Source organism: Terrihabitans aquatilis (assembly GCF_052542005.1).
In genome coordinates this window covers 113,236-228,578 of record NZ_JBOCUO010000003.1, presented here as the reverse complement: position 1 = coordinate 228,578, position 115,343 = coordinate 113,236, and the positions used below count along the sequence as shown (strand labels likewise).

Below are 115,343 nucleotides of genomic sequence, written 5' to 3'. Positions count from 1 at the left end.
CTGCATCGGCCGAGCGGGGCTGGCTCGCGGCACTGGCGGATCGGCAGTTGCGATCGGCAATCCAGGCGATTCATGCCGATCCCGCAAGACACTGGACGCTGAAGGATCTTGGCGCGGAAGCCGGCATGTCGCGCACCGTGTTTGCCGAACGGTTTCGTGCGATGATGGGCGACACGCCGATGCAGTATCTGGCGCGTTGGCGGATGCTCTTGGCCTGCGACCGGCTTGAGAGAGCCGATGATCGCCTGTCCGCCATCGCCATCGACCTTGGATATGAATCCGAAAGCGCCTTCAGCATGGCTTTCAAGCGCGTTATGGGGTGTTCACCGCGCCACTATGTCACGCGGGGCAAAAGCCAGCGGCAAGCCGAACACAGAGATATTTGAGCACGCCAGTTAAGGCGCCACCTACAAATCACTCCCCTCGGACTCCGTCACGGGATACGTTATTAGGCCGTAAGCGATTCGAACTTTGGACAGCCGATTACCGCCGTTGCTACGCTTTCATCTGCTGAGTATTTACCGTTCCTGATTCGAGCGTAGCCACGGCGGTGAAAGACGGAATTTTTCGTCCGAAGCGCGGAGAAATGGCGGTACTTGGCGCGCCCGAAAGGATTCGAACCTCTGACCCTCAGATTCGTAGTCTGATGCTCTATCCAGCTGAGCTACGGGCGCGCATGCCGCGGAAGGCGCTTGGCCTGTCCGGACGACGGGTGAATTAATCGGTTGGGACGCGCTTGGCAAGCCTGTCTTCGGCTTGTCATGGTGCCTTTTTTAGGCGGAGACACGTTTTTCCGCCCTTTGCCGCAGTTCGATCGGGCGATCGGGGATGGTGATGCGGAAGGTGGCGCCGAGCGTTCCCTCGATGAGCCGGATGTCGCCGCCATGGGCGCGGACCAGCTCGGCGGCGATGGCGAGGCCGAGCCCCGTGCCGCCCGGCGTGGTGGAGCCCTGGAAGGCCGCGAACAGATGCTCGCGCGCCTTTTCCGGAATGCCGGGGCCCGTGTCCGACACCTCGATGATTGCGATGGCGCCCTCCCGGCGGCCGGCAATTCGGATCTGATCGCGCGCCGGATCGGGCGGGCCACGCTTACCGAGCGCCTGCACGGAATTGCGGGCCAGATTGAGCAGGACGCGGAACAATTGATCGGGATCGGCATCGATGCGGAGATCGCCCTCGATGGCCTCCGACCAGCCGACCGGCCCCTCTTCCGACAGGCCGAGTGCCTCGCGCACGTCGGTGACGACGTTGTGCAAGTCGACGAATCGCCGTTCCGGCGCACGCTCGCGCACCGCGCCGTAAGCGAGGGTGGAGCGGCAATATTCCACGGCGCGTTCGAGGGTGGAGACAAGCTTGCCCGAGAGGCGGCGGACCGCCGGATCGCTGGAGCCGGCCAGCCGTTCGGAAGCCAATTGCGCCGCCGCCAGAAGATTGCGCAGATCGTGATTGATCTTGGCGACGGCGAGACCGAGGGCCGCCAGACGCGCCCGGCTCTGGAGCTGACCGTGCAGCTCGATCTGCATCGAGGCCAGTTCGCGCTCGGCCAGCCCGATCTCGTCTTTCCGGCGTGACGGCACGATCACGGCGCTACCATCGGCGGGATCGTTGCGGAAGGCCGTCATGCGGTCGGCGAGGCGGCGCATGGGGCGCACGATCAAGCGGTCGAGCGACAGGTAGATCAGGACGCCCGTGATGGCCGACACGAGAAGCGAGGACAGGACCACCGTGCGCGACAAGGCCAGCATGGACCGGCGCAGTGGGGCCTCGTCGATGACCACTTCCAGCAATTGGCCGCCGGTCGGCGCCTCGCCGAGCACGCGCATGACGCCTTTCCCATCGCCGAACAGGATGCCGAACGCATCGCCATAGGCCTGGACGCCCAAGGGCTCGCGCAGGTCGATCTTGCGCGTGATGGCAGGGGGCATGTCGGAGGACGCCAGAAGGCTGCGGGTCTCGCCGGTCTGGAGCACGATAAGGCGCGCGCCGACGCTTTGCAGCAGGCGGCGGGCCAAGGCTTCCGGCACCATGCCCTGCGGGGCGGCATCGAGCACGAGCGCCACCGAATGGGCGCGGCCCAGGCGATCGGCCAGCCAGCGCTCGTAGAACGTCGCGACCCACGGCACGTAGACCAGCACCACCGCCAGCATGACGAACAGAACCGTCAGCTTCAGCAGTTTGCCGGACAGGCCGTGGCGGATCTCGCCGGGCCGGGTTTCGCCGTCTCGCATCGCAGCATCCGCGGGGGAAGGAAGCGCCCTCGCCACCCACAAGATGGAGAGCTTGGAGAGGTGCGTCAAACGCAAGCGTGCGTTGACTTCCCGCACGACCTGTCCTTATAAGCCCCGGGAGTTGGCTTCCGCCCCTGGCGGGGGCCTCGTCGTCTTTCAACAGCATGGGCCGAACGGCCCCATAGCCCGGACCCCGCGGCACTGCCGCGACGGAGGAATAACGTGAAACGGACCTATCAGCCGAGCAAGCTGGTGCGCAAGCGCCGCCACGGCTTTCGTGCACGCATGGCAACCCCCGGCGGCCGCAAGGTGATCGCAGCCCGTCGCTCGCGCGGCCGGAAGCGCCTGTCGGCCTGATCCGCACGATGCCGGAGACACAGCCGGCAGATGAACGCGCCCTGGGCAGACTGACCCGGCGGCGCGAATTCCTTGCGGTCGCCGGCGGTTCTCGTGCCCACAGCGAACTTATTACACTGCAGTCCTACCGAAGGCCCGAGGGCGGAGACGATGTCCGCGTGGGCCTGACGGTGACGCGAAAGGCGGGTGGCGCCGTCGAGCGTAACCGCATGCGCCGCCGTCTGCGCGCGGCGCTTCGGCTGGCCGGGCCGGAACTCGGCCGATCGGGCCACGACTACGTCATCATCGCCCGAACGGCGTTGCTGAGTGCCAGCTTCGACCACATCCTGTCTGATTTGAAAGCCGCCTTCGTCCGCGTTCACGCGCCGAGGTCCGGCGCGCATCGGGGCCGGCCTTCAGGGCCACGTCACACCGAGAGGGCCGACGATGTCGGAAAACCGTAACCTTTTCATCGCCATCGCCCTGTCGGTCTGCCTTCTCGGCGCCTGGGAATATTTCTACGGCATGCCGCAGCGCGAGAAAGCGCGGCTCGTGGCCGAGCAGCAGCGCATCGAGCGCGGCACCGACGCTCCGGCAACCGGCCCCGCCACGCCCGGCACATCGCCCGCGCCTCAGGCCGGATTGCAGACGCCGCCGCCCGTGGTCGCCAATCCCGGCGCGACGCGGGAACAGGCCATCGCCTCGACGAGCCGCATTCAGCTCGACACGCCGCGTCTCGAAGGCTCGATCGACCTGACCGGCGGCCGCATCGACGACATTTCACTGAAGGATTACCGGGAGACGGTGGAGCCCGACAGCCCGGACATCGTGCTGCTGACGCCGCCCGGCGGGCCGCAGCCCTTCTATGCCGAATATGGCTGGGTGGCTGGCCAGGGCACGCAGGTGTCGCTGCCGAACGCGCAGACGGTGTGGACGCAGGACGGCACGGGAACTCTCACGCCCGACACCCCCGTGAACCTGCGCTGGGACAACGGCGCCGGCCTCACCTTCCACCGCACCATCGCGGTGGATCGCGATTACATGTTCACCGTGACCGACCGCGTAGAGAACGCCGGCGCGGCGGCCGTGACGCTGCATCCCTATGCACTGGTTTCACGCCAGGGCCGTCCGAAGGTGGCGGGCTATTACATCCTGCACGAGGGCCTGCTCGGCTATCTCGGCAATGAAGGCCTCAAGGAGATCAAATACGACGATCTCGAAGAGGACGGCACGCAGAGCTTCCAGCCGAACGGCGGCTGGCTCGGCATCACCGACAAATATTGGGCGACGGCGATCATCCCGCCGCAGAACGAGCAGCTGACGGCGCGCTTCGCGGCGACGCCCGGGCAGGTGCCGCTCTACCAGGCCGATTACCTGCTGGCGGGGCGCACGATCGAGCCCGGAGCCTCGGCGGAAGTGGCTGGCCGCCTGTTCGCGGGCGCCAAGGAAACCCGCATCATCAACACCTATCAGGACAATCTGAACATCCCGAGCTTCGACCTGATGATCGACTGGGGCTGGTTCTACTTCCTGACCAAGCCGATGTTCTGGCTGATCGATTTCTTCTATCACCTCGTCGGCAATTTCGGCGTCGCGATTCTCATCGTGACGGTGCTGATCAAGGCGGTGTTCTACCCGCTGGCGTCGAAATCGTACGAATCCATGTCGAAGATGAAGATGATGCAGCCGGAGCTCACGGCCCTGCGCGAACGCTTCAAGGACGACAAGGCGGCCCAGCAAAAGGCCATGATGGATCTCTACAAGACGCAGAAGATCAATCCGGCGGCGGGCTGCCTGCCCATCCTGATCCAGATTCCGGTGTTCTTCGCGCTCTACAAGGTGATCTTCATCACCATCGAGATGCGGCACGCACCGTTCTTCGGCTGGATCCGGGACCTGTCGGCGCCCGATCCGACGACCATCTTCAACCTGTTCGGCCTGTTGCCCTACGATCCGAGCCAGGTGCCGGTGATCGGGCACTTCCTGATGCTCGGCGTGTGGCCTCTCATCATGGGCGTGACGATGTTCCTGCAGATGCGCCTGAATCCGCTGCCGCCGGACCCGACGCAGGCCATGCTGTTCACCTGGATGCCGGTGTTCTTCACCTTCCTGCTGTCGTCGTTCCCGGCGGGCCTCGTGATCTACTGGTCGTGGAACAACACGCTGTCGATCCTCCAGCAGGCCACGATCATGAAGCGGCAGGGTGCGAAGATCGAATTGTTCGACAATCTGAAGACGCTGTTCCGACGAAAACCCAAGACGGAAAGCTGACGATCCGAAAGGCCGCCTCCGGGCGGCCTTTTCCATTCGCGCGTTCGCCGCTAAACACGCGCCATGATTTCCGGGAGAGATGACATGACCGACGCCGCCCTCGAAGCCGCCATCGAATCCGCTTGGGACAAGCGCGCGGAGCTGAATGCCGCGACCCGGGGCGCCGAGCGCGAGGCCGTGGAACAGGCGCTCGACCTGCTCGACCGCGGCGCGGCACGCGTGGCCGAGCCCACGGCCGAGGGCTGGATCGTGCATCAATGGCTGAAGAAGGCCGTGCTGCTCTCGTTCCGCCTGAACGACAACAGCGCCATTGCCGGCGGACCCGGCGGCGGCGCGTGGTGGGACAAGGTGCCCTCCAAATTCGCCGACTGGAACGATGCGCGCTTCGGCGAGGCGGGCTTCCGCACCGTGCCGGGCGCAATCGTGCGCCGCTCCGCTTTCGTGGCGCCGGGCGTGGTGTTGATGCCGAGCTTCGTGAATGTCGGCGCCTATGTGGATTCCGGCACGATGATCGACACCTGGTCGACCGTGGGTTCGTGCGCGCAGATCGGCAAGAACGTGCACATTTCGGGCGGCGTCGGCATCGGCGGCGTGCTGGAGCCGCTGCAGGCCAATCCGGTCGTGATCGAGGACGAGTGCTTCATCGGCGCCCGGTCGGAAGTGGCCGAGGGCGTCATCGTGCGGCGCGGCAGCGTGCTGTCCATGGGCGTGTTCCTGGGCGCTTCCACCAAGATCGTGGACCGCACGACGGGCGAGGTCTTCATGGGCGAGGTGCCGGAATTCTCGGTCGTCATTCCCGGCACCCTGCCCGGCAAGCCGCTGGCCAATGGCGAGCCCGGCCCGGGCCTGGCCTGCGCCGTCATCGTGAAGCGCGTGGACGAGCGCACGCGTTCCAAGACGTCGATCAACGAATTGCTGCGCGACTGAGCGCAGCACCCGGCGCGAGGGCGGCATGGACTGGCAGACGCAATTTCTGAGCTTCAAGGGCCGCATGGCGCGCGGACGCTATTGGGTGACGACTCTTCTGCTGACGGTGCTGATCGTCGCCATCGTGCTGGCGGCGTCTTTCGTGCCATGGCTCATGGGCACAACGGTCTCGGACGACACCTTGCTACTGGTGTTCGTGGTGCTGTCCCTTTTTGCCGTTTACCCGCTGCTCGCCATCAGCGTGAAGCGCCTGCACGACCGCAACAAGAGCGGCTGGTGGCTCGCGGCGATGTATGTGCCGCCGATGCTTGCCGAGATTTCGCTCGGCGAGAGCGCGGAAAGCAATTTCATCGGCCTCGTGTTCGGGCTGTGGGCCTTCATCGAGCTCGGCTTCCTGCGCGGCACAAGCGGTCCGAACCGTTTCGGACCTGACCCATTGGCGGCGGAGGCGCCCGCACTATGAGCATCGATCCTGTCGTTCTTGCGCAAGATCTCATCCGCCGCCGCAGCGTCACGCCGCAGGACGACGGTGCGCTGGCCGTGCTGGGGGACGCGCTGGCGGGTGCCGGTTTCGCGGTGGAATACCTGACGTTCTCCGAACCCGGCACGCCGGAGGTGGCCAACCTCTACGCACGGCTCGGCACGGAGGGGCCGGTGCTCGTCTTTGCCGGGCACACCGACGTGGTGCCGCCCGGCGGCGAGGCCGACTGGACCCATCCGCCCTTTGCCGCCGAGATCGCCGACGGCGTGCTCTACGGGCGCGGTGCGGTGGACATGAAGGGCGGCGTGGCGGCCATGGCGGCGGCGGCCTTGCAGCACATCGCCGAGCATGGCCGGCCTCAAGGCTCGATTGCCTTCCTCATCACCGGCGACGAGGAAGGACCGGCCATCAACGGCACGCCGAAGCTGCTGGACTGGGCCGTCGCGCGCGGAGAGCGCTTCGACCATTGCGTGCTGGGCGAGCCGAGCAGCCGCAACCGGCTGGGCGACGAGATCAAGATCGGCCGGCGGGGCTCGTTGTCCGGGACGGTGGTCGTGCACGGCGTGCAGGGGCACGTGGCCTATCCGCACAAGGCGGACAACCCCATCCGCCGCCTGCTGCCCCTGATCGAGGCGCTGCACCAGCCGCTGGATGAGGGCACCGCGCATTTCGAACGCTCGAACCTCGAAGTGACGAGCGTCGATGTGGGCAATCCGACCGTCAACGTCATCCCGGCACGGGCCTTGGCGCGCTTCAACGTGCGCTTCAACGACGCCCATACGCTGGAAGGCCTGAAGGATCTGCTGCGGCACCGTGTGGCGCGGGCGGCCGGCGACAGCCGCTACGAGCTCGATTTCGTGCCCGGCGCCTCGGCGAGTTTCGTGACGGAGCCCGGCGCATTCGTCGATCTCGTCTCGGACGCGGTGGAGGCGGAAACCGGCCAGCGCCCCGTGCTGTCCACCGGTGGCGGCACGTCGGACGCGCGCTTCATCAAGGATCATTGCCCGGTGATTGAACTGGGGCCGCTCAATTCCACGATGCACCAGACCGACGAGCGTATCCCCGTTGCGGAGCTGCACGCCGTGACGCGCATCTATCGAAGCATCATCGAGCGTTATTTCGCGGGATAATCCACGCGCATCAGATACAGCCCGCCGGGCGGGGCGAGCGCGGCGCAGCGGCGTCGGTCGCGGGCTTCCAGCGCCGATCTGAGGTCGGACGCCGACCATTTGCCGTCGCCGACCATTTTCAGCGACCCGGAGATCGAACGCACCTGATGGTGCAGGAAGGACCGGGCGGAGGCACGCAGCACCACCGCATCGCCTTCGCGCGAAACGGTGATCCGGTCGAGCGTCTTCACCGGGCTTTTCGACTGGCATTCGGCGGCACGGAAGGTGGTGAAATCGTGCTGGCCGACGAGATGCTGCGCGGCGTGGTGCATGGCATCGGCATCGAGCGGGCGCGGCACCTGCCAGGCGCGGTCACGCTCCAGAGCCAGCGGCGCGCGGCGGTCGATGAAGATGTATTCGTAGTGACGCTGGATCGCCGAGAAGCGCGCGTCGAACTCGTCGTCGACCGGTTCGCAGGCCACAACCGCGACGGGATCCGGCCGCAGATGGGCGTTGATGGCGTCGCGCACCACGTCCGGCCGCCAGTCGCGCTCGAACTGTATATGGGCCACCTGCCCGCGTGCGTGCACGCCCGCATCGGTGCGGCCCGCGCCGCCGACCACGGCACGCTCGCCGGAAAAAGCGAACACCGCCCGCTCCAGCGCTTCCTGCACGGTGGCGCCGTTTTCCTGCCGCTGCCAGCCGCAGAACGGCGTGCCGTCATATTCGATGGTCAGCTTGTAGCGAGGCATCGGCTCAGGCGAACCGGGTTCCGGGCTGCAGCCGGGCGCCGCGCGCGAAATCGGCGAACGCCATCGGGCCCTTGCCGGCCCGCTGCACCTTGACGAGGCGCACCGCCCCCGTGCCGCAGGCCACGAGGCCGTCCGCGTCGAGAAGGGTGCCGGGCGCGCCCTGCCCCTCCCCCGGTTCGGTGCGCAGCAGACGCAGCCGCTCCGGGCCCTTGCCGAGATCGATCGCGGTCCACGCCCCGGGGAACGGCGACAGGCCACGGATGTGATTGTGGACGTCGCCCGCCGGGCGGGTCCAGTCAACGGCCGTCTCCTCGTTGGTGAGCTTGGCGGCGTATTCCACGCCGTCCCGGCTTTGCGGGGTCAGCGCGAGCTCGCCCGCTGCGAGGGCGCGCAGGGCCTTCGCCATGAGCGGACCGCCCAGACGCGACAGCCGGTCGTGCAATTCGCCGGCCGTCTCGTTCGGATCGATGGCGGTGCGCTCCACCATGGCGACATCGCCGGTGTCGAGACCTTCCGCCATCTGCATCACCGCAACGCCCGTTTCGGCATCTCCGGCCATGATGGCGCGGTTGATCGGAGCCGCACCGCGCCAGCGCGGCAGGAGCGAGGCGTGGAGATTGAAGCAGCCGTCGCGCGGGGCGTCGAGCACGGGCTTCGGCAGGATCAGGCCATAGGCCACGACGATCGCCGCGTCGGCGCGATGGGCGCGGAAGGTCTCCTGCGCCTCGGAATCCTTGAAATTGCGCGGGGTCAGCACCGGCAGGCCAAACAATTCCGCCGCCTGATGCACCGGCGACTTGCGCTCGGCCATGCCACGCCCGGCCGGACGCGGGGCGCGGGTGTAGACGGCCTCGATGCGATGGCCGGCCTCGACCAGAGCCGCCAGAGTGGGCACGGCGAAATCGGGCGTGCCCATGAAGACGAGGCGCAGGCTCACAACTCGCCCAATTCCTCGGCCGGCTTCTCAGGCTCGACCTTGGGACCGGGCTTCGGCGTGTAGGGCTTCGGCCCACCCTCGCGCTTCGCCGTCTTGACGAAGCGTTTCCACACCATGTCGCGCTTCAGCTTCGAGATGTGATCGATGAAGAGCACGCCGTCGAGATGGTCCATTTCGTGCTGGATGCAGGTGGCCAGCACGCCATCAGCCTCGATCTCCTGCTCCTCCCCGTCACGATCGAGGAAGCGCACGCGGATCCGCTCCGGCCGCACCACCTCCTCGTAGACGTCGGGGATGGACAGGCAGCCCTCCTGATAGACCGACATCTCCTCCGAGCTCCAGACGATCTCGGGATTGATGAGGGCGATGGGCGCCTCGGCCTCCCCGTCCTCGCGCGAGGACACGTCGACCACGGCGAGCCGTTTCATGATGCCGATCTGCGGCGCAGCGAGGCCGATGCCGGGCGCGGCGTACATGGTTTCGAGCATGTCGTCGATGAGCGTGCGAAGCTCGTCGTCGAAGATCGTGACCGGCTCCGCCTTCTGGCGCAGGAGGGCATCGGGAATGACGTGGATGGCGCGAATGGACATGGCGAGCGGGGATAATGCCCGCAATGCGTGCCGTCAACGCGTTCACATTCTGTTCTTATTTGGAGAATCGCGCTAACGAAGGAGGATGGACCAGGTTCTCATCACCCTTGGCACACAGGACGTGACGCTCGGCATGGTGTTGCTCGGCGTCTGCGTGCTGGCGCTCGTCCTGTTGTTGGCGCTCTATGCGCGGCTGTCGCGGCTCGGCGGCGCGCGGCTGGATGAAACGCGCGCGCAGATCGAACGGCAGGCCCGCACCGAGCGGCAGGTGGAGCAGATGCTGCGCTCGCAGGTGGAGATTTTCGGCCGCCTGCAGGGCGTGGGCGAGGTTCTGTCCAACAAGCAGTCGGAGCTGGCGCGCACCGTTTCGGAACGGCTCGACGCGGTGGGCCAGCGCGTGGGCGAGAACCTCGTGACCGGGGCGCAGGCGACGAACGAGCAATTGCAGAAGCTGGAGGCCCGGCTCGCGGTGATCGACGCCGCGCAGCAGAACATCGGCTCGCTGTCGGAGCAGGTGACGGGGCTGAAGGCCATCCTTGCCAACCGGCCGGCGCGCGGCGCGTTCGGCCAGGGGCAGATGGAAGCCATCATAAAGGACGCGCTGCCGAGCTCGGGCTACACGTTCCAGGGCATGCTTTCGACGCGCGTGCGGCCGGATTGCCTGATCCACCTGCCGGGCGACAGCCGGCCCCTCGTCATCGATGCCAAATTCCCGCTCGAGGCTTTTGAAGAATTGCGGCGCTGCGAAAGTCCCGAGGCGGAAGCGCGTGCCTCGGCGCGGCTTCGCTCCGACATCATCGGCCATGTGCAGGACGTGCGGAAATATCTCATCGCGAACGAGACGCAGGAAGTGGCCCTGCTCTTCATCCCCTCCGAAGCGCTCTATGCCGAGCTGCATGAGCGGTTCGAGGATATCGTCCACCGGGCGCACAAGGCGCGGGTTCTGATCGTTTCGCCCTCGCTCCTGATGCTGGCCATCCAGGTGGTGCAGGGCCTGATGCGCGACGCCGCGATGCGCGAGCAGGCTCATCTGATCCAGAAGGAAGTGGGCCATCTGCTCGACGATGTGCGCCGCCTGACCGACCGCGTCGGCAAGCTGAAGAGCCATATGGGCTCGACGATGAAGGACCTCGACGACATCGAGATTTCGGCCAACAAGATCGCCGGGCGGGGCCAGCGCATCGACCAGATGGATTTCGACGAGAAGCCCGCGCTGGCGGGCCCGGACAAACTGCCGAACCCGTTGCGCGCGGCGGAATAAGGCTTATCGGGCCAAGGTGCCGTCCGGGGCGCTGCGCCGTGCGACCGTGAGCGTGAGCACGATGGCGGCAATGCCGATCAGCGTCGAATACAGGAAAAAGGTCGCGTAGCCCGCGCCGAGGGCGGCCGGCGACACCGCGCTCTGGGTGGCGCCCGTCGCGAAGGATTCCGGCGTCGTGCGCGCGAACATGGCCGTCAGCGGAGCGGCGAACCCGCCCGAATGGGCCGATTGCGCCGCACCCTCGATGATGCGGCCCGATTGCGAGGCGATCAGCTTGCCGGGCAGCGCATAAAGCGACGAGAACAGCGCGTATTGCGTGGCGGTGAAGCCGCCGGACGTCAGGCTCGACATGTAGGCGATGAGGCAGGTGCCGGAGAAGCCGCTGCACAGATTGTCGATGCCGATGGCGATGTAGAGCGCCACGAGCGAATGGCCCTCCATTGCGAGGTAGATGAAGGCGAGGTTCGAGATGGCGCCGGCGAACGCGCCGATGACCAATGCCCGCATGAGGCCGAGCTTCACCACCGCATAGCCGCCGAGGAACACGCCTGCCATGGAGGCGACGACGCCGAACACCTTGCGCACCTCTGCGATCTCGGTCTTGGAAAAGCCGAGGTCGAGGTAGAACGGGTTCATGATGTTGAGCACGAAATCCGAGACGCGGTAGAGACAGATCAAGGCCAGGATCAGGGCCGCGCTGCCGGCATAGCGCTGAAAGAAATCGGCCAGCGGCGCGCCGAACGAAGCGGAGAGATAGAGCCCGGGCCGCGTCTGGCGGCCGGGCAGCGGCAGACAGGCCACGGCCAGAACGGCGAGGCCGACGATGACCGCGCCGAGCTGAAGCAATGTGCCGCCCGCCCCTGCCCGCCATGCATCCGCGAGGCCGAAGGCGTCGGGCGAACCGAGGAGGCCTGTCACCAGCGTCAGCGGCGTGGGATTGCCGCTGAGCCCGGCGCCGGCGATGAGCGCGCCCATGACGAAGATGATTCCACGGGCGATCCATTCCACGATTTCGGCGGCCGGGCGCGCGGCGACACCCTCCGCATGGATGGGGCGGATGACGTGGCTCTTCTCGCGCGGGGCGAGCAGGACCGAGACGATGCCGATGCCCATGAGGCACGCCATCACCGCGTAGGACAGATTCCAGTCATAGGCCTGGGCGAGGACAAGCGGGAGCGCGCCGGCCACGATCATCGCCAGCCGGTAACCCCATTGATAGGCGGCGGCGAGCACGCCCTGCTGGCGGTTTTCCGCCACCTCGATGCGCCAGGCGTCGATGACGATGTCCTGCGTGGCGCCGGAGAAGCCGACGAGCACGGCGAACAGCGCCATGATGCCGAGACCGGTGGACGGGTCCTGGCCGGAGATGAGCCAGAGGCCGGCGATGACGGCGATCTGCGCCGCCATCATCCAGGAGCGGCGGTGGCCGAGCAGGTTCGTCAGACCGGGGATGCGGGTGCGATCGACGAGCGGCGCCCACAGGAACTTGGCCGAATAAGCGAGCGTGGCGAGGCTGAAGACACCGATGACGCTGAGCGACACGCCGTCATCGCGCAGCCAGGCGGACAGGGTGTCGAAGATCAGGAGATTGGGCAGGCCGGCCGAAAACCCGAGGCCAAGCATGACCAGCGCACGCCGCTGCAGGAAGGCGCGCACGCCCGTGACCTCATCCACCTGCCCGGCCGCCACGTCCTGCCCGCTCATCCGCATCCCCGCTCGATCCGATGGAGGATGCCCTGCCCCTTCCCTGCGCCGCAACAAAAAGGGCGGCCCGAAGGCCGCCCCTGCCTGGAAATCGGCCCGATCAGCCGGAAATGATCGTCACGATCTCGTAGGTGGAGGGCTCGATGATGACGATGCGGCCATCGGCCAGGACGATGTAGGAATAATCCCGATATTCCGGCACGACCTCGATGATCGTCGCCGGCAGCGGCTGGAGGTGGACCGTGCGCGGTATGGCCGTGCCGACGCTCACGTTGAAATTGATCTCGGTCTTCTGGACGTTGGTCGTCGAGATGTTCTTGCGGATGTTGGTGTTCTGCTCGCTGGAGAGCTCTTTCGGGGCAGCGGCGCGGCCGCTCTTCATCTCACCGCCCTTTTCGGCCTTGTCGGCGGAATGGCTGCCGTGCTCGCCGGCGGCGTTTCGGTTCTCGCCGTTTTCACCGCGCGCGGTTTCGCCGGCCTTTGCGCCGCTGTCGGATGTCCGCTCGGCGCTGGGCGAGGTTTCGCGCGGAGCGGCATCGGATGATGATGCCGGCGCCTCAGCGCCGCGCGGCATGCCGCCCTCGGATTGGGCGCCTGAACCGCCTCCCATGGCACCGCCGGCACTGCCGCCACCACTCGATGCCGCAGGCGGCACGGCGCCGCCACCCGCCGAGCCGCCACCCGCCGAGCCGGAGCCCTGGGCATTGGCTGAAACTGATCCGAACGCGAGCGCGGCCATCGCCGCAGATGTCAGCAGAAGCTTTCTCACGGTCATCTCCCTGGTCATTCTGGTTGCGTGGCGCGGACGACGGAATTCTCTGCGGCAGGCCAGGGAGTGAACGTGCGCCACGAGACGCCGTTCCATGCAAATTGCAACCGTGACTAGAACGGCGTGCGCTGACGGATGGCAGCCGAGAGCGTGCCTTCGTCGAGATAATCGAGCTCGCCGCCCACTGGCACGCCATGGGCGAGGCGCGTCACCCGGACGCCGGCCGAAGCGAGAAGATCGGTGATGTAATGCGCCGTGGTCTGGCCATCGACGGTGGCGTTGAGGGCGATGATGATCTCGCCGACGGCAGGGTCGGAGGCACGTTCGATGAGCGTTTCGAGGTTGAGGTCTTCCGGTCCGCGACCATCGAGCGCCGAGAGCGTGCCGCCGAGCACATGGTATTGCGCATTAATGGCGCCGGCGCGCTCCAGCGCCCAGAGATCGGCGACATCCTCCACCACCACGATGACGGAGCTGTCGCGCACCTGATCGCAGCAGATCGTGCAGGGGTCCTGCGTGTCGACATTGCCGCAGGTACGGCACACGACGACGCTCTCATTGGCGCGGGCGAACGCATCGGCCAGCGGGCCGAGCAGCACGTCCTTGCGGCGAATGAGGTGCAGCGCGGCGCGCCGGGCCGAGCGCGGCCCGAGCCCCGGCAGGCGCGCCAGGAGCTGGATCAGGCGTTCGATCTCGGGGCCGGCGACCGCGCGTGCCATGGGCTCAGAACGGCAGCTTCATTCCGGGCGGAAGCGGCAGGCCGGCCGTGACCGACTGCATCTTCTCGGCGGCGATGGCCTCGGCGCGGCGCTTGGCATCGGTGTGGGCGGCGATGAGAAGATCCTGCAGGATCTCCTTTTCCTCGGGCTTGAGAAGGGTGTCGTCGATCTCGACGTTCTTCATCTCGCCCTTGGCCGTCATCTGCACGCGCACGACACCGCCGCCGGCCGCGCCCTCCACGAGGGTGCCCTCCAGCTCGGCCTGCACGTCTTCCATCTTGGCCTGCATCTCGCGGGCCTTCTTCATCATTCCCATGATGTCCATTGTCAGTCCTCGTCCTCGTCGTCCTCGGGGGGCGGGGTTATGTCGGCGGGCGGCTCCTCGACCGGCGCGAGATTGCGCACGGCGATGATCTCGGCGCCGGGAAAGCGTTCCAATATGGCCTGGACATGCGGATGGGCCGCGACGCCGCGCATGCGGTCCTCGCGCTCGGCGTCGGCCGTCTCGCGCAGAGTGGGCTGGCCCTCTTCCGACATGGCGACGGCAACGACCCAGCGGCGGCCGGTCCATTGGCTGAGGCGGCGCTGGATGTCGCCGGCCAGATTGGGCGAAGCGCCAGCGGCGGGGCGGAATTGCAGACGGCCATCCTCGAACGAGACGAGGCGCACGTCGCGCTCGAGCGCGGTCTTGAGTGCGATGTCGCGATGCTTGTCGGCCAGGGCGACGGCAGCCTCGAAGGTTTCAAGACGCAGAACGGGTGCGGCCTCGGCCTGGGCGCGCGGCGCGGACGACGGCACGGGATCAGAGGTTCGGGTGGCCACCGCAAGCGCGGACGCACCGCCGCCGGACGGCCCGGAGGGGCGCGGCAGGGAGGGTGCGCCACCGGCCGGCACGCTGCCGCCATCGCGCAAGGCGCGCAGGGCCTCGTCGGGCGTGGGGAGATCGGCGGCGTAAGCGAGGCGCACCAGAACCATGTCGGCGGCCTGAGCCGGCTTCGGCGCGGCCTGCACCTCGGAAATGCCCTTGGACAGGATCTGCCAGGCGCGCGCCAGCACACGATGGGACAAAGCCTCGGCGAAGGCACGCCCGCGCAGCCGCTCGACCTCGGTGGCGGACGGATCTTCGAGCGCGGCGGGCGTCAGCTTCACGCGGGTGACGAAATGAACGAATTCGGCGAGATCGGCGAGCACGAGCGCCGCGTCGGAACCGCCGTCATACAGCTCGCGGAAAACGGCCAAAGCTTCCGCCGCATCGCCGCGCATCACCGCCTCGAACAGATCGATGATGCGGCCGCGATCGGACAGGCCGAGCATCTGGCGCACGGTCTCGGCCTCGACGCTGCCGCCGCCATGGGCGATGGCCTGATCGAGGATGGACAAGGCATCGCGCACCGAGCCTTCCGCCGCGCGGGCGATGAGGGCGAGCGCCTCCTCCTCCCCGGAAAGGCCTTCCTTGCCGATGATGCCGCCGAGATGGCGCGTCAGCAGCGCCGAATCGACACGACGGAGATTGAAACGCTGGCAGCGCGACAGCACCGTAACCGGCACCTTGCGGATCTCGGTAGTGGCGAACACGAACTTCACATGCGGCGGCGGCTCTTCGAGCGTCTTCAGAAAGGCGTTGAACGCCTTGTCCGACAGCATGTGCACTTCGTCGATGATGTAGACCTTGTAGCGCGCCGACGCCGGTGAATAACGCACGCCGTCGAGGATCTCGCGCACGTCGTCGATGCCGGTGCGGGAGGCCGCGTCCATCTCCAGGACGTCGACATGGCGCGATTCCATGATGGCTTCGCAGTGCACGCCATTGGTCTTGAGATCGACTGTGGGGCCGCCGGTGCCGGCCTCGTTGTCGTAATTGAGGCCGCGCGCCAAGATGCGCGCCGTCGTGGTTTTCCCCACGCCGCGCACCCCCGTCAGCATCCAGGCCTGCGCGATGCGGCCCGTGGCGAACGAGTTCGTCAGCGTGCGCACCATCGCTTCCTGGCCGATCAGATCGTCGAAATTCCAGGGGCGGTATTTGCGCGCCAGCACCCTGTAGGGCGCGGCGGACGGCACGCTCGCGGCGCGGATGTCGGGATCGTCCATCGCGAAGTTATCGCCGTGCCGGAGGGGGAAGCGCAAGGGGCGCGGGTGGGAGGTCGGACGACGACCCGAGACGGGCTCGTTAGGGCTGCTTCCTTCCGGATCTGACCCGGTTGGCGAGTGGCTCGTCCACCGCCAACCTCCCGAGCGCTATATCGGGGTTTCCGGCTTCTTATGCAAGCCTCAGCAGCGGCGCTTCTTGAACACCGGATCGACGGCCATGGTGCGCGACAGCCGCACCACCGCGCGATCGTAGGTGGCGCGCTCGCTGCGGGGATAGCGGATCAGGAAGGTGTGGGCGAAGCGCCCTTCGCACGAGACATGGGTGCGGCCATAGACGATGTCGTCGCCGACATAGCCGGAATAGGCCATCCAGTCGTCCTTGCGCTGGGCGTAGGTGACCTTGACGCCGTTGAGCAGATTGGCGGTGAGGAAGCGGCGGAGATCCTGCCCCTTCAGCTCGTCGAGGCTGAGGATGAGCTGGGCGTTGTCCTTGAGCGTGTATTCGCCCTGTTCCGGCCGGGATTTCGCCTCGTCTACGAGATGCGTGGGATAGGCGATGCGCACGCCGTATTGGCGGCTGGTGAAATTGGTCCAGTCGCCGGGCGCGGCATGGGCCGGCGCCAGCGAAGCCATCAAGGTCAAGGCTGCCGCCGCGTATCGCATCCGCATCGTATGTCCGTCTCCGTCTTGCCTCAGCAACCAACGAGAGGGACGGGGCGCGGTTCCGGCAATCGCCAAAATCGCTATGGTGCCGGCATGAGCGACGCCTTCCGCCTTCACCCTCGCCTCGAAGCCGACACCGCACGCGTGTGCGACCTCGCACTCAGCCGCGTGCTGCTGATGAACGATGCGCGCTTTCCGTGGCTGATCCTTGTTCCGCGACGCCCGGACCTCGTCGAGATCGTGGATCTGGCGCACACGGAGCGGATGCTCTTGATGGACGAGATCGCTTCCGCCTCGCGCGCGCTGCGGGCCGTTGCGCCGTGCGACAAGCTGAATGTGGGCGCGCTCGGCAATCTGGTGCCGCAGCTGCACGTGCATGTGGTGTCACGCGTCGAGGGCGACCCGGCCTGGCCGGGGCCGGTGTGGGGATCGGGACCGGCGCGACCTTACGACGATGCGTGGCGCGCAGGCGTGGTGCAGGCGATGCGCGCCGAACTGGAGCGGGATTAAGCTATCGGCACCCAGAGGAGCGCTGGATCAAGCGTCATCCAGTATCATTGCAACGGCAAAAGCCGCGACGCCAAGGATCGGCACAAGCAAGGCCAGCAAGACACGCTCGATCATACGGTGCTGAACCAGAGGCGGGAATTGTTCAGGCCGCCACGCCGCCGCGTTTGGCGAAGCGCAGCGGATGGGCCGGGTAGACGCCCAGGATCTTCATCTCGGCGGAGAAGAAGGCGAGCTCCTCCAGCGCGAGACGGACATTGGCGTCGTCCGGATGGCCCTCGACGTCGGCATAGAACTGCGTCGCGACGAATTCGCCGTTGAGCTGGTAGCTCTCCAGCTTCGTCATGTTGACCGAATTGGTGGCGAAGCCGCCGAGCGCCTTGTAGAGCGCGGCCGGCACGTTGCGCACCTTGAAGACGAAGCTCGTGACCACCGGGCCGTTGCCGGCGGGCGCCCAGTCCGGCTCGCGCTGCAGGATGATAAAGCGCGTGGTGTTGCCCGGATCGTCGGCGATGTCCTCGGCGATGATGTTGAGGCCGTAGATCTCGGCGGCGAGACGCGGCGCGATGGCCGCGCGGGTGATGTCGGTCGTCTCGGCCAGGCGGCGCGCCGCGCCGGCCGTGTCGGCGGCGATGCGGGCCTCGAGACCGAACAGCTTCAGCGCCTTGCGGCACTGGCCGAGCGCCATCGGATGGCTGTAGGCGGTCTTGACCGTGTCGAGGCTCGCGCCGGGCAGCGCCATCAGCTGGTGCTGCAGCGGCAGGAAGAACTCGCCGATGATGTTGAGGCCGGAGATCGGCAGCAGATGGTGGATGTCCGCCACGCGGCCCGCGATCGAGTTCTCGATGGGGATCATCGCCCGCTCCGCCGAGCCCTCCACCACGACCGTGAAGGCGTCCTCGAAAGTGGGCTTCGGAACGGAGGTCCAGTCCGGGAACACCTGGTCGCAGGCGGTGTGGGAATTCGCACCCGGTTCGCCCTGATAAACGATCGATGCCACGGACTTTTCTCCTCGTTCAGCTCGGGCGGGCGGCGAGGATCGTGCGCGCCCGTTCGAGATCGTGCGGCGTGTCTACGCCAAGCGGCACGTCCTCGACCAGCGCGGCGTCGATGCGCATGCCGGCTTCCAACGCGCGCAATTGCTCCAGGCGCTCGCGGCGCTCCAGCACCGATTCCGGCAGAGCGACGAATCGCTCCAGCGCCGCGCGCCGCCAGACATAGAGGCCGATATGGTGGATCAGCTCGCCCTCGCCCCAGGGGGCCGTGGCGCGGGTGAAATAGAGCGCGCGGCGGGCCGGGCCGCTGCCGGCCGTCACCATCTTCACCACGTTGGAATCAGTGCGCTCCTCGTCGCGGCGGATGACGGCGCCGAGCGTGCCGAGATCCACCGCCGGATCGTCGAGCAAGGCCACCGCGCGGCGGATGATTGCGGGATCGATGGTGGGCAGATCGCCCTGCACGTTGACGATGCGCTCGTAGCGCCGCCCCGGATCGAGCGTGCCAAGGGCCTCGAAGATGCGATCGGAGCCGGAGGCGTGGTCGGCGCGCGTTATCACGGCACGGCCCCCCGCAGCCTCGATGGCGGACGCGATCTCGGGCGAATCGGTGGCGACCGCGACTTCGCCCGCGCCCGATTCAACGGCACGGCGCCAGACATGAACGATCATCGGCTGGCCCCCGATATCGGCCAGCGGCTTTCCGGGCAGGCGGGTGGAGGCCATCCGGGCGGGGACGAGAACCAGCGTAGACATGGAAAAACTCTAGAAAAACGCGGAAAACGTTCGTTCTGGCGGCAAAAAGTAGCAGTGAGGTGCTTCTATACGAGTTGTCATGGCGCCGCGAAAGCGGCTAGGTTCCGCCCGAATTGCGGGAGCCGACCGGCTTGCGCGTGCGTGCCCTTTTGCGCCCAGTTCAGAGGCGCCCGGAGACCGGAATGGACTCGTTCGAGGTCAACAAGATTCTCGGCGCCGTGCTCGGCACCCTTACCCTGACCGTCGGCCTGATGATCGGCTCGGAGATCCTGTTCGATCCGGGCCATCCCGAGAAGGCCGGCTATGAGCTGCCGTCCGACGACGCCGGCGCTTCCGCGGAAGCCGCCCCGGCCGCCGCTGCGGTCGAGCCCATTGCGGTGCGGCTCGCGGCCGCCGATCCGGCCAAGGGCGAGGCGGTGGCCAAGCAGTGCGGCTCCTGCCATTCGTTCGAGAAGGGCGGCGCCAACAAGGTCGGCCCGAACCTTTACGGCATCATCGGCAACCATCACGCCCATCTGGAAGGCTTCAGCTATTCCTCGGCGATGAAGGAGAAGTCGGGCGAGCCGTGGTCGTTCGAGGCGATGGATGCGTTCCTCGCCGATCCGAAGGGCGCGATCCCCGGCACCGCCATGTCGTTCGCGGGCGTGAAGCGTCCCGACCAGCGCGCCAATCTGATTGCCTACCTCAACCAGAATTCGGACAGCCCGCTGCCTCCGCCGGAGGCTCCGGCTGCCACGGAAGCCGCTCCGGCTGAAGGCGCGGCCCCCACGGGCGATACTCCGGCTCCAGCCCAGGCGCCCGATCCGAATGGCGGCGCGCCCACGGCCCCTGCCGCTTCGGGCGGCGGAACGCCGGCAACTTCCGACGGCGCGGTTCCTGCGCCCGACGGCAATGTCGGCGGCCCCGTCTCCGTGCCCGAGCCGCAATCCGGCACGGCCAACGAGGCCCCCACCCCGCCGAGCGGCGCACCCGTGGGCGGCACGCCGGAAGTGCCCCAGGGCAATGCCGGCAGCGAAGCGCCGGTGCAGCGCCCGGCCACCGGCGACCACCAGCCGCAGCAGTAAAAAGCGGCATCGGATTTCAGGAAAAGGCGCTCTCGGGCGCCTTTTCTCTTGTTCGTGAAGGCGCTTCATCGCCTTGGGGTGGAAGAATGCCGGTTTTACGACATAATCCCGGCTGAGGCTGGTTCCCCCCGCCCTTCCCCGGAGGATGCATGATCGCTCGCCGCCTGATGGCCGCGCTTTTCTCGCTCGCCGCTGTCGCGTCTCCCGCGCTTTCACAGGACGCCTCGCCGCGCACCGAAACCAATGCTCCGGCCGATGCGGGCGAATGGCGGCACGCGCTGTCCCTGTTCGGGGAAGTGAAATATCCGGCGGACTTCAAGCATTTCGACTACGTGAACCCGGACGCGCCGAAGGGCGGCGCCGTGCGGTTCGCCACGATCGGGACGTTCGACAGCTTCAATCCGTGGGTGCCGAAGGGCAACGCCGCCAGCGGAATCACCCGCATCTACGAGCAGCTTTTGACCTCGTCCTCGGACGAGGCCTCGACGGAATATGGGCTGATCGCCGAATCGGTGCGCCATCCAGACGATTATTCCTGGGTGAGCTTCCGCCTGCGCCCCGAAGCGAAATGGCACGACGGCACGCCGATCAGTGTCGACGACGTGATCTGGTCGTTCGAGACGTTGAAGCGCGTCACCCCGATGTTCCGGTTCTACTGGGCCAATGTGGTGAAGGCCGAGAAGACGGGCGAACGCGAAGTGACGTTCACCTTCGACAAGGCTGGCAACCGCGAACTGCCGCTCATCGTGGGCCAGCTCTACGTGCTGCCGAAGCATTGGTGGGAGGGCAAGGATTCCCAGGGTCGCCAGCGTAACATCGAGGAAGGCACTCTGGAGCCGCCGCTTGGCTCGGGCGCGTACCGGCTGAAGGAGTTCAACACCGGCCGCTGGGAAGTGTACGAGCGCGTGGCCGATCACTGGGCCCGCGACCTGCCCGTCGAAAAGGGCCAGAACAATTTCGAGACGATCCGCTACGATTATTTCCGCGACCAGACCGTGCTGGTCGAGGCATTCAAGGGCGATCAATACGATTACCGCCTGGAGAACAGCGCCAAGAACTGGGCTGTGGCCTACGATTTCCCGGCAGCGCGCGATGGCCGCGTGATCCTGGAGAAGTTTCCGGACAAGGGCTCGGCCGTGATGCAGGGCCTGGCGTTCAACCTGCGCCGCGACAAGTTCAAGGACCCGCGCGTCCGGCGGGCCTTCAACCTGGCTTTCGATTTCGAGGATCTGAACCGCACGCTGATGTACGGCCAGTACGAGCGCATCAATTCCTATTTCCACGGCACGGAACTGGCCTCGTCCGGCCTGCCGGAGGGCGAGGAACTGGCGATCCTCGAGAGCGTGCGGGACAAGGTGCCGGAGAGCGTGTTCACCACGCCCTATTCCAACCCCGTCGGCGGCTCGCCGGAAGCGGCGCGCACCAATCTGCGCGAGGCGGCGCGGCTGTTGAAGGAAGCCGGCTGGGAGGTGCGCAACGGCAAGCTCACCAACGTCCAGAGCGGCGAGGTGATGAGCGTCGAATATCTCTATGTCGACCCGTCGTCCGAGCGGACGTTCAGCCTGCTGCGGCCGGCGCTTCAGCGGCTGGGCATCCAGTTCAACATGCGCAGCGTTGACGATTCCCAATATGTGAACCGGGTGCGCGGGCATGATTTCGACCTGATCACCACCTCGTTCGGCCAGTCTCTCTCGCCCGGCAACGAGCAGCGCGAATTCTGGGGTTCGGAGGCCGCCGACCGCGAGGGCTCGCGCAACCTCATCGGCATCAAGGACCCGGCCGTGGATGCGCTGATCGACCGGGTGATCTACGCAACATCGCGCCACGAACTGGTGGCAGCGACCAAGGCCCTGGACCGCGTGCTGCTGGCCAACAATTTCGTGGTGCCGCAATTCACCATCTCCTACGACCGCACGGCGCGCTGGAACCGCTTCGCCCGCCCGCAGAAGCTGCCGGATCGCGGCTCGCTGTTCCCGGATGTGTGGTGGTGGGACGAGGCCGCTGCCCAGAAGACCAGGACCGGACCATGAAGCGGCTGACGATCGACCGGCGCGGAGTTCTGCTGCTCGGCGCCGGTGCGGCCGCGGCCTTGGGCATGCGGCCCTCCTTCGCACAGGAGGTGCCGGATCTCTCGCAGGAACGGCACGGGCTCTCGGCCTTCGGCGATCTGAAATATTCTGCCGATTTCCGGCATTTCGACTACGTCAACCCGGATGCGCCGAAGGGCGGGCGGATGTCGTATGCGCCCGGGCAATGGGCCTACAACCAGAATCCGAACACCTTCAACACGCTGAACACGCTGATCCTGCGCGGCGATGCGCCCGTGGGCCTGACCATGGTGTTCGCGAGCCTGATGAGCGCCGCCGCGGATGAACCGGATTCGGTCTATGGCTATGTCGCGCGTTCGGTGCGCGTGGAAGACGGCGGCAAGCTCTACCGCTTCAAGCTGCGGCCGGAGGCACGCTTCCACGACGGCAGCCCGCTGACCGCCGAGGACGTGGCCTTTTCCATCGCCACGCTGAAGAAGGACGGCCATCCGCTGATCTCGCAGCAGATGCACGACGTGGAGGGCGCCGAAGCCGTGGCGCCCGACGAGGTTTTGGTGCGCTTCACCGGACGGCAGGGGCGCGATATCCCGCTGCTCGTTGCCGGGCTGCCCATTCTGTCGAAGGCGTTTTATGCGACGCGCGCCTTCACCGAGACGACGATGGAGCCGCCGCTCGGCTCATCGTCCTACAAGGTGGGCAATCTCGCGCCCGGCCGCTTTATCGAATATGAGCGCGTGCCGGATTGGTGGGGCAAGGATCTGCCAATCGCGGTGGGCCACAACAATTTCGACGTGATCCGCGTCGAGATGTTTCGCGACCGCCAGATCTCGCTCGAGGGTTTCAAGGGCGGCGCCTATTGGTACCGCGAGGAGTTCACCTCGCGCTTCTGGGCCAACAATTACGATTTCCCCGCGATCAAGGACGGCCGTGTGGTGCGCTTCAAGCTGCCGGACGAGCGGCCTTCCGGCGCGCAGGGCTGGTGGATCAACACGCGCCGCGCCCGCTTCAGCGATCCGCGCGTGCGCGAGGCGCTGACCCTGGCCTTCGACTTCAAGTGGACCAACACGAACCTAATGTACGGCGCCTATACGCGCACGGCCTCGGTGTTCGAGAATTCGCCGCTGAAGGCGGAGGGTGCGCCCTCGCCCGAAGAGCTGGCGCTGCTGGAGCCGTTTCGCGGACAGGTGCCGGACGAGGTGTTCGGCGAGCCGTTCTCGCCGCCCGTTTCGGACGGGTCCGGGCAGGACCGCAAATTGCTGCGCCGGGCGCGCGAGCTTCTCAACGCCGCCGGCTGGTCGGTGCGCGACGGCGCGTTGCGCAATGCGGCCGGCGAGGTGTTCACGCTCGAAATCCTGGATGACGATCCGACCTTCGAGCCGCACGTGCTGGCCTACACGAAGAACCTCTCCATCCTCGGAATCAGGGCCTCGTTCCGCGTGGTCGATGCGGCGCAGTTCCAGAGCCGGCAGAATGCCTTCGATTACGACCTCATCCCGCGCCGCTATTCCATGTCGAGCACGCCGGGCGACGGGCTGAAGGTGTTCTTCGGCTCGGCGTCGGCGAAAGTCGGCGGGTCCTACAATGTGGCGGGCGTGGCCGACCCGGCGATCGACGCCCTGATCGACCGCGCCATCGCGGCGAAGACCCGCGACGAACTAACCATCGCCTGCCGGGCACTCGATCGCCTGCTGCGCGCCGGGCGCTATATGATTCCGCACTGGTACAAGGCCGATCACTGGATCGCGACGTGGGACGTGTTCGGCCGGCCCGAGACGAAGCCACGCTACGACGTGGCCTTTGCCGAGACGTGGTGGTTCGACGCGGAGAAGGCCGGACGCCTCGGCATCCGCGCCCGATAGGAAACAGACGAGCCATGTGGGCCTATATTGCGCGCCGCCTGCTGCTGATGATCCCGACCCTGCTCGGCATCATGTTCGTGTCGTTCGTCATCGTGCAGTTCGCACCGGGCGGCCCGGTGGAGCGTGTGATCGCGCAATTGCAGGGCAATGACAGCTCGGCCACCTCGCGCTTCACGGGAGGTTCCGGGGGCGATCTCGGCGGAGCGGCGCAGCCCGGCACGTTCGGCGGCGATGGCGTGACCAGCAAATATCGCGGCGCGCAGGGCCTCGACCCGGCCTTCGTGGCAAGCCTCGAAAAGCAGTTCGGCTTCGACAAGCCCGCCCATGAGCGCTTCCTGAAGATGCTGTGGGATTATCTGCGCTTCGATTTCGGCAACAGCTATTTCCGCGACGTCTCGGTGCTGCAGCTCATTTCCGAAAAGATGCCGGTTTCCATCTCGCTCGGGCTTTGGATGACGCTGTTGAGCTATGCCATCTCCATCCCGCTCGGCATTTCCAAGGCGGTGCGCGACGGCTCCCGGTTCGACGTGTGGAGCTCCGGCATCATCGTCATCGGCTATGCCATTCCGGGCTTCCTGTTCGCCATCCTGCTCATCGTGCTGTTTGCCGGCGGTTCGTTCTGGGACGTGTTCCCGCTGCGGGGCCTGACCTCGGACAATTGGAACAGCCTGAACTGGCCGGCGCGCATCCTCGATTATCTGTGGCACCTTACGCTGCCCCTGATCGCGATGGCGGTGGGGGCCTTCGCCACCACGACGCTGCTGACGAAGAATTCGTTCCTCGACGAGATCCGCAAGCAATACGTCCAGACCGCACGCATGAAGGGGCTGACGGAGCGGCAGGTGCTCTACGGCCACGTGTTCCGAAACGCCATGCTGATCCTGATCGCGGGCTTTCCGGGCGCCTTCATCTCGGCGTTCTTCACCGGCTCCCTGCTGATCGAGACCATCTTCTCGCTCGATGGGCTGGGGCTGTTGTCGTTCGAGAGCATCGTCAACCGAGATTACCCGGTGGTGTTCGCGACGCTCTACATCTTCGGCCTGATCGGCCTGCTGGTGGGGCTGCTATCCGACCTCACCTATAGCTGGATCGACCCGCGCATCGATTTCGAAAGCCGGAACGTCTGATGTCCGGCCCCTCGACCCATTCCCTGCCCGAGACCACGCCGAACCCGTCGGGCCAGCCGATGGCGCCACCGCCGCCGGCCTCGACGCCGCTGCCGCCCGTGCCGGAGATGAAAGCGGCGCGGCCGGGACGTTTCTCGCTGTCGCCCATCAATGCGCGGCGCTGGCGCAACTTCCGCGCCAACAAGCGCGGCTATTACTCGCTGTGGGCCTTTCTCGTCCTGTTCGTGCTATCGCTGCTGTCGAACTTCATCGCCAACGACAAGCCGTTCCTCGTCACCTATGACGGCGGCATCTATGTTCCGGTGCTGAAATCCTATCCGGAGACCGCGTTCGGCGGCGATTTCGAGACCGAGGCGGATTACCGCGACCCCTATCTTCAGGATCTCATCAAGGAGAAGGGCGGCACGATGATCTGGCCGCCGATCCGCTATTCCTACAATACGATCAACCTCAATCTGCCGGTGCCCGCGCCCGCCCCACCGACCTGGATGCTGACGGCCGAGCAATGCGAAAAGGCCGGCAAGGGACCGGATTGCGCCGGCCTTGAATGGAACTGGCTCGGCACCGATGACCAGGGCCGCGATGTCGTGGCGCGGCTGCTCTACGGCTTCCGCATCTCGGTGCTGTTCGGCCTCGTGCTGACGGTGCTGTCGTCGATCATCGGCGTCGCGGCAGGCGCGGTGCAGGGCTATTTCGGCGGCTGGACGGACCTTGTCTTCCAGCGCGTGATCGAGATCTGGACGAGCGTGCCTTCGCTTTATTTGCTCATCATCCTGGCGGCCGTCATCACACCGAATTTCTGGGTGCTGCTCGGCATATTGCTGCTGTTCTCATGGGTGTCGCTGGTGGGCGTGGTGCGTGCCGAATTCCTGCGGGCGCGCAATTTCGAATATGTCCGCGCGGCGCGGGCGCTCGGCGTGTCCAACCTCACCATCATGCGCCGGCATCTCCTGCCCAACGCCACGGTGGCCACGCTGACCTTCATGCCCTTCATCCTGAGCGGCTCCATCACCACGCTGACCTCGCTCGATTATCTTGGTTTTGGCCTGCCGCCCGGCTCGCCGTCGCTCGGGGAATTGCTGGCGCAGGGCAAGGCCAATCTGCAGGCGCCCTGGCTCGGCATTACGGGCTTCATGTCCATCGCGGCCATGCTGTCGCTGCTGGTGTTCGCCGGCGAGGCGGTGCGTGACGCGTTCGACCCCCGCAAGACGTTCAGGTAGGCCGATGACGCACGATCATCCCGCGCACGCCTGCCCCCACGGACCATGCCGCCATGAAAGCTGACGTGCCTCTGCTCTCCGTTCGCGATCTCTCCGTGGCCTTCGTTCAGGAGGGCCGCGAGACATTGGCTGTGGACCGGGTGTCGTTCGAGATCAGGCGCGGCGAGACATTGGCGCTGGTGGGGGAATCGGGTTCCGGCAAGTCGGTGACCGCGCTGTCCATCCTGAAGCTGCTGCCCTATCCGGCGGCGCGCCATCCGTCGGGCGAAATCCGGTTCCGGGGCGAGGACCTGCTCAACCGCGACGAAAGCGACCTCCGGCGCGTGCGGGGCGCCGACATCACCATGGTGTTCCAGGAGCCGATGACCTCGCTCAACCCGCTGCACACGATCGAGCAGCAGGTGGGGGAAATCCTCAGCGTCCACCGCGGCTGGCCGCGGGCGCGCATCCGCGAGCGGGTGCTGGAGCTGTTGCAGCAGGTCGGCATCCAGAACGCCGCCGAACGGCTCGACGCCTTTCCCCACCAATTGTCCGGCGGACAGCGGCAGCGTGTGATGATCGCCATGGCGCTGGCGAACGAGCCCGATCTCCTGATCGCCGACGAACCCACGACCGCGCTGGACGTGACGGTGCAGGCGCAGATCCTGGCGCTGCTGAAAGACCTTCAGAAAAAGCTCGGCATGGCGGTGCTGTTCATCACCCACGACCTCGGCATTGTGCGCAAGATCGCCGACCGCGTCTGCGTGATGACGAAGGGGCGCATCGTCGAGCACGGTCCGGTGGCCAGCGTGTTCGGCGATCCGGAGCATGCCTATACGCGCCATTTGCTGGCGGCCGAGCCGAAGGGCGAACCGCCGCCGTCCGACACCTCGAAGCCCGTCATCGTCTCGACCGACGACGTGAAGGTGTGGTTTCCCATCAAGCGCGGCCTGCTGGGCCGGACCGTCGGCCACATCAAGGCGGTGGACGGCGTCAGTATCCAGGTGCGCGAGGGGCAGACGCTCGGCGTTGTCGGCGAATCCGGCTCGGGCAAGACCACGCTCGGCCTTGCGATCCTGCGCCTGATCCGCTCGGAAGGGCCGATCGTGTTCCTCGGCCGCGATGTTCATGGCGCGAGCCAGAAGATCATGCGCCCGCTGCGCAAGGACATGCAGATCGTCTTCCAGGACCCGTTCGGATCGCTCTCTCCCCGCATGTCGGTGGCGCAGATCATCGAGGAAGGCCTGCTGGTCCAGAAGGATCATGGCAGCTCCGAGGAGCGCCGGGCCATAGTGGCGCAGGCCATGACCGAAGTGGGGCTCGATGCGGCCGCGATGGACCGCTATCCGCATGAATTCTCAGGCGGCCAGCGGCAGCGCATCGCCATCGCCCGCGCCATGGCGCTGCAGCCGAAATTCGTGGTGCTGGACGAACCGACCTCCGCGCTCGACATGTCGGTGCAGGCGCAGATTGTGGACCTTCTGCGTGACCTGCAGGCCCGGCACGGGCTGGCCTATCTCTTCATCTCCCACGACCTGAAAGTGGTTCGCGCACTGGCCAGCGAGGTGGTGGTGATGAAGGACGGCCGCGTGGTCGAACAGGGCAATGCGCGCAAGATCTTCGAGGCGCCGGAGACCGACTACACCAAGGCGCTGATCGCGGCCGCGCTCAACCTCGATGTGGCGGGCGCGGCGCGACAATAGCAGGGCTCAGGCCAGAAGCAGGCTCAGCCGCCTGACGGTGCGCACCGGCGCGCCGCTTTCCTCGATACGGTCGATGGCCGCAGCCGCATCTTCCACCGCGACCGCCATATGGTGGCCGTTGGCGTGGATCAACGTGCCGTCACCCCGCGCGATGGCGACGTGGCCTTTCCAGAACACGAGATCGCCGCGCTGCAAGGCACCTGGTCCCTCGAACGGCACCGTCTTTCCGACCGCCGCCTCCTGCATGTCGCTGTCGCGCGGTGCGTCTACGCCGATGGCGTCGAGCGCGACCTGGACGAGCCCGGAGCAATCGAGGCCGAGGCTGGTCTTGCCGCCCCACAGATAGGGTATGCCGAGGAAACGCTCGGCCACGCCGACAAGATCGTCCTCGACATGATCGAGCGGGGCGAGGTGGCCGGCAATGGCGTAGCCGCCCTCCGCCAGCACCGCGAACATGCCGTCTTCCCGCTCCACCGCGAGGCGGCTGCCCAGGCTCAGCACATCAACCGGCGACAGCTTGATATCCGGACCGGGGAACACAAAGCTGCGCAGCGCCTTCAGCCGGTGGGTGGGCTCCAGCACCGGGCCGAGCGCCCATTCCGGCAGCCAGCCGACGTAAAGGTCGGTTTCGAGCTGCACCCAGGCCCAGCCGTCGCGCAGTTCATAGATGGCCACCGGCTCGCCGAAGATGGCTTCCGTCAAAAGCGGCGCATCCTCGCGCGGTTCCTTGCGCAGCGAGGCCACGCCCACAGCCACGCAGGCGGCAAGCGCGGGGACATAGCGAGCGGCCTCGACGTCGCCGCGCAGATGTTCGGCGGCGAGATCGGGGCGGGCGGGCGTCAGACGCGGATCGGTCACAGCGGCAATTCCCTTGCGGTGCGGATGAGCACATCCCCTAGATTTTCGACGAAGAGCGCGCCCTTGACGGTGCGCTGGACGATGACGTTGCGGCGGTCGGCCTCGTCGCGCCGGCGGGTGACGAGGTCGAGCTTGCCCATGGTGTCGAGCGCGCGGGTGATGACGGGCTTGGTCACGCCCAGCTTCTTCGCGAGCCCGCGCACCGTGTGAGGCGGCGGCTCGAGATAGATGGTGAGCAGGATGGCGGTCTGCCGCGCCGACAGATCCGCCTCGCTGTCGCGGATCTGTGCGAAGCTGAAATCGCTGAGGAGGCGCAGGGCCTGCGAAGGGCGGAGTTCGACCGGCATGAACGCCTAGCCGACCGGCTTTTTGGAGCAGGGGTAGCGCTCGCTCAACAGGGTGTAGATGGCGCGGATGGCATGGGCCTCGCCGCCTTCCGGACGGCCGGGCTTCGCCGAGGGCGTCCAGGCGTAGATGTCGATATGGGCGTAGGAGGGCGTGTTCGTCACGAAACGCCGCAGGAACAGGGCCGCCGTGATGGCGCCCGCGAAGCCGCCGGCCGGGGCATTGTTCAGATCGGCGATCTTCGAATCGAGCATGCGCTCATAGCCCTTCCAGAAGGGCAGCCGCCAGACCGGGTCGCGCTCGCGCGAGCCGGTGCTCACCAGATCCTCGGCGAGGGCATCGTCGTTCGTGAACAGCGGCGGCAGATCCGGACCCAGCGCGACACGCGCCGCACCAGTGAGGGTGGCGAGATCGATCAGGAGGTCGGGCGCCTCCTCGTCGGCCAGCGAGAGGGCGTCGGCCAGAACGAGGCGGCCCTCGGCGTCGGTGTTGCCGATCTCGACCGTGAGGCCCTTGCGGCTGCGATAGACATCGCCCGGCCGGAAGCTCTCGCCCGAAATGGCGTTCTCCACCGCCGGGATCAGCACGCGCAGCCGCACGGGCAGCTTCGCATCCATGATGAGGTGGGCCAGACCGAGCGCGTTGGCCGCGCCGCCCATGTCCTTCTTCATGATGAGCATGGCCGCGCTGGGCTTGATGTCGAGCCCGCCGGTGTCGAAGCAGACGCCTTTGCCGACGATGGTGATCTTCGGCGCGGCCTCGTCGCCCCAGGTCAGATCGAGCAGGCGGGGGGTGCGCGGGCTGGAGCAGCCGACAGCGTGGATCAGGGGAAAGTCACGCGCCAGATCCTCACCGCGCACCACGGCGAGCCGGGCGTGATGGCGGCCGGCAAGATCGCTTGTGGCGGCTTCCAGCTCATCGGGGCCCATTTCGTTGGAGGGCGTGTTGACGAGATCGCGCGCCAGCGCGACACCCTCGGCCAGCCGCGCCACCTCCGCGCCGCTGACCCCCTGCGGCAGGACAAGGCGCACATCCGCGCCGTCACGCTTGCGATAGCGGTCGAAGCGGTAAAGGCCAAGCAGGAAGCCGAGCGCGGCCAGCTTGGGATCGGCGATCTTGCCGTGCAGGCGGTAAACGCCGGCCGGCAGATCGCGCGCCAGATGGGCCGTGAGAAAGGGATCGCCGCCCTCACCTTCCCAGCCGAGGACGATCCCTGCCAGCGCCCCGCCCTCGCCCGGCACCGGCAGCACCTTGCCGGCCGCGCCGTCGAAGCCCGTCGCCATGATCCAACGCCGCGCCGGTTCGGGCAGCGCATCGAAATCGCCCCCGCGCACATGGAGCCAGACGGGAACGGCGAAGGCGGTATCGGCAGGAAGAAGCGAGGGATGCACGAAGAGGACCTCTGACGCGTGACGCTGCCCACATCATAAACGCGTGTCCGCACAGGAGGCCATGCCGAAGACGCCGCGCCGGTTTACCTTTCGTTAGGGTTAACGACCATAAACCTTCCTTAATGGACGCCGGTCTGGTTCCGGCAAGATTGAGGTCGATCCATGCAGCCCTCGCCGCGCCGCCTCTCCTTCACCCTCGTCGGCCTGCTGGCATCGTCCATCGCGCTCGCCGGCTGCGTGACGAAGAAGGACACCGACGTCACCGGCTCCCTGGGTTCGACCGCTCTGCCGAAGCAGGCAAAGGGGCCGGACGCAGCCATCATCAATCAGGCCGCGGCCCTGCGCAGCGCCGGGCGCAATGACGAAGCGCTGGCGATGCTGGGCAAGGCGGCCGCTCGGCCGAACGCATCCCACGCGGTGCTGGCCGCGTATGGACGGGCGCTCGCCGCGACCGGCCGCAACGAGGATGCGCTGGCCGCCATCCGCCGCGCCCACGACCCGCGCCAGCCGGACTGGCGCTTGCTGAACACCGAAGGCGCGCTGCTCGACCAACTCGGCCGGCTGGAGGAAGCGCAGCAGCGTTATGCCGCGGCCCTCGCTCTGGCACCCGGCGAGCCGTCCGTTCTGACCAATTACGGCCTCTCGCTGGCTTTGGCGCAGAAGCCGGCCGAAGGCGAGAAGGCGCTGCGGCAGGCCGTGGCGCAGCCGGGCGCGACCGCCAAGATGCGCCAGAACCTTGCGCTCGTCGTTGCCCTGCAGGGCCGCTTCGCCGAGGCCGAAGCCATCGCCCGGCAGGACCTTCCGCCCGAGGAAGTGGCCGCGAACCTGAAATATTGGAAAGCGGAACTGGCCCGCACCTCGGCGAAGCCCGCGCCCGCAAGCGCGACGTCGTCGGCGCCCGCTGCTGCCGAGGATGACGACCTGATGGAGCTGCGGGGCTAGGCGCGTCCGGCCTATTGCATCATCTGCAGGATCTGGATGCCCGCCGGACCGAGGATGACGATGAACAGCACCGGCAGGAAGAACACGATCATCGGGACGGTAAGCTTGGGCGGCAAGGCGGCCGCCTTCTTCTCTGCCTCGTTCATGCGGATGTCTCGGTTCTCCTGCGCCATCACGCGCAGCGCCGTGGCCACCGGCGTGCCGTAACGCTCGGCCTGGATCAGCGCGCCCGCCACCGCCTTGACGCCGTCGAGCCCCGTGCGCTGGGCAAGGTTTTCATAAGCCTGACGCCTGTCCTGGAGATAGGACATCTCGGCGCCGGTCAGAACCAGTTCCTCGGCCAGCGGAACGGATTGCTCACCGATCTCCTGGCTGACCTTCCGGAACGCCGCCTCGATCGACATGCCGGATTCGATGCAGATCAGCAGCAGATCGAGCGCGTCCGGGAAAGCGCGGCGGATCGAGGTCTGGCGCTTGCTGATCTGGTTGGAAATATAAAGCTGCGGCAGCTTTATGCCGACATAGGCGGCCAGAAGCACGATGCCGATCTTCACGGCGAACGGGAGCCCCTGCCCGCCCAGGAAGAAGCAGTAGAACAGCGCAAGCGCCGACATGACGATGGGCATGACGAGCCGGAAGAACAGGAACACCACCATCGGGCTCTGGCCACGATAGCCGGCCATCAGCAGCTTTTCCTTGGCATCGTCGGTGCTGAGATGCTTGGCCAGGTCGAACTGGTCGACCACGTTCTTCATGAAGGCCTTGGGTTCCCGCCGCAGGCTGCCGGTCTGCTGGGTGCGGGCCAGCTTCTCGCGCTCGCGGGCGCGGATCTTGTCACGCTCCAGCGCCACCGACTTCATGCGGCGCGCCAGCTGGTTGCCGCCCACGAAAGACGTGGCCAGCGTGAACACGGACAAGGCGGCCGCCACGCCCGTGAGCAGCATGATCAGGACGTTGCGATCGAGGAGCTGGTCGATGAAATCCATGGCGCCTCAGAAATCGAAATTGATCATCTGGCGCATGACGAAAATGCCGCACGACATCCAGAAAGCCCCGCCCAGCAAGAGCATGATGCCGGTGTTCGTCTCCCAAAGCGGGCTGAGATAATCGGGGCTCATCACATAGACGCCGAGCCCGACGAGGATCGGCAGCGCGCCGATGATGACGGCGGAGGCCTTCGCCTCCATGCTCATCGCCTGGATCTTGCCCTTCATCTTGGCGCGTTCGCGCAGCACGCGGGCGAGATTTCCGAAGGCCTCCGAGAGATTGCCGCCGGATTGCGACTGGATGGCGATGACGATGCCGAAGAAATTGGCCTCGGCGACGCCGGTCCGATCATACAGACGCTCGACCGCCTCGCCCAGCGGCATGCCGACGGCCTGCGTCTCGAGCATGGCGCGAAACTCGCTGCGCACCGGCTCCTGCGCTTCCGACGCGACGATGCGGATGCAATCGCCCAGCGGCAGGCCGGATTTGACACCGCGCACGATGATGTCGATGGCGTTGGGGAAATCACGCAGGAACGCCTGCTGGCGGCGCTTGATGGCGTAGTTCAGCAGCCAGCGCGGAAGGCCAAACATGCCGGTGAGCGCCGCGAAGACCCCGATCAGCGGCACGAAGGTGAACATATAGGCGAAGGCGCCGAGCAGCGCGCCGCCGAGCGCGCTCACAAGGTAGAAGCGCTGCGGCGTCCAATCGAGCCCGGCACGCTGCAATTGCTGGGCAAGGGTGGCCGCCTTGCCGCCGCGCTTTTCCAGTTGCTTCAGGCTCTCCGAGATCTGGGTGCGGCGCTGCTGCGCGTCACGCGTGGCGTTGGCCTGGACGCGCGCCGCAGCACGGTTGCCGGCGATCGCCTTCTGGCGCTTGTCGACACGGCTGTTGGAGGGCACCGCGAGAACGTACAATCCCGCCCCCGCCGCCAGTGCGACGAGGACCACAAGGATGATCGCCTCGAGGTTCATCCTCCGTGCCTTTCCTAGGGGGCGATCGCTTCGGCAGCGTCGAGTGCGCTGGCGAGGTTCACCTCCTCGCCGAAATAGCGCGCGCGCTCCCAGAAGCGCGGGCGGCCGATGCCCGTGGAGCGATGACGGCCGATGATGCGGCCATTAGGATCCTCGCCGACGATTTCAAAGACGAAGACGTCCTGCGTGGTGATGATGTCGGCTTCCATGCCCACGATTTCGGTGATGTGGGTGATGCGGCGCGAGCCGTCGCGCAGACGCTGCGTCTGGATGATGACATCGATCGAATTGGCGATCATCTCGCGGATGGTGCGCGGCGGCAGGTTGAAGCTGCCCATCGAGATCATGCTCTCGATACGCGACATCGCCTCGCGCGGGGAATTGGCGTGCAGCGTGCCCATCGACCCGTCATGGCCGGTGTTCATGGCCTGCAACAGATCGAATGCCTCGGGTCCGCGCACCTCGCCCACGATGATCCGCTCGGGCCGCATGCGCAGGCAATTGCGCACGAGATCGCGCATCGTGATCTGACCCTCGCCCTCGAGGTTGGGCGGGCGGGTTTCCAGGCGCACCACATGGGGCTGCTGGAGCTGGAGCTCGGCCGCGTCCTCGCAGGTGATGATGCGCTCGTCCTCGTCGATGGCGCGCGTCAGGCAGTTCAGGAGCGTGGTCTTGCCCGAGCCCGTTCCGCCCGACACCACGACGTTGCATCGCGAGCGCCCGACGATGCGCAGGATCTCGGCGCCTTCGGCGGTGATCGTGCCGAACCTGACCATCTGGTCGAGGGTCAGCTTGTCCTTCTTGAACTTGCGGATGGTGAGCGTGGGACCATCCAGCGCCAGAGGCGGCCCGATGACGTTGACGCGCGAGCCGTCGGGAAGGCGCGCGTCGCAGATGGGGCTCGATTCATCAACGCGGCGGCCCACCTGGCTGACGATGCGCTGGCAGATGTTGAGCAATTGGGAATTGTCGCGGAAGCGAACATTGGTCAGCTGGATCTTGCCGCCCACCTCGATGAAGGTGCTGTTGGCCCCGTTGACCATGATGTCGGCGATGTCGTCGCGCGCCAGAAGCGGCTCGAGCGGCCCGTAACCCAGGACGTCGTTGCAGATGTCGTCGAGCAATTCCTCCTGCTCGGCAATCGACATCACGAGATTCTTGATCGAGATGATCTCGTTGACGATGTCGCGGATTTCCTCGCGCGCGCTTTCGCTGTCGAGGCGGGCGAGCTGGGCCAGATCGATCGCCTCGATCAGGGCCGAGAAGATGGCGCTCTTGGTCTCGTAATATTGGTCGGGGCGGCGCGGTTCCGGCTTGGCGATGCGCGCCGGCACCGGCTGGACGCTGCCCGCGGGCCGGGCGACCGCCTGCGGTGAGGCGGCGGGAAGGCTCGTGCCCGACGCCGGCTGCGCGGGCGCCGTCGTCGGAACGGGCGCGAGCGCCGGGTCCGGAACGAAATTGCCGCGCTTGCCGAACATGGCCACTGGTTCAAGCCCTCTTCAAAAGCTTCGTAAGCCACGGATCGAACAGGCCGCGCCTGGGCGCCCTTGTGCCCGAGCGTCCCATCACAGCCTGCGCGACATCAAGAAACAAATCGTTGATTTTGTGAGAGGCGGAGATCTCGGCGATCATCTGCCCGTTGTTCGCGGCCGTACCGAACAATTGGGGCTCGAACGGGATGATCGCAACGGGCTCCATGTCGAGCGCCTTGGCGAATTCCGAGGTCTTGATCTCGGGCCGTTTCGGCATGCCGGCCATGTTGATGACCAGACGCGGCGCGGCGTCGTTGGGACGCTGGGCGCGGGCCAGATCCATGATGTTCTTGGCGTTGCGCAGATTGGCGAGATCCGGCGCGGCGACGATCACGATCTCGTCGACGCCCAGCAGCGCGCGGCGTGACCAGCCGCTCCACAGATGCGGCACGTCGAGCACGACGCTCGGCAGATTGGTGCGCAGGACGTCATAGACCGGTTCGAACGCCTCGGCCGAGAAATCATAGGTACGGTCGAGGGTGGCGGGCGCCGCCAGCAGGCTGAGATTGTCGGAGCATTTGGCAAGGAGACGGTCGATGAGGTTCGAATCCAGCCGGTCTGGCGCGAACACCGCTTCGGCGATGCCCTGCGGGGGGTCCTGGTTGAAATCGAGGCCGGCCGTTCCGAAGGCGAGATCGAGATCGACCACCGCCGTCTGGGACTGGAGATTGTGGGCAATGGCCCAGGCGACGTTGTGCGACAGGGTGGACGCGCCGACCCCGCCCTTGGCGCCGACGAAGGCGATGATGCGGCCGAGCGGATCGGTGCTCGGGCCCCGGAACATCTCCGACAGGGTGCGCACCAATTCGAGCGGCTGCAACGGGGCAACCATGTATTCGCTGACGCCGCGCCGGATCAGCTCGCGATAGAGGATGATATCGTTGACGTGGCCGATGACCACGACCTTGGTGGTGGCGTCGCACACCTCGGCGAGAGCGTCGAGGCAGGCGGTGATGTCGCCCCGGCCGCCCTCGCTCTCCAGCACGATGATGTTGGGCGTGGGCGCGTTGCGATAGGCCTCGACGGCCGCCGGCGCACCACCCATCTGGACGCGCGCATGGACTTTCTCCATGCGCCGGTCGGCGGCGGCATCCTTCACCATCTGCGCGACGGCCGGCGTCTCGCAGAACGCCTGCATGGACACGCGCGGCAGGGGCACGATCTGCCCCTCCGTCTCCATCGTCTCTGCCGTGGCCAGATTGGTCATCCGCGCGGTCTCGCCCTATTGATCGGTGTTCACGGACTGGCTGGTGGTCGCGCCGATCGTCGCCGCGCCGCCGCGATATCTCTCGATGACCACCGAACGCCGCTCCGCATCCGCGCGGTCGTCGGCGCGGGGACGGATGAAGTCTTCCGGATCATCCACCATCGCCGCGATGTTGGTCTGCTGCGCGCACCCGAAATTCCAGTGCCCGCGATTGCGGTTCGACATTTCCGGATCGCTGTAGCCGGCATCCTCGACGCTCACGTCGCAGGAATGGGGCACGCGCGCTTCCAGCACCGGATAGGACAGGCGCACCGGGGCGAGATGATCGGGCCCGTTCGCCGGATAGCGCGCGAGAAGAACTGCGCGCGAGGGCACGCCGGCGGCCAGAACCTGGCGGCGGATCTCCTTCGTCGCAGCCGCCGATTGCGTATCTGTGACGGGGCCTGCGCCGAACGGCGTCTCGACGGTGAGCTGCCCCCGGCCATTCGCCGTCCAGCCGGCCGCGAAGGCGCGCACATCGGCGATCTGCCGGTCGGTGAGCCCGCCCGGACCGCCACCCGGCAAAAGATCGAGGGTCGCCTGCCCGCGCGTGACCTGGATGGGGTGACGCCCCGCCGGGGTGTCCGGCAGACCCGAGGTGATGTCGCCGCGATCGTTGCAGGCGGCGAGCGTAAGGACGAGAGCCGCAAGCGCGAGGCCGCGCAGGGGGCAGGAAAGAACCGCGCGCATGCTCACTCCACGATATGGCCGATGGGACCGCGATAGGCCTTGGTGTTCGTCACCCTTCCCTTGCCCGGCGCATATACCTTGTTGAGGCGGCCGAGCAGGATGGATTCGGCGTCCGTCGGCGCGGCGTAGCCGTCGTCCGGACGGGCCAGTTTCTTCTCGTTGACCGATTTCGCGAGATAGGGCGTGACGATGACGACGAGTTCGGTTTGACCTCGGATGTACTCGCGGCTGCGGAACAGTGCGCCAAGCACCGGCAGATTGATGACGCCGGGCAGGCCGGCAAAGCCCTGTCGGGCATTGTCCTGCAGCAGGCCGGCCATGGCGAGCGAGCCGCCGGAGGGCAGTTCGACCGTGGTGTTGGCGCGCCGCGTGGTGAGGCCGCTGACGGCGATGCCGTTCGTGACGATGGAACCGACGGTGCTGGGCTCGCTGACCTCGGTGCCGATCTGCAGGCTGATGCGGCCGCTCGACAAAACGATCGGCGTGAAGGCAAGGCTGACGCCGTAATTCTTGTATTCGATAGCGATGCCGTCCTCGTTCGGGACAGGCACCGGGAACTCGCCGCCGGCGAGGAAATCCGCTTTCTCACCCGAAATTGCCGTCAGCGTCGGTTCCGCGAGTGTGCGGAGCAGGTTGTTAGACTCGAGCGCTTCAATGTTGGCAAGAAGAGCGCCAGCACCCCAGGTGTGGAGCACGCCTAGTCCATTACCGGCCGTATTCAAGCCAGATGTCGGACCGGCGATGGGTCCCGGAAGTACAGTGCCACCCCCACCGCCGAATGGAGCCGTCGGGTTGGAGCCAAACCTTACATCTGTGCCGCCCAAGCGTTGAGCGTCCAGTTGCATTCCGAATTGTTTGCCTACACTGCGCTGCATTTCAACGACGCTGACCTTGAGCAGAACCTGCTCCCGGTCTTCGATGTTGATGCCGTTGACGATCTTGCCGGTGCCGCCGATGTAATTGGCCGCGAGATCGACGGCGGTCTGGGCATCGCCGGCCGAACGTGCCGAGCCGCTCAGCATCACGGCGTCGCCAACCGGGCGCACGACGATGTTCGAGGTGGGCAGAGCGGCGCGGATGGCGGTGCGCACCGCGGTGAGATCGCGCCCCACCGAGACGGCGAAGCTGCGGATCTGCTGGCCGTCCGCATCGAAGAAGATGATGTCGGTTTCGCCGAGAGCGATGCCGATGATGTACGCCTTGTTCGACGATCGCACGACGGCATTGGCCACCTTCGGATCGGCGACCAGCACCTCGGCCGCGTTCTGCGGCAGGTCGACGACATGTGTCTTGCCGACGCCGAGCTGCAGCGCCTGCGCGGCGCCGCTGTAGGAATAGGCATAGGCGCCCTTGTCGGCGGCAAAGGCCGGCTGCGCCAGACCCAGCGCCGCGAACAGCGCCAATATCCGCGCCGCGCCCGAACGCAGCGCCGACGGGCCGGTGAAACCAGAAACGGTGCTGTTACGATGCATCGTTCTGCACTCCGTAACGGATGATGGCGGGCGGTGCAGGCGGACCCGATTCGGGCGCAGCCTCATCCTCGGTAGCGGCGGCGGATCCGGCGCGGCGCGGCACGCCGTCGCCCATATCCTCCAGCGAGCGGAGCGACAGCGACAGGGCACCCTGGCGACGGGCATCCGACAGGGTTGGCACGAGATCGGACGGCAATTCCAACGTGGCGGTGCGCACCTGTGCCGAGGATTTCTGCCCCTCGGCCGGCGCAGTGGCCTGATCGATGGCGAGCACCCGCACATTGGTGAGCACGCGCCGTGTGCGGGCCGGATCACCGGCCGTCAGCAGCACATCCACGCGATCGTTGGGCAGGATGAAACCGCCGGCCGCGGTCTCCACCGTGATTTCCGTGGCGACCGCCTGCATGCCGGAGGACAGCACCACGGACAGAACGCCACCGGCATCGCGCTTGAGGAGCTTCTGCGGGAGGATCGGTTCCGCCGGCGCGATGGCCGCGACCGCGATTCGCCCGACATAATCGGCCAGATCGTCCTGCTGGCCGGAACGGACGATGAGCCCTTCCGTGCCGTCGGCAGGCCAGGACCGCCAGGCGAAATCGTCCCGCACCGCGATCTGCCCGACGCTGATGGCGCGGGCCGCGACCAGCACTTCCGTTGCGGGGGTGACGGCCTGCGGCTGCTCCGGCGGCGGGGTGTTGTCCGGGCGGCTGACCAGCCATGCCGCGGCACCGCCTGCCAACAAGGCGACAGCCAATACCAGTATGCGGACAAGGCTCATCACGATTACCTCGGTGCGGCCCCTACAGAAGAAAGCCGGCCACTCTATTTGGGCCGATCTTCCTCAATGTATGGTTAATGCGAGGTTTAAATCGTTAAGAAACGGCGGCGGAGACGGCCTCGACGACGGCCATTTGCGGATAGAACAGCAGGGCCGCCGGAGCCAGAGCAAGACCATAGGGCACGCCCTCTTCCGGCGCATGCAGGCGGACGATCCAGGCCGGCGCGCGGGCGAAGATGGGGCAGCGGCGGAAGATTATGAGCACGAGGCCCAGGAGCCCGCCGAAGATCGCGAACCAAAGCGCCCAGGGCAGAAGCAGCGCGGGGCCGAGCCACAGCGCGATGGCACTGGCGAGCTTGGCATCACCGCCGCCGATCAGGTTCATGGCAAACAAGGCAAGGCAGATGGCGAAGATGATGAGCGCGCCGAGCATGTGCCAGCCGAATACGCTCCATGTCAGGCCCGCAAGCAGGGCCGCCGGCACGAACAGGGCCGCAACTAGGAGGTTCAGCCAGTTCGGGATCGTCATGGTGGTGAGATCGAACAGCGCCGCCGCGATCATTAGCAGCGGGAAAATCATGAGCGCGGAAAGGGCCAGACCGGACATATGGCCTCAGAGCAAAGAGAAGCCGCCCTGAAAGGGCGGCTCCCGAAATGGATAGCAGCAAGCTCGCTTATTAGCTGCCACCGCCGCTACCGCCACCGCTGCCGCTACCGCCGCTGGTGGTGCCGTTCAGGCCGTTGGCGACGTTGTTGAACGTATTCTCGATGCCGTTACCCACGAGGCCCATGGCCACGATGGCAGCAATGGCGATGAGCGCCGCGATAAGCGCGTATTCGATGGCGGTGGCGCCAGACTGGTTGTTCCTGATACGCGAAAACAGGTTCATTTTGATCTACTCCTGGAGTCTCGGGCATTCTCTTCCGAGCGCATCCCGCAGCCTCGAAAGTTCTCGCGACCATAGGCCGCCCCTGTTGCTACAATCTTAATCCGACAGCTTTGTTTCAAGATGTGGCCCAAATTTTCGCTATCCTGAACAAAGGGTTGCGATACGAATGCTTTGAAGGCCCGTGTATTAGCGGTTCCTTCACCTTCCCCGTTCATAAAGCCTAAAGCCCGATTGCAACGAGGACGAGCAGATGAATCCCGGCCGCCCCCTTCATCTCGCAGCCCTGCTCGGCCTCGCATGTCTCGCGGCGCCGATGCCTGTGCTCGCGCAGGATGCGGCGACTGACAGCGCGGCGCGCGAACCCTTGCGCCTCGTGCTCGATCGCTCGCAGGTGGTGCGCCTCCCCGAAGACGTCAGCACCCTCGTCATCGGCAATCCCGGCATCGCCGACGCCATCCTGCGGCCGCAGCCGCGCGGCCTGATGGTGGTGACGCCGAAGAGCTATGGATCGACCAACATTCTGGCGCTCGATTCCGAGGGCCAGGTGCTGCGCGATCTCGATGTGCGCGTGGAAGGGGCCGACCGCAAACTCGTCGTGGTGCAGCGTGGCATGGCGCGGGAAACCTGGGCCTGCACGCCGCGCTGCGAGCAGACCGTGACACTGGGCGACAATCCGGAATTCTTCGACAAGAATGCCGGGCAGATCGGCTCGCGCAACAATGTGGCGGCGGGCCGGTAGGCGGGATTCGAGGGCGTGATGAGGCCAATATGCGGGCCGGCCGGGCGCGGATCCCGGCTTGGCCGCCTCCCCGGCGGATTGCTGAGGCACGAAGGTGGCGCCACGGCGGTGGAATTCGCCATCATCTCCTTGCCGTTCTTCGGCCTTCTGTTCGCGATCATCCAGGTGTCGCTCATCCTGTTCCTGACACAGGGCATGCAGACCGCCGTCAACGTCGCGGCCCGCGAATTGTGGACGCGCGAAGAAGTGGCCAAAGCGCCGAATTTCGACGTCTTCCGGGAGCGGGTGTGCTCGCGCATCAACACGCTGAACTGCGATCAGATGCATCTGCAGGTCAAAGCGGTACCGCTCGATGCCGACGTCGGCACGGATTTCGACCCGCGCTGCTTCGAACCGGGAAAACCGTCTCCCGCCGGCATCTGCTACCAGACCGGCGGAGCCGGCGATTTCGTCATCGTTCGAGCGGCCTATGAATGGCCGATCGGCATCGGGGTCGCAAAGGTCAACGGCAAGACGATGCTGATCGCCACGGCCGTGTTCCGGAACGAGAGGTTCCAGTGAGCGGCGGCCAGGCATCGAGATCATCCGTCACCGGGCGCTTGCGGCGGGACCGTCGCGGCGCAAGCGCGGTGGAATTCGCGCTGATCGCACCGCTGATGCTGTTCATGCTGCTGGGCACGTTCGAGATCACACGGGCGCTGAGCGCGCGGGCCAAGCTGCACGAAATGACCGAAACGGTCTACCGCTTCACAGCCGACGCCAACGCCCAGAGCGAGCAGAACCTGAGGGACGATTACGTTCCGCCGGTCACGAGGGCTGATCTGGGCCGCTTCGTCGATCGATCCTCGGCGGTGCTGTTTCCCTTCGCACGCGACCGCTCGGTGCTGAGCGTGGTCATCCAGCGCATCGACAGGAAGGATGGCGGCGGCGCTGTGGTCTGGTCCTACGACTGGAACACGCAACAGGGCAGCCGTCCCGCCAAGCAGACATCCGACCTCGTTCCCTCCGAGGAAAGCAGGAGCCTGATCCGCGTCCAGGCCAGCTATCGGCAGAAATCCATGTTCTCGACGTTTCTGGCGATCTTCGGCTTTTCCGATCTCCGCCTTTCCAGCGAGTCCTTCGGCGTCATGCTGACGGGCAAGGCGCTCGACGCCTCGTTCTGAATTGCCGCTTGGCGGACCGGGCAATCAATGGCAGCATCATGGTTTCGTCATGTGCACCATGATGAGGTGTGATGCGAACCATTGCGCTGATCCTGCTCCTCATCCTCAGCCCGGCCGCGGGAGCATCGGCGCAGCCCACCCGTGACGACAACAATGTCGACCTCGAACTCGTGCTGGCCGTCGATGTCTCCTATTCCATGGATTTCGACGAGCTGAAGCTGCAGCGCGAGGGATATATCCAGGCCATCACCTCCAAGCCGGTGATCCAGGCGATCCAGAGCGGACTTTATGGACGCATCGCCGTCGCCTATGTGGAATGGGCGGGCATGGTGCAGCAGACCCTGCTGGTGGACTGGCAGATCATCGACAGCGCGGAGAGCGCGGAAATGTTCGCCGCCAAGCTGGCCGAGGCTCCGTCCGGCCGCGCCTTCCGCACCTCGATCTCGGCCGCGCTTGCCTTTTCGGCCGACCAATTCCGCAACAGCGGGGTCACGGGATCGCGGCGCGTCATCGATGTTTCGGGCGACGGGCCGAACAATCAGGGCATGCCGGTGACGGTCGCGCGCGATGCGGTGCTGGCGCAGAACATCGCGATCAACGGCCTGCCGCTCGTGTTGAAGACAGAGGGTCCTGTCTCCATGGATATCGTGGAGCTGGAAGCCTATTACCGCGCCTGCGTGGTGGGCGGGCCCGGCGCGTTCGTGGTGCCGGTCAATGGGGCGGAGCAGTTCCAGGAAGCGGTGCGCACGAAGCTCGTCCTCGAGATCTCGAACCTGGAGCCGCCGCCCCGCTTCATCCCCGCGCAATCGCTGCCGGTCAGCTGCGGGATCGGCGAGCGCTTGTGGGGCGAACGCTACGGCACCTACGAATACGATCTGCGCTGAGGCTTCTCAGGTGCCCCGCGGCTTGGCCCTGCGCGTGGCCTCGGCGGATTGCGGGTCCTCCGGCCAGGGGTGGCGAGGATAGCGGCCGCGCATGTCGGCCCGCACCGCCGCCCATGAACCGCGCCAGAACCCGGGCAGATCGCGCGTGACCTGAACCGGGCGCTGTGCCGGCGACAGCAATTCCAGCAGAACGGGCACCCGCCCGCCGGCCAGAGCGGGATGACGGTCGAGGCCGAACATTTCCTGCACGCGCACCGACAGCATCGGCTCGTCGCCGGAATAATCCACCGCGAGCCGCGAGCCCGACGGCACATCGATATGGGTGGGAGCCTCGGCGTCGAGCCGGCGCGCCAGATCGTAGGGAAGAAGCGCGCGGAGCGCATCGTCGAGATCGCCGGGCCCGATCTCGCCCAGCGCGCTCTTGCCGAGAAGATGCGGCGCAAGCCAGTCCGCGACGCCAGCCGAGAGGGCCTCATCACCGACATCGGGCCAGGGATCGCCTTCCGCACGGCGGAGGAAGGCCACGCGGTCTCGCCATTGGCGTGAGGCACGGCTCCATGGCAGGCGGTCGAGGCCGAGCGCGGCAATGCCCTCGGCCAGAAGGCGGGCCGTATCCTCGTCGCGTGGAACCTTCACCGGCGCGTCGGCCAGAACGAGTGCGTCGAGCCTGCGCACGGCGCGAGCCCGCACGGACGCCGAAGCGCGGTCGAAGGCGATCTCAGCGCGCGACACGATGCGATCGGCGAACAGGCGCAGAAGATCGTCGCTGTCCAAGGCGGCGGCCAGGCGGATGCGGGCCGAACCGGCGGATCCTGCAAGATCCGCAATGGCGAGGAAGGGCTCGCGCGCCAGCGCATCGGAGGCATCCACCGCAGCGCCACGCCCGTTGGCGAGACGAAACTCGCCGGGCCGACCGCGCGCCTGAGCAATGCGGTCGGGATAAGCGAGCGCCAGCAGCGGCCCGGCGCCGAGACCTTCCGTGTCGTGCGCAGGGGCAAGCCGCTCTGCGGTGCGCCCCCATTGCACGGCGAGCGAACGGCCTTCCTCGGCGCGGCGCGAACGGTCGCGCCGAAACAGGGCGCGCCGCTGGGCGATGTCGGCGCTGTCGCCGCCGAGGCCGCGCTCCACCATCAGCAGGGCGATTTCGGCCGCCTCCTCTGCCGCGCCCCGGCCAGCCGCATCGAGCAGCATCGCGGCAAGGCGCGGCGCCAGAGGCAGCGAGCGGATGTGGCGGCCACGGTCGGTGATGCGGCCGTCCCCGTCCAGCGCGCCGAGCTGGCGCAAAAGCTTGCCGGCCTCGTTGAGCGCGGGCACGGGCGGCGGATCGAGCCAGGACAGCGCGTCCGACGAAGCCACGCCCCAATTGGCGAGATCGAGCAGCAGGCCGGACAGATCGGCCGACAGGATTTCCGGCGGCTGGAAAGCGGGCAGACCGCCATTGGCCGCTTCCTCCCACATGCGGTAGCAGATGCCAGGCTCGGTACGGCCGGCGCGACCCCGGCGCTGATCGGAAGCGGCGCGGGATGCCTTTACTGTTTCCAGCCGTGTCAGACCGGTCGCGGGTTCGAACACCGGCACGCGGGCGAGGCCGCAATCGACCACGATGCGAACGCCCTCAATGGTCAGACTGGTCTCGGCGATGGAGGTGGCCAGCACAGCCTTGCGGCGTCCGGCCGGAGCGGGCTGCACCGCCTTGTCCTGCTCACGCGGATCGAGCCCGCCATGGAGCTCGACCACATCAACCGCACCGCCCAGGCGTTCGCGCAGCCGCTCGGCGGTGCGGCGGATTTCGGCCTGACCGGGCAGGAACACGAGCGCGCTGCCCTCGTCCGCCATCAGCGCGCGGCGGGTCAGATTGGCGACATCGTCTTCCAGTCGAAGGGATGGGTCGCGCCCCGCATAACGCGTTTCGACGGGGAAGGATCGCCCAAGACTCTCGATGATCGGTGCGCCGCCCAGAAGTTTCGCGACACGCGCGCCGTCGAGCGTGGCGGACATCACGAGTATTCTCAGATCGTCCCGCAGGGCCGCCTGCGCGTCGAGCGCCAGAGCGAGACCGAGATCGGCATCGAGCGAGCGCTCGTGGAATTCGTCGAACAGCACGGCCGCGACGCCGGACAGCTCCGGATCGTCGAGGATCATGCGGGTGAAGACGCCCTCGGTCACGACTTCGATGCGGGTGGCCGGCCCGATCCTGGATCCGAGCCGCACCCGCAGCCCTATCGTTTCGCCGACACGCTCATCCAGGCTGTGAGCCATGCGTTCGGCGGCCGCGCGGGCGGCGATGCGGCGCGGCTCCAGCAGGAGGATGCGACCATCGCCGCGCCATTCCGCCACCAGCAAATCGAGCGGCACGCGTGTGGTCTTGCCGGCGCCGGGGGGCGCCACGAGCACGGCCTGCGTGCCGGTCTGCAGCGCCGCCCCGAGATCGGGCAGCGCATCATCGATGGGAAGGGGGAAGGAAAAACGCGTCACCCGCCGATCAAACGCAGAGCGGCAGGGAAGGCAAGCCTCCGTCAGCCGCCGCCCACACCCCACAGCACGAAAGCGGCGATGACCAGACCCACCAGGATGAGGAGCGTGGTCGGGCCATACATGTTCCAGAACACGGCGAACCCTTCCGCGCTGGGCACAAGCGGCGGTTCCGGCGGGTGGGTCGAGGGCGCGGCAGGCACGTCGACATGATGATCGGGATGGGGAATATCGCCGGGCGCATCCGGCGGGTCCGCCATCTCGCGATCAGCATCGGTCTTGGCGTCGATACGTATGTCAGACATAGCGGCTCCCGATCCGTCACCAGATCAGGGCCAACGCGGTCTGGGGTCGGGACGTTCCCGTAACCCTTTCCGTCGGCACCAACAAAAAAGCCGGGCTAAATGCCCGGCTTTTTCAATGTGAGATGCGCTGCACTCAGTCGTCGCTGCGCACCGAGGTGGCCTGACGGCCCTTCGGCGTTTCGACGACCTGCATGGTCACGCGCTGGCCCTCGTTGAGGCCCGAAAGCTGCGAGCGCTGAACGGCGGAGATGTGAACGAACACGTCCTTGCCGCCATCACCCGTCTCAACGAAGCCCATGCCCTTCTCGACGCTGAACCATTTCACGGTTCCGCTCATCTCGGTGGACGGGCCGGTTTCCGCCGGGCCACGACGCGGAGCGCCGCCGCCGAAGCCGCCGGAACGTTCGCCGTAGCCGCCCGAACGCTCACCATAGCCACCGCCGGAGCGCTCGCCGTAACCGCCCGAACGCTCGCCATAGCCGCCGCCGGCCGGACGCCGGGGCGCCTCGGGGGTGGCGGTGCTGTCGTCTACCGACAATACGTGCGTGATCTGGCGGCCCTTCTGGCCCTGACCGACATGCACGCTGAGCGTGGCACCCGGGGGAACCGATTCGCGGCCCAAGGCCTGCAGCGCGGCGATGTGCAGAAACGCATCGCCCGAACCGTCGGAGATCTCGGCGAAGCCGTAGCCCTTCTCACCGTTGAACCATTTCACGGTGGCGTTGACAGGATCGCCGGACGGGGGAGGCGCACCCGCGCCGCCACGGCTGAAGCCGCCGCCGCTGGAGAAGCCACCGCCACCGCCGCCGCCATAACCGCCGCCGCCACCACCGTAGCCGCCGCCGCCACCGGCACCGCCCCCGTAGGAGCGCGGCGGGGGCGCGTAATCGCTCGGCGGCGAAAAGTCGTCGTCGAAGCCTCGCCGAGTCTTCGGCCTGAAATCCTTACCTCTGCCCATTATGCTTGTCCCCCGCCGTACGGGGCCCCCGTCAAACCGGCCGCGCGCGCTGCCGTCTTATTCCAATGTTTCATTCTGCCTCGCATGCGCGCTCAGCAAGCAGCCGACCCTCAAGCACAACTGGACAAGATACGGCCTACACTTCTCAGCATAACTCCAGCCGCGCCCGCGATGAAGTGGATTTTTTGCGCTGAATGACGAAAAACCAGTCGAAATTCGGCTCTTTTCGTCAGTCGAGCCGTTCGGGGGAGCCTCTCAGGCCCTTGACGGCGGATCGCCGGGCTTTCGCCTCGCGTCGGCGGCGGCGTTCCGCAAGTGAAACACGGGTGGCGATCCGGGGCCGCGGGGGCGTCGCCGCATCGCGGATCAACTCGATCAGGCGTTCGAGCGCCTCCTGGCGGTTGTGGTCCTGCGAGCGATGATTGCGGGCGGTGAGAACCAGCACGCCATCGGCGGTCATGCGGCGTCCGGCCAGGCGTTCCAGCCGCTGGCGCACACCTTCGGGAAGCGAGGGCGAACCGCGCACGTCGAAGCGCAATTGCACCGCCGTCGCCACCTTGTTGACGTTCTGTCCGCCGGGGCCGGAGGCACGGATGAAGCTTTCCTGTATCTCGGCCGGGTCGAGCCACAGACGATCGGAAACGCGGATCATGGTTCAGGCCCGGAATAGAGGTCAGCTTTCGCCGAGACGGGCGATCAGCGCCTGCGCGGCCGCCGGCGCGCGCACCTTGGCACCGCTGATGAAATAGATGAAGACCTCGCGCGCACCCGATTTCGGTGCCTTCCCGATCATGGGAAGATCTTTCGGCGCGTCGCCCTTCGACCACAGACGGGCGCGCTCGGCCCATGCGTCGAGCTCCGATGACGCATATCCCGCAGCCTCCTCCTCGCGCGTGCGTTGCAGCCTGGCGTAGATGAAGTCGGCCGTCGGATCTGCGATCTCGGGATAATCGTCGGAATGGGCGTAGACGAGCGCCACATTGCGCGGCCGCAGCACTTCCAGAAAAGCGGGATCGCGGAATGTCTCGTGGCGGACCTCAACCGCATGCCGCAGCCGGACGCCCGACGCATCCTCCGGCAGGAGGGCGAGAAAGGCCGCGAAATCATCCGGGTCGAAGCGCTTGGTGGGCGCGAACTGCCACAGGATCGGCCCGAGCTTCGGCCCCAGCCGGTCGATGCCGCTCGCCGTGAACCTCTCGATGGATTCACCCGCCTCCGCCAGCACCTTGCGGTTCGTGGTGAAACGAGGCGCCTTCAGCGAGAAGATGAAATCATCCGGAGCCTCGTCAGCCCAGCGGGCGAACGTGTCGGGAGATTGCGTGCGGTAGAAGGTGCCGTTGACCTCGATCGAGGTCGTATGGCGGGAGGCGTAGGACAATTCCTCCGCGTGCTTGAGGCCCTTCGGAAAAAACGTGCCGCGCCAAGGCTCGAAGGTCCATCCGCCAATTCCGACCCGGATGTTCATGGCCGTGCCCAGATTCCACGCAAAGCGCAGCCCTTCTGCACTGTGGTATGCAGTATACGCATGTCACACCTGCAACCTTCGTCGTTGAGGGGAACGGGCCCGTTTCACTATATTAACACTCGTAGCAACGTTTCGTTGCTGCTGCCCTCTTTGGGCGTTTCCTCCCTAGACTTGGGCCGTTCGCCTTGCGGACGGCCTCTTTCTTTTCTAGGGGCTCTTATCCGCCAATAACGGTCGATCTAAGGCGCCTGCCGCCGTTTCGTCGCCGGCCGATTTGTCGTAAGAGCGGGTGCCCACATCATCGGACACCCCCATGCCTTCGTCGCTTCTTCGCCTGACGCTTCTGGCGCTTGTCCTGTTCGCGCCCATCGCGGCGCGTGCCCAAGCGAATGCGCCCGACCCCGCCATCGAGGCCCGGATCGACGGCCTCCTGTCGCGCATGACGCTGGAGGAAAAGGTCGGCCAGCTCATCATCACGGGCGTGGACCAGGCCGACGCGCCCGAGATCGTGGCGCGCGGCGGCGCGGGTGCAACCATCGGCTTCAACACGGCTGAGATCACCGCCGATATCCAGAAAGTGGCACGCGGATCCCGGCTCGGCATTCCGCTGCTGACCGGGCTCGACGTGGTGCACGGCTTCCGCACCCTGTTCCCAATGCCGTTGGCGCAGGCCGCAAGCTTCAATCCCGACCTTGCCCGCAACATTGCCGAACTGAGCGCCCGCGAGGCCATGGCGGCCGGCGTGAACTGGACATTCTCGCCCATGATCGACATGGGCCGCGACGTACGCTGGGGCCGCATCGTCGAAGGCGCAGGCGAGGACGTGTTCCTGGCCCGTGCCTTCGCCGCCGCACAGGTCGAGGGGTTTCGCGCGGCCGGCATGGCCACCACGCTGAAGCATTTCGTGGGCTACGGCGCGGTCGCCGGCGGACGCGATTATGACGGCGCCTCAGTCCCGGCCAACGAACTGGCCGATTATCATTACCCGCCGTTCCAGGCCGGCATCGCGGCCGGCGCGGAATCCGTAATGTCGGCGCTCTCGGCGCTCAACGGCTTGCCCTCGACCGCCGATCGTTCACGGCTGACGGGCGTGCTGAAGGACAAATGGGGCTTCGGCGGCTTCGTGGTGTCGGACTGGTCCTCGATCGGCGATCTTATCCGAATGGGCGTGGCGGCCGACGGTGCGGAGGCTGCACGCAAGGCCATGCTGGCCGGCGTCGATATGGACATGATGAGCGGATATTACGCCGCCCATCTGGCGGACGAGGTGCGGGCCGAACGCATCCCCGTCTCGCGCGTGGACGAGGCCGTGCGCCGCGTGCTGCGTGTGAAGTTCCGCACCGGATTGTTCGAGCGCGCCGATCCCGACCCGGCGAAAGCCGATGACGCGGCGCTGACGCCCCAATTGCGCCAGGCCGCCCGCATCGCGGCGCGCGACAGCATGGTTCTGCTGCGCAACGAAAACGACGTCCTACCTCTCAAGGACGATGTGAAGAAGATCGCGGTGATCGGCTATCTCGCGGAGGATGCTGGCGAACAGCTCGGCCCGCACGAGGCCCGGGGCCGCGCCGACCAGGCGGTGAGCCCGCTTGCGGGGCTGCGCGAGCAGGCGCAGAAACAGGGTGCAGAGCTCAGTTTCGCGCAAGGCTGTGACCGCGCCTGCACCGACAATGCGGGGTTCCCCGATGCGGTGGCGACGGCGCGAGCGTCCGACGTGGTCATCGCCGTGCTGGGCGAGCCACGGGAATTCTCCGGCGAGGCGGCCACCCGCTCCCGGCTCGGCCTTTGGGGTCGGCAGGGCGAATTGCTCGACGCGCTGATCGCCACCGGGAAGCCGGTCGTGCTGGTCGTGATGGCGGGGCGTCCGCTGGATATCAGCCCCTATGTGGAGCGCCTCGCCTCCGTCTTGATGGCCTGGTATCCCGGCACCGAGGGCGGGCATGCCGTGGCCGACCTCGTGTTCGGCGTGGCCTCGCCGTCCGCCAGACTGCCTCTGACGTGGCCGCGCAATGCGGGGCAGGCCCCGATGTTCTACGACGCACTGGCCAGCGGGCGACCCTATGAGGCGCACAGCCGTTTCACGCTCAAATACATCGACGAGAAGCCGGGCCCGCTGTTCCCGTTCGGCTTCGGCCTGACCTACACGGCATTCGCCTATTCCGATGTGCGAGTGGACACCGCGAGCCTGGGGAGCGAGGGCACGCTGGCGGTGAGCGTGACCCTGCGTAACGAGGGAGAGCGCGAGGGCAGCGAGATCGCGCAGCTTTATGTGCGCGACGAGCTTGCGAGCCAGACCCGCCCCGGGAGCCAGCTGAAAGCATTCGAGCGGGTGACGCTGAAGCCCGGTGAGGAGCGCCGGGTCGTGCTCAAGGTGCCGGCGGCCGAACTGGGCTTCACGCTGGAGGACGGCAGCTATGTCGTGGAGCCGGGCCGCTTCCTTGTCGGCGTCGGCGGCGATGCGACGGTGGAGCTCGCTCATTCCTTCGAGGTCACGGACGGCCTGCGGCGCGCGCCGTGACATGAAAACGGCGGCCCTGAGGCCGCCGCTTCCCATTCCCGTAATGCCGGCGCCTATGGCAGGCCGGAACCACCGAACACGTTCGAGCTCGACTTCGTGCTGGTTGCGGCCACGCCGCCTTCCCGCTCCTCACGCGTCGTGTCGGAGCCGGAGGTGACGCGCAGATTGTTCTGCACGTGCGTCACTGCGGAAATGCGCTCGGCGATGTCCTCGGCGCGACGGCGTGCGTTGCGGCTGTCGACATGGCCGGTCAGTGTGACCTCGCCACCCTCGACGTTCACCTCGATCTCCGAGGCGTTGATATAGGGGTCCTCGGTCAGGCGGTCGCTGATGTCCTCACGGATGCGCTCGTCGGAGCGGCGATAGCCCTTGGGGCCGACGCCCTGATGGCGTGCATCCTCGCGACGCCGACGCTCGGCCTCCTCGTCGCCGAACCAGGACGACACCTCGTCGCTGGCGCGGTCCCAGAAGCCACGCTCTTCAGGGCGCGGTTGTGAGTAGCGAGAACGGTCCTGATCGTAGCCGCTGTCGGCGCGGCCATAGCCCGGTCGCCCGCGATGGTCGGCGTTGCGATCGGTGTAGCCATACGGATTGGCATTTTCCGGACGGCCATAGCCGAAGCTCTGGTCGCTCGAGAAATCGCGGCTGAAATCGTCGTATTGGCTGCGGCTCCAGCCGCCGCGCCCCACGGCCGACCCGCCATAGGAGCCACGGCCTGCACTGCCGCCGGCCAGGGAATCCCGGCTGCCGCCGCCATAGGCACGGTAGCCCTCCGGCCGATTGGTGGAGCCAAAGCGTTCGCCGCGATCGGAATCGCGAAGGCGGTAATTGGTTGCGCCCTCTTCGCCGTAACCGAGGCCATAATCGTCTTCGAAACGGGTATCGCGGCCATAAAAGTCACGGTCACCACCGGGGCGGCGCTCGCTGTAATCGCTGCGCTGGCGGTCGTCCTGCCATCGGGTCTTGTCACGGTCAGCCATCTGGACCTCCCTGTTGTTTCTTGAATGTTGAGGCGCGGGAAGCACCTCTTCCCGGAACGCGGGGATCCGAGGGCGGTTCCGCCCATTCCCTCGCGTACGGGGTGCGTTCAATCGTTGCGATCGGTGTCCGAGATGTGCGGATCGGAGATCCGACGCACGGTCTCAGGAGTCTCGTTGGCGACGAGATCGGACATGTCGTCGACATCGCCCTCGGCGCCCAGCTTGGCCTCGCGCAGCGCGAGTTCCTCGCCATCACCGGTGTTCTCCCAGACGTCCTTGCGGAATTCGGCGGGAGAGATATCGGCATCCGTCCGGCCGCGCTCGGTCTCTTCGGTCGCGGCGGGAATCGTCTTGGTGGCCTGCGTCATGCGTGCACCTCCTGTTGAGAGGAAAACACCGCGCGACGCGGGAGGTTTCATTCTTTTCCCGAAACCGGCCTCAGGGGCTCACCCATTCCGCCGTCGCAATGGCACGGCCGCGCAGCAGGTTCAGCACGCGATCGGCAAGCTCGTCGGGGCCTTCGTGCACGGTCTCAAGCCGCAGTTCGGGATTCTCCGGGGCTTCATAGGGCGCGGAGATGCCCGTGAAATCCGGGATCTCGCCGGCGATCGCCCTGGCATAGAGACCCTTGGGATCGCGCCGGATGCATTCCTCGATGGGCGTGTCGACGAAAACCTCGACGAATTCGTCGGGCTCGACCATGGCGCGCACCATGTCGCGCTCGGCCTGCAGCGGCGAGATGAAGGCGCACAGGACGACGAGCCCCGCATCCACCATCAGCTTCGCCACCTCGCCGGCCCGGCGGATATTCTCCCGGCGATCGGCCTCGGAGAAGCCGAGATCGCCGTTGAGGCCGTGGCGCAGATTGTCGCCATCGAGGCTGTAGGTGTGATGGCCCGCCGCGTGCAGCCGTGCCTCGAGCGCCTTCGACAGCGCGCTCTTGCCGGATCCCGACAAGCCGGTGAACCACACGATCAAGGGCTTCTGGTACTTCACCGCCGCCCGAGCCGCCTTGTCGACGGCGGAGCTTTCGAGATGCACGTTGGTGGCCCGCCGCAGCGAGGACACGATCATGCCGGCCGCCGCCGTCTCGTTGGTGGCGCGATCGACCAGGATGAAGGCGCCTGTGGTGCGATTGTGCTCGTAGGGGTCGAACGCCACGGGCGTCGTGGTCGTGATCTCGCACAGCGCGATCTCGTTGAGGCCGAGTTCGGCGGCGGGCTCATGCGCCAGCGTGTTAACGTCGATGCGGTGGCTGATGGCACGCAGGGTGGCGGGCACCCAGCGCGTGCCGATGCGCAGCAGATAGGAACCACCCGGCCGCACATGGGTCTGGCTCATCCACAGGATTTGGGCGCGGAACGCGTCCGTGGTCTCGGCGCGGGCCTGCGGATCGCTCAACACGTCGCCGCGCGTGACATCGACCTCTTCGGCAAGAACGAGCGTCACCGCGTCGAGCGCCTGCGCCTCCTCAAGATCGCCGTCGGCGGTGACGATACGCGCCACTTCCGTCACGCGGCCGGAGCCGGAGACGACGACACGGTCGCCGGGCTTGATCGTTCCGGAGGCGATCGTGCCCGAGAAACCTCGGAAATCGAGGTTCGGGCGATTGACCCATTGCACCGGGAAACGAAACGGCGCGGCCTTCAGATCGGCCTCGACCTCGATGGTTTCGAGATGCTCGATCAGGCTTGGACCGCGATACCAGCCGGTTTTTCCCGACAGGGACGTGACGTTATCGCCGTAACGTGCCGACAGGGGAATGGGTGTGATGGAGGTGAAGCCGAGGTCGCGGGCGAACGCGCGGAATTCGCCGACGATGCGTTCGAACACGGCCTCGTCGTAATCCACGAGGTCGATCTTGTTGACCGCGAGCACGATGTTGCGGACACCCAGCAGGGAGCAGATGAAGGCGTGGCGCTTGGTCTGCACCAGCACGCCCTTGCGTGCATCGATGAGGATGATGGCGAGATCGGCGGTCGACGCGCCAGTCGCCATGTTGCGCGTGTATTGCTCGTGGCCGGGCGTGTCCGCCACGATGAAGGAACGCCTCGGCGTGGCGAAGAAACGGTAGGCGACATCGATGGTGATGCCCTGCGCGCGCTCGGCCTCCAGCCCGTCGACCAGAAGCGCGAAATCCACGTCTTCCCCGGTCGTGCCGTGCTTTTTGCTGTCCTTTTCAAGGGCGGCAAGCTGATCCTCGAAGATGGTCTTGCTCTCATAGAGCAGGCGGCCGATCAGCGTCGACTTGCCGTCGTCCACCGAACCGCAGGTGATGAAGCGCAGCAGATTTCCGTCGCCCGAGGGCAATGGATCGGTGTGAAGGCCAAGAGCGGTCGCGAGCGCGTTCATCAGAAATATCCCTCGCGCTTCTTCTTCTCCATAGAGGCGCTTTCATCGCTGTCGATGAGGCGGCCCTGCCGCTCGGAGGTGCGCGCCACCATCATTTCGCGCACGATGTCCTCGACGCTGACGGCATCGCTCTCGATGGCGCCGGTCAGCGGGTAGCAGCCCAGGGTGCGGAAGCGCACGCGCCTCATCTGCGGCACCTCGCCCGGCTCCAGCGGCAGGCGGTCGTCGTCCACCATGATCCACGTGCCGGAGCGCCACACGACCGGGCGTTCCCTGGCGAAATAGAGCGGCACGATGGGGATGTTCTCGGCCAGGATGTATTGCCAGATGTCGAGCTCGGTCCAGTTCGACAGCGGAAACACGCGGATGGATTCGCCCTGCTTCACCCGCGTGTTGAACAGGCTCCACAATTCCGGACGCTGCATGCGCGGGTCCCAGGAATGACTGGCATTGCGGAACGAGAAGATGCGTTCCTTGGCGCGGCTCTTCTCCTCGTCGCGGCGGGCACCGCCGAAGGCCGCGTCGAACGCTCCGAGATCGAGCGCCTGCTTCAGGCCCTCGGTCTTCATCACCTGGGTATGAAGCGAGGAGCCGTGGCTTACGGGGCCGATGCCCTTGTCCACGCCGTCCTGGTTGATATGCACGCGCAGATCGAAACCGAGCCGTTCCGCTTCCTGCTCCCGGAAGGCGATCATTTCGCGAAATTTCCACGTCGTATCGACATGGAGAAACGGAAAAGGCGGCTTCGACGGAAAGAAGGCTTTCATGGCGAGGTGCAGCATGACGCTGCTGTCCTTGCCGATCGAATAGAGCATGACCGGGTTCGCAAACTCGGCGGCCACCTCCCGCATGATGGAGATGGATTCGGCTTCCAAACGCTTGAGATGTGCGTGCAAAGGTCAGAACCACAGAGATTGCGCGTAAGCCAAACCCTTAGAGCGGTTTTGGTTCACGCGCAATCACTGGCTATTGACCAATAAATACGTAGTTTATGTGTTTATTTCTTTTCCTGTTTGTCGTCCGGCAGCACCTTCGGATCGCCCTGCGGCTGATCTCCGGGCGCACGCTCAAACGTGCCAACCAATTCGCCGTAGCCGACGATGCGGCCTTGCATGGCGTCGAGAAATTCCTTGCGGCCAGCTCCGGGAGCCACGTCGAGCAACGTATCCAGCGCGAAGACCTGGAAATGATAATGGTGCGGATCGTCGCCGACCGGCGGCTTGGGTCCAAAATAGCCGGTCGAGCCCGCTGAATTCGCGCCCTGGATGGCGGTTGCCGGGATCATCAGCTTCGGATCGGTGGGCACGCCCTCGCGCAGCTCCGTATCGGTGCCGGGAAGATTGGCGATGATCCAGTGCACGAACGGCCGCATATTCTCCGGGACGTCGGGATCTTCCATCAGGACCGCGATCGATTTCGCACCCTTCGGCAGATTGTCGAAGGACAGCGGGGGCGAGAGCTTCTCGCCGTCGTCGGAATAGCGCAGCGGGATCGCATCATCGGCGCCGAAGGCATCGGACGTCACCTCGATCTTCGCCACATCACCCGGCTTCAGGATGTCCTTTGCGAGGTCGGAGGGCGTCGGCTGCTTGCCTTTCTGCGTTTCGCCAGTGCCGACGGCCGTGCCGGTGGGTGCAGGCGCTGAAGCGGCAGCGGGCGTGGCCTGCTGACCGGCATCGGCCGCGGCCTTGTCGTAGCTGACGCGATAGATCACGCCGCTCTCGTCATCGCCGACGAGGAGCGCGCCATCCTTGGCAACGGCAACGCCGACGAGGCGGCCGAACTGCTCGAAATTGTCGCCGTTCTGGCTCATGAAGCCGGTCAGGAACGGCTCGAAGCGCACCGGCTTGCCGTTTTCGAACTTGATGCGCACCACCTCGTAACCGGACGGCGGATTGCGGTTCCACGAGCCGCGCATGGCCACGAAAGCGTCACCCTTGTAATCGGCCGGGAATTGATCGGCGCCATAGAACGCCATCTGCATGGGCGCGGCGTGCGCGGTGTAGGTCAGAGCCGGCACCTCGCTGGTCTTTGCCCATTGCTCCAACGTCATGTCGGCGGGCGGATTCATGTGCGGGTTCGACTTGCTGTCGGCGTAGATGAACGGCCAGCCGTATTTCTTGCCCTCAACAATGAGGTTCAGCTCCTCCGGCTGCTCGTCGTCGCCCAGCCAGTCGATGCCGTGATCCATGCCCCAGAACTCGTTGGTCTGCGGATGCCAGCCGAAACCGATCGTGTTGCGCAGGCCCGACGCGAAGATGGCGCGCTGCGTGCCGTCCGGCCTGGCGCGCAGCATGGTTGCGTTCTCGACGTTGGATTCCTGGCATTCGTTGCAGGTCGAGCCGATCGAGATATAGAGCATGCCGTCCGGTCCGAAGCCGATGGTGCGGTTGGCGTGCTGGCCGGCGTCCGGCAAATTGTCGATGAGGCGGTCGAATTCGCCGAACGTGCCATCCGACTTGATGTTGGCGACGAACACCTCCTTGACCGTGATCAGGTAGATCTTGCCGTCGTGAATAGCGAGGCCGTGGGCATTCGGCCGGTTGGCCACCACCTGGCGTTCATCGGCCACGCCATCGTTGTTGGTGTCCTTGAGCATGATGACGTCGCCGACAAAGCGGCGGGAGGCATAGACCTGCCCCTCCTCGCCCACCGCCAGAATGCGAGGATTCACGACATCGCGCGCGAACACGGACACCTTGAAGCCCGGAGGCACCTTGAGCCCGGCAATGCGCTCATCATTTGCGTCGACCTTCTTCGGCTCGATGATGTGGCCGGTGATCTGGACATTGGAATATTTGCCGACTTCGCCCTTTGGCTGCGCGTGGGCCGGAACGAGGGCGGTGCTGGACAGGAGCGCGGCGGCAATCGCAGCGATGGACAGGGTCCGGATCATGACGTCTCCACGGATTCACTGCAGCGTTGTGCGGCGGCGTCTCGAAGAACGCCGCGATACCGCACCCGTTCCTCCGCTCGCGGCGCCTTGATCTTTCCGTACGGCGCGGCACATCCCAGCGATGTCCGTTTCTCCCCGCCTCGGCTATTGCTGCAAATTCATTCCGCCCGATGGCGACCCGCTCCTGACCAAGCGGATGAACCTCGCCTCGACCACGATTTCCGCGCTGTCACGGCTCGAACCGGCGGGTGTCACGGCCAAGCTCATCGCGCTGGCCCAGCACAATATGGCGGCTCTGCATCTTCAACTTGAAGAGGTGGCCGCGCGCCCGCCATTGCAGCGGCTTCTGCGCATCGTCAGCTCTATCCTGCCGGCATACAATCATCCGCTGGGCGTCCATTATCGTGAGCCTGCGCTGCGGGACGTGGTGGAGACGGGCCTCGCGGAAGCCGGCGTTCTGGCGCGCGGTGCGGGCATCCGCATCAGCACACATCCGGACCAGTTCTGCGTGCTGAATTCGGCGTCCGAGACCGTGGTCCAGAACAGCCTGGGCGAGCTCGAATACCATGCGGATGTGATGCGCATGATGGGGCTGGCGGGCGGCTGGCACCCGCTCGGCACCTCCATCAACATCCATGGCGGCGGACGGGCGGCGGGCCTCGAACCTTTCCGCGCCAATCTCGCACGGCTTTCGGGGGATGCCCGCACCCTGCTGACGGTGGAGAACGACGAGGTGTCCTACGGCCTCGACGATCTCCTGCCGATCGCCGACGACGTGGCCATCGTGGTCGATTTTCACCACCACTGGATCGCCAGCCGAGGCGAATACATCACGCCCGACGATCCGCGCCTCGATATCGTCCGCGCGTCATGGCGTGGCGTACGGCCGCTGACCCACATCAGCGTCTCTCGCGAGGGCTTGCTGGCCGGCCACGATCCCGACGCCCTGCCCGACTTTGCGGCACTCATCGCGTCCGGCGTCTCGGCGCGCGATCTGCGTGGCCATTCCGACATGATGTGGAACCGCGCCTTGAACCGCTTCGTCGCCGGCCATCTCGCCTGGGCCGATGTCGAGGTCGAGGCCAAGCTGAAGAACCTGGCCTCGGAGCAATTGGCGGATCAGGTCGGCGTGCTTGTGAGCTGAAGGCGCGCAGCCCTCAGCCGCCCCGCCGCTCCAGGATGATCGTGCCCAGTGGGGGCAGGTTCACGTTCAGCGAGAACGGCCGCGAATGGCTGCTGCTTTCCTCGGCATGAACGCCGCCGGAATTGCCGATATTGCCGCCGCCATAGCAGGCGGCATCGGTATTGATGGCCTCGCGGTAATAGCCGGGCAGCGGCACGCCGAGGCGATAGTTCTGGCGCGGCACGGGTGTGAAGTTGGAGATGACGACCGCGACATCGCCCTCGTTTCGGCCCTTGCGCAGCCAGGCGATGACGCCGGTGTCGCTGTCGTCGGAGACGAGCCATTCGAAGCCGCCCGCCTCGCAATCGAGCTCGTGCAGCGCGGGCGTGTCGCGGTAGACCACATTGAGATCGCGCACGAGATCCTTGACGCCGGCATGGGTCGGCTGGTCGAGCAGGTGCCAGTCCACACTGGAATTGAAATCCCATTCGCGGCGCTGGCCGATCTCGCAGCCCATGAACAGCAGCTTCTTGCCGGGATGGCCCCACATGAAGGCGAGATAGGCGCGCAGATTGGCGAAGCGCTGCCATTCATCTCCCGGCATGCGGCCCAGCAGCGAGCCCTTGCCGTGCACCACCTCGTCATGGCTGATCGGCAGGATGAAGTTCTCGGAGAAGGCGTAGAGCAGCCCGAACGTCAGATTGTGGTGGTGGTAGCGGCGGTAGATCGGGTCGTTCTGAATGTAATGCAGCGTGTCGTGCATCCAGCCCATGTTCCATTTGAAGCCGAAGCCGAGACCGCCCGCATAGGTCGGGTGCGAGACGCCCGGCCACGACGTGCTTTCCTCGGCGATCGTCATCACGCCCGGCGAGACACTGTAGACCGTCTCATTCATGCGGCGCATGAAATCGATGCTCTCGAGGTTCTCGTTGCCGCCGTAACGGTTGGGGACCCACTCGCCGTGTTTGCGGGAATAATCGAGGTAGAGCATCGAGGCCACGGCATCCACGCGCAGGCCGTCGAGGTGGTAGCGCTCGGCCCAGAAACGGGCGTTGGCGACGAGGAAGGCCGAAACCTCCGCACGGCCGAAATTGTAGATGTAGGTGCCCCAATCCTGGTGGAAGCCCTGGCGCGGATCGGCGTGTTCGTAGAGATGCGTGCCGTCAAATTCGCCAAGCCCATGGGCGTCGATCGGGAAATGGCCGGGCACCCAGTCGAGGATGAGGCCGATGCCCGCTTCATGCGCGGCGTTGACGAACTCCACGAAATCCTCCGGCGTGCCGAAGCGACTCGTCGGCGCGAACAGAGCGGTGGGCTGATAGCCCCACGAGCCATCGAACGGATGCTCGGTGATGGGCAGGAGCTCGATGTGGGTAAAGCCCATCTCCTTCACATAGGGGATCAGCTTCTCCGCCATCTCGCGATAGGTCAGCGAACGGTTGCCTTCTTCCGGCACCCGCGCCCATGAGCCGAGGTGGACCTCGTAGATCGAAATGGGCTTGTGGAGCTGGTCGCCCTCGGCGCGCTCCGTCATCCACTTTCCATCGCGCCATTCCCAGGCCGGCGTGTCGGTGAGGATGGAAGCGGTCTCCGGACGCAATTGCGCAGCGAACGCCATCGGGTCGGATTTCAGCGGCAGGAGATTGCCGTGCGGACCCAGAATCTCGAATTTGTAATGCTGGCCGGCGGTGACCTCGGGGATGAACAATTCCCACACGCCGCCATCGTGGCGCAGCCGCATGGGATGGGTGCGGCCGTCCCAGCGGTTGAAATCGCCCACGACGCTGACGCGCTGGGCGTTCGGCGCCCACACCGCAAAGGCGAAACCGTCCACGCCCTCATGATGGCGGGGATGCGCGCCGAGAACCTTGAAGGGCGCATCGCTGCCGACATCGCGCAGCGCCCGCACGTCACCATCGTGCAGCAGGCTGGCGAAGCGGTAGGGATCGTGCAGGATTGCGAGGTGCTGGTCGCCGTAATCGACGCGGAAGCGGTAATCCGGCCGCTCGCGCGAGGAGAAGCGAGCGACATAGAAGCCGTTCGGATGGCGGCGCTCCATCACCTGCAGCACGTTGACGCCGTCGGCCGTGACCACCGAGACCGAGCGCGCGGCGGGAAGGATGGTGCGCACCTCCCATAGGCCCTGCGCGACCTTGTGGGGGCCGAGCACCGCAAACGGGTCGCCGTGACGGCCTTCCGCCACGGCATCGATCGCCGCCTGCGGAAGCTCCGCGATCTGCGGGCCGCTGCGGCGCGCAACGGGGTTCGGCGAAGTGGTGCGGACGTCGCTCATCAGTTTTTATCCTGTTCCAATACCGAGAGAACGCCGCGCACCGGCGTCCCGATCCAATCGGGCCGGTTGTTCGCCTCGTAGACCACCTCGTAGAACGCCTTGCTGAGGAGGTGGAGCTTGAGCAGATTCTGGCGCGTGGCGCGGTCCTCGATCCAGACCGGGCTGCCTTTCAGATGGTCGCGATAGGCCTCGACGAAGGCGGCCGAGACCTTCTCGCGGAACTCCTCGCCCGCCACATGGGCGCGCGGTGCGGCTTCCGGCAGGCGGCGGCCGACATCGCGGATTGCCGTGTCCGCGGCGTAGGCGAAAGACCGCAGCATGCCCGCCACATCGCGCATGGGCGAGAACTTGCCGCGACGCTCATCCGCCGGACGCGAGGGCTCGCCTTCGAAATCGACGATGTAGACGTCATCGAAGGCAATCAGCACCTGGCCGAGATGGTAATCGCCGTGAATGCGGGTCTTCACGGCGCCGGTCGGCTCGGTGTTGAGGTAGTCGATGGCGGCAAGGCTCTCGTCGCGAAGCTCCAGAAGACGCTTCACGTCGATCGTCTGCGAGGAGGCCGGCAGGTTCGACAGGGCGTCGAACGCCTTTTCGGCCTGCACGCGGGCATCGGCCACGGCCACGGCCACATCTTCCTTGGTCAGCGGCTCCAGAGCGAAGGCCTGATTATCGGTCGGCGTGGCGAAGGCCTTGTGCATCTCGGCGGTGCGCTGGCCGAGAATGCCGGCATATTTGAAATAGGGCGCGAAGGCATCCGCGATGGGCAGCGCTTCGCCGACGGGGATCAGCGCGTAATTCTCCAGCTCGCGCCGCAGCGCGTCCAGCATCAGCGTCCAGGCATCGCCCTGATTGTTGACGAAGCCCTGCAGAATGGCGAGCGCGGTGGGTGTGCCGTCCGCACCCAGATATTCGACGGCGCCCAGCAGCGCTGGCGTGTTTGCGAAATTGGCCACTTCCGTGAGGAAGCGTCCGACCTCGATCTCGGGATGCACGCCCGGCTGCATGCGACGATAGATCTTCAGCACCATCTGTTCGCCGAACACGATGGAGGTGTTCGACTGCTCCGAGCTGAGACGGCGCGGCGTATTTTCGGGGATCGACAGATCGAGCGCCGCCAGCGCCTCGCCGAAACGGCCGGTGGCCTCGAAATTGATACGGCCGCCATTGCGCGTCGAGAAATTCGCATCCCGCTCGAACGCATGTAGCAGAGCCAGCGCGAATTCCGGCGAGGCCGCGGCGTCGTAGAGCAGGCCCACGCGCGGACCGCGCCGCACCCGGGCGAGCGAGCATGGCAGAAGGCTTTCCTTCTCGCTCTCGGCGATGGCAAGCGGCAGCGAATAGACCTGTTCCTCGCCGTTCTGAAGGTGCACGGCGATGCGCGGCCAGGTGAAGGTGTCGTTGCCCTGACGGTCGCGCATCACGGTGTGGTCGATCACCTCGATGCCGGTGATGCGCGAGGTCTTGCCAGCGAACCAGCGCTGGCGCGGCAGGAAGGACGGGGCCGAGGTCTTCTCGAACGCGGCCTGCTCGCGGTCGCGGAACAGGCTGTCCGGCGTGCCCTGCAGAACCATGGTGAACAGCTCGGGCAGCGCCGGCGGATGCTGCTCCTGGCGCACCTTCTCCGTCAGGCTGAACCAATAGAAGCCGTAGGCCGGCAGGGTCAGCAGATAGGGCAATTCGCCGATGGCCGGGAATTCCGCGCCGCCGGTGAGTTCGACCGGTACACGGCCATTCAGCTCGGACAGATCGAGCTCCACCGCCTGCGGGGCGCGCGAGACATTGGCCACGCACAGCAGCGTCTCGCCGTCGAATTCGCGCAGATAGGCCAGCATCTTGCGGTTTTCCGGCAGCAGGAAACGCAGGCTGCCGCGACCGAAGGCCTTGAAGTTCTTGCGGATGGCGATGAGACGGCGCAGCCAGTTGAGCTGGCTGGCGGGGCTGCGCAGCTGTGCCTCCACATTCACCGCCTGGAAGCCGTAGGTCGGATCCTGGATCGCTGGCAGGAACAGGCGTGCCGGATCGGCCTTCGAGAAGCCACCGTTGCGGTCCGGCGACCATTGCATCGGCGTGCGCACGCCGTCGCGGTCGCCGAGATAGATGTTGTCGCCCATGCCGATCTCGTCGCCGTAATACAGGAACGGCGTGCCGGGCATGGAGAACAGAAGCGAATTCAGAAGCTCCACCTTGCGGCGGTCATTTTCGAGCAGTGGTGCAAGACGGCGGCGGATGCCCAGATTGATGCGGGCGCGGCGGTCGCCGGCGTAGAAGCTCCAGAGATAATCGCGCTCCGATTCCGTCACCATTTCGAGCGTCAGCTCATCGTGGTTGCGCAGGAAGATCGCCCATTGCGAGCCTTCGGGAATCTCGGGCGTCTGGCGCATGATGTCGGTGATGGGATGCCGATCCTCCTGCGCGATCGACATGTACATGCGCGGCATCAGCGGGAAGTGGAACGCCATCTGGCATTCGTCGCCGTCGCCGAAATAGGGCGCGGTTTCCTCCGGCCATTGATTGGCCTCGGCCAGCAGCATGCGGTCTGGATAGGAGCGATCGAGCGCCTGGCGGATGCGCTTGATGACCTGGTGCGTCTCCGGCAGGTTTTCGCAATTGGTGCCGTCGCGCTCGATCAGATAGGGGATGGCGTCGAGCCTGAGGCCGTCTACCCCCATGTCGAGCCAATAACGCATCACCTGCAGGACGGACGCCAGAACGCGCGGATTGTCGAAGTTCAGGTCCGGCTGGTGCGAATAGAAGCGGTGCCAGAAATAGGCGCCGGCCACCGGGTCCCACGTCCAGTTCGACTTCTCGGTGTCGAGGAAGATGATGCGGGTGTCGGCATATTCCTCGCCCGTGTCCGACCACACGTAGAAATCGCGGTAGGGCGAGCCCTTCTTGGCGCGGCGGGCGCGCTGGAACCAGGGATGCTGGTCGGAGGTGTGGTTGATGACGAGCTCCGTCACCACGCGCAGATCGCGCGCATGCGCTTCGCGGATGAAGCGGCGGAAATCGCGCATCGTGCCGTAGGACGGATTGATGTCGCGATAATCGGAGATGTCGTAGCCGTCGTCGCGCAGAGGCGACGGGTAGAACGGCATCACCCACAATGCGGTGACGCCGAGATCCTTGATGTAGTCGAGCCGCTGCGTCACGCCCTCGAAATCGCCGATCCCGTCATTGTTGGCATCGAAGAACGATTTGACGTGGATCTGGTAGAAAACCGCGTCCCGATACCATTGCGGGTCGGTGCGATCGATCATGGCGGGCCTACCTCAGGATACGGGACGGACAGGGCACACGTGACTTTTAATCACGTGGCCGGGGCGGGATGAGACGCCAGATGGCGACCGGGCGGACATCCGGCTCAAGCGCGATGGTCTGCACCTTGCCGCGCAGGTCGAATCGACCGCCCTTCAGAAGATCCTCGGCCTCGATCGTGGCGTGATCGGGGAGACCGAACTCCCAAAGCGGGATTTCGAAGCTCGCATCCTGCCGGTTGTGCGGGTCGAGATTGACGAGGCACACCACGCAATTGTCGCGCTTGGGCGTGAAGCGGGCATAGGCCAGGACATTGTCGTTCCACGCATTGAGGAACAGCACGTTGCGGAAGTCCCACAAAGCGGGGTTCTCGCGGCGGATATGATTGAGCGTCGCGATGTGCGGGCGAATATTGCCCGGACGTTCCCAGTCCCACGCCTTAATCTCGTATTTCTCGGAATCGAGATATTCCTCGCGCCCGGGAAGCGGCGTGGCCTCGCACAGTTCGAACCCGGAATAGAGGCCCCACGCGCCCGACAGCGTGGCCGCAAGCGTCGAGCGAATGATGAAGCCGGCCCGACCCGAGGTCTGCAATGGCACGGGGTTGATGTCCGGCGTGTTCACGAAGAAGTTCGGCCGGTAATACTCGCCCATCTCGCCGCCGAGCTCGGTGACGTAATCGGCCAGTTCCGCCTTCGTGTTGCGCCAGGTGAAATAGGTATAGCTCTGCTGGAAGCCGATCTTCGCCAGCGCCTTCATCATCTTCGGGCGGGTGAAGGCCTCGGCCAGGAAGATCGCGTCCGGATAGGTGGAATTGACCTCGGCGATCATCCATTTCCAGAACGGCAGCGGCTTGGTGTGCGGGTTGTCGACGCGGAAGATGCGGACACCCTCCTTCGCCCAAAACAGCACCGCATCGCGCAGCGCGTACCACAAATTCGGCAGCGAACCCTTGTTGTAGAAGTCGACGTTGACGATGTCCTCGTACTTCTTCGGCGGGTTCTCGGCGAACTTGATGGTGCCGTCGGGCCGCCAGTCGAACCATTCCGGATGATCCTTGATCCAGGGATGGTCGGGCGAGCACTGGATCGCGAAGTCGACCGCGATCTCAAGGCCGAAGCGGTGCGCCTCTTCCACCAGACGGCGGAAATCCTCGATGGTGCCGAGTTCGGGATGGATGGCGTCATGGCCGCCCGCTTCCGAACCGATGGCGTAGACGGAACCCGGATCGTCGGGGCCCGGCGTCAGCGTGTTGTTCTTGCCCTTGCGGTTGGTCTTGCCGATGGGGTTGATCGGCGGGAAGTACAGGACGTCGAAGCCCATGTCCTTCACGTAAGGCAGCTTGCGGATCACATCGTCGAACGTTCCGTGCCGGTTCGGATCGTCCGACATGGAGCGCGGAAACAGCTCGTACCAGGCCGAGAAACGTGCCGCGAGGCGGTCGGCGATGACGACGAGTTCGCTGTCGTAGCGCGAGAGGTTGGCCCGCTCCGCGGAACGCGCGATCAGCCCGGCGTTGACTGGGTCGAGCATCACGTCGAGCTGCTCCTGCGAGCCGGGATCGGCCTTGCCCGTCTGCGTCAGCAGGCGGTTGAGCGGCTTTGCGTCGGCCTTGTTGGCGATGCTCGCGGCCTTCTCCAAAATCGCCACGCCCTCGGTGATTTCCATCCGCACGTTCTGCCCGGCGGCGATCTTCTTCTCGATCTCGCTCTTCCAGGTGATGAAGCGATCACGCCACGCCTCGACCGTGAAGATGTAGCGGGTGTTGCGCTCCAGCGGGAAGGAGGCGTGCCAGCGGTCGTTCGTTGTCGGCGACATCTGGGTGCGCCGCCAGTTCGTCTCGTCGGCCGCGCGGTAGAGCAGTTCGGCGGAAATCTTGTCGTGGCCATCGGCGAAGATGTCGGCGAACACCTCGATCTGCTCGCCCACCACGCGCTTGATCGGCGTGCGGCCGCCGTCGATCTCAGGCTCGACGCCCTCGATGATGACGCGGCCCTCGCCCTTCGGCTCAACGGAAGCGGGCGGCTTGGAGGCCGCAGCGCGAGCGGCGGCGAACACGCGCACCTCGCCCGGCTCGATGATGAGCGGGTGACCCGAGGCGAAATTGATGGGCTCCACGCCGGGCGTCATGTCGGCGAAGGTGCCGAACACGCCGCCGGTGCGGCTGAGGATGGCGGCGGCATCGACCGGCTCGGCGATGGTGCCGACATTGGTGATGAGGAGATTGGCGTAGGACGAGCCGCCGGTGTGGCCGCCGTCCAGCCGCAGCAGAGCGAGGATGGCGCTGTCGGGCGATGTCAGGCGCTGCTGTGCGCCTTCGACATTGCAGGGCGGAAGCTCGGCGCGCAGCCTGTTGATGGAAGCCACGTAATCGGAGATGTCGACGCCCGTCTCTTCACGGTCGGCGGGAGTGGTCTCCACCACGTGCAGCGGCTTGCGATAGCCGAATTCATAGCCCTGCGGCAGCAGAACGCCCGACGAGAAGAACGCTGCCAATGCGTAGCGTGCCTTCAGCTCACGGGCGACGAAATCGGCATCGCCCTGCAGCTCGGCCGCGACGCGGGCGGTGTCGTGGTTTTCCGGGAAGGCGATGGAGGGCGCGATGGTGCGCAGCGCCTCGTATTGCGCCAAGGCCCAGGGCGCGCGGAAATCCCACCACGCGAAACTGTTGAAGAGATAATCGAAGCCCGCATCCGATACGGCCTTCGTCTCGTCGAAGGTGCAACCCAGGGTCTCTGCGGCGAAAAGGCATTCCGCGTCGCGCTTCTTGGCCTCGCCGATGAGCTGAGCCCACACCGCCGCGGGCACCTTGTAGGCCGCATCGCAGCGGAAGCCCTTCACGCCCAAAGATTGCAGATGCGCGATGTAGTCGTTCCAATAGGAGACGAGGAAATCGCGCGCCGCGTCGTCGTGATAATTCAGCTCCGCGAGATCGCCCCACACCGTGCGCACACTGGGGTCGACGGGATCGACCGCATACGGGCTTTCGATCTCGCCTTCGGGATCACGCACGAACACGTCCGGCCGCTCGGAGGCCAAGCGGCCGTCACGCGCGGTGTGGTTGACCACGAGGTCGGTCATCACCTTGAGGCCGTTGCCGGCCGCATCCTCGACGAAGGCCGAGATCTGCTGATCGTCGGAATTCTCGCCGCCGTCGCGGAAGCGATCATCCAGCCGATAAGGGTCCGCCACCGCATACAGGCTGCGCGAGCCACCGGTCTGGTGGAACGGGTTCACGTAGACCCAGTCAAACCCCATGGAGGCGATGCGCGGCAGTTCCGCGCGCCATCCCAGCACCGTTCCCGACAACAGCGGGAACAGATTGTAGATGCGCGGCCCGGCGGTTACCGGCAGCAGGGATTGGTCGAGCTTCGAGAAATCGAGATCTGGGGCGTTCATGAAACCTTCCTCAGAACAGCAACCGGGAAGCCGGCAAAGAGTTCCGCCGCTGCGACGGCGCTGCCGCCGCTCCGCTCTTCCCCGCTCAGGACATCGCGCCAGGTGCCCTGCGGCAAAGTGAGCCGCGTATCGGCCCAGGCATCCGGCGACAGCGAGACGGTCTCGCCCTCGACCAGCGACGCGACGAGCCGGGGCACGGCGACAAGGATCGCCTCCTCGCCTGACGTGCGTGTGAAGGCCAGGACATGGGGCGATTTTTCACCGTCCGCATCCAATGCGGCATAATCGCCCTCGGTGTAGACGGCGGGCTGCGCGGCCCGGTCTTCCAGCACGCGATGGGTGAGGAATTGCTTCACCCGGCCCGAGCGCCAGTCCGCGAGGAGATCTTCGGGAGAGGCCATCTTCTCCAGCGCCCTGGCACGCGCCGCATAATCCACCGGCCGCCGGTTGTCGGGATCGACCAGCGAGAAATCCCAGAACTCGGTGCCCTGATAAGTGTCGGGCACGCCCGGAAGCGTCAGCTTCAGCGCGGTGCGCGACAGGCTGTTGACCGCGCCGAGCTGCGCCAGATGGCGGGCCAGCGGTCGGAACCGTTCGAAGAACGTGCTGCCCGGCGCGAGCAGGTGATCGAGGAAATCGGCGACCGCCTTTTCATATTCCTCGTCGTTGTTGACCCAGCTCGTGAAGCGTTTGGCCTCCCGCATCGCCTTTTCCGCATAGGCCTGGATGCGCACGCGGAAATCGGCGATCTCGTCGGCATCGTCGCCGTCCAGCAACTCAAGCGGCCAGGCGCCGAGAATGGCCTGCAGGAACATCAGCTGGTCGTTGCCGTCGGGCGCATCCCAACCTTCCACGCGGTCGAGGAAGTCTCCCGCGATCTCGCGCCATTCGTCGAGCGCGCGGGCCCATTCGTCCGGAACCTCCGACAGCGCGCTGAGCCGGGCGCGGGCATCCTCGCCGCGCTTGGTGTCGTGCGTCGCGGTGGCGATCATCGAGCCCGGCCAGTCGCGGGCGCGCTCTGCATTGCCCTCGTGAAATTCCGCGACGTCGATGCCGAAATGGTCTGGATCGCCGCCGACTTCGTTCAACGAGATCAGGCGCGCATAGCGGTAGAACAGGGTGTCCTCGAGGCTCTTGGCCATGACGGGGCCGGTGAGCTGCTGGAAGCGGCGGCGGAAGCGGGCGATGTCGCGCGGCGCAGGCCGTCCGGGGCCCTCCGTGTCAATGCCGCCGATCATCGCCGCGTGGATGAAATCGTGCACCGAACGGTCGGGCAGCGCGCTCCAGCGCTTGGCGCGCGTGATCGTGACATCCAGAAGCTCGCGGTCGGCCTCCTCCACCTTTCCGTCGGGTCCGATATAGGTGCGGTAGACGGGGAAACGCGCCACGATCTCAACCAGTGCGCGGCGCAGCGCCACGATGGTGTAGTCGCGCGTCTTGCGGTCGACATCGGCGATGCGCTTGAGGTCGGACACCAGCACTTCGAGTTCGCTCGCGAAGCTCGTTTCGAGGATTTCCTCCTTGGCGGCGCGCAGGCTGGCGCCATAGCCACCTTCGAGATCGCTCATGTCGCGATAGATGTTCTCGAACCGCTCGCCGTTCTCCTTGGCGACGAACACGCCGTCGATCTGGTTCAGCACGTCGTAGCCGGTGGTGCCGGCGACGGGCCAGGGGCGCAGCTTTTCGCCGGGTTCGAGAATCTTCTCGATGACCACGTAGAAGCCCGGGCCCACCGCGTTCTGTAGATCGCGCGCATAGGCCTCCGGGTCCGCGAGGCCGTCGATGTGGTCGATGCGCAGGCCCTGCACATGCCCTTCCGCGACGAGGCGGAAGATCATCTCGTGCGTGGCCTCGAACACTTGCGGGTTCTCGACCCGGATGCCGCCCAGGGAATTGATGTCGAAGAAGCGGCGATAATTGATGTCGCTCGCCGCTACGCGCCAATGTGCGAGCCGGTAGTTCTGCGCTTCCAGCAGGCGGTGGAGACCGCCCACGCTTTCCGGCTCTCCCGCGACACCGTTGACGAGCGTCACCGCGCGATCGATGGCCTGCTTTACCTCGGCGTTCTTGGCCGCGCCGGCGATGCGGCGCTTCAGAAGGCCGGCCTCGGCCGGGAATTGCGCCCGGCGCGCCTCTTCCGTCTCGATGGCCATGGCGCGCAGGCTCTCGCTGACCGCCACAAGCTCGGCGCGGCTTTCCGCGTCGTCCTCGGTGAGGGCGGCGAGCGCGCGGTCGAGCAGGCCCGGATATTCGACCGGGCAGACGGGGAAGCGATGCTCGTAATGCCAGACGCTGAAGGACCCCTCCTCCGCGTCGAACACCACTTTCAGCTCGCCGTTTTCCAGCGCATCGCCGTAACGGCTGCCCAGGAACGGCACGACGATCTTGCCGTTGGCGCCGAGGCGTTGCCAATCCACGTCGAAGGCGATGGCAAAGGGAGACAGAGGGCCCCATTCAAGCATGGAGAGCCAGGGCCAATTGTCCGCACCGCCGACGCCCATGTGGTTCGGCACGATGTCGAGGATCAGCCCGAGATCGTGCGCCTTCAGCACCTCGGACAGGCGAAGGAACGCCTCCTCCCGGCCAAGTTCCGGGTTGATGGCGTTGTGGTTGACGATGTCGTAGCCGTGCGTCGAACCTGGCCGGGCCTGCGCGATGGGCGAGGCATAGACATGGCTGATGCCGAGCCGCGCCAGATAAGGAACGATCTTCGCGGCGTCGTCGAAGGTGAAGTGCTCGTGGAATTGCAGACGATAGGTGGCGCGCGGCGGCGGTGCGGCCAGACGCGCGGTGCTCTTGCGCGGGCTGCGGCCTTCCTCGCCCATGATGGCGGCCCAGCGGGAAAGCTGGCCACCGGGTGCGACGAGGTCGTCGATGTCAGTCGACAGGCGCCGCTTCCAGTTCGGATGGCCGTCCGTCAATCCCGGCAGGTTCGCCTGGTTCAGCTCGCCCGCCGCATCCTCGAACTGGATGGCGGTCAGGGCGGAGCGGGTGCGGCCGAGGAAACGGATGATGGCATCGAGCGGCGGCTCCAGCGGCGGCGATGGATCGTCCAGCAGGCCTTGCGCGTGGAGGTCGCGGCAGAAGGCTGCGATCTCGCGGCTCCGGTTGGCCCGCTCGCGCTCCGATGTCTCGTGGTCGAACACGCCGAGCGTCTGGCGCAGATCGACGTCGAGGCCCCGCCACCAGCCGCGCAGGGTCGGCAGATCGTGCGTGGTGAACACGGCCAAAGCCTCGTGCGGGTAGGCTTGCGGCGGCTTGAAGGCCTCGCCCTCGCGCTCGAAGAACAGGACGCGGTAGCTGAGGAGCCCCGCATCCATGATGGCGTCGGAGAAACCCTCCGGGCCGGTACCGAGATCTTCCGCGATCACCAGGCACTGGTTGCGGTGGCTCTCCAGCCGCAGCACGGCCAGCATCGCCTCGAACGGATAGCTCACATAGGCGCCATCGGCCGCGCTCGACCCTTCCGGGATCAGGAAAAGGCGCTGCAGCTGGAAGGCATGATCGATGCGGATGGCGCCCGCGTGGCGCATATTGGCCTGCACCAGCGCGCGGAAGGCGGCGAGCCCGTCACGCTCGAGCGCCAGCGGATCGAAAGGCGGAAGGCCCCAATTCTGACCCTGCGGGCCGAGCGGATCGGGTGGCGCACCCACCGAAAGACCGGGCGAGAACCGCTCCGGGTTCGACCAATATTCCGAACCGCCGCGATCGCTGCCCACCGCGAGATCGCGGTAGAGGCCGATGCTCATGCCGCCTTCGCGCGCCCGCTCCGCTGCGGCGGCGAGCTGAAGGTCGCACTGCCATTGCAGCCAGGCGTGGAACAGGATGCGCTCGCCATGCTCGGCACAAAAGGCGTCAAGGGCAACGGGTTCCCGGTTGCGGATGGCGTCCGGCCATTCGCCGGGCCACATCAGCCCCTCGGCGCGGAATTGTTCCGACAAGGCCTCGAACAGAGCGTGGTTTTCGAGCGCCTCCCCCCATTCGGCACGGAAGGCGTCGAAAGCCGGATCGCCGCCTTTGGCGCGGAAATCCGCGAACAGGGCGTCCAGCAACGGGCGCTTCACCGCCCACACCGCCTCATGATCGATCAACGCGCCTTCATGCAATTGCGACAGGCGCGCCTGGACGTCCTCGCTGTTCAGCACTTCCTCGGCCCGGCTGCCGGCAAATTCCGCGATCGCTGCGGGGTCGAGAAACAGGCTTTCGAGGAAAAGCCGCGACGACGGCGAATAGGGTGAGATCTTTGTGCGATCGCTGGCAAAAAGCGCGTGCAGCGGGCTCAGGCCCAGGAAATTCGCACCAAGCGCCGCAACGCCGGATGCCGCATCCGCGACGTCGGTGTAATCGCCCATGCCGAGATTGCGCACGGAGTTGAGGCCGTAGACCTGCGCGCTGACACCCCAGAAACGATCGCCCTCGTCCATTTCCGACGGCGTCCAGCAGCGCTTCGGCGCCACGATGACGTGAGCCTCGGCATGAACCTCGCCGGCATCGACCGAGAGCCTGTAATAGCCCGGCTCCAGGGAGGGCAGCCGCAGGCCCCTGCCCTCGATAAGCCCGCGATCGTCGCGCTGCTCGCCACGCTCGTCGGTCAAAACCCAATTGGCCATGCTTCCGGACGTCACGTCGCGGAGCGGCACGCTCAACGGATGGCCCGCCTCGGCCACGATCACCGGTGGGACAAGGCCATGCCTGAGAGCCTCGATCTCGGCGATGGAGGAACGCAGCTCATCCTCCGTGCCGATCCGCAGGCCCAGTCCGCCCAGGACGCGCCTTTTCCCCTCGGGTGAAGCCTCCAGCGTCTTGCCGTTCTGGTCCTGGTAGGATGGTTGGATGCCGACCAATTCGGCCAGACGTTCGACAAGCTGGTCCTGTTCGTTCACGCCAGGCTCTCCGAAGTACGGGTTGTCAGCATCGCACCCGTCCAGGGCGGCAGGGTCAAGCGGCCGGCGCTGGACGATGCCGCGGCCGAGCGCCACAGCGCCCGCTCAGGGGCGCGATGTTCGGCGGTCCATGGCTCGGCTCCGACATTGAGAAGGAGACGCAGTTTTCCGCCTGCGAACGTCCAGTCCACCTCCAGCACGTCCGGCCGCGGCAGCGAATAGCGGCCGCCCTGAAAATGCGTGCGCAGAAGCGGCGCGATCTCGTCCTGCCGGATCATCAGAAGTTCGCGTGTCTCCGCGCGTGGACCATGATGGGGCGGACGACGCGCCTCGTCCCAGTTCAGCCGGGAACGTTCGACCGTGGCGGCATCGGTCGGGTCCGGCACCGCGTCTTCATGGCCGGCGAAGGCCTTGAAGTGGGCGAATTCCCGTCGCCGCCCCTCGCGCACCGCTTTCGACAGATCGGGGTCCTCGGCGAAATCCACGAAGAACTGGAACGGTGTCGAGGCGTCCCAATCCTCGCCCATGAACAGAAGCGGGATCTGGGGGGACAGCAGGAAGGCGGCCTTGGCCAGCTGCCATCGCTCGGGCGGGATGATGTGGGGCAGGCGTTCGCCCAGCGCCCGGTTGCCGATCTGATCGTGATTTTGAAGAAAGGCCACGAAGGCGGTCGGCGGCAGATGGGCGGACGGCTCTCCGCGCGGCCGGCCCAGATGCTTCGACATATCGCCCTGATAGACGAAGCCTTCCGCCAGAGACCGCCCGAGATTTTCCAGCGCCTTGTCGGCGAAGTCCTCGTAATAACCCTCGTCCTCGCCGGTCAGCAGCGGGTGCCAGGAATTGTGGATGTCGTCGGCCCATTGCGCCGTATGCAAGGTGGGTTGGGCGTGGTTATCGCGCGCCAGCCAGCGGGCCTGATTGGCCTCGTTCTCCAGCACGAGATGGATGTGGCGGCCGGGATTCTCGGAGCGCGCCCGCGCCGCCAGCTCTTCCAGGAAATGGCGGCCGCTGTCATCGACGATGGCGTGGACGGCGTCGAAGCGAAGCCCGTCGAAATGGTATTCCTGCAGCCAGTACAGCGCGTTGTGGATGAAGAAGCTGCGCACCGGGGCGGCACCGCGTCCATCCACATTGATGCCCGCGCCCCACGGCGTCTGGTGGCGGTCGGTGAAGAAGGTGCCGGCATAGGAATGGAGGTAATTCCCGGCCGGTCCGAAATGGTTGTAGACCACGTCGAGAAACACCATCAGCCCATGGGCATGGGCGGCCTCGATGAAGTGCTTGAGGTCGTCCGGGGTGCCATAGGCGGTGTCGGGCGCATAGGGCAGCACGCCGTCATAGCCCCAGTTCCGGCTGCCCAGGAAATCGCCGATCGGCATCAGCTCGATGGCCGTGAACCCAAAGGCCGCGATCTCGCCGAGCTTCGTTTCCAGCGCGCGATAGGTGCCCTCGGGCGTCGCGGTGCCGACATGCAGTTCGTAGATCACCGCCTCTTCCCACGGGCGGCCCTTCCACGCCGTGTCCTTCCAGCTATAGGCCGCCGGGTCGACGACGAGGCTGTCCTTGTGCACATCGTCCGGCTGATAGCGCGAGGCCGGGTCCGGCACGTCGAGCGCGCCGTCGATGCGATAATGATAGCGGCTGCCGGCCTTCGCGCCGGGAACGGTGAGTGTGCACCAGCCCGCCATCTCGTTGGTCATGCGGTGTTCCTGGCCGTCGACGACCAGGGTCACGCTCCGCGCGGTCGGGGCCCACAGCGAGAAGCGCACGCCTTCCGGCGTGACGCTCGCTCCGAACGGCATGTCATGAATGCGCTGCATCGCCCTGCCTCGCCACCGCATGCTGGAACAGGATGAGGCCACGGCCCGGCATGGCGAAGCTTTCGCCGGCCTTCAGCAGGATCGGGTTTTCACGCACCACGCCTCCGGCCAGGCGGGTGTCCACCACCGACACCCAGCTTTCGCCCGGGAAATCATCCGGCAGCTTGAACGGGACCTCTTCATGGTAGGAATTCATTGCCAGCAGGAAGCGCTGGCCATCCGGCGCATCGTTGCCGAATTGCACCGCGATCGTCTTGCGGTGGCCGTCGCCCCAATCCTCCGGCGTCGCTTCGCGGCCGTCCGGCACCAGCCAATAGCTGTCCTTGAGGTCGGAATTGGCCACCTTGCCGCCGGTGAAGAAGGTGTGGCGGCGGAAGGCGGCGTAGCGCTTGCGCAGCGCGATCAGCGCCTGGGTGAAAGCCGGAAGCTCTGGGTCGGCGGCCTGGCCTTCCTCCCATTTCATCCAGCTCGTCTCGTTGTCCTGCGCATAGGCGTTGTTGTTGCCGCCTTGCGTGCGGGAGATCTCGTCGCCCATCAGCAGCATGGGCAGGCCCTGCGACAGCATCAACGTGGCGAGGAAATTGCGCTTCTGCCGCGCCCGCAGTTCGTTGATGGCCGCGTCCTCGGTCGGGCCTTCGGCGCCGCAATTCCACGACAGATTGTGGCTGTGGCCGTCGTTGTTGTCCTCGCCGTTGGCCTCGTTGTGGCGCTCGTTGTAGCTGACCAGATCGTGCAGCGTGTAGCCGTCGTGCGAGGCAATGAAATTGACGCTCGCCCAGGCCTGGCGACCCGTATAGGCGTAGATCTCGCCCGAACCGGCGATGACGCGGGCCAGAGCCGGCAATTGCGCCTCGTCGCCCCGCCAGAACGCGCGCACGGTGTCGCGATACTGGTCGTTCCACTCGCTCCAGCCGACCGGGAAGCCGCCGACCTGATAGCCCCCGCCGCCAACATCCCAGGGCTCGGCGATGAGCTTGACCTTCGACAGGACGGGGTCTTGCCCGCAGGCCTGCAGGAAACCGGAATGGCGGTTGTAGTCGAACGGATCGCGGGCGAGCGTCGGCGCCAGATCAAAGCGGAAGCCGTCGATGTGGTAGGCCTCGACCCAGTGCCGCAGCGAATCCATCACCATCTGCAACACGCGCGGATGGGCAAGATCGAGCGTGTTGCCGGTGCCCGTTGAATCCCAGGAATGGCGCGGGCTCTCGGGCGGCAGCTTGTAATAGGAGCGGTTGTCTATGCCGCGGAACGAGAGCGTCGGGCCGAGATGGCTGCCCTCGCAGGTGTGGTTGTAGACCACGTCGAGGATAACCTCGATGTCGGCATCGTGCAGCGCACGGATGGCGCCGCGGAAGCCGGCCACGCCCGCCTCGCCCAGATAGCGCGGCTCCGGCGCGAAATAGCCGAGCGTTGAATAGCCCCAGTAATTCTTGAGGCCTTTCTCCACCAGGAAGCGGTCGTCGACGAACGAATGGATCGGCATCAGCTCGATGGCGGTGATGCCGGTCTTCACCAGATGCTCGATGACCTTGGGATGGCCGAGCGCCGCATAGGTGCCGCGCATGGCCTGCGGCACGTCCGGATGAAGCTGGGTGAGGCCCTTCACATGGGCCTCGTAGATCACGCTGTCCTTCCAGGGCGTGCGCGGGGCACGGTCATCGCCCCAGGGGTGCAGCGGGCTTTCCACCACGCATTTCGGCATCATGCGCGCGCTGTCGCGACGGTCGAAGGTGAGATCGCCGCGCTGTGAACCGAGGCGGTAGCCGAACATGGCGTCGTGCCAGCGCAGCTTGCCCGTCAGCTGGCGGGCATAGGGGTCGATCAGGAGCTTGTGCGGGTTGAAACGATGGCCGTTGATCGGATCGTACGGGCCGTGCACGCGATAGCCGTAGAGCTGGCCGAGCTGCATGCCCTCGACATAGACGTGCCACACATTGTCGGTGCGGCGCGGCAGGCGGATGCGATTGATCTCGCGGTCCCCGTTCTTCTCGAACAAGCACAGATCGACCGCCGTCGCGTGCTGCGAAAACAGCGCGAAATTGACCCCCTTCCCGTCCCAGGTGGCGCCGAGGGGAAAGGGCGAGCCGTCGTCGATCCGGTGCATATAAGGGAATCTCGTCTGGAAGGGTGCTGACGCGAAGATACGCGGCTCAACGCATCAGAACCGGGGAAGGTCCCTCCCGCTTAGGGCAAATTTTTTACCGGCGCGCAACGTCTGCTAGCGGCGCTTTGGCTTCGAGCGGCCGAGCGCCGGTTGCAGCGATTGCTCGATCTCGAAGAAGCCTTCCCAGGGATCGGCCTCCAGATTTTCCAGCCGTCTTGGCAGGTTCGAGACGTTGAAATGATTGCCACGCACTTCCGGTCCGAGTTCGTCCCATTTCAGCGGCGTGGCCACGGGCGCGCCCGGACGGGAACGGGTGGAATAGGCGGCCACGGCCGTGGCGCCCTGCCCATTGCGCAGATAATCGACGAACACGCGACCCGTGCGGATCTTCTTCGCCATGGTGGAGACGTAACGGTCCGGGCTGTCGCCGGCCATGCTCTCGGCGATGGCCTTGGTGAAGGCCTTGACCTCGGTCCATGGCGTGTCGGCGACGAGCGGCACCACCACGTGCAGCCCCTTTCCGCCCGTGGTCTTCACGAAGCTCTCCAGACCCAGGGCTGTCAGTCGCTCCCGCACCTCGCGCGCGCCGGCGATCACCGCTTCCCAGGCGACGTCATCGCCGGGGTCGAGGTCGAAGATCAGGCGGTCGGCCTTGTCCGAAACCTGTTCCGTTGCGCCCCAGGGATGAATCTCCAGCACGCCCGCCTGGACCAGGGAAACCAGCCCGGCAAGATCGTCGATCGCCAGCATCTTCTCGTCATCGCCCGGAACCGGGATCTGCCGGATCGCACCATGCAGTCCGGCCCAGGCATGCTTCTGGAAGAAGCAGGTCTTCTCCGAGCCGGAAGGGCAGCGCACCAGCGACAAAGGCCTCCCCACCATGTGCGGCAGCACCCAGTCTGCGATCTCGGCGTAAAACTCCGCCAGCCCCTGCTTGGTCACGCCCTGTTCGGGCCAAAGCACGCGCTCGGGATGGCTGAGCGTCACGCCCGCCACTTCCGCCCCTTTGCGGATCACAGCGGAGGATTTCGGCTTTTGCGACATGTCGGCCTCCTTCGGGGGCTTCGGTGGTTCGGGCGCATCCTTCGGCACTTCCCGCACCACCTCCCTCGCCGCCTTGTCCTCGCGCAGACCCTTGAAGCTCGCGTGGCGGAGCGAGCCGTCATGCGTCCAGCCGCGGTATTCGATCTCGGCCACCAATTCGGGACGGGCCCATTTCACGCCGCGCCGCTCTTCCGCCGACAGCTTGGCCGCGAACGGCGAGGCGGACGCCTTGATGGCATCGAGCGCGTTGAAGAGATCGCGCGATACCTTTTCCGTGAATCCCGTGCCGACACGGCCGGCATGGATCAGGCGCTCGCCCTCGTAATAGCCCAGCACAAGAGACCCGATGCCCTTGCGCGACACGGTGGAGGGCACGTAGCCGCCCACGACGAATTCCGCACGCTCGGTGCATTTCACCTTCAGCCAGATGTCGCTGCGGCCCGAGCGATAAGGCGCATCCGCGCGCTTGCAGATGATGCCCTCCAGCCCGAGCCGGCAGGCGTGGCGGGCCATGGCATCGCCATCGCTGGAGATGTGGTCGCTGTAGCGCAGGCGCGGATGGGGGTCCCCTGCGATCAGGGCCGACAACGCCTCCTTGCGTTCGGAGAGCGGCAAGGGCGTCAGATCGCGGCCGTCGAGATGCATAAGGTCGAAGGCGTAATACATCGCCTTGCCGCTGACGAGCTTGCCGCCGCGCCCGCCGAGATCCTGCTGCAGTGCGGAAAAGCTGGAGACGCCGGCCTCGTCCTCGACCACGGCCTCGCCGTCGAGCAGTGCCGTCTGCGCCGGAAGCGCGGCGATGGCTTCGGCGATACCGGGAAAGCGGTGCGTCCAGTCGAGGCCGCTGCGGGTCAGAAGCGTGACCCTGCCTTGATCGAGTCGCGCCTGAAGCCGGTAGCCGTCAAACTTGATCTCATGCACCCAGTTCGCGCCGTTGCGGGCATTGGCCACGAGCGTGGCCAATGCAGGCGGCACGAAATCGGGGAGTGTCGCCATCTTCGCGGTTTCCATCGGCGCCGCCGCCTTTGCCTTCGCCGCCAGCTTGCGCTTCGGCTTCGGTGGGGATGCGGCATCCGCCGGCCTGGTTTCCTCGGCCGAATTCACACTGTCGCCGCGGTTCGACTTCCACACGCGATCCTTGTCGGCCGCGATTTCCGGAATGGTGCGGCCCGACACCACGGACCGATCCGCCTCTTCCAGAATGTCGGGATCGGCCTCGGTGCGGGCGAATTCGTCATCGGATTTGATGAGCAGCCAGGAATCGGTCTTTTCGCGCGCCCGCCGCTTCAGCCGCACGAGATGCCACACGCCGTGCAGCTTCTCGCCGTGCAGGATCACGTCGAGATGGCCCTTCGCGAAACCCTTGTGAGGATCGTGGACCGGCTCCCACGTGCCCTGGTCCCAGACCATCACGGTGCCGCCGCCATATTGGCCCTTGGGGATGATCCCCTCGAACGCATTGTAGGCGATGGGATGATCTTCGGTCTGAACGGCCAGCCGCTTCTCGCCGGGCACGAGGCTCGGGCCCTTGGTCACGGCCCAGCTTTTCATCACGCCGTCGAGTTCGAGGCGGAAATCATAATGCAGGCGTGTGGCGTCGTGCTTCTGGACGACGAAGGAATGGCCCGACGCGGTCGCGGCTTCAGGGCCGGGCTCGGGGGTCTTGGTGAAATCGCGCTTGGCGCGATAGGCGTCGAGGCTCTTCGTCACGCCGACTCAATTCGCCGGCGTTCTCCGGGTTCCTCAACCGGGCAATGCCCTCACACCGCCGCCACCAGCCCGCGCACGCGGAACCGGCAATCGGCCGCCTTATGGCGCGCCAACCGAGCGTCTTCCGAACGCGGCTCCATGGCGATGAAGCGCTCCCAAACGGGCAAAGCCTCCGCGAAGCGGCCGAGATCGTGCAAAGCGAGAGCCAGATTGTAAGCCGCGTCGGCGAAATCCCCGTTGATCGCCAGCGCCATCAAATAATGGCCGACCGCCTCGTCCTTGCGGCCTGCATCCTCGGCAGACACGCCGAGATTGAACCACGCTTCCGGAAAGGCGGGAGCGCGATCGATGGCCATGCGCCAGGAAATGCGCGCCTCGGCCAACCGCCCCGCGGCATCCTGCACATTGCCCAGATTGAACGGGATCAACGGGTCGTCGCGATCGAGCTTGCAGCCAAGATCGTAGAGGCGCTCGGCTGTGTCGAGATCACCCTCCTCCTCCGCCTCCTCGGCGCATTCGATCACGTCGTCCACGTTCTCGGGCGGCGTGTCGAGCGGCAGGCCGTACTGCCCCTTCATGTCGGTCTGCACGCCGTCGATCGAGCGCGCGAGCTCACCGTAACGCGTCACCGCCAGCCGCACGTCGGACAGGCTGCGGCCTTCCTTGCGCAGATCGATCGCCGCGCCCACGACATCAGCCAGATCACCACCGGCACGCAGCAACCGGGCCACCTCCCGTGCCGCCACGAGATCGCGATAGGAGTGCATACCCTCCACCGCCTCGACCACGTCGAACAGCGCGAGCCAGAACAAATAGTCCTCGTCGAGGCCCGACAGGCGGCAGAGTTCGGCGGTGCTGAGCGTCCGCGCGATCGGCGCCGGTTCCCGGCGCAGGCCGAGGCTGCGCTGAAGCTGGGTTTCGCTGATCAGAAGGGCCTGGTCGGGGATGCGCTCAAGCATGTCCATCATGCGCGAGCCCGACAGCAAATCGCGCGCGGCACTGCCGGTCACGGCCACCACCGTCACGCCTTTGACGAGCCGGCGGCTGAGATGCGCGCCGGCGCCCGTGCAGGCTTTATGAAGCTGGTTGCGCGTCAGGCCATCGACGTGGCCGAGGACGAAAACAGAAGCGTGGCAGAGATCGTACATCCCACCCCACAAGGGACCATGACCCGAATCAATGTCCGTGCCGTGATTCTGCGGTGAAACGATGATTTTTCGAAGACTTTTCTATTTTTATCCTAAACGAGAAGGCTTCGTTAACCGCTCGCGCGTTTCCGCGTCGACTTTTTCTCGGACGGAGCCGCCTCGCCTGCCCGCTTCACGCTGCGGGCGGCGGGCCGTCGCGCGGGGGTTTTCTCCTTGTCCGCGGCTTTGGCGGCCGGGGCCTTGCCCTTTGTTGCCGGCTTGTCGGCGGCGCCGGCCTTTTCGGTCTCGATCGAGCGGCGCAGGGCGTCCATCAGGCTCACCACATTGCCGGCCTTCTGAGCCTTCGGGGCCTCGATCTCGCGGCCCTGCTGCTTGGCCTTCAGCATCTCCACCACGGCGTTCTCGTAGCGGTCCTCGAAGGTCGCCGGCTCGAAATGCCCTCTCTTGCGGCCGATGATGTGGGTCGCAAGGTCCATCATTTCCTCGTCGATCTTCACGTCGGAGATCGACTCGAAATAGGCGTCGTCGTCGCGCACCTCATTCTTGAAGCGCAGGGTGGTGACGAGAATGCCCTTGCCGCGCGGATGCAGCGCCACGATGCGCTCGCGCCGCGCCAGGACGAGGCGGGCCAGACCCACCACCTTTTCCTGCGCCATGGCCTCGCGGATGACGGCAAACGCCTCCTCGGCCACCTTGTCGTCGGGGGCGAGGTAATGGGAGCCCTCGTAATAGATCTCGTCGATCTCGGATTCAGGAACGAACCGGTCGATCTCGATCGTGTGGCTGCTTTCGATCTGGACCTTCTCGATATCCTCATCCTCGACGAGCACGTAATGCCCTTTCGAGAATTCGTAACCGCGGGCGCGATCCTCGCGCTCCACGACCTCGTCGGTCTCGGAATCGATCATCTGCTGCTTCAGCCGATTGCCGGTGGATCGGTTCAAGGTGTTGAACGACACCCGCTCGCTCGTCGTCGTGGCGGGGTAGAGCGCAACAGCGCAGGAAACGAGCGAGAGCTTCAGATAGCCCTTCCAGGATGAACGCGGGGCCATGCCCTTCCTCCAGAACGCAAGGTGCGGACTCAACGGCGATCGCGTGTCCAAGTTCCGTGGGCATGAAAGAGGGCAAAGAAAAAGCCGGACAGCAGGGGAGCTGTCCGGCTTATGAAGAAAACCAAGAGCTGCGAGGGGCTGGGGGGCTGAGAAGTCGCCGCTCGTTGGTTCTGATGGGAAAACGAGGTTCCGGAGGTTTGGTTCCGGCCGTTTCCGAATTTTTTTAAAATTATTCGCCCTTCAGGGCGTCCTTGATTCCACCGACGGTGCTCTTGACCTTGCCCTCGGTCTTGTCGGCCTTGCCTTCGGCCTGCAGCTTCTCGTCGCCGGTTACCTTGCCGACGGCGTCCTTGACGGAACCCTTGGCCTTGTCGGCGGCACCTTCCACGCGCTTTTCGTCAACCATGGTCGTTCTCCTCCGTGTGTGGAGGGAAAACGCACGATGGGTCAAAGGGTTCAACCGCCCTCGCCGGACTTGTGCAGCGCGGTCAGGCCTTCGCGATAGGTCGGATAGGACAACTTGATGCCGAGTTCGGAACGCAGGCGGCTGTTGCGCACGCGCTTGTTTTCGACCCAGAAGCTCTTCGCCATCTCGCTCATGCTGGCCTCGGCCTCATCATAGGAGACGATGGCGGGCGGCTCGACGCCGAGCAGGCCGGCCGCGAAGGCCGTCACCTCGTGCTGCGCGGCAGGCTCGTCGTCTGCCAGATTGAACACCGGCCCCGCGTCCGGCCGATCCATCGCCGCCGCAACCGCATCGGCGATGTCCTCGACGTGAATTCGGTTGAACACCTGGTCCGGCTTGTCGATGCGCTTGGCCACGCCGCGCTTCAGCTCGGCCAGCGGGTTGCGGCGCGGGCCGTAGATGTTGGACAGGCGGAAAACCTGCACCGCACGGTCCGTGGTTGCCAGCTCGCGCCAGCCCTCCTCGGCCGCGAGCCGGCGGCGCGAGCGTGCGGAACCGGGCGTCGCCTCGGTGTCCTCGTCGATCCAGCGACCGGCCTGATCGCCATAGACGCCGGTCGTCGACAGATAGCCGATCCAGACGAGGTCAGGGTTCTCCGCGAGCGTTTCCCCGAGCGCCGTCAGACCGGTATCGCCGTTCTCGTCGGGCGGGATCGACACCAGGACATGCGTCGCGCCTCTGGCCGCCGCCACGAGATCGGGCGACAGCGGCAGGCCGGGCTTCAGCGTCAGGATGCGGACATTGTCGAGCGGCCGGGCGGTGTCCGGATCGCGCACCGTCGCCACGATCTCCCCGAACCTCTTGCCGTGGCGCTCCACGAAAGCGCGTGCCGAATATCCCAGTCCCAGCACGAGCAGGCGCATGATCGAGGTCCTAGAAATCGAGGTCGGCGTAGACGGAAGACGGCTGCATGCCGATCACCCTGTCGCCGATCAGCGTGCGGAAGCTCGGGCGCGATTTGACGCGGGCGTACCAGTCACGCGCCATGGAATCCTCGTCCCACGGCACATCGCCCATGTAATCCACCGCGGAAATATGTGCGGCAGCGCACAGATCGGCGTAGGTCAGGTCCTTGCCCGCAAGCCAGTTCCGCTGCCGAATAAGGTAGCCGATATATTTGAGGTGGTAGCGGATGTTCGCCTTTGCCGCACGAATGGAGGCCGGATCGGGGGAGGAGCCGCCGTGCTCCGGGCGCATGAAGCGCTTGTAGATCTTCTCCTGAACCAGCGGCTCGGACACTTCCTCGGCGAATTTCTTGCCGAACCAGGCCACCAGCCGCCGCACCTCCACCCGATCCTGCGGGTTCTCCGGCAGGAGGCGGCGATTGCCGAGCGCAAGCCCGCGCGTCTCGTCCAGCCATTCGGCGATCACGGTCGAGCCCGGAACCGAGGCGATCTGTTCCTCCACCAGAACAGGCGTGGTGCCGGCCGGATTGAGGATGAGGAACCCCTCGCGCCGCTCCCACGGACGTTCCTCGACGAGATCGCACTCCATCCCCATTTCCGCCATTGCGAGGCGGATGAAGCGCGAGTGCGGACAGAACGGATGGTGGTAGAGAATCGCCATGAACCGGTTGGGAGTGGTCGCCTCAACGAACGGCAGATGGCGCGCGACCAAGGCTCCCTATAGAACCACGTCGCAGCCCCGGCAACCGATTCGCGCCGGATCGAGGTTAGACGATGGATTTGGGCCGTATCATGGACGCCCTGCTTCTGGGCGTGGTCGAAGGCGCAACGGAGTTCATTCCCGTCTCATCGACGGGGCACATTCTGCTGCTCGGCCATTTCCTCGGTTTCGAATCGACCGGCAAATCGTTCGAGGTGCTGATCCAGCTCGGCGCAATCCTTGCCATCCTCTCGGTGTATACGGCCCGTTTGTTCAACATCGCCATGGCGCTGCCCAGCGATCCGGCGGCCCGCCGCTTCGTCATCGGCGTGCTCGTGGCTTTCCTGCCGGCGGCGGTGATCGGTGCGCTTGCGCACGATTTCATCAAGACCGTGCTGTTCGAGACGCCGCTCGTCGTCTGCGTCGCGCTGATCCTGGGCGGCCTCGTCCTCATCTGGGTCGATGGCCTCGATCTGCGCGTGCGCTACACCGACGCCACGCAGTTTCCGCTGCACGTCTATCTCATCATCGGCTTTGCCCAGTGCCTCGCCATGATCCCGGGCGTCTCGCGCTCGGGCTCCAGCATCGTGGGCGCTCTGCTGCTCGGGGCCGACAAGAAATCCGCTGCGGAATTCTCGTTCTTCCTGGCCATGCCCACAATGGTGGGCGCCTTCGCCTACGACCTCTACAAGAACCGCAACGCTCTTTCAGCCGACGACATCATGGTCACGGGCATCGGCTTCGTCGCCGCCTTCGTCATGGCGGTCATCGTGGTGCGCGGCCTGCTCGCTTATCTCAGCCGCCATGGATACGCGCTGTTCGGCTGGTGGCGCATCGTGGTCGGCGCCGCCGGGCTCGCCGGCCTCATGGTCTACGGCTGAGGGCGGACACCGCCCCCAGCCCTCACCTCAATGGGCGTGGATGTCGGTGAACTGGCCGGCCTTGCGATAGGCGTAAAGGTAGGTCGGCACCACATTTTCCACCGACGTCGGGCGAATACCCAGTCCTTCCAGCGTGCGCCCTTCGGCCATTGCGGCCTCTGAAACCACATTGTCGGCCCGCAGCGCCTCGACCTGATCCACCGTCAGCAGCGGCTTCGGCAGAAGCTGCAGCACGCTGGCCTGGAAACGCGCGACATCGAACGGCAGGGGCAGAAGCAGGCGTTTGCGGCAGGTGACGGCGAGCACATATTCCATCAGCTGACGGAACGACTTCACCTCCGGTCCGCCAAGTTCATAGATCGCCGGCCGGGCCGCGCCATCCACCAGCTTCGCCAGGGCATCGCCCACATCGGCGGCGAACACCGGCTGGAATCGCGTCTTGCCGCCACCGATCAACGGCAGAAACGGCGAGATGCGCGCCATGCCCGCGAAGCGATTGAAGAAATCATCCTCCGGACCGAACACCAGCGAGGGGCGCAGGATGGCCGCGCCGGGGAACGCCGCCCGAACACGAACTTCGCCCTCAGCCTTGCTGCGCGCATAGGCGGACGGCGATTCAGCATCGGCACCCAACGCGGACATGTGCACCAGCGTGCCGATGCCTTCCGCGGCCGCGGCCTGGGCGATGCGCTCCGCACCCTCCACATGCACGGCCTCGAACGTCTGCTTTCCGCTCTCGTAAAGAATGCCTGTGAGGTTCACCACCGCATCGGCGCCCTCGATGGCGGCACGCACCGATTCGCTGTTGCGCACATTCGCCAGCACCGAATGGATCTGACCCACGGTGCCCAGCGGCTGCAGATGAACGGCCAGATCCGGCCGCCGCACCGCATTGCGCACCCGAAAGCCCTGGCCGGCCAAGGCACGGATGACATGGCGGCCAATGAAGCCCGAGCCGCCGAACACGGTAACGATACGATCCGAGACCATCACGCGGGGCATCTCTTCGAACCCTTCCAAACACGTTGATGGGCGTCTTCGTAAGCCAGATGTCACGAACCGTCCAGCAGGCCGTTGACCCGGCGCAAAACGCACCTTATAGCGAGCCCCGTGCCCAGGTGGCGGAATTGGTAGACGCGCTGGCTTCAGGTGCCAGTGGCTTAACGGCCGTGAAGGTTCGAGTCCTTTCCTGGGCACCACAACTCTAACCTAAGTGTTTGTTTTATTTTAGGTTTATCGCCCCGACATTGGTTGACTGGTACAAAGATCGGTACAAAGAGGCAGCTACGGAGCCCTTTGCACCAATGTCCGCACCATACCTAAAACGCCTCCCCAACGGCATCTATCAATACCGCCGCGTAATCCCTGACGACCTCAGGGGCATCCTCGGCAAACGAGAGATCAAGCAATCGCTGGGTAAGGACTTCGCCGCTGCGATGAAGCAGTACGCGGACGTTCATAAGAAGGCTGACGAGGCCGTCGAGAAAGCGAAGCTCGGGACACCACCGGACACCGTGAGGGCAGAGGTCCTAGACCTGTTGAAGCGTCACAGACTCACAGTCGATGATGTCGAGGCCGCAGCAAGCGTCGACCGGCACGATCCTGACAGCGTTGACCTTGCGATAGGCATGGGAGCGTTAGTCGACGAACTCCGGGAACAAGCCGAGGAAGCCCAGCGGAATGGCAGGGACGCCCGGCAGGTGCTGGAAGCAATCCAGTCTCTGGCGAAAGGGGTCATTCCCAAGGAGACCCACACCGTCGCTACGGCTCTAGAATTCTATCGCAAGAGCAAAGCGAAGCCGGATGCCGCGAAGAACAAAGCCCTTGAGGATCGCATCAACAATCTGAAAGGGCGCATGGCGAAGGCCCTCGGGGTTCAGGCGATCACCAAGAGGCCTCTGGAAAACTTCACGAACGAGAATGCCCGAAAAACCCGCGACTTCCTGCTCAAGGATGGTCTGGACCCGGCGTCAGTGAAGCGAATGATCGGTATCGTGAAGGCCGCGATCAATGAGGTTTCGCGCGAGTACGACCTCACATTCAGAAATCCCTTTGAGAAACTCAAGATCGCGGGAGCTGAGGTCTCGCGAGAAGACCGTCATCCTCTCACTGATGACGATATGGCCGCACTTGCGCCTGTGATGATGGCGAATGATGACGACCCTCTCAGCATCCTCTGGGTGATCCTGAGGGACACCGGAGCGAGGCCGAGCGAGATACTCACCTTGAAGGTGCAGCACGTCGATACGAAGAAGGAGAGCGTCAGCATTCCGTTCGGGAAGACGAAGAACGCGAAGCGGGAGGTTCCTCTGTCCCCCGAGGCTCTCAAGGGTGTGAAGAAGCTGATCGACGGCAAGAAGCCGGGTGACTTCCTATACCCAAAGTACGCCACCGGGAGAGGTCCGGACAGTGCTTCTCAGACGATGATGAAGCGTTTCCGCAAGGTCATCAAAGACGAGAAGCAGACAGTATATTCGCTGCGTCATCGCATGACGGACAAGCTGAGGGACGTTGAGTGCCCCGAGGAAATCCGGAAGGAAATTCTCGGTCACGATACGCAGAACGTCGCCATGAACTACGGCAAGGGATACGCGCTCGCGCGGAAGCGGGAGTACCTCTCAAAGGTGTGGTCGCTCACGAAGTGACAGGTGCCCGCACCTTTCCCCTTCATACAGCACATACGAAGCGGTTTTCCCTGCATACAGGACATTCCAAGCTCCCCCATTCTCAAGTTTGTCCCGTTTCGGAGCCGGCAGCACTCGCCTCCCTTCATGCCCCTTAGGGAACCCTCAGAATGGCCTTAGCGCCCCGCTCTGCTCTGCCCGGACAACTTCCCGCGCTTTTCCTCCAGGTGCCATGTGACGGCCTCGGAAGCTCAGCAGTACACCAATAAAGGAGCAGCCAAATGACGGCTGAACGCAGCGGCACATCCGCTGACAATAACTCTCGCCCCCTCTCCAAGCGCGATCCTATGGACCTCTTTGAAGCGCTCTCGACGATCCGCGAAGCAATCGCAACGCATGGCCTAGAACCGCCCGTCCCTACTCCGGATCGGCTGGGCCTCTCTGAGTTCACATCGCTCGTAGCCGTGTTTCAGCCGCGTCAACTCAACGGAAATCACGCGAAGGACGAGGATCACCTGAAGACCCTTGAGGGGGCCATTGGTGACCCCAAGAAGCCGAACTACCTCGACCCCATTCGGGTATGGTGGGGTGGAGATCGCTATTACGTCGTCGATGGGCACCACCGCCGCGTCGCCTATCAACGCGCCGGAGTTCAGAGGGGCATCCCCGTCAATCGATTCGAGGGGACCCTTGAGGACGCGATGGCCTATACCGCTGAGGCAAACTCAAAAGATCGCCTTCCAATGACGAAGGCCGACAAGCTCAACAGGGCGTGGTTCCTGAATGTGCTTACGTCAAAGTCTAAGGCGGAAATCCGCCGGGCTTGCTCGGTCTCTACTGGCACCATCAACAACATGCGAAATGTTCGCAAGCGCCTTCTCGATCAGGGGTCCTCGTTCGAGGAACTGGCGGGGATGACCTGGCGGGACGCTCAGGACCAGCTGTATGGGCGGGAACCGAAGCAGTTCGATCCTGACGATGCGGTCAGAAAACAGGCGAACGAATGGCGTGACCGTATCAGTCGAACATTCGGCAACAAACCGGCGGCATTCTCTGAGGCATTCGCCTTGGCCCTTCTCTTGAGCAATAGCTCATTGCCGAAGCTTCTCATGACCACGAACAGTTGGGATGATGACTTTAAAGAGGTCCTCGGGGAACTCGCGGATCAACGCGAGGATGCGCGAGAGCTGCTGAGTATCATCGACGAGGATGAAGACTACTGAGCTCCTTGGCTGGTCACTCCTTATGGCCAGTTGGTGACCACCCCCTAGTCAAATGACCACCCGGACATGGTCAAGCTACTAGCAACCCGCGCTGTGTGTCCCGGCTTAGCAGCTGGGGCACAAAACCTGTTTGTGCTTGATCCCACATTTTTCCTTGGGCTTTTCAGCCTAACCCAATGTCGTCGAAGACTGGCAATTCTGGCCTGCTGGGCGGTATGCTCTCCAGAGGCATCTAGGGGTTGGGTAGATTGGGTACGAATCTAAAGGACTTTTCGCAGACGCTATTTGCGGCGGCCGACCAACTCTGGACGAACAGCAGCCTTAGACCCGACCAGTATGCTCAGCCGGTGCTGGCACTGATCGCGCTACGGCAGATGGAAGCAAAGTTCGAGGCAGTTCATGCTGAGCTTGCCCCGAACTACAAGGGCCGCCTGAAGCCGGCCCCAGCCGACTATCAGGCCAAGGGCGCGATCTTCCTGCCGGAAAACGCCCGCTTCTCCCGTCTCCTTGCGCTGCCCGGCACAGCCGATCTCGGGGCGGAGCTGAACGCGGCCATGAAGGGGATTGCGGATGCCAATCCCGATCTCGCCGGTGTCTTGCCGCTCGGCTATCAGGGGCTACCAAACGATGTTCTGCAAGAGTTGCTGCGCCTTCTCGCGCCGCTGAAGATTGAAGGTGACGCTTACGGCCTCATCTTCGAATACTTCATGGGGCAGTTCGCCTCGAACTATATGCAGAAGGGCGGCGAGTTTTTTACCCCAGCTGCCATCGTCAAACTCATTGTTGAGATCATTGAGCCCTATCACGGCGCGATCTTCGATCCGGCCTGCGGCTCCGGCGGCATGTTCACGCATTCGGCAGAGTTCGTTGCGCGTCATCACAAATCCCCCTCGAAAGAAATCAGCATTTACGGCACCGAGAAGATGGCGGACACGCTGAAACTCTGCCGGATGAACCTCGCGGTGCACGGGCTATCCGGCGATATCCGCGAGGCTAACAGCTATTACGTCGATCCTCACAAGCTGCTCGGCCGCTTCGACTTCGTCATGGCCAATCCGCCTTTCAACCAGTCGGAGGTCGATCGCGCCAAGCTGGTTAACGATGCAGGCAAGGTCGATGCGCGTTTCCCGCTTGGTCTGCCAACTACCAACAATGCCAACTACATCTGGATCAACCTGTTCTATGCGGCCCTGAACCCGAAGGGCCGCGCGGGTTTTGTCATGGCAAACAGCGCATCAGATGCCGGCAACACTGAGCGCGGGATCAGGAAGAAACTGATCGAGAGCGGCGCAGTGGACTGCATCTTGGCTGTCGGCCCCAATATGTTCCTCACGGTCACCCTGCCTGTGACCCTTTGGTTCTTTGACAAGGGCAAGGCAAAAGGCCCTCGCGGTGATCAGGTGCTGTTCATTGATGCGCGTCAGATATACCGGCAAGTTGATCGCGCGGACCGCACCTTCGATCCCGACCACATAGAGTTCCTGGGCAACATCGTTCGCTTGTGGCGCGGTGAGAAGATCGAGACACAGGCCGGCAGCACCGCTCGTATGGCCGCTGTGTTTCCTGAAAATGCGTACAAGGACGTCCTTGGACTTTGCAAACTCGCATCCCGTCAGGAGATTGAAGCGCAGGAGTGGAGCCTCAACCCCGGCCGTTATGTCGGCGTCGCGCCGGGGCAACAGCAAGATGACCAGCAGTTCAAGGAGAGGCTAGAGGCGCTGCAGGAAGAGCTAGAGGGACTGAATGCGGAAGCAGCGCAGTTGCAAGCACGGATTGCTCAGAACGTGGCGGAGCTTCTGAACTGATGCAAACGACAACGCTTCGGGAGCTTCTTGTCGATAGTCGGGATGGTGAGTGGGGCAAGGGAGAGCCCGCTGAGGGCCGTGTACAAATGCGCGTCATCCGCGGCACGGATTTCCCTAGCGTTCGGCTAGGTGATTTTCGTGGTGTGCCTGTTCGCTATCTTGAACGTCGCCACGCGAACCGGAAGCGTCTTGATTTGGGAGATATCCTGATTGAAACCGCGGGAGGAACTGCCGATCGTCCAACCGGGCGGACGATATTCGTAACGCCCAACGTGTTGAACGCCCTTGGCCCCGACGTTACTTGCGCGAGCTTCGCTCGCTTTCTGAGGATCGACTCAAAGAAGGCAGACCCCGGATTCATATTCTGGTTGCTTCAGAACCACTATAACAAACGCGATTTATTGCAGTTTCATCTTCAACACACAGGTGTTGCGCGCTTTCAGTTCACCACCTTTGCCGACACCTTCCCTCTGGATTTGCCAGATCGCAAAGAACAGCAGCGCATCGCATCCATCCTCGGGGTCTATGACGACCTGATCGAGGTGAACCGGCGGCGGATGTCTGTGCTAGAGGAAATGGCACAGCGGTTATTCGACGAGTGGTTCGTCCAACTCCGATTTCCGGGGCACGAAGGTCACCAACTCATCGAGACGCCGGAAGGACCGCTACCTAACGGTTGGCACATTAGGCGCATTGGTGACCTTACAAGCTTCCTGTCGCGCGGCATTGCCCCAAAGTACGACACGCATTCAACATCTCTCGTAATCAATCAAAAATGCATTAGAGATCAACGGCTGTCGTTGGCGGCTGCGCGCACTCAAAGCAAAGAAGTGCCAGTGGACAAGCGAGTGCGGCGCGGAGATATCCTCATCAATTCGACTGGCGTCGGAACGTTAGGCCGCGTTGCTCTGGTAGAGGAAGTTCCTCTTGGCACCACTGTCGATTCTCATGTGACGATTATCAGAGCGCGTGTTCCGTCGGCCGCAGACTTTCTCGGTTCAGCGCTTTTGAGAATGGAGCCACTGTTCGAGCGGCTTGGAGTTGGGGCTACAGGCCAAACCGAACTCAACCGGAGCCGAATAGCCGATCAGAACCTCATCGAACCCTCATCTGAACTTCAAATAAAATTCGCAAATCACGCGCGTCCGCTCCGTTCACTAGCGTTCAGACTTGCGCAACATAATGAGCTTCTGATCACGAGTCGCGACCTGCTCCTTCCTCGCCTCATCTCCGGCGAAGCTTCAGTCGTCACAGCCGAGCGTAAGCTGGAAGCTGTCGCCTAATGTCTCCTGGCCCCAGCAAATCTCTCTCCGGAGTCATTACCAGCGAAGACGGGCTGGTCGAGACGCCTGGGATTGATCTCCTGGAGGAACTGGGCTGGACCCATGTCACTCTGATGGAAGAAGAGGTAGGGCCAGACAATCCCACCGGCCGCCTGTCCTTTCGTGAACTTGTGATGCCAGCGAGGCTTCGCGCCGCGTTTCGCAAGCTCAATCCATCATTGCCGGATGAGGCTCTGCAGCAAGCGGAGATCGTACTGACGGCAGATCGCTCCGCCATGCTGCCCGTCGCAGCTAACCGAGAGGTCTATCGGCTGTTGCGCGACGGAATAGTCGTGCAGGTAAAACAGCCCGACGGCTCGCTGAAGGACGAGCGCGTTGCCATAATCGACTGGACGAATCCGCTGGCCAACGACTTCCTGCTCGGGTCGCAGGTCTGGATCGAAAGCAACTTGTACTCACGCCGACCGGACGGGATCGGATTCATCAACGGTATTCCGCTGCTGCTGATCGAGTGGAAAGATATCACGAAGCCTGTACAGGATGCCTACGAGGCAAATCTGCGGGACTATCGCGATACCATACCTCGCCTGTTCGACTTCAACGGCTTCGTCATTCTCTCGAACGGCCTTGAAGCCTTGATGGGCCCGAGCCATGAGGCGTTCGACACGTTCGCCCCATGGAAACGTCTGCAGGAGGATGGTCCGGAGAGCGTCGCGCTGGAGACGATACTCCGCGCCACCTGCGAACCCTCCAGCTTTCTCGATCTCGTCGAAAACTTCCTCTTATTCGACGATGCCAAGGGTGGGCTACGCAAGGTTGTCGGAAAGTGCCATCAGGTTCTGGGTGTCAATCGCGCCATCGAGGCGGTGAACGAGATCGGCGAGAACCGGGGACGGCTCGGCGTTTTCTGGCACACGCAGGGAAGCGGCAAGAGCCTCTCAATGGTGATGTTCGCCGAGAAAGTGCTGCGGAGGCTCGGTGGGAACTGGACTTTCGTCATTGTCACCGACCGGCAGGAACTGGACGACCAGATCGCCACCAACTTCGCGACAACCGGGGCGCTCACCAAGCTCGTTAAGGACTGTCAGGCCCAGAGCAGAATCCATTTGCGCGATCTGCTATCGGGGCAAGAGCGCTATGTCTTTACGCTGATCCACAAGTTTTCGACCGCCGACCGCGAACCGATGCCGGTTCTGTCTGAGCGCAGCGACATCATCGTCATTACGGACGAAGCCCATCGCAGCCAGTATGATCAGCTGGCCGCGAACATGCGCCAAGCGCTACCGAACGCAGCCTTCATCGGCTTCACGGGAACTCCGCTGATCGCCGGTCAGGAAGAGCGCACCCGCGAGGTCTTTGGAGATTACGTCTCGGTCTACAATTTCGCTCAGTCTATCGCCGATGGCGCGACAGTGCCGCTCTATTACGAGGCGCGGAAACCCGAGCTACAGCTTGCCACTGACGAGTTGAAGGAAGAACTGGACCAGCTCCTAGATGAGGCGGCGCTGGATGAAGAGCAGGAGAAAAAGCTCCAGCGCACCTTTGCCAAGCAATATCACCTTATCACCCGCAACGACCGCTTGGACGAGATCGCGGCAGACCTTGTCCGCCACTTCTCGGCCCGTGGATATCTCGGCAAGGCGATGTTCGTCGCCATCGACAAGGCCACCGCCGTCCGCATGTACGATAAAGTCAAAGCGGCGTGGGCGGATGAGATCAAGGCTCGCGAGTTACAGGTTTCCGAAGCATCAGAACCTGCGCTTACGACCCTTGCCGAGCGGCTCGACTGGATGCGCTCGCTGGATATGGCGGTGGTGGTCAGCCAGGGTCAGAACGAAATTGACGATCTGAAGCAGAAGGGTCTCGACATTCTGCCGCACCGTGATCGGATGCAGAAGGAAGACCTTGAGGCCAAATTCAAGGATGCCGGCGATCCGCTGCGGCTCGTATTCGTCTGCGCAATGTGGATTACCGGTTTCGACGTGCCTACATGCAGCACGGTCTACCTCGACAAGCCGATGAAGAACCACACGCTGATGCAGACCATTGCCCGGGCGAACCGCCGGGCCCCCGGCAAGAACGCTGGCGTCATCGTCGATTATGTAGGCGTGTTCCAGAACCTGCAGAAGGCGCTGGCGATCTATGCCGCGAAAGGCAGCGGCACGTCGCCGATCAAGGACAAGCAGGCGTTGGTCGATGCGCTTGAGGTAGCGCTGAAAGAAGCCCGCAGCTTCTGCTCGGGGAATGGCGTGGATATGGACGCGATCTACCATGCCGAAAAGCTCAAACGTCTGACGCTGATCGGTCAGGCGGTGGAGGCTCTCATTGCGCCGGATGACCGCAGACGGGGTTTCTTCCGTGTGACGAGCGCGGTGGTGCGAGCCTACAAGGCTCTCCTGCCAGACGAACGTGCCGCGCCGTATCTTAAGCCTGTGGCGACGCTTCACGTCCTTGCCGAGGCCATTCGCGGCAAGCTCGGCCCGGTGGACATCGCCGCTGTCGCCGCAAAGATCGAGGCCTTGCTGGACGAGAAGATCGAGGGCGTGGCGATTACAGCCCCAATCATTGACGGCGACGGGGCGGGTGGACGTGTCGATCTGTCGGCCATCGACTTCGAGAAACTAGCGAAGCTGTTCGCAGCGCAGCCACGGACTGCTGCGGAGAAGCTGCGAGAGGAGGTCGAGGAGAAAGCGCACAACATGGCAGGGCGTAATCCCACGCGCGTACATCTCGTTGAAAAGCTTGAGAAGCTCGTCGAGCAATACAATCTCGGAACGCTGGACGTCGAAGCATTCTTTGGCGCCCTGAAGGCGCTGATCTCCGAAATGGACGAGGAGGAGCAGCGGGCCGCGCGAGAGAGCCTAAGCGAAGATGAATTGGCGATCTTCGACCTGCTCACGAGACCGGAGCCTAAACTCAGCAAAGCGCAAGAACTAGAAGTGAAGAAGGTGGCGCGAGACCTGCTGGAGAAACTGACAGACCAGCTAGCCATCAGGGATTGGAAAGCCAAGCAGCAGACACGGTCAGCGGTGCATAGCACCATCCGTTTCACCCTGAACGAGCTGCCAGAAGATCCCTATCCCGAACCTCTATGGAATGACAAGGTTGACGCTGTATGGGCGTTTATTTTTGCGCGGCAAGCGCAGAACGCGCAGCCTGACAAACCGGTGAGATAGTCGGAGGCTGTCATGCGAATGTTCTATACCTACGTTTGGGGCTCTCATGGCGACCGTGGCGGGCCCATAACATTCACTAGCAGACAGAACCGCACACTGGCCATTCGCGGTTCGCAGGTAGGCGATCTTGCTTTTGGAGTGGTAAGCCGCAATCCCGTTGATCCCGAAGTGCATATCCCTGAAGAAATGAAGGGGCGCGTCCTCAGCGTCTGGCAGATCAGTCACGACACCGCTGATACATCGGAGTTCGGCCTAGAAGCCGTACACGCATGGGACAAGCAAAAAGACGGAAGTTACCGTTGGCCTTTTGCACTTCAACCGATACGCGCATGGATCATTCGAGATGGTCCCGAGTTTCGGGATTTAGCCGGATACACTGGCAACACCCATACACAACGCGCAATCACAACCATCCAGGAAGTCGATGAGGAGTTGGCCGCAAGTCTCAAAGATTTGTTGGTAACAAATGGCGAAGAGTTAGAGGTAATGACACCTCGCTACCAGTCGATGGCGGTTCGGCTGAACCAATTGCGTCAGAAGCACCCCTTTGCACTTAAGGGGTATAACGTGCAACCAAACGTGGAAGCAACAATCAGCATATATGTTGCGACACTGGGAAAAGGCGGTCGTGCTATCAAGATTGGTCACGCACAGGACGCGAGACAGCGCGTGAACGATTTCAATAAATTTCGTCTTTCAAACGAGCCGCAATGGGAGCTTCACACCAATCAGCCCATTGGGACGATTCTCGAAGCAATTGAAGTGGAGAAGTCTTTGGGTGAAACATTCGCCCGACACCGCACGGAGCAAAATAACAATGAAGTCTATGTCGGACTAAACCCGATGGACGTCCTCGCCAAGCTGGCAACAATCCGACGCCTTAATTAATTCGACAGATGCGCCGGTTCCAGCGACCATCCGGACTTTTTTGCATAAAATCTGTTTGCCCAATTCATGTAGGCAGAGTAAGGCAGTTTCCCCGGCGGGGGTAGCCGGATGGTACAAAAACTGGTACAAAGTCTCGCCTTACGACGCCGATTTCGCTTGTTTATCAATGTGCATGGTGCGCTTATGGTGCCTTTCCTGGGCACCATTCATTTAGAATGGTCTTCTGTATCAAGAAGATACGCCTTTTCAGAGTGTTGCGCTTGGCCGACTGTGTAACAACGGTGCGCAACAATGCTCTTCGCTTGGTCTGTCCGATGCGACGTAAAGGCTCCTCCAACGCTCACTTCGTGAAGCGTATCCAGCTGACATCCTGCCGAGAATGGTGGGCATGCGGCTGAGCATGCCTTTGGGCGCAGAGACGGCCTCATTCCTAATCACTGAGAAGACGGTTAGTGTTCGCTTCTCGCTCAGGACGTCCGATCCAGGCTGATGGGCCCGACCGGCGCGGGGTAAGAGCCAGCTCGCGCGCCGTATCTATGAGATGAAGCGCGTCAAACGACAGGTGAAGGGGCCTCTAGTCGAGGTCAATTGCGCGACCTTGAGGGGCGATGGGCAATGTCAGCCCTGTTCGGGCATCGCAAGGGGGCCTTCACCGGCGCGATCTCGGACCGTCCGGGCCTTCGCAGCGCCGATACGGGAATGTTGTTCCTGGACGAGATTGGCGAACTTGGGCTCGACGAGCAGGCGATGATCCTGCGGGCGATCGAGGAGAAGCGCTTCCTGCCGGTCGGGGCCGACACGGAGGTGGAGAGCGAATTCCAGCTGATCGCGGGCACCAACCGTGACCTCGCCGCCTGCGTGGCACAGCGCACCTTTCGTGAGGATCTCTACGCAAGGCTCAATCTGTGGACGTTTGCGCCTCCAGGCCTCGCCGACCGGCGCGAAGATATCGCACCGAACCTCGATTATGAACTCGATCGCTACGCCGAACGCGAGGGCGACCGTATCACCTTCAACAAGGAGGCCCGCCAGCGTTATCTGGCGTTCGCGACCAGCCCGGACGCACGCTGGGCCGGCAATTTTCGCGATCTCGCCGCCAGCGTCACGCGCATGGCCACCTTCAGCCCCAAGGGGCGGATCGACCTTGCCTGCGTCGACGCCGAGATCATTCGGCTCAAGCGGCTGTGGGGCAGCGAGAACGCCGCACAGTCGGATGATCTTTCGGAATTGCTCGCGGACGACATCATCGAAGCGCTTGATCCATTCGATCGAGTCCAGCTGGCGCATGTTGTGGCGACATGCCGGAGAAGCCAGTCTCTGTCGGACGCTGGACGCTCCCTGTTCTCGGCCCCGCGCCGACAGCGCACCTCCACCAACGATGCAGACCGCCTACGAAAGTACCTCGCCCGCTTCGGCCTGAACTGGGCCCAACTCCGGGAAACGGGTGAATGATTGCTGGCCAACACGGCCGGCAAGGTATGGGACACAGCCGTCCAAAAATCGAGAGGGCATACGCTGACGTGGCTCAACTTGGCGGGGGCAGTTTCGCCACGGCGAGATTCGTCCGGAAGCATTCCCGATGACGTAGTTCACATAGTGTAACAAGCTTTTCGGCAGGCATGTCTGAGTTCTTTTTCTTATCTGAATTTCGCTTGCGAACAAATTTAATGCACAAGGCTGATATTGCTCAGATGACGGCTCGTTGAGCGACGGAACAGACTTGCTTAAATTCTAGACAGCCGCCGCCCGAATTGCACATATTTCAGATATTCCTACAGCTTGATCATACCAGCGATGAATGATTGTCTGCGGTAACCACCGGGAGAGATCGGATCCCCCGGCGCCGAAGGAGCAACCACCCCGGAAACTCTCAGGCACAAAGGACCGGTGGTCGCGGGAAAAATCCGGAGAGTGATCGGGCAGCCGATCCGCCGAAGGAGCAAGCCGTTTCAGCGGTGAATCTCTCAGGCCGAACGACGGATGGGGTGCGAGGAAACGCCGTCGAGTAGAGGGCGATCGCATGATGTCGTCGTTCGAGAGGTCAGGATGATCTGAGTCTGAGGATCTGAGACGCGAAACCTGCCTGATATCGGGCCAGCGCTTTTCACAAGTCATCGAACTCACTGGCGCCGCCTTGCGGCGCAGAGCTTCGTATTGCCGGTCCAAATACATCTGTATGCAAGGAGATCCATATGAAGTTCACGAGCAAAATCGTTCTCGCGGCCGGCCTTGCGTCAGCATTACTGGGAAGCGTCGTGACTGCAGGAGCCGACACTCTTGCGACTGTGAAAGAGCGTGGCAAGCTGATCGTCGGCGTCAAGACGGACTATGTGCCGTTTGGCTATCTCGATCCTGCCGGCAAGATCGTCGGTCTCGAGCCGGATCTGGCGCGTGTCCTCGCCAAGAAGATCCTGGGCTCCGAGGATGCCGTCGAACTCGTTCCGGTTCTCAGCTCCAACCGGATGGAATTCCTGCAGGCCGGCCGCATAGATCTCATCCTGGCGACCCTCGGCTATACGGCCGAACGCGCCAAGGTCCTTGATTACACCGAGCCGTTCTACGCGGTGCCGGGCGCTTCGATCCTCGCACCGCCGACGACCAAGCTCTCGGGTTGGGAAGCGTTCCGCGGCAAGCCGGTGTGCGGCATCCAGGGCGCATTCTACAACAAGACGGTCACCGAGAAATTCGGCATCAAGCTCGTCAACTTCACGGCGATGCCGGAAGCCTACAAGGCGCTGCAGGACAATCGCTGTCTCGGCCTTGCGTTCGACGACATGACGCTGCGCAAGAAGCCGAACGAAGAAGGCTGGAAGGATTATTCGATCGTCGCAGAGCCCTATGAGAACGTTCCGCAGCCGGGCGGTGCACGCAAGAATGACGCGGCTTTTCTCGAAGCGGTCAACAAGGCGCTCATAGAAGCCGAGGCCGAGGGCGTCCTGATCGCGCTTCAGGAGAAGTACGACATCGCTCCGAGCGAATATCTCACCAAACGCGCCGAGGCGGCGAAGAAGAAAATCGGCAACTGATCCGTCTTACGGAAGGCCGCGCCTTCGCGGCCTCCGACAACGGCGAAAGAGCGACATGTTCGGTCTCGATTACTCCTGGCTTTCTGATCCGACCTATCAAAACTGGCTTCTGGTCGGTGTATGGACAACCATCAAGCTTGCATTTGTGTCGTCGCTCTTTGCGCTGATCATCGGAATAGCCTGCGCATTCCTGATGACCTTGAAAATTGCGCCTCTCAGCGCGGCGATCACCTTCTTTGTCGAGGTGTTCCGCAACACCCCGCCCCTGCTGCAGATGCTGTTCTTCTATTTCACGCTGTCGAGCATCGGCCTGTCGTACACAGACGCCGAAACCGGTGTGAAGATGCCGCTGCTCGATGCGTTCAGCTGCGGCGCGGTTTCGCTCAGCCTGTTCGGCGGCGCGCTGTGTATCGAGGCGTTCCGCTCCGGTCTTGAGGCGGTGCCAAGGACGACGCTCGAGGCCGCACGCAGTCTTGGATACGGTCGGTTCGCGCTCCTCCGCTCGATCCAGCTACCGATCGCATTTCGCGTCTGTCTCGCACCGCTGAGCAACATCCTCATCAATCAGTTCAAGACGACGTCTCAGGCGTCGATCATAGCGGTGCCTGAACTGATGTACGCCGCCGGCCAGATCTACAACGACACTTTCCGCACCTTCGAAGTGATGCTGCTCGTGCTCATCATTTACGTGAGCCTCGTCAGCCTGCTGGCGGCGGTGCTGCGGCGTAGCGAAGGCTGGATGTCCTATCCTGGATACGGAAACGCGTGATCGCCATGTCGAAATCCCGCGTTCTTACGATGCCCGCAATCCTGGGGCTCGCTGGCCTTGCTTTGGTTCTATGGGGCGCGTTCGACAACAGCGGCCGGTGGGCCGCCGTCGCCGGACGGCTTCCGCAGCTCCTGACGGGAAGCGTCGAAGGCTGGCCGATCCGCGGCGGTTTCGCCGCCAATATCTTCATCAGCATCGTCGGCATGGCCGCGGCCACTGCGCTCGGCGGCGCGTTGGGCATCCTCTCCATGGCACGTCTTGCGCCGCTTCGGCTGACGGCTTTGTTCATCGTCAACTTTCTGCGCAACTCGCCATGGCTCGTATTGCTGTTTGCGACGCTGTATCTGCTGCCGTTCAGCATCAGCCTGTTCGGCTGGACAGTGCCGCTGCCGCCGTTGGTCAAGGCCATCTTCGGTCTCAGTCTGCCGGTAGCCGCCAATCTGGCGGAAGTCGTGCGCGGGGCGGTGCAGTCCATCCATTCGGGACAGTGGGAATCCGCGCGTTCGCTCGGCTACACGCGCCTGCAAACCTATCGCTATGTCATCCTTCCCCAAGCCTACCGCCGCATGCTGCCCGGCTGGATGAACCTGTATGCGCTGCTGATGGTCGCGACCAGCCTGGCCACCGTGACGGGCGTGGAGGAAGTCGTGACGGTGCTCAAGAACATTCTCGCCGTCGAAAGCGAAAGCATCATTGTCCATTACTATCTGATTACGCTGCTGATGTTCTTTTTCTTCTGCTACCCAATCGCCACCGCCGCGCGAAAACTTGAAAGTTCGACAAGAGGTGACTCCCTGTGAGGAACGGTTCCGCGCTGATCGAGCTGGATTCGGTCGTGAAGAGTTTCGGGGCGCTGCGCGTTCTCGATGGCATCTCGTTGGAGGTGGAGAAAGGGCAGGCGGTCTGCATCATCGGCCCTTCAGGTTCGGGCAAATCGACGATCCTACGCTGCATCAACGGATTGCTGCCGGTCGACAGCGGCTATATCCGGGTGGGCAAGCATCGGGTTCATGACCTGCCCAACGAGCGGGCGATGCTGCCTCTGCGCCGTCAGGTCGCGATGGTCTTCCAGCAATACAATCTGTTCCCACACCGCACGGCGCTCGACAACATCATGATGGCGCCGGTCAAAGTGCTGGGTCAAAACAAGGACGAGGTGCGCGACAGAGCTGTCCGCCTACTCGCAAAGGTGCGGCTCGCCGGCAAGGAGAACAGCTATCCGGGTGAGTTGTCCGGCGGCCAGCAGCAGCGTGTCGCGATCGCGCGTGCGTTGGCCATGCAGCCGGAGATCATCCTGTTCGACGAGGTCACGGCGGCGCTCGATCCTGAGACCGTCAAGGAAGTGCTGAACACGATCCGCGAACTCGTCGATGATGGCCTGACCTGCATTCTGGTGACGCATGAAATGCGGTTCGCGCGCGAAGTCGCCGACCAGATTCTGTTCACCGACCGCGGGCGCATCCTTGAAAAGGGAGCACCGCGCGATCTCCTCGACAGCCCGCGCGAAGAACGCACGCGGGAATTTCTCAGCCAGGTTCTGTGAGCGCCGTCATGCCACACGATTCGATCTTTGCCACCGACTTCAAGGAAGCCCCCTATTGGTGGGACGCTGCGCCTCCCGAGGATGCGAAGGATGATCTTCCGAAATCCGCGGACGTCGTCGTCGTAGGGTCGGGTTATGCAGGCCTATCCGCTGCGGCGGAACTGGCGGCAGCCGGCCGTCATGTCGTGGTGCTTGATGGCGGCCCGCTTGGTTTCGGCGCCAGCACGCGCAGCGGTGGCATGGTGAGCAGCGCTCAGAAGCTCGTCGTCAGCGGCGCGATCAAGGGCGTTGCCAAGGAACTTGTCGAGCCGATGCTCGACAGCTCGGTCGAATGCTTCGACCACATCAAAACCTTGATCGAGCGCGAGAAGCTCGACGCCGATTTCATGCCTGTCGGACGGTTTTTCGGTGCCCATACGCCCGGCAAATATGCCGAATTGTGCGATATGGGCCGCATCCTTGAGGACAAGAACGGCGTTTCGCTGAGGATTGTCCCGAAAGCCGAACAACGTTCCGTCGTCGGAACTGACTATTTCCACGGCGGCATCGTCATCAACGATTACGCCGGTGTGCATCCCGCGAAGTACAACCGCGCTCTGCGCAACTATGCCCGCCGTTGCGGCGCCGAGCTTTACTCCCATGCGGCCGTGACCTCGATCGATCGCCAGACCGGGTTCTCTATCGTCAAGACGGAGCGCGGCGACCTCCGCGCCGAGGATGTCTTTGTCGCCACCAATGGCTATACGCGCCAGGCGACGCCCGCGCTCGCGCGACGCGTCATCCCCGTCAAGAGCTACCAGATAGCCACCGAGCCGCTCGACAAGGCGTTGATGGACGAGATGAACCCTGGGCGACGCATGGTGTCGGACACCCGCCGCGAGGTTATCTACACCCGCCCGTCGCCAGACGGCACGCGCATGCTGTTCGGCTGGCGTCCCGATCCCCGCGACATCGACGACATCGATGCCGCGGCCGGCCTTCTCAAAATGGCGCGCGAGGTCTGGCCGCAGCTTGGGGACAAGAAGATCTCCCATGTCTGGAGCGGGTATGTCGGCATGACGTTCGACAAGACGCCGCATATGGGCGAGATCGACGGCGTCCATTACGCCATGGGCTGCAACGGCAGCGGCGTCGCCATGATGACGTATCTGGGGCACCAGACGGCACTCAAGATCCTGCGGCGCCAGAACAAAAGGTGCGGATTTGACCGGCCGGATTTCCCGACCAACCCGCTCTACAACGGCAATCCGTGGTTCATCCCGATTATCAGCGGCTATTACCACGTCCGCGACCGACTCGACCGTCTGTTTGTAAAGGATTGACGCTCGGCCTGCGGGACCAAGCGCTTGTGTATCCATGACCGATCAATCGACGCTCATCGCCGCGGCGCGGCAGCATGAGGATACCCTCCTGCGCCACCGCATCGTCCTTTACGCCGGCGCGAATTATCCTTCCGCTGCCGTGCAGGCTGCATACGTCCCGGCTCTCAGCGCCATGCCAAGCATGGGACCAAGTTTCGCGAAGGAACAGCCGGGCGCTGAAATCGTCTCCGAGCTTGAAGTCGCCGTCCGGGAGCGCGCTTGCGCGATCTTCGGTGCCGCCTGGGCCGAGCCGCGGCTGCCCAGTGCGACGCTGGCCAATCTCGCGGTGTTTCAGGCCTTTGGTGCGCGCGGTGATCTTCTGCTCGCACCCGCGGCCGCGCATGGCGCCCATCTCAGCCAGCGCGGCGGCGGCACGCCCGACCTGGCCGGCCTTGCGACCGCCGACCTACCGTTTAACACCGAGACGCTTACGCTCGACACACCCGCAGCCGTCGCCCAGATAAAATCTTTCAGTCCAAAGCTGGTCATGCTCGGCCGCAGCGTGATGATCCAGCCCGATGACATCGCCCCTGTCGCCGCAGCCGCACGCAAGGTGGGTGCCCTAACGATCTTCGACGCCTCGCACATTTCCGGCCTGATCGCCGGCGGCACCTATCCAAATCCTTTGAAAGAGGGGGCCGACATTGTCACCACCTCGACCTATAAGACCATCGCCGGTGCCCCGCAGGGCCTCGTGTTCGGCGCGCATGAAGAGCATGGCCGAACGCTCGCTCAATTCCTTGATCGCGCCTTCCTCGCCAATTCCGATGCCGGCAAGCTGCCGCAGCTCCTCGTCGCCCTCGATGAGCTCACCGCCTCGGGCATCGACTACGCGCGCCGCGTCGTCGCCAACACTGCGTCTCTGGCCGACGCATTCGCCATGCGCGACTTTTTGGTGCGCGCAGCACGCAATGGTCGCCATACTCACCAATTGCTGATTCCCATCGCGCCCGGCGAAGATCTGGCCGCTTTGATCCGCAATCTTGAACGCTGCGGCATTGTCGTCGGCACCTGCAATGACATCGGGCGCCCTGGCGGCACTGCGCTGCGCGTCGGGACGCAATTCGTAACCCGTCAGGGCTTCACGGCCGCCGGAATGAAAATCATTGCCGGTTTGCTCGCCGATCTGCTGGTTGCCGCACCTGACGGCGTGCGCCTCAAACCGGCGTCCGATCGCCGATCTATCCTCGAGGATATAAACCGTATGCTTGCTGGCGTGAGCGCGACGCCATGACAGTTCCGTCCTTTTCATCGCGTATCACGGCGTGGACAATCGGCCTTGGCATCGTCGGCGGCTTGGCTGCATGGGCTGCGGATCTCCCTGCGCCCTGGCTGATGGGCCCGACCATCGTCGTCGCCATCGCCGCCGCCGCCGGGCTCCGCGCCGAGATCCCGATGGCACTCGAAACCGTGATGCTCATCCTGACCGGGCTGACCATCGGTTCCGGGGTGTCGCCGGAAGTGCTTCAGCTAATCCCACAATGGCCGATCTCGATCGCAGCCCTGATGATCGTTCTTGTGGCGATGGTGCTCGCCAGTTCGTTGTTTCTGCACCTCGCCGGCGGTTGGGACCGCAACACTGCGATTCTCGCGTCGGTGCCAGGCGTGCTGCCTTACGTGATGAGCCTTGCGGCCGACAAGGGCGCGGATATCCGCAAGGTGGCATTCGCGCAATCGCTCCGTGTCGTGCTCGTCGTCGCCGCTTTGCCATTGTTCTCCAGCGGCAACGAAGCTCTGCTGGCGAAGGCGCCAAATTTGATTTCCCATTCGGATCTCGCCCTTCTGCTCGCGGCCGGCATCGCCGGTGCGCTGCTGTTCCGCGGCCTTAAGGTCTCCGGGGGCCTGCTGCTTGGGGCGCTGACCGCGAGCGTGCTTCTGTTCGGCTCAGGCAGTGTGCGGGGTGAAATTCCCGAATGGATCGTCATTCCGGTCACGATTCTCCTCGGCTGTTGGGTCGGCAGCCGTTTCGATGGGCTCGCTTTTCGCAGCATCGGCCGGATTTTTATTCTGTCGTTGATGGCACTGGCGATCATGATGGTTGTCGCGTGGGGCGGGGCATGGGCGACGGCGACACTCACCGGCCTGCCGATCAATCAGGTCCTGCTCGGATTTGCGCCTGGCGCGGTCGAGATCACCGCGCTACTGGCTTTCCTCTTCGGCGTCGACCCAGCCTTTGTCGCCGCTCATCAAGTCATACGATTTGTGGCGCTTACAATCCTTTTGCCCGTGCTTGTCAAAAGCCGACAATGAGTCGGCTCCCCAAACATCCGGCTTTTTTGACAAATGGGCCGCCCTGACCTTTCGTGCTCTTTAGAATTGTATAATTGTAATTCTGTAATTTTGGATTATCCAATACTCAAGCCATAGCCTGGATCTAATCTAAATAATTATTCTTGCTCTCGAATTTCGATCAAATTAAAGACTGCGAGCTCAAAGTGAGTTATTCGCGTGCGTGCCCTCGACCTTCAATCTCTGTTTATTTCCCATAAGGAAAAGCTGGGTCGATTCTTAAAACGACGTGGCTGCTCTGAGGATACCGCGGCCGATCTTGCTCAAGATGCCTTTGCCCGAATGTTGCGGCAGTCGGCCGATGTCGCGATCGAAAACCCGTCATCCTATCTGTTCAGAATAGCCGCGAATCTCGTCACTGACCTGAACAGGCGGGAGCGGCTGGTCGATTACATTGCCGATCCCGATCCGGCGATTGCGGCGTTGGTGGATGATGCGCCTGCTCCGTTGCGGATCGTCGAAGGCCGGGAGCAGATAAGGCTTCTGGAAACCGCGCTCGCGGAATTGCCAGACCGATGCCGTCGCATCTTTATCCTGAGCCGTGTGCAGAATGTACCGCATCGCAAGATCGCGAGCATTTTCGGTGTCACGACCCGCACGGTCGAAAACGAAATCGCGCGGGCACTGAAGCATTGTGCGGCCCGTCTTCACGAGAATTCGGATATCGTTTCGGACTGACGATCTGGAATCGTCTTAATCAAGTGAGCCCCGCGCCCGCTGGTGCACGAAACGCAACGAAGATCGACCCATCTGTGCCTGAGGATATCAAGAGCGAAGCGATGTCCTGGGTCGTCCGGATCAAATCCGGCGAGGCGACACGCATGGACGCACACCGTCTCAGCGCATGGCGCGCGCAGAGTTCTGCGCATGAAGAGGCTTTTCGTGAGGCGGCTGATCTGTGGCGCAAGATGGGAGCACCCGCTGCGGCAACCGCGGAATTCTCAGGCGGCATCGGTCGTCGTGGGTTCCTGACAAGCGCGGCCGCCGCCGGCGTTGCAGGCCTCGTGTTCGGCGGCAGCGAACTGGGTTTCTGGCCGGGTATCAGCGAATGGATGGTCGATCACAGGACAGGCGTCGGAGAGCAGCGGACGATCACCTTGGCCGATGGCATTCAGGCTGAGCTCAACACCCGCACTGGCCTGTCGGTCGAAAAGAATGCTCAAGTCACGCGCATATCCCTTGTTTATGGAGAAGCGGCCTTTCGCTTCGCGACGCCAAGTTGTCCCCTTGAAGTTCGGGCTGGCACGGGCACGGTGCGCGCTTCCACCGACGCTTTGTTCACCGCCCGGGTGTCCGACGGACCGACACAGATCACCTGTCTCGAGGGAGAAGTCGAAACTGTCGGGATGCCACGGATCACGCTCATGCCGGGGCAGCAGACCATCGTGGCCGCGACCGGATTCGAGCGTCCTGCTGCCGTCAACGCGGATTCCGTTTCCGCCTGGCGCCAAGGCATGCTCGTTTTCGAGGACCGGTCGCTGGAGGACGTTGTGGCGGAGCTAAACCGCTACCGCCAAGGCCGCATTTTCCTGACCGCGTCCAATCCGCGTCGCGTCAACGGGATCTTCCATCTCGCCCGCCCGGACGAGGCGTTGGCGCACTTTGCCCACACGTTTGGCCTGAACCTCACCAGGCTGCCCGGTGGAATCGTCCTTCTCGGATGAAATAAATCCGACCTGCCTTTCGGCTTTGCGATCGCGCTTCGTCTTCATCATCGGGAGCCTGTCGAACTTGATAGGCCGGGCCGGTGTGGGAGAAGGTTATGCACCTGGGGGCAGCGAAGGGTCTTGGAGGGAAAATTGCCGGAGCGCGTTTTCTCGCGACCCTGATGGTCGGCACAGCCATAATGCCGTGGCAGATCGCACCGCTTCACGCTCAGGAGCGAAGTGCCCCCATGACGTTCTCGATACCCGCACAAACGCTGGCCGGCGCCCTGAACGCCTTTGGCTCGGCAGCGGGCGTGCAAGTCATTTATGACGCCTCTCTGGCAGTTGGAAAACGCTCTCCCGGAATCTCAGGTCGCCACACACCCGAGCAGGCTCTTTCGGCACTCGTTGCCGGAACCGGACTGTCTGCCTATTTCACCGCCGCGCGAACCGCCTCAATTATCGATCCGCGCGCATTCTCTGCGGGAGCGGATGCTGCCGTTGATGGCGACGTCATCCAGCTCGAGACCATTGAAGTCGGCTCAGGCGGAGGAGGCCCCGTCGCCGCTGCCGATGCGCCTTATGAAAGCCCTGGATCGCCCGCCTATGTCTCGGAAGCGCAACTCGACCGCGTGCGCACGGGTGCGCCGAGCGATCTGTTCAAATCGACGGCGGGTGTCATCTCGGCGAGCGGCCGCTCGAACCAGGCTTTAAACGTCAACATTCGCGGCATGCAGGGGCAGAACCGCGTCAATACGAGCGTTGACGGAACCACACAGAGCTTCTCGACCTATCGGGGCTATGCGGGCGTCGACAACCGTACCTTCGTCGATCCTGACTTCATTGCCGGCATCGCGATCGACAAGGGGCCAAAAGTCGGCGCCGACGGCGCCGGTTACAATGGGGGCGTGTTGAACATGCGCACGCTGAATGCCGACGACATCGTCAAGGACGGCAAGCAATGGGGCGTCCGTCTCAAGGGCGACATCGGCGACAACACGCGCGAGCCAGTCATCGGCGCGAACGTGATGAGGGCCGAACCCGCCGACCTGTTCGATTTCGAGAGCGGTTCGGGCAATGTGGTCGGCGCGCTGTCGTTCGACAATTTCGAGCTGCTTGCAGCTTTCGGACGACGCAAGGCTGGAAACTACTTTGCGGGCACCGAAGGCGATGCCGGTTTCTTCCAGCCCTCGTCGGGAGGCAGCGCTCTTCGCCCGCTCGACCAGGCCTATATTCGCGGCGGCGAAGTATTCAACACCTCGTCCGATACCACCTCAGGCATGGTCAAAACCGCGTTCAAGAACGAGGATCATCGCGTCGAGTTTGGCTATTCCTATTACGATAGCGAGTTCGGTGACACGTTGTATGGGGACGTGCGCGGTACCACGACGACGCAGCGTCAGAAACCGCTGAACCATGTGGAAGTGAACACCTATCGTTCGAGTTACACGTTCAACCCCGGAGATTCCGGTCTCTGGGATCTGAAGGTCAATGCCTGGAAAACAGACGCGACGGAAACGCAATATTCGCGTCTTGGTACATCAAATGCGTCCCGCGCGGACAACGAGACCGACATGTTCGGTTTCGACCTGTCGAACACCTCGCGATTCGACACCGCGTTCGGTGATATCGCGTGGGTCTATGGCTATTCACACGCGAAAGAGGAAACCGCGCCAATCGACGGTCCCGCGACGACCATTCTCGGGGTCGACGGGCAGCGGCAGGTCGACAGTGTATTCACGTCCGTCAACTACAAGCCGACCGATTGGCTGGTGCTGAATGTGGGTGTGAGCCACGTCTGGTTCGACCTTTATGGCGCATACAATCCCGGTGCATATCCTGTCGATCCCGTGACGTTCGATCCCGTGACCGATATCGACCTCGATGGCTCGGGGACCACGCCCGTTGCCAGCGTAACGGTCGAGCCGTGGGCCGGACTTCAATTGTTTGCGAAATACGCGGAAGGTTATCGCCCGCCCAGCATTCGTGAACTTGCCAATCCGATCATCGCGGTGGTCAACCGCAATCTGAAGCCCGAACAGGCAACGACCTGGGAATTCGGCGTCAATGTTGCGCGCGACGCGCTGCTGACGGAGCGCGACAGCCTGCGGGTGAAGCTCGCTTACTTCGACAACACGTATGACGATTACATCATCCGTGGTGCCGGTGATCTCGGGGTCGGCCTGATCGAGAACGCCGACGGAGCATGGTTCTCCGGCTTCGAGATCCAGGCGAACTATGATGCACGGTTCCTGTTCGTCGAAAGCGCCTTCACGTATTACGACGAAGCAAGGATCGGCTGCCCGGCAAACGTCGCCGCAAACGACTGCGATGGCGGTGCTTACTTCTTTGATTATTCCATGTTCCACATCCCGCCGGAATGGACTCTGTCGACGACAATCGGCGTTCGGTTGCTGGACGAGAGGCTGACCTTCGGCACCCGGATCAACCATGCGAGTGAGCGCAAAGGCGGTCGGCCCGAGGGCAATCGCTCGTCTTGGTGGAATTCCTACACGATCGCGGATTTCTTCGCTTCATATGCGATCAAAGATGCGATCACGCTCAACGCCAGCGTCGAGAATGTTACGGACCGCTTTTACATGGACGCCCTGAATGTGACGCCCATGCCAGCGCCGGGTCGCACGGTTCGCTTTGGTATGACCGCCCAGTTTTAAATTCGCTGGCCCGATAATAGGCGTTCTGAAAAAGCTTTTCGTTCAGAGCGCCGCTTCACACGCACGGTTCACGTGGCGCAACTTGCGGCGGTTGGTGACTCGCGCGTCGAGAGGTGTCGGCGCCCCTGCCCCAGCGAGTAGCGGACACGCGCGACGCCACTTCACAGAGAAGTTTGAGGAACGTTCTTGGCACCTCCCGGCCCCCTCGTTAGTTAGGAACCTGTACTTCCGTCACGGCAGCCAGGATTCCCTATGTAATGAGCGTCTGGCTGAAGGCTGCCCACATCTGTGCGTTGCTCATCTGGTGCGGAGGCCTTCTTGTGCTCCCGAGCCTGTTCGCGCTGCGGGGCAAGCATCCAGCCGGGCCCGATCTCTGGCGGCTGCAGAGGTTCGTGCGCTTCAGCTACACCTATGTCATCTCGCCAGCCGCCTTCATCGCGGTGGGCACCGGTACCGCTCTCATCTTCGTGCAGTCGGTGTTCACGCCGTGGTTTGCCCTGAAGCTGTTCGTCGTGGGGCTTCTGGCCTTGCTCCACGTTCGCCATGGCTTCGTCATCCTGCGGGTCTTTGACGACGACAACGGCTATTCGCTGGCCCGGAACGTGGTGGCCACGGGCCTGACGACGGCTGTGGTTTCTGCCATCCTCTTCCTGGTGCTTGCCAAGCCCGTTCTCGACATCAACGCCCTTCCGGAGGCGATGCACACACCGGGTGCGCTTCAGTCATTGTTCGAAACCATGATCCCGATCCCATGATCGAAGACGAGCTTGCCGCCATGCCAGCCTGCGATACCGACGAAGATCGTCGCGAGCGCGGAGAGCATCAAGCCCATCGGGAGCACGGCCGCCTCATGGTCTTCCAGGCGGTAGCCCCAATTGAGGCCGGCGATCGACAGCAGCATCATGGCGGCCACGGCATGCGTCCAGCTGGCCGAGCGCTTGCGGATGCCCGCGACCAGGAGAATCTCGGCCGTTCCGGAAAGGCCGGCGATGATGCCGAGGAAGAAGGCAAAGCCGCTCGACCACAGCGCCACGCGCGTCCAGAAGGGATCGGCCGTCCACCAGTAGAAGAGATCGCAGCCGAACGTCGCCATGACCAGCGCGATGGGGAAGGACACCGACATCGCATGGATGGGATGTCCGGCAACCGCCACCACCGAGTTCGTGTCGTGCTGGGTGACTTCCTCGATGACGGGGTTGGTGTCGGCCATGCTGGGTCTCGCTGGATGTTCGGCTTCGCGGGCCGAACGCCCGAGCGGGCGTTTTGGTTCAGGCCGGTCGGCACGGGTTTCGCGGCACTGGCGCTTGCCGGCTGCGGCGGACCGTTGTCGACGCTCGATCCCGCCGGGCCGGCGGCGACGGCCATCGCGGACCTCTGGTGGGTGATGCTGGTCGGGGCAGCCATTGTCTCGCTTATCGTCTTTGCGCTTGTCGCGGCCGCCTTCCTGCCCTCGCGCCCGCTGGCCCGCGTGCCCTCGTCGCACTGGCCGTTCTGGGGAGGAGTGGCGTTCCCCGCGGTCGTGCTCTCGGCCCTTCTGGTCTTCGCCCTGCTCCAGGGCGACCGTCTGCGACCGCAGGCGGCCGAAGATGCGCTCGAAATCCATGGCACCGCGCGGATGTGGCAGTGGGAGTTCAACGCACCGGGGGCGTCTTCCTCACAACAGAACGTACTGCGCATCCCCGCCGGGCGGCCGGTCGATCTCCATGTCACGAGCGCCGATGTGATCCACAGCTTCTGGATACCGCGCCTCGGCGGCAAGATGGACGCCATACCCGGCCACACCAATGTCGTCAGGCTGATGGCGGATCGGCCGGGCACCTATCGCGGCGTCTGCGCGGAGTTCTGCGGCACAGGCCATTCCACCATGTTCCTCACCGTGGAAGCGGTTGCGGCAGAGAGCTTCGATGCGCCCGATGCCACCGCACAGACCGGCGTGACACCGTGAGCGCGCCGCAATCGCCCATCGCGCTGCACAAGGCGCTGTCGGCCATCTGGGACACGCCGCCCGGATGGGGACGGCTCTCCGCCGTCAACCACACGGTGATCGGCCGCCGCTTCATCATCGCGGCCTCGATCTTCTTCGCCATCGGCGGCGTGCTGTCCATGCTGATCCGGGCGCAGCTCGCCACCTCGAACAGCGCCTTTATCGGGCCGGAGATCTACAACCAGATCTTCACCATGCATGGCACGATCATGATGTTCCTGTTCGCCATCCCCATGTTCGAGGGGCTGGCGATCTACCTGTTGCCCAAGATGCTGGGCGCGCGGGACATGGCGTTCCCTCGCCTCAGCGCCTACGGCTTCTGGTGCTACATCTTCGGCGGGTCGATCCTGATCATCGCCCTGTTCGCAGGCGCGGCGCCGAACGGGGGCTGGTTCATGTACACGCCGCTGTCGTCCGGCACCTACACACCGGGCATCAACTCGGATGTCTGGCTGCTCGGCATCACCTTCGTCGAGATCTCCGCCATAGGCGCGGCCGTTGAGATCGTCGTCACCGTGCTGAAGATGCGCGCGCCGGGCATGACGCTGGCCCGCATGCCCATCTTCGCCTGGTACATGCTGGTCACGGCCATGATGATGCTGGTGGGCTTTCCGCCGCTCATCCTCGGCTCCATCCTGCTCGAGGTGGAGCGCGCGTTCGACTGGCCGTTCTTCGACCCGAACCGTGGCGGCGATCCGCTGCTGTGGCAGCACCTGTTCTGGCTGTTCGGCCACCCCGAAGTCTACATCATCTTCCTGCCGGCGGCGGGCCTGATCTCCACCATGATCCCGGTGCTCGCCCGCCATCCGCTGACGGGATACAGCTGGATCGTCGTCAGCATCATCGCCATGGGTTTCCTCAGCTTCGGGCTGTGGGTGCACCACATGTTTACGACCGGCATCCCGCATCTGGCACTGGGGTTCTTCTCGGCCGCGAGCATGCTGGTAGCCATCCCGACCGGCGTGCAGATCTTCTCCTGGATCGCGACCATGCTGGCCGGCCGGCCGCAGCTGAAGCTGCCCATGCTGTTCCTGTGCGGCTTCTTCTTCGTCTTCGTGCTGGGCGGACTGACCGGCGTGATGGTGGCCGTGGTGCCATTCGACTGGCAAGCGCACGACACCTATTTCGTGGTGGCGCACCTGCATTACGTGCTGGTCGGCGGGTTCGTTTTCCCCATCCTGGCCGCCGCTTATTTCTGGCTGCCGCACTTCACCGGCCGCACGACCGTGTACCGGCTGGGCTATTTTTCCTTTGCCCTGATCTTCACCGGCTTCAACCTCACCTTCTTTCTGATGCACCTGACGGGTCTCAGGGGCATGCCACGCCGCATCAGCAGCTATCCCGCCGAACATGGCTGGGACATGCTGAACCTGCTGTCCTCCTTCGGCGGCTTCGTGCTGGCCATGGGCTTTGCCCTGTTCGCCATTGACGTGCTGCTCCAGACCCGTTTCGGACCGCGCAGCCCGCGCGATCCGTGGAAGGCGGAGACCCTGGAATGGGCGACCCCCACGCCGCCGCCGAGCTACAGCATCGCCTCCCTGCCGCAGGTTGCGACCCGGGAGCCCTTGCACGCTGACCCCGATCTTCCGCGCCGCATGGCAGCGGGCGGGGGCTATCTGCCCTTTGCCCGCAATGGCTGGATGGAAACCCTAGGCACCGGAACCGTGAGTGCCGAGGTGCAGCAGGTCATCGTGCTGCCCAACACCACCTTCCTGCCCCTTTGGAGCGCGCTCGCCACCGGCGTGGTGTTCGTGTCCCTTCTCTTCAAGCAGTACTGGCTGACGCCGCTGGGTGCCTTGACCGTCCTCGTCCTGCTGCTGGCCTGGACGCGCAGCGGCGAACAACGGGAGCACGGGCTACTCGATATCGGCCTTGGCCAGAAGGCTCCGCATCACGCGGAATCCGGAGATGCGCCATCGCTCTGGGCGATGATCTTCGTGCTCGTTGCCGACAGCACGCTCTTCGTCAGCCTTCTGTTCTCCTTCCTGTTCCTCGTGGTCTCCGCTCCCGGCTGGCCGCCTCTGGAGATGATCGAGAGCGGCGGGTTGCCGGCGCTGGCCACCGCGCTCGCGCTTGTGGCCGCGGGCATCGCCGCGGCACGCGCGCCGCTTGTGGTTGGGAACGGAGGGCGACCCCTGTTCTGGTCCGCCCTTTCGGCCGCGAGCAGCCTTCTTGCCGTGGCGGGGCTCGCATCATTGGCCTGGGTGTCCTTGCCTGATCCCACGGCTCACGCCTACGCCGCAACAAGCGGGAGCTTGCTGGCCTATGCCGGCTTCCATGCCGGCCTGGGCGTGGTCCTCGGCGGCTTCTGCGTCTACCGCATCCTCAACGGCTTCGTGTCCACACGCCGGACCTCCGACCTGCGCATCGCCGCGCTCTGGCAGCTTCATGCGGCCTTCGCAGGCACATTGTCCCTGATCGTGCTCTACCTTCTCCCGGCGGCGCTGCGATGAGGGGCGCGCGTGCCTCCGATCTTCTCCTGGCGATCAGCGGCTTCGTTGTCTGGAGCGCTGCGTTCTCCGCAATTTATGGCGCGTTTTCGCTCGGCTGCTGGTTGGGCTGGGATCGCCTCCCCTTCGGGCCGACCTCCATACAGAAGATCACGACCGCGACCGTCTGGCTGGCCTTCATCGTGCTGGGCAGCCTGGTGGTCTGGCTGGCGAGGCGACGGGCACGGCAGGGTCTCGAGCCCGTGGCTCCGTTTCTCGGCGTGCTGCTGCCTTCCACCAACCTTGCCGCTCTCGCGGCTACGATCGTCACCGGTCTTCCCATACTTCTCGCGTCAAGCTGCTCCTAGCGGCAGGTCATTGATCACGGACGCCGCGCCCGGTCTCTGGGCCGCTCGGCAATAAAAAAGACGTGAGCGCGGGCGACCGCCCCGCCTCTGCAACGTTTGCCCTGAACAGCCCGCTGCACCCGACGACAGCGGGAGTGGAGGTTGAATGAGAGAACAGGGCAGAAGCGGGCCGGTCGTGGTCGTCACCGGCGCATCGGCAGGCGTAGGTCGTGCAGTGGTACGGGCCTATGCGGCTCAAGGCGCCTGTATCGGCTTGATCGCGCGGGGGCGCGACGGGCTGGAAGGCGCCGCGCGTGATGTGAGGTCGGCAGGTGGCGAGGCCCTGATCCTGCCGTTGGACGTGCAGATGCCAATGCGCTGGACGATGCGGCCTCCAAGGTGGAGGAGCGGTTCGGCTCCATCGATATCTGGATCAATTGCGCCTTCGCCGGCGTCCTGATGCGCTTCATGGACATGTCCATGGATGATTTCCGCCGTGTCACGGACGTGACTTATTACGGGCAGGTCTACGGAACCCGCTCGGCGCTAAAGCGCATGCTGCCGCGCAATCACGGCACCATCGTCCTCGTGGGCTCGGCACTGGCGTATCGCGGGATACCGCTCCAGTCGGCCTATTGCGGAGCAAAGCACGCGCTCCAGGGCTTTCATGACTCCGTCCGGTCCGAACTCATTCACGCCAAGAGCAATGTCCACATTTCCATGGTCCAGCTGCCAGGGGTGAACACCCCCCAGTTCAACTGGATACGCACCAATCTGCCGAACAAGGCCCAGCCGGCGAGCCCTCCTTTCCAGCCCGAGATTGCTGCGCGTGCGATCACCTTCGCAGCATCAAGCCGCAGGAAAGAGGTGGTGGTCGGCTTCCCCGCGTTGCAGGCGATCTGGGGCGACCATCTGGCATCGCCGCTGCTCGACCATCACCTCGCAGCGACGGCGGTGTCGGGTCAGCAGGCGAGTGAGCCACGCGCCCCCGGATACCGCGACAATCTCTATGAGCCCGTTCCGGGAGATCACGGTGCCCATGGCCGCTTCGACGCGCAATCGCATACGTGGAGCCCACATCTTTGGGCGACGATGAATCGGGGGACACTCTTCGCGGCGGCCCTGGGATTCGGCGCCGCGGCTCTCGCTGTCGGCTTGCAACGCAGCACGAAGAAACGATCACGTCGGTCGCTCGCGTCGCCATGAGCTGGTGCCGGCGTGAGGTCGAAATCAACGAGGCTTTGGCAAATGCCTTGATCCGACGACCTGGTGGCGTGGGGACGCTTTAGAGCTTGTCGCCCCTCCGTTCGCATAGCTGGAGCCCGATGTTTGGCGGCCAAATGCCTTTTGGTTGAAGCACATCCGAGCATTCGGCAGACGGAAGTTTGGAAAACCTATAAATCATTGATGTTGCGAGCTTATTAGTCAGTCGGTAGACCCTACGCTCGGCGGCATACAATGCCGATGTATGGTCTTTTCAATGGATTCCGCAGTCACCCCTCAGTCGATGGCCCAGTCTCTTGCCGAGATCGCCGACGCGCATGGCCGGGAACTGCGTGTGTTCGCTCGGAACAAGGTCGGCAGCGGCGCAGCGGCGGAGGATCTCGTGCAGGAAGCCTTCCTGCGGCTGGCCGACGCCTGCGACGTCGAAATCCGCAATCCCCGCGCCTTCCTCTACCGCATCATCACAAACCTTGCCGTCGATTTCCGGCGGCGCGAGGCACGCGATCGCGTGCGGGTCCTGCCGCTCGGCGATGCCGGTCTGGCGGCCGCCGATCAAGTCGATGCGGAAACGGGGCTGATCGCTCGCCAGCGTCTCGAGCGCCTGAAACAGGTGGTGGACCATCTGCCACCACGTTGCCGGGAATGCTTCGTGCTGCGCCGGTTCGAGGATGTCGCGCCGGACGAGATAGCCCGGCGGATGGGCATCAGCCGCAACATGGTTGAAAAGCACTTGCGCTACGCGACTGTCCAGTGCGCCCAGGCTTTGCGCCGCGGCGATCTTTAATTCGCGAACGACCCAGTCTTCACAGGGCTCCCGTCGTCCTATTGGCGATGAAAATCGGCTTTCGTATAAGTCGGCGATCAAACAGGATCCACGACTCGTGCCGGAGCCTCAGGACGCTGATCTCGAACAAGCGGCGGAATGGTATTTCCGCCAAGATGGCCGCGCTCTGTCGGCTCAGGAGCGCGCGCGTTTTGAGGCTTGGCTCGACGATCCGGGTCATCGCGCAGCCTATGCCGAGATCGAACAGACCTGGGCAGAAGCGGGCGGGCTGGCAGCGCCGCGCGTGCAGCGTCCGGTCCTGTCCGGCGCCTTCCGGATCGCGGCCTCTCTGATTATCGTCGCCTTTGGCGCCGCCTATGCGTTGGATTTTCCCACGAGGTTGCGCGCCGACGCCTACACGATGTCGGGCGAGTGGCAGACGGTGACGCTGCCGGACGGCTCAAGTGCCGATATCAACACATCATCGGCGATCCAGCTCGCCTTCGGCCCCGGCGAACGGCGCGTCCGCCTTCTGAAGGGGGAAGCCGTGTTCACGGTCGCAAAGGACGCCA

At 64.5% G+C, this 115,343-nt stretch carries 93 protein-coding genes, 2 tRNA genes, 1 other RNA gene, 2 pseudogenes and 1 riboswitch (2 of these 99 only partly in view); of the genes and pseudogenes, 48 read left to right on the top strand and 50 right to left on the bottom strand.

Annotation, left to right across the window (positions count from 1 at the left end):
• Positions 1 to 386 carry the 3' portion of an AraC family transcriptional regulator gene (locus ACQ6S1_RS12025; protein ID WP_445041455.1) on the top strand. Its footprint begins 556 nt before the window's first position, so only the last 386 of its 942 coding nucleotides appear in the window; the start codon falls outside the window, past its left edge; it ends in the stop codon at positions 384 to 386.
• A 211-nt stretch (positions 387 to 597) separates the two neighbouring features.
• Here ACQ6S1_RS12025 and ACQ6S1_RS12020 read toward each other — a convergent pair.
• Both ACQ6S1_RS12020 and ACQ6S1_RS12015 read right to left on the bottom strand, forming a co-directional pair.
• A tRNA-Arg gene (locus ACQ6S1_RS12020) sits at positions 598 to 674 on the bottom strand.
• Between the two features lie 99 nt (positions 675 to 773).
• Positions 774 to 2,228: a sensor histidine kinase gene (locus tag ACQ6S1_RS12015; RefSeq protein WP_445041454.1), complete on the bottom strand. Its 1,455-nt coding sequence runs from the start codon at positions 2,226 to 2,228 to the stop codon at positions 774 to 776.
• A 222-nt stretch (positions 2,229 to 2,450) separates the two neighbouring features.
• Between ACQ6S1_RS12015 and rpmH the strand changes: the two genes are divergently transcribed.
• From rpmH to dapE, 6 genes are all read left to right on the top strand, one after another.
• Positions 2,451 to 2,585: a 50S ribosomal protein L34 gene (gene rpmH / locus ACQ6S1_RS12010; protein ID WP_445041453.1), complete on the top strand. Its 135-nt coding sequence runs from the start codon at positions 2,451 to 2,453 to the stop codon at positions 2,583 to 2,585.
• Positions 2,586 to 2,593: 8 nt separating this feature from the next.
• Positions 2,594 to 3,028 carry a ribonuclease P protein component gene (rnpA, locus tag ACQ6S1_RS12005; protein WP_445041452.1) on the top strand — a complete coding sequence of 145 codons (435 nt, stop codon included), beginning with the start codon at positions 2,594 to 2,596 and terminating at the stop codon, positions 3,026 to 3,028.
• The gene (yidC, locus tag ACQ6S1_RS12000) at positions 3,012 to 4,835 is read left to right on the top strand and encodes a membrane protein insertase YidC (RefSeq protein WP_445041451.1); all 1,824 of its coding nucleotides are present in this window, start codon (positions 3,012 to 3,014) and stop codon (positions 4,833 to 4,835) included. Before rnpA ends, yidC begins: the two co-directional genes overlap by 17 nt.
• 84 nt (positions 4,836 to 4,919) lie before the next feature.
• On the top strand, positions 4,920 to 5,762 hold the full coding sequence (gene dapD, locus ACQ6S1_RS11995; protein WP_445041450.1) for a 2,3,4,5-tetrahydropyridine-2,6-dicarboxylate N-succinyltransferase: 843 nt from the start codon (positions 4,920 to 4,922) through the stop codon (positions 5,760 to 5,762).
• Positions 5,763 to 5,787: 25 nt separating this feature from the next.
• Positions 5,788 to 6,225 (top strand): DUF805 domain-containing protein, encoded by a 438-nt coding sequence (locus ACQ6S1_RS11990; RefSeq protein WP_445041449.1) that lies wholly within the window; start codon positions 5,788 to 5,790, stop codon positions 6,223 to 6,225.
• Entirely contained in the window at positions 6,222 to 7,373 is a 1,152-nt protein-coding gene (gene dapE / locus ACQ6S1_RS11985) for a succinyl-diaminopimelate desuccinylase (protein WP_445041448.1), read from the top strand. Before ACQ6S1_RS11990 ends, dapE begins: the two co-directional genes overlap by 4 nt.
• Here the strand turns inward: dapE and truA are convergent.
• Genes truA through def form a run of 3 tightly spaced genes read right to left on the bottom strand, consistent with a single transcriptional unit; the run spans position 7,358 to position 9,631 of the window.
• Positions 7,358 to 8,104 (bottom strand): tRNA pseudouridine(38-40) synthase TruA, encoded by a 747-nt coding sequence (gene truA, locus ACQ6S1_RS11980; RefSeq protein ID WP_445041447.1) that lies wholly within the window; start codon positions 8,102 to 8,104, stop codon positions 7,358 to 7,360. The genes dapE and truA overlap by 16 nt on opposite strands.
• Positions 8,105 to 8,108: 4 nt before the next feature.
• Positions 8,109 to 9,041 (bottom strand): methionyl-tRNA formyltransferase, encoded by a 933-nt coding sequence (fmt, locus tag ACQ6S1_RS11975; protein WP_445041446.1) that lies wholly within the window; start codon positions 9,039 to 9,041, stop codon positions 8,109 to 8,111.
• On the bottom strand, positions 9,038 to 9,631 hold the full coding sequence (gene def / locus ACQ6S1_RS11970; protein WP_445041445.1) for a peptide deformylase: 594 nt from the start codon (positions 9,629 to 9,631) through the stop codon (positions 9,038 to 9,040). The genes fmt and def overlap by 4 nt, the downstream gene beginning before the upstream one ends.
• Positions 9,632 to 9,716: 85 nt before the next feature.
• On the opposite strand from def, the gene ACQ6S1_RS11965 reads away from it, so the two are divergent.
• On the top strand, positions 9,717 to 10,892 hold the full coding sequence (locus ACQ6S1_RS11965; RefSeq protein WP_445041444.1) for a DNA recombination protein RmuC: 1,176 nt from the start codon (positions 9,717 to 9,719) through the stop codon (positions 10,890 to 10,892).
• A 3-nt stretch (positions 10,893 to 10,895) separates the two neighbouring features.
• On the opposite strand, the gene ACQ6S1_RS11960 is transcribed toward ACQ6S1_RS11965, so the two are convergent.
• The 7 genes from ACQ6S1_RS11960 to ACQ6S1_RS11930 form a co-directional block, all read right to left on the bottom strand.
• The gene (locus ACQ6S1_RS11960) at positions 10,896 to 12,596 is read right to left on the bottom strand and encodes an AmpG family muropeptide MFS transporter (protein WP_445041443.1); all 1,701 of its coding nucleotides are present in this window, start codon (positions 12,594 to 12,596) and stop codon (positions 10,896 to 10,898) included.
• A 100-nt stretch (positions 12,597 to 12,696) separates the two neighbouring features.
• Entirely contained in the window at positions 12,697 to 13,365 is a 669-nt protein-coding gene (locus ACQ6S1_RS11955; RefSeq protein ID WP_445041442.1) for a DUF1236 domain-containing protein, read from the bottom strand.
• A gap of 113 nt (positions 13,366 to 13,478) precedes the next feature.
• A complete protein-coding gene (recR, locus tag ACQ6S1_RS11950) occupies positions 13,479 to 14,084 on the bottom strand; it encodes a recombination mediator RecR (protein ID WP_445041441.1) in 606 nt (201 codons plus the stop codon).
• A 4-nt stretch (positions 14,085 to 14,088) separates the two neighbouring features.
• Positions 14,089 to 14,409, bottom strand: a complete 321-nt coding sequence (locus ACQ6S1_RS11945) for a YbaB/EbfC family nucleoid-associated protein (RefSeq protein ID WP_445041440.1) — start codon at positions 14,407 to 14,409, stop codon at positions 14,089 to 14,091.
• A gap of 2 nt (positions 14,410 to 14,411) precedes the next feature.
• On the bottom strand, positions 14,412 to 16,172 hold the full coding sequence (locus tag ACQ6S1_RS11940) for a DNA polymerase III subunit gamma/tau (protein ID WP_445041439.1): 1,761 nt from the start codon (positions 16,170 to 16,172) through the stop codon (positions 14,412 to 14,414).
• A 44-nt stretch (positions 16,173 to 16,216) separates the two neighbouring features.
• Positions 16,217 to 16,314: signal recognition particle sRNA small type (gene ffs, locus ACQ6S1_RS11935), an RNA gene on the bottom strand.
• 38 nt (positions 16,315 to 16,352) lie between these two features.
• Positions 16,353 to 16,841: a hypothetical protein gene (locus ACQ6S1_RS11930; protein ID WP_445041438.1), complete on the bottom strand. Its 489-nt coding sequence runs from the start codon at positions 16,839 to 16,841 to the stop codon at positions 16,353 to 16,355.
• Between the two features lie 87 nt (positions 16,842 to 16,928).
• Here ACQ6S1_RS11930 and ACQ6S1_RS11925 point away from each other — a divergent pair, with 87 nt between their 5' ends.
• Entirely contained in the window at positions 16,929 to 17,345 is a 417-nt protein-coding gene (locus tag ACQ6S1_RS11925) for an HIT domain-containing protein (protein ID WP_445041437.1), read from the top strand.
• A gap of 142 nt (positions 17,346 to 17,487) precedes the next feature.
• Here ACQ6S1_RS11925 and ACQ6S1_RS11920 read toward each other — a convergent pair whose 3' ends face one another.
• A complete protein-coding gene (locus ACQ6S1_RS11920) occupies positions 17,488 to 18,342 on the bottom strand; it encodes a prephenate dehydratase (RefSeq protein ID WP_445041436.1) in 855 nt (284 codons plus the stop codon).
• A gap of 16 nt (positions 18,343 to 18,358) precedes the next feature.
• Positions 18,359 to 19,093 carry a 3-deoxy-manno-octulosonate cytidylyltransferase gene (locus ACQ6S1_RS11915; RefSeq protein WP_445041435.1) on the bottom strand — a complete coding sequence of 245 codons (735 nt, stop codon included), beginning with the start codon at positions 19,091 to 19,093 and terminating at the stop codon, positions 18,359 to 18,361.
• A gap of 182 nt (positions 19,094 to 19,275) precedes the next feature.
• On the opposite strand from ACQ6S1_RS11915, the gene ACQ6S1_RS11910 reads away from it, so the two are divergent.
• From ACQ6S1_RS11910 to ACQ6S1_RS11885, 6 genes are all read left to right on the top strand, one after another.
• Positions 19,276 to 20,157 (top strand): c-type cytochrome, encoded by an 882-nt coding sequence (locus tag ACQ6S1_RS11910; RefSeq protein WP_445041434.1) that lies wholly within the window; start codon positions 19,276 to 19,278, stop codon positions 20,155 to 20,157.
• Between the two features lie 149 nt (positions 20,158 to 20,306).
• Positions 20,307 to 22,187, top strand: a complete 1,881-nt coding sequence (locus tag ACQ6S1_RS11905) for an extracellular solute-binding protein (protein WP_445041433.1) — start codon at positions 20,307 to 20,309, stop codon at positions 22,185 to 22,187.
• Complete coding sequence (locus ACQ6S1_RS11900) at positions 22,184 to 24,064, top strand: extracellular solute-binding protein (RefSeq protein WP_445041432.1); 1,881 nt, start codon at positions 22,184 to 22,186, stop codon at positions 24,062 to 24,064. Before ACQ6S1_RS11905 ends, ACQ6S1_RS11900 begins: the two co-directional genes overlap by 4 nt.
• Before the next feature lie 14 nt (positions 24,065 to 24,078).
• A complete protein-coding gene (locus tag ACQ6S1_RS11895; protein ID WP_445041431.1) occupies positions 24,079 to 25,191 on the top strand; it encodes a microcin C ABC transporter permease YejB in 1,113 nt (370 codons plus the stop codon).
• Entirely contained in the window at positions 25,191 to 26,411 is a 1,221-nt protein-coding gene (locus tag ACQ6S1_RS11890) for an ABC transporter permease (RefSeq protein ID WP_445041430.1), read from the top strand. Before ACQ6S1_RS11895 ends, ACQ6S1_RS11890 begins: the two co-directional genes overlap by 1 nt.
• A 53-nt stretch (positions 26,412 to 26,464) precedes the next feature.
• A complete protein-coding gene (locus tag ACQ6S1_RS11885) occupies positions 26,465 to 28,093 on the top strand; it encodes an ABC transporter ATP-binding protein (RefSeq protein ID WP_445041429.1) in 1,629 nt (542 codons plus the stop codon).
• A 6-nt stretch (positions 28,094 to 28,099) separates the two neighbouring features.
• Here ACQ6S1_RS11885 and ACQ6S1_RS11880 read toward each other — a convergent pair whose 3' ends face one another.
• The 3 genes from ACQ6S1_RS11880 to ACQ6S1_RS11870 are packed head-to-tail and all read right to left on the bottom strand — an operon-like array spanning position 28,100 to position 30,687.
• Positions 28,100 to 28,951, bottom strand: coding sequence for a C40 family peptidase (locus ACQ6S1_RS11880; RefSeq protein ID WP_445041428.1), 852 nt, complete (start codon positions 28,949 to 28,951; stop codon positions 28,100 to 28,102).
• Entirely contained in the window at positions 28,948 to 29,298 is a 351-nt protein-coding gene (locus ACQ6S1_RS11875; protein WP_445041427.1) for a MarR family transcriptional regulator, read from the bottom strand. Before ACQ6S1_RS11875 ends, ACQ6S1_RS11880 begins: the two co-directional genes overlap by 4 nt.
• Positions 29,299 to 29,304: 6 nt before the next feature.
• A complete protein-coding gene (locus ACQ6S1_RS11870; RefSeq protein ID WP_445041426.1) occupies positions 29,305 to 30,687 on the bottom strand; it encodes a leucyl aminopeptidase family protein in 1,383 nt (460 codons plus the stop codon).
• 162 nt (positions 30,688 to 30,849) lie between these two features.
• Here ACQ6S1_RS11870 and ACQ6S1_RS11865 point away from each other — a divergent pair, with 162 nt between their 5' ends.
• Positions 30,850 to 31,629, top strand: coding sequence for a tetratricopeptide repeat protein (locus ACQ6S1_RS11865; RefSeq protein WP_445041425.1), 780 nt, complete (start codon positions 30,850 to 30,852; stop codon positions 31,627 to 31,629).
• Between the two features lie 11 nt (positions 31,630 to 31,640).
• Here ACQ6S1_RS11865 and ACQ6S1_RS11860 read toward each other — a convergent pair whose 3' ends face one another.
• The 9 genes from ACQ6S1_RS11860 to ACQ6S1_RS11820 form a co-directional block, all read right to left on the bottom strand.
• Positions 31,641 to 32,615, bottom strand: coding sequence for a type II secretion system F family protein (locus tag ACQ6S1_RS11860; RefSeq protein ID WP_445041424.1), 975 nt, complete (start codon positions 32,613 to 32,615; stop codon positions 31,641 to 31,643).
• A gap of 6 nt (positions 32,616 to 32,621) precedes the next feature.
• Complete coding sequence (locus tag ACQ6S1_RS11855; RefSeq protein ID WP_445041423.1) at positions 32,622 to 33,590, bottom strand: type II secretion system F family protein; 969 nt, start codon at positions 33,588 to 33,590, stop codon at positions 32,622 to 32,624.
• A 14-nt stretch (positions 33,591 to 33,604) separates the two neighbouring features.
• Positions 33,605 to 35,068 carry a TadA family conjugal transfer-associated ATPase gene (locus ACQ6S1_RS11850; protein ID WP_445041422.1) on the bottom strand — a complete coding sequence of 488 codons (1,464 nt, stop codon included), beginning with the start codon at positions 35,066 to 35,068 and terminating at the stop codon, positions 33,605 to 33,607.
• 10 nt (positions 35,069 to 35,078) lie between these two features.
• A complete protein-coding gene (locus ACQ6S1_RS11845) occupies positions 35,079 to 36,329 on the bottom strand; it encodes a CpaE/TadZ family protein (RefSeq protein WP_445041421.1) in 1,251 nt (416 codons plus the stop codon).
• Between the two features lie 15 nt (positions 36,330 to 36,344).
• Positions 36,345 to 37,058 carry a CpaD family pilus assembly protein gene (locus ACQ6S1_RS11840; RefSeq protein WP_445041420.1) on the bottom strand — a complete coding sequence of 238 codons (714 nt, stop codon included), beginning with the start codon at positions 37,056 to 37,058 and terminating at the stop codon, positions 36,345 to 36,347.
• A gap of 2 nt (positions 37,059 to 37,060) precedes the next feature.
• Entirely contained in the window at positions 37,061 to 38,530 is a 1,470-nt protein-coding gene (locus ACQ6S1_RS11835) for a type II and III secretion system protein family protein (RefSeq protein ID WP_445041419.1), read from the bottom strand.
• Positions 38,520 to 39,308, bottom strand: a complete 789-nt coding sequence (cpaB, locus tag ACQ6S1_RS11830) for a Flp pilus assembly protein CpaB (RefSeq protein WP_445041418.1) — start codon at positions 39,306 to 39,308, stop codon at positions 38,520 to 38,522. The genes ACQ6S1_RS11835 and cpaB overlap by 11 nt, the downstream gene beginning before the upstream one ends.
• Positions 39,309 to 39,402: 94 nt before the next feature.
• A complete protein-coding gene (locus ACQ6S1_RS11825; protein WP_445041417.1) occupies positions 39,403 to 39,915 on the bottom strand; it encodes an A24 family peptidase in 513 nt (170 codons plus the stop codon).
• A 70-nt stretch (positions 39,916 to 39,985) separates the two neighbouring features.
• Positions 39,986 to 40,198, bottom strand: a complete 213-nt coding sequence (locus ACQ6S1_RS11820; RefSeq protein ID WP_445041416.1) for a Flp family type IVb pilin — start codon at positions 40,196 to 40,198, stop codon at positions 39,986 to 39,988.
• 250 nt (positions 40,199 to 40,448) lie between these two features.
• Here ACQ6S1_RS11820 and ACQ6S1_RS11815 point away from each other — a divergent pair, with 250 nt between their 5' ends.
• From ACQ6S1_RS11815 to ACQ6S1_RS11800, 4 genes are all read left to right on the top strand, one after another.
• Complete coding sequence (locus tag ACQ6S1_RS11815) at positions 40,449 to 40,937, top strand: pilus assembly protein N-terminal domain-containing protein (RefSeq protein ID WP_445041415.1); 489 nt, start codon at positions 40,449 to 40,451, stop codon at positions 40,935 to 40,937.
• 18 nt (positions 40,938 to 40,955) lie between these two features.
• Positions 40,956 to 41,498, top strand: a complete 543-nt coding sequence (locus ACQ6S1_RS11810) for a TadE/TadG family type IV pilus assembly protein (protein ID WP_445042011.1) — start codon at positions 40,956 to 40,958, stop codon at positions 41,496 to 41,498.
• Positions 41,495 to 42,100, top strand: a complete 606-nt coding sequence (locus ACQ6S1_RS11805) for a TadE/TadG family type IV pilus assembly protein (protein ID WP_445041414.1) — start codon at positions 41,495 to 41,497, stop codon at positions 42,098 to 42,100. Before ACQ6S1_RS11810 ends, ACQ6S1_RS11805 begins: the two co-directional genes overlap by 4 nt.
• A 71-nt stretch (positions 42,101 to 42,171) precedes the next feature.
• A complete protein-coding gene (locus ACQ6S1_RS11800) occupies positions 42,172 to 42,984 on the top strand; it encodes a DUF1194 domain-containing protein (RefSeq protein ID WP_445041413.1) in 813 nt (270 codons plus the stop codon).
• Positions 42,985 to 42,990: 6 nt separating this feature from the next.
• On the opposite strand, the gene hrpB is transcribed toward ACQ6S1_RS11800, so the two are convergent.
• The 5 genes from hrpB to ACQ6S1_RS11775 all read right to left on the bottom strand — a co-directional run bounded on the left by hrpB (position 42,991) and on the right by ACQ6S1_RS11775 (position 48,184).
• Positions 42,991 to 45,459: an ATP-dependent helicase HrpB gene (gene hrpB, locus ACQ6S1_RS11795; RefSeq protein ID WP_445041412.1), complete on the bottom strand. Its 2,469-nt coding sequence runs from the start codon at positions 45,457 to 45,459 to the stop codon at positions 42,991 to 42,993.
• Positions 45,460 to 45,500: 41 nt separating this feature from the next.
• Positions 45,501 to 45,761: a hypothetical protein gene (locus tag ACQ6S1_RS11790; RefSeq protein WP_445041411.1), complete on the bottom strand. Its 261-nt coding sequence runs from the start codon at positions 45,759 to 45,761 to the stop codon at positions 45,501 to 45,503.
• Between the two features lie 133 nt (positions 45,762 to 45,894).
• Positions 45,895 to 46,719 (bottom strand): cold-shock protein, encoded by an 825-nt coding sequence (locus ACQ6S1_RS11785; RefSeq protein WP_445041410.1) that lies wholly within the window; start codon positions 46,717 to 46,719, stop codon positions 45,895 to 45,897.
• A 229-nt stretch (positions 46,720 to 46,948) separates the two neighbouring features.
• Positions 46,949 to 47,371, bottom strand: coding sequence for an alternative ribosome rescue aminoacyl-tRNA hydrolase ArfB (arfB, locus tag ACQ6S1_RS11780; RefSeq protein WP_445041409.1), 423 nt, complete (start codon positions 47,369 to 47,371; stop codon positions 46,949 to 46,951).
• A gap of 21 nt (positions 47,372 to 47,392) precedes the next feature.
• The gene (locus tag ACQ6S1_RS11775; protein WP_445041408.1) at positions 47,393 to 48,184 is read right to left on the bottom strand and encodes a DUF72 domain-containing protein; all 792 of its coding nucleotides are present in this window, start codon (positions 48,182 to 48,184) and stop codon (positions 47,393 to 47,395) included.
• 313 nt (positions 48,185 to 48,497) lie between these two features.
• Here ACQ6S1_RS11775 and ACQ6S1_RS11770 point away from each other — a divergent pair, with 313 nt between their 5' ends.
• Positions 48,498 to 50,702, top strand: a complete 2,205-nt coding sequence (locus ACQ6S1_RS11770; RefSeq protein ID WP_445041407.1) for a glycoside hydrolase family 3 N-terminal domain-containing protein — start codon at positions 48,498 to 48,500, stop codon at positions 50,700 to 50,702.
• 53 nt (positions 50,703 to 50,755) lie between these two features.
• Here ACQ6S1_RS11770 and ACQ6S1_RS11765 read toward each other — a convergent pair whose 3' ends face one another.
• The 5 genes from ACQ6S1_RS11765 to ACQ6S1_RS11745 all read right to left on the bottom strand — a co-directional run bounded on the left by ACQ6S1_RS11765 (position 50,756) and on the right by ACQ6S1_RS11745 (position 56,930).
• Complete coding sequence (locus ACQ6S1_RS11765; RefSeq protein WP_445041406.1) at positions 50,756 to 51,682, bottom strand: BON domain-containing protein; 927 nt, start codon at positions 51,680 to 51,682, stop codon at positions 50,756 to 50,758.
• 107 nt (positions 51,683 to 51,789) lie between these two features.
• Positions 51,790 to 52,050 carry a hypothetical protein gene (locus ACQ6S1_RS11760; protein ID WP_445041405.1) on the bottom strand — a complete coding sequence of 87 codons (261 nt, stop codon included), beginning with the start codon at positions 52,048 to 52,050 and terminating at the stop codon, positions 51,790 to 51,792.
• Positions 52,051 to 52,120: 70 nt separating this feature from the next.
• Positions 52,121 to 54,034, bottom strand: a complete 1,914-nt coding sequence (gene cysN, locus ACQ6S1_RS11755; protein ID WP_445041404.1) for a sulfate adenylyltransferase subunit CysN — start codon at positions 54,032 to 54,034, stop codon at positions 52,121 to 52,123.
• A complete protein-coding gene (gene cysD, locus ACQ6S1_RS11750) occupies positions 54,034 to 54,885 on the bottom strand; it encodes a sulfate adenylyltransferase subunit CysD (RefSeq protein ID WP_445042010.1) in 852 nt (283 codons plus the stop codon). Before cysD ends, cysN begins: the two co-directional genes overlap by 1 nt.
• 146 nt (positions 54,886 to 55,031) lie before the next feature.
• The gene (locus ACQ6S1_RS11745) at positions 55,032 to 56,930 is read right to left on the bottom strand and encodes a YbhB/YbcL family Raf kinase inhibitor-like protein (RefSeq protein WP_445041403.1); all 1,899 of its coding nucleotides are present in this window, start codon (positions 56,928 to 56,930) and stop codon (positions 55,032 to 55,034) included.
• 121 nt (positions 56,931 to 57,051) lie between these two features.
• On the opposite strand from ACQ6S1_RS11745, the gene ACQ6S1_RS11740 reads away from it, so the two are divergent.
• Positions 57,052 to 58,074: an apurinic/apyrimidinic endonuclease family protein gene (locus ACQ6S1_RS11740; protein WP_445041402.1), complete on the top strand. Its 1,023-nt coding sequence runs from the start codon at positions 57,052 to 57,054 to the stop codon at positions 58,072 to 58,074.
• A gap of 13 nt (positions 58,075 to 58,087) precedes the next feature.
• Here the strand turns inward: ACQ6S1_RS11740 and glgB are convergent, their stop codons facing one another.
• The 12 genes from glgB to ACQ6S1_RS11680 form a co-directional block, all read right to left on the bottom strand.
• Positions 58,088 to 60,346, bottom strand: a complete 2,259-nt coding sequence (gene glgB, locus ACQ6S1_RS11735; RefSeq protein ID WP_445041401.1) for a 1,4-alpha-glucan branching protein GlgB — start codon at positions 60,344 to 60,346, stop codon at positions 58,088 to 58,090.
• A complete protein-coding gene (gene treS / locus ACQ6S1_RS11730) occupies positions 60,346 to 63,606 on the bottom strand; it encodes a maltose alpha-D-glucosyltransferase (RefSeq protein ID WP_445041400.1) in 3,261 nt (1,086 codons plus the stop codon). The genes glgB and treS overlap by 1 nt, the downstream gene beginning before the upstream one ends.
• A gap of 46 nt (positions 63,607 to 63,652) precedes the next feature.
• On the bottom strand, positions 63,653 to 67,003 hold the full coding sequence (locus ACQ6S1_RS11725) for a maltotransferase domain-containing protein (protein WP_445041399.1): 3,351 nt from the start codon (positions 67,001 to 67,003) through the stop codon (positions 63,653 to 63,655).
• Positions 67,000 to 71,886, bottom strand: a complete 4,887-nt coding sequence (locus tag ACQ6S1_RS11720) for a malto-oligosyltrehalose synthase (protein ID WP_445041398.1) — start codon at positions 71,884 to 71,886, stop codon at positions 67,000 to 67,002. Before ACQ6S1_RS11720 ends, ACQ6S1_RS11725 begins: the two co-directional genes overlap by 4 nt.
• Entirely contained in the window at positions 71,883 to 73,706 is a 1,824-nt protein-coding gene (gene treZ / locus ACQ6S1_RS11715) for a malto-oligosyltrehalose trehalohydrolase (RefSeq protein ID WP_445041397.1), read from the bottom strand. Before treZ ends, ACQ6S1_RS11720 begins: the two co-directional genes overlap by 4 nt.
• Positions 73,690 to 75,810 (bottom strand): glycogen debranching protein GlgX, encoded by a 2,121-nt coding sequence (gene glgX / locus ACQ6S1_RS11710; protein WP_445041396.1) that lies wholly within the window; start codon positions 75,808 to 75,810, stop codon positions 73,690 to 73,692. Before glgX ends, treZ begins: the two co-directional genes overlap by 17 nt.
• Positions 75,811 to 75,924: 114 nt before the next feature.
• A complete protein-coding gene (ligD, locus tag ACQ6S1_RS11705) occupies positions 75,925 to 78,564 on the bottom strand; it encodes a DNA ligase D (protein WP_445041395.1) in 2,640 nt (879 codons plus the stop codon).
• Positions 78,565 to 78,614: 50 nt separating this feature from the next.
• The gene (locus tag ACQ6S1_RS11700) at positions 78,615 to 79,712 is read right to left on the bottom strand and encodes a tetratricopeptide repeat protein (protein WP_445041394.1); all 1,098 of its coding nucleotides are present in this window, start codon (positions 79,710 to 79,712) and stop codon (positions 78,615 to 78,617) included.
• Positions 79,713 to 79,822: 110 nt separating this feature from the next.
• Positions 79,823 to 80,764: a non-homologous end joining protein Ku gene (gene ku / locus ACQ6S1_RS11695; protein WP_445041393.1), complete on the bottom strand. Its 942-nt coding sequence runs from the start codon at positions 80,762 to 80,764 to the stop codon at positions 79,823 to 79,825.
• Positions 80,765 to 80,993: 229 nt separating this feature from the next.
• Positions 80,994 to 81,170 carry a CsbD family protein gene (locus ACQ6S1_RS11690; RefSeq protein WP_445041392.1) on the bottom strand — a complete coding sequence of 59 codons (177 nt, stop codon included), beginning with the start codon at positions 81,168 to 81,170 and terminating at the stop codon, positions 80,994 to 80,996.
• 50 nt (positions 81,171 to 81,220) lie between these two features.
• Positions 81,221 to 82,093 carry an SDR family oxidoreductase gene (locus ACQ6S1_RS11685; protein WP_445041391.1) on the bottom strand — a complete coding sequence of 291 codons (873 nt, stop codon included), beginning with the start codon at positions 82,091 to 82,093 and terminating at the stop codon, positions 81,221 to 81,223.
• A 10-nt stretch (positions 82,094 to 82,103) separates the two neighbouring features.
• The gene (locus ACQ6S1_RS11680; RefSeq protein WP_445042009.1) at positions 82,104 to 82,796 is read right to left on the bottom strand and encodes a glutathione S-transferase family protein; all 693 of its coding nucleotides are present in this window, start codon (positions 82,794 to 82,796) and stop codon (positions 82,104 to 82,106) included.
• A 113-nt stretch (positions 82,797 to 82,909) separates the two neighbouring features.
• On the opposite strand from ACQ6S1_RS11680, the gene ACQ6S1_RS11675 reads away from it, so the two are divergent.
• The gene (locus tag ACQ6S1_RS11675) at positions 82,910 to 83,716 is read left to right on the top strand and encodes an undecaprenyl-diphosphate phosphatase (protein WP_445041390.1); all 807 of its coding nucleotides are present in this window, start codon (positions 82,910 to 82,912) and stop codon (positions 83,714 to 83,716) included.
• A 27-nt stretch (positions 83,717 to 83,743) separates the two neighbouring features.
• On the opposite strand, the gene ACQ6S1_RS11670 is transcribed toward ACQ6S1_RS11675, so the two are convergent.
• On the bottom strand, positions 83,744 to 84,706 hold the full coding sequence (locus tag ACQ6S1_RS11670; RefSeq protein WP_445042008.1) for a complex I NDUFA9 subunit family protein: 963 nt from the start codon (positions 84,704 to 84,706) through the stop codon (positions 83,744 to 83,746).
• A gap of 122 nt (positions 84,707 to 84,828) precedes the next feature.
• Here ACQ6S1_RS11670 and ACQ6S1_RS11665 point away from each other — a divergent pair.
• The 19 genes and pseudogenes from ACQ6S1_RS11665 (at position 84,829) to ACQ6S1_RS11575 (ending at position 108,779) form a co-directional block, all read left to right on the top strand.
• Positions 84,829 to 84,915: transfer RNA gene (locus ACQ6S1_RS11665), tRNA-Leu, on the top strand.
• A gap of 105 nt (positions 84,916 to 85,020) precedes the next feature.
• Entirely contained in the window at positions 85,021 to 86,361 is a 1,341-nt protein-coding gene (locus tag ACQ6S1_RS11660) for a tyrosine-type recombinase/integrase (RefSeq protein ID WP_445041389.1), read from the top strand.
• Between the two features lie 260 nt (positions 86,362 to 86,621).
• Entirely contained in the window at positions 86,622 to 87,563 is a 942-nt protein-coding gene (locus ACQ6S1_RS11655) for a ParB/RepB/Spo0J family partition protein (RefSeq protein WP_445041388.1), read from the top strand.
• Between the two features lie 239 nt (positions 87,564 to 87,802).
• Complete coding sequence (locus ACQ6S1_RS11650) at positions 87,803 to 89,368, top strand: type I restriction-modification system subunit M (RefSeq protein ID WP_445041387.1); 1,566 nt, start codon at positions 87,803 to 87,805, stop codon at positions 89,366 to 89,368.
• On the top strand, positions 89,368 to 90,651 hold the full coding sequence (locus ACQ6S1_RS11645; RefSeq protein WP_445041386.1) for a restriction endonuclease subunit S: 1,284 nt from the start codon (positions 89,368 to 89,370) through the stop codon (positions 90,649 to 90,651). Before ACQ6S1_RS11650 ends, ACQ6S1_RS11645 begins: the two co-directional genes overlap by 1 nt.
• Positions 90,651 to 93,827, top strand: coding sequence for a type I restriction endonuclease subunit R (locus tag ACQ6S1_RS11640; protein ID WP_445041385.1), 3,177 nt, complete (start codon positions 90,651 to 90,653; stop codon positions 93,825 to 93,827). The genes ACQ6S1_RS11645 and ACQ6S1_RS11640 overlap by 1 nt, the downstream gene beginning before the upstream one ends.
• Before the next feature lie 18 nt (positions 93,828 to 93,845).
• Positions 93,846 to 94,715, top strand: a complete 870-nt coding sequence (locus ACQ6S1_RS11635) for a GIY-YIG nuclease family protein (RefSeq protein ID WP_445041384.1) — start codon at positions 93,846 to 93,848, stop codon at positions 94,713 to 94,715.
• Between the two features lie 486 nt (positions 94,716 to 95,201).
• A pseudogene (locus ACQ6S1_RS11630) lies at positions 95,202 to 96,167 on the top strand (sigma 54-interacting transcriptional regulator); the annotation flags it as partial.
• Between the two features lie 357 nt (positions 96,168 to 96,524).
• Positions 96,525 to 96,612, top strand: a riboswitch (glycine riboswitch).
• Positions 96,613 to 96,907: 295 nt separating this feature from the next.
• The gene (locus ACQ6S1_RS11625; protein ID WP_445041383.1) at positions 96,908 to 97,741 is read left to right on the top strand and encodes a transporter substrate-binding domain-containing protein; all 834 of its coding nucleotides are present in this window, start codon (positions 96,908 to 96,910) and stop codon (positions 97,739 to 97,741) included.
• Positions 97,742 to 97,796: 55 nt separating this feature from the next.
• On the top strand, positions 97,797 to 98,510 hold the full coding sequence (locus ACQ6S1_RS11620; protein WP_445041382.1) for an amino acid ABC transporter permease: 714 nt from the start codon (positions 97,797 to 97,799) through the stop codon (positions 98,508 to 98,510).
• A 5-nt stretch (positions 98,511 to 98,515) separates the two neighbouring features.
• Positions 98,516 to 99,310, top strand: coding sequence for an ABC transporter permease subunit (locus tag ACQ6S1_RS11615; protein WP_445042007.1), 795 nt, complete (start codon positions 98,516 to 98,518; stop codon positions 99,308 to 99,310).
• Positions 99,307 to 100,053: an amino acid ABC transporter ATP-binding protein gene (locus tag ACQ6S1_RS11610; protein WP_445041381.1), complete on the top strand. Its 747-nt coding sequence runs from the start codon at positions 99,307 to 99,309 to the stop codon at positions 100,051 to 100,053. Before ACQ6S1_RS11615 ends, ACQ6S1_RS11610 begins: the two co-directional genes overlap by 4 nt.
• Before the next feature lie 8 nt (positions 100,054 to 100,061).
• On the top strand, positions 100,062 to 101,375 hold the full coding sequence (locus tag ACQ6S1_RS11605; protein WP_445041380.1) for an NAD(P)/FAD-dependent oxidoreductase: 1,314 nt from the start codon (positions 100,062 to 100,064) through the stop codon (positions 101,373 to 101,375).
• A 34-nt stretch (positions 101,376 to 101,409) separates the two neighbouring features.
• Entirely contained in the window at positions 101,410 to 102,648 is a 1,239-nt protein-coding gene (locus ACQ6S1_RS11600; RefSeq protein WP_445041379.1) for a glycine hydroxymethyltransferase, read from the top strand.
• Positions 102,645 to 103,664 carry an AbrB family transcriptional regulator gene (locus ACQ6S1_RS11595; RefSeq protein ID WP_445041378.1) on the top strand — a complete coding sequence of 340 codons (1,020 nt, stop codon included), beginning with the start codon at positions 102,645 to 102,647 and terminating at the stop codon, positions 103,662 to 103,664. Before ACQ6S1_RS11600 ends, ACQ6S1_RS11595 begins: the two co-directional genes overlap by 4 nt.
• A 198-nt stretch (positions 103,665 to 103,862) precedes the next feature.
• Complete coding sequence (locus ACQ6S1_RS11590; RefSeq protein ID WP_445041377.1) at positions 103,863 to 104,381, top strand: RNA polymerase sigma factor; 519 nt, start codon at positions 103,863 to 103,865, stop codon at positions 104,379 to 104,381.
• A 101-nt stretch (positions 104,382 to 104,482) separates the two neighbouring features.
• Positions 104,483 to 105,367, top strand: coding sequence for a FecR family protein (locus ACQ6S1_RS11585; RefSeq protein ID WP_445041376.1), 885 nt, complete (start codon positions 104,483 to 104,485; stop codon positions 105,365 to 105,367).
• Between the two features lie 230 nt (positions 105,368 to 105,597).
• The gene (locus ACQ6S1_RS11580) at positions 105,598 to 108,024 is read left to right on the top strand and encodes a TonB-dependent receptor (protein ID WP_445041375.1); all 2,427 of its coding nucleotides are present in this window, start codon (positions 105,598 to 105,600) and stop codon (positions 108,022 to 108,024) included.
• Positions 108,025 to 108,281: 257 nt separating this feature from the next.
• Positions 108,282 to 108,779 carry a CopD family protein gene (locus ACQ6S1_RS11575; RefSeq protein ID WP_445041374.1) on the top strand — a complete coding sequence of 166 codons (498 nt, stop codon included), beginning with the start codon at positions 108,282 to 108,284 and terminating at the stop codon, positions 108,777 to 108,779.
• On the opposite strand, the gene ACQ6S1_RS11570 is transcribed toward ACQ6S1_RS11575, so the two are convergent.
• Entirely contained in the window at positions 108,743 to 109,234 is a 492-nt protein-coding gene (locus ACQ6S1_RS11570; RefSeq protein WP_445041373.1) for a DUF2231 domain-containing protein, read from the bottom strand. The two genes, ACQ6S1_RS11575 and ACQ6S1_RS11570, sit on opposite strands and share 37 nt — an antisense overlap.
• A gap of 15 nt (positions 109,235 to 109,249) precedes the next feature.
• Between ACQ6S1_RS11570 and coxB the strand changes: the two genes are divergently transcribed.
• The 6 genes and pseudogenes from coxB to ACQ6S1_RS11540 form a co-directional block, all read left to right on the top strand.
• Entirely contained in the window at positions 109,250 to 109,969 is a 720-nt protein-coding gene (coxB, locus tag ACQ6S1_RS11565; protein WP_445041372.1) for a cytochrome c oxidase subunit II, read from the top strand.
• Entirely contained in the window at positions 109,966 to 112,461 is a 2,496-nt protein-coding gene (gene ctaD / locus ACQ6S1_RS11560; protein WP_445041371.1) for a cytochrome c oxidase subunit I, read from the top strand. Before coxB ends, ctaD begins: the two co-directional genes overlap by 4 nt.
• Entirely contained in the window at positions 112,458 to 112,805 is a 348-nt protein-coding gene (locus ACQ6S1_RS11555) for a hypothetical protein (protein WP_445041370.1), read from the top strand. The genes ctaD and ACQ6S1_RS11555 overlap by 4 nt, the downstream gene beginning before the upstream one ends.
• A gap of 145 nt (positions 112,806 to 112,950) precedes the next feature.
• Positions 112,951 to 113,990 (top strand): annotated as a pseudogene (locus tag ACQ6S1_RS11550) (SDR family oxidoreductase).
• A gap of 274 nt (positions 113,991 to 114,264) precedes the next feature.
• Positions 114,265 to 114,792, top strand: a complete 528-nt coding sequence (locus tag ACQ6S1_RS11545; RefSeq protein WP_445041369.1) for an RNA polymerase sigma factor — start codon at positions 114,265 to 114,267, stop codon at positions 114,790 to 114,792.
• Between the two features lie 97 nt (positions 114,793 to 114,889).
• Positions 114,890 to 115,343, top strand: the 5' end (the start) of a protein-coding gene (locus ACQ6S1_RS11540; protein WP_445041368.1) for a FecR family protein. 458 nt of this gene lie beyond the right edge of the window; the window shows 454 of its 912 coding nt (coding positions 1-454); it begins with the start codon at positions 114,890 to 114,892; its stop codon lies beyond the right edge, outside the window.

Excerpts from the sequence above, each read along its gene's own strand:
- ACQ6S1_RS11960 (WP_445041443.1), bottom strand. The coding sequence starts at position 12,596 with ATGAGCGGGCAGGACGTGGCGGCCGGGCAGGTGGATGAGGTCACGGGC.
- yidC (WP_445041451.1), top strand. The coding sequence starts at position 3,012 with ATGTCGGAAAACCGTAACCTTTTCATCGCCATCGCCCTGTCGGTCTGC.
- ACQ6S1_RS11645 (WP_445041386.1), top strand. The coding sequence starts at position 89,368 with ATGCAAACGACAACGCTTCGGGAGCTTCTTGTCGATAGTCGGGATGGT.
- ACQ6S1_RS11775 (WP_445041408.1), bottom strand. The coding sequence starts at position 48,184 with ATGAACATCCGGGTCGGAATTGGCGGATGGACCTTCGAGCCTTGGCGC.
- ACQ6S1_RS11940 (WP_445041439.1), bottom strand. The coding sequence starts at position 16,172 with ATGGACGATCCCGACATCCGCGCCGCGAGCGTGCCGTCCGCCGCGCCC.
- ACQ6S1_RS11890 (WP_445041430.1), top strand. The coding sequence starts at position 25,191 with ATGTCCGGCCCCTCGACCCATTCCCTGCCCGAGACCACGCCGAACCCG.
- ACQ6S1_RS11760 (WP_445041405.1), bottom strand. The coding sequence starts at position 52,050 with ATGACGCAGGCCACCAAGACGATTCCCGCCGCGACCGAAGAGACCGAG.
- ACQ6S1_RS11545 (WP_445041369.1), top strand. The coding sequence starts at position 114,265 with ATGGATTCCGCAGTCACCCCTCAGTCGATGGCCCAGTCTCTTGCCGAG.
- ACQ6S1_RS11765 (WP_445041406.1), bottom strand. The coding sequence starts at position 51,682 with ATGGCTGACCGTGACAAGACCCGATGGCAGGACGACCGCCAGCGCAGC.
- ku (WP_445041393.1), bottom strand. The coding sequence starts at position 80,764 with ATGGCCCCGCGTTCATCCTGGAAGGGCTATCTGAAGCTCTCGCTCGTT.
- ACQ6S1_RS11655 (WP_445041388.1), top strand. The coding sequence starts at position 86,622 with ATGACGGCTGAACGCAGCGGCACATCCGCTGACAATAACTCTCGCCCC.
- ACQ6S1_RS11810 (WP_445042011.1), top strand. The coding sequence starts at position 40,956 with ATGAGGCCAATATGCGGGCCGGCCGGGCGCGGATCCCGGCTTGGCCGC.
- ACQ6S1_RS11570 (WP_445041373.1), bottom strand. The coding sequence starts at position 109,234 with ATGGCCGACACCAACCCCGTCATCGAGGAAGTCACCCAGCACGACACG.
- ACQ6S1_RS11965 (WP_445041444.1), top strand. The coding sequence starts at position 9,717 with ATGGACCAGGTTCTCATCACCCTTGGCACACAGGACGTGACGCTCGGC.
- ACQ6S1_RS11835 (WP_445041419.1), bottom strand. The coding sequence starts at position 38,530 with ATGCATCGTAACAGCACCGTTTCTGGTTTCACCGGCCCGTCGGCGCTG.
- ACQ6S1_RS11680 (WP_445042009.1), bottom strand. The coding sequence starts at position 82,796 with ATGGCGATTCTCTACCACCATCCGTTCTGTCCGCACTCGCGCTTCATC.
- cysD (WP_445042010.1), bottom strand. The coding sequence starts at position 54,885 with ATGCGGGAGGTGGCCGCCGAGTTTGCGAACCCGGTCATGCTCTATTCG.
- ACQ6S1_RS11790 (WP_445041411.1), bottom strand. The coding sequence starts at position 45,761 with ATGTCTGACATACGTATCGACGCCAAGACCGATGCTGATCGCGAGATG.
- ACQ6S1_RS11600 (WP_445041379.1), top strand. The coding sequence starts at position 101,410 with ATGACCGATCAATCGACGCTCATCGCCGCGGCGCGGCAGCATGAGGAT.
- ACQ6S1_RS11815 (WP_445041415.1), top strand. The coding sequence starts at position 40,449 with ATGAATCCCGGCCGCCCCCTTCATCTCGCAGCCCTGCTCGGCCTCGCA.
- ACQ6S1_RS11740 (WP_445041402.1), top strand. The coding sequence starts at position 57,052 with ATGTCCGTTTCTCCCCGCCTCGGCTATTGCTGCAAATTCATTCCGCCC.
- treZ (WP_445041397.1), bottom strand. The coding sequence starts at position 73,706 with ATGCAGCGCATTCATGACATGCCGTTCGGAGCGAGCGTCACGCCGGAA.
- ACQ6S1_RS11825 (WP_445041417.1), bottom strand. The coding sequence starts at position 39,915 with ATGTCCGGTCTGGCCCTTTCCGCGCTCATGATTTTCCCGCTGCTAATG.
- ACQ6S1_RS11575 (WP_445041374.1), top strand. The coding sequence starts at position 108,282 with ATGAGCGTCTGGCTGAAGGCTGCCCACATCTGTGCGTTGCTCATCTGG.
- ACQ6S1_RS11690 (WP_445041392.1), bottom strand. The coding sequence starts at position 81,170 with ATGGTTGACGAAAAGCGCGTGGAAGGTGCCGCCGACAAGGCCAAGGGT.
- ACQ6S1_RS11660 (WP_445041389.1), top strand. The coding sequence starts at position 85,021 with ATGTCCGCACCATACCTAAAACGCCTCCCCAACGGCATCTATCAATAC.
- ACQ6S1_RS11595 (WP_445041378.1), top strand. The coding sequence starts at position 102,645 with ATGACAGTTCCGTCCTTTTCATCGCGTATCACGGCGTGGACAATCGGC.
- recR (WP_445041441.1), bottom strand. The coding sequence starts at position 14,084 with ATGGCACGCGCGGTCGCCGGCCCCGAGATCGAACGCCTGATCCAGCTC.
- ACQ6S1_RS11700 (WP_445041394.1), bottom strand. The coding sequence starts at position 79,712 with ATGTACGATCTCTGCCACGCTTCTGTTTTCGTCCTCGGCCACGTCGAT.
- ACQ6S1_RS11585 (WP_445041376.1), top strand. The coding sequence starts at position 104,483 with ATGTCCTGGGTCGTCCGGATCAAATCCGGCGAGGCGACACGCATGGAC.
- ACQ6S1_RS11945 (WP_445041440.1), bottom strand. The coding sequence starts at position 14,409 with ATGGACATCATGGGAATGATGAAGAAGGCCCGCGAGATGCAGGCCAAG.
- ACQ6S1_RS11885 (WP_445041429.1), top strand. The coding sequence starts at position 26,465 with ATGAAAGCTGACGTGCCTCTGCTCTCCGTTCGCGATCTCTCCGTGGCC.
- ACQ6S1_RS11770 (WP_445041407.1), top strand. The coding sequence starts at position 48,498 with ATGCCTTCGTCGCTTCTTCGCCTGACGCTTCTGGCGCTTGTCCTGTTC.
- def (WP_445041445.1), bottom strand. The coding sequence starts at position 9,631 with ATGTCCATTCGCGCCATCCACGTCATTCCCGATGCCCTCCTGCGCCAG.
- dapE (WP_445041448.1), top strand. The coding sequence starts at position 6,222 with ATGAGCATCGATCCTGTCGTTCTTGCGCAAGATCTCATCCGCCGCCGC.
- truA (WP_445041447.1), bottom strand. The coding sequence starts at position 8,104 with ATGCCTCGCTACAAGCTGACCATCGAATATGACGGCACGCCGTTCTGC.
- ACQ6S1_RS11930 (WP_445041438.1), bottom strand. The coding sequence starts at position 16,841 with ATGCGGATGCGATACGCGGCGGCAGCCTTGACCTTGATGGCTTCGCTG.
- ACQ6S1_RS11850 (WP_445041422.1), bottom strand. The coding sequence starts at position 35,068 with ATGTTCGGCAAGCGCGGCAATTTCGTTCCGGACCCGGCGCTCGCGCCC.
- coxB (WP_445041372.1), top strand. The coding sequence starts at position 109,250 with ATGTTCGGCTTCGCGGGCCGAACGCCCGAGCGGGCGTTTTGGTTCAGG.
- ACQ6S1_RS11800 (WP_445041413.1), top strand. The coding sequence starts at position 42,172 with ATGCGAACCATTGCGCTGATCCTGCTCCTCATCCTCAGCCCGGCCGCG.
- ACQ6S1_RS11840 (WP_445041420.1), bottom strand. The coding sequence starts at position 37,058 with ATGCGCGCGGTTCTTTCCTGCCCCCTGCGCGGCCTCGCGCTTGCGGCT.
- ACQ6S1_RS11745 (WP_445041403.1), bottom strand. The coding sequence starts at position 56,930 with ATGATCCGGACCCTGTCCATCGCTGCGATTGCCGCCGCGCTCCTGTCC.
- ACQ6S1_RS11670 (WP_445042008.1), bottom strand. The coding sequence starts at position 84,706 with ATGGTCTCGGATCGTATCGTTACCGTGTTCGGCGGCTCGGGCTTCATT.
- glgB (WP_445041401.1), bottom strand. The coding sequence starts at position 60,346 with ATGAGCGACGTCCGCACCACTTCGCCGAACCCCGTTGCGCGCCGCAGC.
- treS (WP_445041400.1), bottom strand. The coding sequence starts at position 63,606 with ATGATCGATCGCACCGACCCGCAATGGTATCGGGACGCGGTTTTCTAC.
- glgX (WP_445041396.1), bottom strand. The coding sequence starts at position 75,810 with ATGCACCGGATCGACGACGGCTCGCCCTTTCCCCTCGGCGCCACCTGG.
- cysN (WP_445041404.1), bottom strand. The coding sequence starts at position 54,034 with ATGAACGCGCTCGCGACCGCTCTTGGCCTTCACACCGATCCATTGCCC.
- ACQ6S1_RS11725 (WP_445041399.1), bottom strand. The coding sequence starts at position 67,003 with ATGAACGCCCCAGATCTCGATTTCTCGAAGCTCGACCAATCCCTGCTG.
- ACQ6S1_RS12015 (WP_445041454.1), bottom strand. The coding sequence starts at position 2,228 with ATGCGAGACGGCGAAACCCGGCCCGGCGAGATCCGCCACGGCCTGTCC.
- ACQ6S1_RS11845 (WP_445041421.1), bottom strand. The coding sequence starts at position 36,329 with ATGACCAATCTGGCCACGGCAGAGACGATGGAGACGGAGGGGCAGATC.
- ACQ6S1_RS11635 (WP_445041384.1), top strand. The coding sequence starts at position 93,846 with ATGTTCTATACCTACGTTTGGGGCTCTCATGGCGACCGTGGCGGGCCC.
- arfB (WP_445041409.1), bottom strand. The coding sequence starts at position 47,371 with ATGATCCGCGTTTCCGATCGTCTGTGGCTCGACCCGGCCGAGATACAG.
- ACQ6S1_RS11855 (WP_445041423.1), bottom strand. The coding sequence starts at position 33,590 with ATGAACCTCGAGGCGATCATCCTTGTGGTCCTCGTCGCACTGGCGGCG.
- ACQ6S1_RS11615 (WP_445042007.1), top strand. The coding sequence starts at position 98,516 with ATGTCGAAATCCCGCGTTCTTACGATGCCCGCAATCCTGGGGCTCGCT.
- ACQ6S1_RS11865 (WP_445041425.1), top strand. The coding sequence starts at position 30,850 with ATGCAGCCCTCGCCGCGCCGCCTCTCCTTCACCCTCGTCGGCCTGCTG.
- ACQ6S1_RS11555 (WP_445041370.1), top strand. The coding sequence starts at position 112,458 with ATGAGGGGCGCGCGTGCCTCCGATCTTCTCCTGGCGATCAGCGGCTTC.
- ACQ6S1_RS11640 (WP_445041385.1), top strand. The coding sequence starts at position 90,651 with ATGTCTCCTGGCCCCAGCAAATCTCTCTCCGGAGTCATTACCAGCGAA.
- ACQ6S1_RS11925 (WP_445041437.1), top strand. The coding sequence starts at position 16,929 with ATGAGCGACGCCTTCCGCCTTCACCCTCGCCTCGAAGCCGACACCGCA.
- dapD (WP_445041450.1), top strand. The coding sequence starts at position 4,920 with ATGACCGACGCCGCCCTCGAAGCCGCCATCGAATCCGCTTGGGACAAG.
- ACQ6S1_RS11910 (WP_445041434.1), top strand. The coding sequence starts at position 19,276 with ATGGACTCGTTCGAGGTCAACAAGATTCTCGGCGCCGTGCTCGGCACC.
- ACQ6S1_RS11580 (WP_445041375.1), top strand. The coding sequence starts at position 105,598 with ATGACGTTCTCGATACCCGCACAAACGCTGGCCGGCGCCCTGAACGCC.
- ACQ6S1_RS11900 (WP_445041432.1), top strand. The coding sequence starts at position 22,184 with ATGAAGCGGCTGACGATCGACCGGCGCGGAGTTCTGCTGCTCGGCGCC.
- ACQ6S1_RS11605 (WP_445041380.1), top strand. The coding sequence starts at position 100,062 with ATGCCACACGATTCGATCTTTGCCACCGACTTCAAGGAAGCCCCCTAT.
- ACQ6S1_RS11625 (WP_445041383.1), top strand. The coding sequence starts at position 96,908 with ATGAAGTTCACGAGCAAAATCGTTCTCGCGGCCGGCCTTGCGTCAGCA.
- rnpA (WP_445041452.1), top strand. The coding sequence starts at position 2,594 with ATGCCGGAGACACAGCCGGCAGATGAACGCGCCCTGGGCAGACTGACC.
- ACQ6S1_RS11675 (WP_445041390.1), top strand. The coding sequence starts at position 82,910 with ATGGATTTGGGCCGTATCATGGACGCCCTGCTTCTGGGCGTGGTCGAA.
- ACQ6S1_RS11620 (WP_445041382.1), top strand. The coding sequence starts at position 97,797 with ATGTTCGGTCTCGATTACTCCTGGCTTTCTGATCCGACCTATCAAAAC.
- ACQ6S1_RS11915 (WP_445041435.1), bottom strand. The coding sequence starts at position 19,093 with ATGTCTACGCTGGTTCTCGTCCCCGCCCGGATGGCCTCCACCCGCCTG.
- cpaB (WP_445041418.1), bottom strand. The coding sequence starts at position 39,308 with ATGAGCCTTGTCCGCATACTGGTATTGGCTGTCGCCTTGTTGGCAGGC.
- ACQ6S1_RS11785 (WP_445041410.1), bottom strand. The coding sequence starts at position 46,719 with ATGGGCAGAGGTAAGGATTTCAGGCCGAAGACTCGGCGAGGCTTCGAC.
- ACQ6S1_RS11875 (WP_445041427.1), bottom strand. The coding sequence starts at position 29,298 with ATGCCGGTCGAACTCCGCCCTTCGCAGGCCCTGCGCCTCCTCAGCGAT.
- ACQ6S1_RS11820 (WP_445041416.1), bottom strand. The coding sequence starts at position 40,198 with ATGAACCTGTTTTCGCGTATCAGGAACAACCAGTCTGGCGCCACCGCC.
- ACQ6S1_RS11860 (WP_445041424.1), bottom strand. The coding sequence starts at position 32,615 with ATGGATTTCATCGACCAGCTCCTCGATCGCAACGTCCTGATCATGCTG.
- ACQ6S1_RS11990 (WP_445041449.1), top strand. The coding sequence starts at position 5,788 with ATGGACTGGCAGACGCAATTTCTGAGCTTCAAGGGCCGCATGGCGCGC.
- ACQ6S1_RS11895 (WP_445041431.1), top strand. The coding sequence starts at position 24,079 with ATGTGGGCCTATATTGCGCGCCGCCTGCTGCTGATGATCCCGACCCTG.
- ACQ6S1_RS11685 (WP_445041391.1), bottom strand. The coding sequence starts at position 82,093 with ATGCGCCTGCTCGTGCTGGGACTGGGATATTCGGCACGCGCTTTCGTG.
- ACQ6S1_RS11905 (WP_445041433.1), top strand. The coding sequence starts at position 20,307 with ATGATCGCTCGCCGCCTGATGGCCGCGCTTTTCTCGCTCGCCGCTGTC.